Raw genomic sequence first — 115,343 nt, 5'->3', positions numbered from 1 at the left:
GATCTCGGGCTCATGCTGGTGATGGGTGGCGGCGTGGTCGTGGCGATGCTGGCGTATCAGCTCGCGCCGCGACTGCTCACGCGCCCGTTGCTGGGTGGTGCGTTTGCCCTGCGCGCTGCCGTGCTCGATCGTCCGACGGTTGTCGGTGCGGCAATCTTCGGCATTGGCTGGGGACTGTGTGGCGTCTGTCCGGGCCCGGCCATCGCGGGGCTTGGTGCCGGGAGCTTCGAGTTGGGGTGGGCTATCGCGGGGATCGCGATGGGGGCGCTGGTACAGGGACTCACGGCCCGGCGGTAATCGGATTGGTCGGATCGGTCGGATTGGTCGGATGTCCGGAGGTCGGAGGTCGGAGGTCGGAGGTCGGATGCATGCCGGAGATCCGATGTCGGAAACGGCGTTCGGAAGTCGGAAGTCGGAGGGGCGTTGGGGGGCGTAGGGTACGTGCGGCCTCGGAGCTCCGAGCATGGTTTCCGGGCTCCGAATCGGCATTTGTCCGAGCGCCAACGTGCAGTGGTCGCCCGGGCCGTACCTTTCGGCGGTCCCTTTCCCCGGAATTGCCGATGCCTCGTGCCCTCGCGTCTCTCCTGCTCACCGCGGCCACGGCCGCGGCGGCGGCCACCGCTGCCGCCCCGCTGCGCGCCCAGCCCGCGCGCTCCACCCCCGCCGTACAGGTGCGCGTGGCGTTGCCCACGGCCAAGGCCACCGCGCCCCTCGATGGGCGCCTGCTGCTGCTCGTCTCCACCGACAGCACGCGGGAGCCGCGCTTCCAGATCAGCGACGGGCCGGAATCGCAGCTCGTGTTCGGCACCGACGTGGAAGGGTGGACTCCCGGCAGCACACGCACCGTGACCGACAACGCCGACGCCTATCCCCTGGCGTCGCTGCGCGACCTGCCGCGCGGGCGCTACTGGGTGCAGGCGGTGCTCAATCGTTACGAAACGTTCCGACTGAGCACGGGGCATACGGTGAAGCTGCCCCCCGACAAGGGCGAAGGACAGCAGTGGGCGCGCAAGCCGGGCAACCTGTACAGCACCCCGCGCTGGGTCACGCTCGACGCGCGTCAGCGCCTGCTCCCCACGGTCTCACTCGACAACGAGATCGCGCCCATTGCCCCACCGAAGGATACGAAGTGGATCAAGCACGTCACCATTCGCAGTGAGCGGCTCTCGAAGTTCTGGGGGCGCGACATGTTCATCGGCGCGAACGTGCTGCTGCCGGCAGGCTTCGACGAGCACCCGAACGCGCGCTATCCGCTGGTGGTGTACCACGGGCACTTCCCGTACACCTTCGAAGGGTTCCGCGAGACCCCACCGGACCCGAACCTCAAGCCGGATTTCTCGGCGCGCTTCAACCTCGCCGGCTACAACCGCATCCAGCAGGAGCTCAATCATCAGTTCTACAAGGACTGGACGAGCGCGACCTTCCCGCGCGTACTGCTCATGGAGGTGCGCCACGCCACGCCGTACTACGACGACTCGTACGCCGTGAACTCCGCGTCGCAGGGGCCGTGGGGCGACGCCATCATGTACGAGCTCATCCCCGAAGTGGAGCGGCAGTTCCGGGGGCTGGGGCAGGGGTGGGCGCGCATTACCTACGGCGGCTCGACCGGTGGGTGGGAAGCCATGGCCGTGCAGATGTTCTACCCCGACGAGTTCAACGGCGCGTACATCGCCTGCCCCGATCCGATCGACTTCCGTGCCAATACGGTGTTCAACCTGTACGAGGAAACGAACGCGTTCTTCCTCGACAGCAAGTGGAAGCGCACGCCGCGCCCGGCGCACCGCAACTATCTGGGGCAGGTGCAGACCACCATGGAAGAGACCAACCGTCGCGAGGCGGCGCTGGGCAGCAAGGGACGCAGCGGCGACCAGTGGGACATCTGGCAGGCCACCTACTCGCCCATGGGCCCCGACGGCTACCCCAAGCCCATCTGGGACAAGAAGACCGGGGTGATCGACAAGGAGGTCGCGCGCTACTGGCGTGACAATTTCGACCTCTCGTACATCCTGCGCCGGGACTGGGCGACGCTGGGCCCCAAGGTGTTCGACAAGCTGAACATCTACGTGGGCGACATGGACAACTACTACCTCAACAACGCCGTGTATCTCGTGGAGGACTTCCTCAAGGGCACCACGACCCCCAAGTGGACCGGGGAGATCACGTACGGCGACCGCGCCGAACACTGCTGGAATGGCGATCCCACGCGCAGCAACGCCTACTCCAGGCTGCGGTATCACCAGATGTACATCCCGCGCATCCTCGAGCGGATGCGCGCCCGGGCGCCGCGCGGTGCCGACACGCTCAGCTGGCGCTACTAGCGTTCCGGACCGTATACAAGCCGAAAGTAATCAGAGGGGTTGCCGCGTCGCGGTAACCCCTCTGTAACGACTGTAACCGTCCTGTCACGGCCAGCGGTGACATGTAACAGACAGAGTAGACTCCGCGGTCCGCATCGTTACCGACGCGTTCCCGAGTCTTTACATGCCGCTGTCTCAGGCGTTTCGCCATATTCCGTTATCAGGGCTGTCGCTCCTGCTGTTGGCAGTCGCGCTGCTCCAGCCGCAGCGTGTCGCCGCGCAGGGGGCCCCGCCTCCGGCGCCCACCGCAGCCCCCGTCCAGAAGCCGGTGCCCTGGTACGAGTCCTTCCGCATTCGGGGCTACGGGCAGATCCGGTACAACCGCCTGCTCGAAAGCAACCCGCAGTTCCAGTGTGAGCAGTGTGACCGCAGCTGGGGAGACCTGGGCGGCTTCTTCATTCGTCGCGCGCGCCTGATCGTGCAGGGGCAGATTCACCCGCAGGTGTTCATTTACCTGCAGCCGGACTTCGCCAGCGCGGTGGGCACCAGCGGCAACGTGGCCCAGCTGCGGGACTGGTACGTGGACCTTGGCGTAGACAAGGACAACGCGTTCCGGTTTCGGGTGGGGCAGAGCAAGGTGCCCTACAGCTACGAGAACATGCAGAGCAGCTCCAACCGACTCCCGCTCGATCGTGCCGACGCGACCAACAGCGCGCACGCCAACGAGCGGGATCTGGGGCTCTTCTTCATGTGGGCCCCCAAGACTGCCCGTGCGCGCTACGCCGAGCTGGCCACTGGTACCGGCAAGGGGAGCGGGGACTACGGCGTGTTCGCCGTGGGCGCGTTCAACGGCCAGACGGCCAATCGCGCCGATGCGAACAACAACCAGACGTTGGTGGCTCGCCTGTCGTATCCGTTCAAGATCGGCAATCAGTTGGTGGAGCCGGGCATTGCCGGCTACCGGGGACAGTATACCGTGACCGCCGAGCAGCGGAGCGCCGGCGTGAAGGGGCGCCGCGACTGGACCTACGCCGACGAGCGCGCCCTCGTGCAACTCAACATTGCTCCACGTCCGTTGGGCCTGCTCGCGGAGTACAACGTGGGGCGGGGGCCGGAATACAATCCGGCGCGCGACAGCATCGAGACCCAGGCGCTGCGCGGCGGGTTCGTGACGGCCACGTATCAGCTGAAGCGTGGGACGCAGATCTTCTTCCCGTTCGTGCGCTATCAGGTGTACGACGGCGGCAAGAAGCACGAGCGCGATGCACGCAGCCACACGGTGAACGACGTGGAGTTCGGCGTGGAGTGGCAGCCCAATCCGAAGTTCGAGCTGGTGACCGAGTGGTATCAGGGCAACCGCCGCTTCGAAGACAAGCTGCGGCCCAGCTGGGAGCAGCGCGGGCGCCTGCTCCGAATCCAGGCGCAGTTCAACTACTGAACGTGGCCGCCGATCTCCCCGGCGGGTAGCTTGATGTGAGCCTGCGGGTTCGCTCACGCCAGGGGAGGAACGATGAACAGTGGGGCGGTGATCTTCGCGGCCAATGTAGACCGCGTGGCGCGATTCTACGAGGTGCTGCTGCTCATGTCGCCGGTGCACGTCGACACGGGGCTACGCGTCATCGCCTCGGATCGGACGGAACTCGTCATCCACCAGGTCCCGCCGCACATCCTGCCGCCGGTCCCCGAGGGCACGGTGCCCACCCCGCGGGAGGACACGGCCATCAAGCCGTTCTTCGTGGTGCCCAGCCTGGCCGCCGCGCGCGAGATGGCGCCGCTGCTGGGTGGGTACCTGTTTCCGCGTGAGCGTGAGTTCAGCGCGCGGCGGTTCCGTGCCTGCAACGCCTGCGACCCCGAAGGCAACGTGGTGCAGTTTCGTGAACTCCTCCTCCCTCCTACCTGACGCCTCCTCCGTGCCGCTCAAGGACTACGCCGACCATCACGACGCCGATCTGGCGCTCAAGTTGTACGACCTCCGCCGCGAAGCGGTCATGCGCGAGTCGCGCACCGCGCTGGTGAGCAAGTTCCTCCCCGCGAGTTGGGACGATGTGCTGGCGGTGACGAAGCCCGATCATCCGCTCAATGCGGCCTTCCGTCAGTGCGCCACCTACTGGGAAATGGCCTATGCCATGGCCCGCCACGGGGTGATGCACGGCGAGTTTCTCATGGAAAGCAGTGGTGAGGGGCTGCTGCTCTTCACGCGAATCGAACCATGGCTCGAGCAGTACCGTCAGCATGTGGGCAACCCGCTGGCCTTCCGCAATGCGGAGTGGGTGGCCAAGGAAACCGAGCTTGGTCGGCAGATCGCCGAGCGGTTCCGGAAGCGCGTCCGGGCGCACCTCGACGCCGCCAAGGCCGCCACATCGTGACCGACCCTCGCGGAGTCGTGCTCGAAACAGCTCGACTGCGGCTCCGCGAGTTCACCTACGACGACGCGGACTTCCTCGTCGCGCTGCTCAACGACGACGACTTCCGGCGCAACATCGGCGACCGTGGAGTGCGCAGTGCCGCCGACGCGCGACGGTATCTCGACGAGGGGCCGCTCACCGCGTACGTGGCGTTCGGGTACGGACTGTGGTGTGTGGAGGAGCGTGACGGTGGCCGCGCGATCGGTATCTGCGGGCTGCTGCGCCGCGACACGTTGCCGCACCCCGACGTCGGCTATGCCCTGCTGCCGTCGGCCAGGGGGCGTGGGTACGCGCAGGAAGCCGTAACCGGCGTGCTCGCTCATGCCCGCACCACGCTCGGTCTTCCGCGCGTGGTGGCCATCGTCTCCCCGGGCAATGTCGAGTCGGCTCGCGTCCTCGACGCCGTGGGCTATCATCCGAGTACGCTGGTCGTGGCCGCCCCCGGCGCCGACGCCGTGTGGCTGTACGTTCCCCGCAGCTGATCCCTCCCGTTTCTCGCGCACTCATGGCGAACGTCTTTCCCCCACCCGGGTCATCCCTCCGGCCGTGTGGTCTCGGCTGGTTGTCGGTTCTGGCCGTGACGGCCTTCCTTGCATCGGCCGAGGTGGCCGGCGCCCAGCAGGAACCGGTGGTCCCGCCCACGCCCAACTGCAGCAGCTGCGCCGAGTGGAACCGCCCGCACGCCCCACTGCGGCTCTTCGGCAATACGTACTACGTGGGCACGGACGGGCTGTCGGCGTTGCTCGTGACGTCGCCCGATGGCCACGTGCTGGTGGACGGTGCGCTTCCCGAGTCGGCGCCCCTCATTCGCCGCAACATCGAAGCGCTGGGTTTCTCGGTGAGCGACATCAAGCTCATCGTCAACTCGCACGCGCACTTCGATCATGCCGGCGGCATCGCCATGCTGGCCCGGCTGAGCGGAGCCACGGTGGCGGCGAGTGCGGCGAGCGCACGATGGCTGCAGGCCGGGAGCAGCTTCGCCGACGATCCGCAGTATGGCATTCACCTGCTCATGCCGCCGGTGCCGCGCGTGCGCGTCCTGCGTGATGGCGAGGTGGTGCGCGTGGGTGCGCTCGCGCTCACCGCGCACTTCACCGGCGGGCATACCCCCGGTGGCACCACGTGGAGCTGGCGCTCGTGTGAGGGCGACGTCTGTCGCGACCTGGTGTATGCCGACAGCCAGACGCCCATCTCCGCCGACGGCTTCCGCTTCACGGCCAACCGCACGTTTCCGGGCGCCGTGGCCGCGTTTCGGCAGGGACATGCGCTGCTCGAGCGCCTCGCCTGCGACATTCTCATTACGCCGCATCCGTCGGCGTCCGACCTCTTCGGCCGCGCCGAGCGTGGCGCGCTGGTCGATGGCGCCGCCTGCCGTCGTCTCGCCGCCACGGCGCGCGAGGCGCTCGAGGCCCGCTTGGCGCGCGAACGAGCCAACTGACATCGATGACCGACCGGAACCCATGGCCACTCTCATGAGGAACGCCTCCATGCGCCTGCTGCACCACTGCCGCCACATCGTGGTCACCCTGCTGGTGAGTGCCGCGGTGCTCGCTCCCTCGCCGGTGGCGTCACAGGCGGCACCCGCTCCGCCTCCCCAGGCGCCGCCAGCCGGCTCCGCCGCCGAAGCGTGGTGGCGACATGTGCAGGTGCTGGCGCACGACTCGCTCAAGGGGCGTGACACCGGCTCCCCCGGGCACGAGAGCGCGGTGCGCTACATCGCGCGCCAGTTCGAAGCCGCCGGACTCAAACCGGGTGGTACCGACGGCTGGTTGCAGCGCGTGGATTTCGTGGAAGTGAAGCTCGACGCCGAGCGCGTGACGCTGGCCATGCGCGCTGCCACAGGCAGCTGGGCCCCGCTGGCGGTTGGGCGTGACCTGCGGTTGTCCCCGCGCCCCTCCACGGGCGACATCGAAGCCCCGCTGGTGTTCGCCGGCTACGGCCTGTCGCTGCCGCAGGCGGGGGTGGACGACCTCGCCGGCTTGGACGTGAAGGGGAAGATCGTGGTGCATGTGAACGCGGTGCCGAAGGGCCTCTCCGCACCGCTGCAGGCGCACGGTACGCGATCGCGGTGGACCGCCATGCAGCAGGCCGGCGCGGTGGGGATCATTGCCATTGGTGCGGGTGGTGTGTGGAACGACGCGGGCGGTGCCGGCGGGGTGGCGGTAGCACTGGCCGACACCATGCTCGACGACACGCGCGGGCAGCGTCTCAATGCCACGGCCAATCCCGCACTCGCGAGCCGCCTGTTTGTCGGCACGGCGCTGTCGTGGGACAGCATCGTGGCCCTGGTGCGGCGCGGCGACAAGCTGCCCACGGCCGCGCTCAACGTGTCGCTACGCGCCACGCTCCCCACCGTACGGCGGACGTTGTCGTCACCCAATGTGGTGGGCGTACTGCCGGGGACCGACGCCACGCTGCGCAACGAGATCGTGGTGTACACCGCGCACACCGATCACACCGGTACCTTCAAGGGGCCGGTGCTCACCGGTGACAGCATCTTCAATGGGGCCATGGACAACGCGAGCGGTGCGGCAACGCTCATCGAAACGGCCCGACTGGTGGCGAAGCGCGGCGGCAACAAGCGTACGCTGGCGTTCGTGGGGGTGACCGCCGAGGAGAAGGGGTTGCTGGGGTCGCGCTACTTCGCGGCGCATCCGTCGCTGCGCGACGGCACCGTGGTGGCGAACCTCAACACCGACATGTTCCTGCCGCTCATTCCGCTGTCGGGCGTGTTCGCGTACGGCTACGAAGAGTCGGATCTGGCCGACGACCTCGACGCGGTGACGAAGGCACGCGGGCTCGCGGTACTCCCCGATCCGGAGCCCGAGCAAAATCGCTTCGTGCGCAGCGATCAGTACAGCTTCATCCGGCGCGGCATTCCGGCGCTGGCCTTCAAGGTGGGCTATCGCACCGGCACGCCCGAGGAGAAGACGTGGCAGGCGTGGGTGCGCGATCACTACCACAAGCTCAGTGACGACATCACGCAGCCGGTGAACTTTTCCACCGCGGCCGGCTTCAACGAGATGTACGCCGACCTTGCGATTCGCGTGGCCAACCGGGCGAAGCGGCCGGCGTGGCGCCCGAACAGCTTCTTCGCGGCGCCTGTGCCCTGACGCCCGGTGTGCGCGTGCGCTATGGCAGCGTCGCGTACGCGCGCACGGGGAACGTGCCAATGCCCACCAGCTTGGGCGGCACGGCGCTGAAAGAGAACGGTCCGTCGGGCAGTGGCGCGAGGCCGGTGAGGTGCTCCGCGATGAGGATCTCCTCACGCAGCAGGATGGAGTGCACGGGGCGGGCGCCGCCGTCGGTGCAGTCGATGTTCATGGAGTCGATGCCCACCAGCACCGCCCCCGCATCGCGCAGCCATTCGGCCGCGTCGGCGGTGAGATACGGGTGCCCCTCGAAGTACTGATCGGTTTGCCAGTGCGCATCCCACCCGGTGTGCACCAGCACCGCCTTGCCGCGCACCTCGTGCGAGGCGAACCACGCGGCGGTGATGGCGCGCCCGCTTCTGCCATGCGCCGCCGTGGCACGCACGACTACGGCGGGCACCTCCACGAAGCGCTCGAGCGGCATGGCCGCCGTGTCGCGTCCCTCGGCATAGCGGTGAAACGGACAATCGATGTAGGTGCCCGTATTCCCCACGAGTTCCACCTTGCCGATGTGGAACTCGGTGCCCTCGTCATAGAAGGCGCGTGACGCCTCGCGACTGAGAAAATCACAGATCACCGGCGCCGGCAGTCCCTTGTAGTAGACGTTACCGTGCGCGATGGCGTGGCTCAGGTCGACGTACCGCGGCATCAGCGAATGAGGTAGAACTGCTCCTGACGCGGCCGGAAGAACACGAAGCCCTCGTCGGTGAGATGCGCGTCGTCTTCGAACATCACGAACAGCTTCTTGCCGCCCCACTCGGGAATGGGCGTGGCGGTATTGAGCTCGATGCTGATGTACGACCCCGGGCGGAGGCGCGAGTTCTGCGCCGTGGTGTCGCTGCGCAGCGCACTGCGGAAATCGATGGACGCGCCCAGGCCGTGCCCCTGCGCGCCAATGGGGTGCGAATAGATCATGGCCTCGATGCCGCGTTCCTTCATCTCGGCCATGGTGGCGTTGAACACGGCGCCACCCGTGCGCCCCGGGCGGGCGTGCCGCTTCATGAGCGCGTCCTGCAGCGTGTTGGAATTCGCCATGGCCTGCCTGATCCCGGCCGGCACCGTCTTCTCCCCCGGCTTGAGCACATAGGCCATCTTCTGCCAGTCGGTGTCGAAGCCCATGTAGCTGATGCCGAAGTCGATGTGCACCACATCGCCGCGTTCGATCACGGTGCCCTCGGGCGCCACCGCGAGGAAGCCGCGCGAGGTGGCCACATCACCGCTGGCGCGCTGCACGCGCAGGTCGGGCTGGAACCACGTGCGCACACCGGCGGCCCAGAGCATGTCGAACAGCGCGCGGCGCACGTCGCCTACGGTCGTCTTGCCGGGCGTGATCACGTCGTTGGAGAGCGCCCGCTTCACGATGGCTTCCGTCACGGCCACCGCGGTGCGGTAGTGCTCCATTTCCTCCGGAATGCGCGTGTCGAGGTACTCCTGCGTGAGCTCGCCGGCGCTCATGAAGGTCTTTTCTGCCTCCGGGCCCAGCGTTTCCGCCAGGAAGCGATAGCTGTCGTGCCCCAGGGAGCGCGTCTGGCCGCGCGTGCCGCGAATGCCCAGCCCCACGGTCTTCGGTTGGTACTTGGCGTACAGGTCGCGCAGCGTCGCCGCGGGCGGGCGCGGCTCGGTGAACGGGGCATCGAAGAAGCGCGCGAGGTTTTCCTCGGTGTAGCCGGTGATGGCGTACTTCCTGAGCCCTTCGGCGCCGGCGTCGATGAAGACGAAGAAGTCCCGATTGCCGGTGTACGGACGCGGCGGCGCCACGTACTGCGCCAGCGGGTCGTCGTGGAACTCCTCGTTCACCACGATCCACATGCCAACGCCGTGGCGGCGCATCATGGGGAGCAGCATCTCGTGCCGCTTCGTGAGCCACTGTTCGCGTATGGCGATCTGCTGGGACCACGGAAGCAGCTGGTCGGCCTCGGGGACACGCATGGCCGCCGTCGACCGCTTTGGTGCCGGCGCCGCGTTGACCCGTGTGCGTGTGCGCGCGTCCTGCGCCGACGCGGTGCCCGCAGGCAGCAGTGCCAGCAGGGCGAGAGTGAGGAGTGAACGGTGCATCGGCAGCAGGGTTCTGGGGGGGAAGGCAGCGTGGACGCGCGGTAGCGAAGCGCGCTCACAATTCTACCGTGCCTGCCGGGGGCGCGTGCGTGATTGCCCTGCGCGTGGCCGCCGACGTGCGCAACGCCACGATCGTGTTCACCGGGTGCGATCGCGGCGACCGGTACCTGAGTACGGGGATCTTTCCGGGGTGAGACGGATACCGGTCAGCTGGAGCGAGAGGGGCGGGGGATGGGAGATAAGGGGGCGGGGGGCAGGAAGAAGGGGTCAGGTATGCTGGGGGCGTGGACCCGGCGGGCGGCTTGGCGAGGCGGGGGCGGACGTCTAGAATCTTGATTCCCCAGTTCCCAGCCACCCCCTGTTCAATGACCGTGGAAACGCCGCTGGCGCCGCCAACGTGGTCGTTGCGCCGCTTGTACATCGTCTCGGCCGCCGAAGTGGAACAGCTGGCCGATGTGCTCATCGACTGCGTCGATGGCGGCGCATCGGTGAGCTTCATGGCGCCGCTGTCCCGCGAGCATGCGCTGTCGTTCTGGCGCATGGTGGCCGAGGATGTGGCCGACGGCGATCGGGCGCTCATCGTGGCCGACGATGCCGAGCATGTGGGGCGTGAAGCGGGCAAGTCGCTGCTGGTGCTGGACACCATCACGGGCAGTGACGCCGACCGGCTCTACGAGCGTGAAGGATGGGTGCGCGTGGGCGAGGTGCCCGACTACGCGTACATGCCGCATGGCGAACTGCGCGGTACCACGTTCTTCTACCGCCGTATCACGTCGGCGCATCACGGCGAGTACCGCCCCGGCGACGCGGTCCCGTAGCGCGCATGGACACGCGACGCCTGACGCGTGCCCGCTGGGCCACGCGCGCGCAGTTCCTGCACCTCGGCGTCATCGCGGGGCTCTTTGGCGCACATGTACCGTCGCTCGCCGCGCGCTATGCGTTGAACGAACAGCGCATCGCGCTCACGCTGCTCGCAGCGACTGCAGGCTCGGTGACGATGCTGCTGCTGGCGGGGCGCATCATTGGGCGCGTGGGGGCGCGGGCCACGTCGGTGGGCGCCGGCTGGCTCTTTGTGCTGTCGCTGATGCTGCTGCTGCAATTGCCCAGCCCGTGGCTCGTCTTCGTGGTCATGTTCCTCTACGGTGCCGGGCAGAGCCTGTACGACATTGCCATCAACGCCGAAGGCTCCATGCTGGAGCTGCTGGGGCAGCGTGCCGTGATGAGCGGTTTCCACGCCATGTTCAGCGTGGGTGCCATGCTGGGCGCCGGGGCGGCGTCGCTCTTCTTTCGCAGCGGCGTTTCCCCGGCCACCCAGCTGCTGGTGGTAGGGCTCGGCGTGGTGGTGTCCATGACGGTGGCGGCGCAGGGGATGCTCGAAGTGCATCCACCGGCTGATGCCGACAGCGCGCACTTTGCCTGGCCGCGCGGGCTGCTGCTCACCATTGGGCTGCTGATATTGGCGGGGATGCTGGCCGAGGGGGTGATGTACAACTGGAGCGTGCTGTACGTGCAGCAGGAGCTGGGGGCGCTGCCGCAGCGTGCCGCGCTGGCGTACGTGGCGTTCTCCGGGGCCACCGCGGCCATGCGCTTTGCCGGCGACTGGGTGCGGGCGCGGGTTGCCGAGCGTACGGTGCTGGTGGCCGGTGCCGTGCTGTCGATGAGCGCCATGGCGGCGACGTTGTTGGCGCATGATGCGACGGTGGCCATGGTGGGGTTCGCCCTCGTGGGTGTGGGGCTCGCTACCGTGGTGCCCATTCTGTACAACGCCGCCACCCGGGTGCCAGGCGTGAGCCGTGCGGCGGGAATCGCGTCGGCGTCGAGCATTGGCTACGTGGGGTTCATGATCGGTCCGCCGCTGGTGGGCGCCATCGCGCACGCCAGCAACCTGTCGTGGGCGCTGTGCACCCTCATTGCGGCGTGTCTCGCACTGATGCTGGGGGCGGGGCGCATTCCCCTGGCCACGGGCCGGGCGGCATCGGCGGCATCGGCGGCATCGGTGCGAGCGGCGTCGTGATGGCGTCGGGGCAAACGGCGCGCGCGTTGCCGCAGCCGGTGGTGGTGTCGTGGAGTGGGGGCAAGGACAGCACGCTCATGCTGGAGCGGCTGCTGCATGACGAGCGCGTGGAGGTGCGGGCGCTGCTCACGACCGTGTCCACGGTGTACGACCGCGTGAGCATTCATGGAGTGCGGCGCTCGATTCTGCGCGCGCAGGCTGCGTCGCTGGGGCTGCCGCTCTTCGAGGTGGCGCTGGGTGCGCACGCCTCGAACGAGGATTATGAGGCCGCGTTTGCCCGCGGGGTGCAGCATCTCGAGGCGGCGTATCCCGACACGCGGTGCCTGGCGTTCGGGGATCTGTTCCTGGAGGATGTGCGCGCGTACCGCGAGGCCATGCTGGCGCGGCTTGGTTGGCGCGGCCTGTATCCGCTGTGGGGCGAGGAGACCGGCGCGCTGGCCCGGTACTTCGTGCAGCGCGGGTACGAGGCCACGCTCACCTGCGTGGACACGCAGCAGCTGGACGGCGCGTTTGCGGGGCGCCGCTACGACGACGCGTTGCTCGACGCGCTGCCCGCCACGGTCGATCCCTGCGGCGAGCGCGGGGAGTTCCATACCTGCGTGACCGGCGGCCCCATCTTCGATCATCCGATCGCCGTGGCCACCGGGGAGCGGGTGCTGCGCGATGAGCGGTTCCAGTACTGCGATCTGGTGGAAGTTCCGCCGGGGCCGGCGGGGCGCGCGGCATCCGGGGCGGGGGCGTAGCCAGCCGGATCATTCGGTCGCGTGCCGGGGCCGGGGAAGGCGCGTACGGCGCCCCGTCGCTATGGTTCACGGACGCAGTGCATCGTCCAACGGTCGCCATTCCCATGCAGCTCGATCAGCTCGACATGTCCGCCTCTCAGTCCGCCCCCGCCAGCCTGACGCCGCTGCAGACCGCCGGCCTCGCGGCGGCGCTCGGCGTGGTCGCCTACGCCATCATCGATGCCACCCCCTGGTTTACGGCGCAGGGCATTCCGCAGGGGGCCGTCCAGTTCCTGTGGCTGCTCTTCGTGATGGTGGGCTCGGGGCTGTGCGGCTGGCTCAATACCGACCGCGCGTGGCGCTGGGCTACCGTGCTGCTGACGGTGCAGCCGCTGGTCATGCTGGGCATCACGCTGGTGCGCGGCGAGCCCGACGATTCGCCGGCCACCATTCCGGCCAAGACGTCGGTGTTCATCGCCAGCGTGTTCGTGGCCACCGTGAGCCCGTTCGCGCTCATCGCGGCCGGGGCCATGGCGTCGAAGCGCCGGAACGAGAGTCGGTAAGGCGGGTTCGCGGGGTCGGCTCTCCGGCATCGCTGTCAGGGAATGCCTCGTGGGCGGGTGCCGCTGATTCGGTAGACTCCCGTATCCGGCACGCCAAGATGCCGACTCCCCTCCGACGCCCGCTGTTCGTCATGCCTGTCCGCTGGTCTATCGCCCGTCTGCGAACGGTTCGTGTGCCTGTTTTTCTGGCATGTGCCGCTATGGTGGCGCTGGCAAGTCGTTCTACTGACGCCTTCAGCGCGCAAGCGGCGCCCGCCGTGAGATCACGCGCCGACACCGTCGTGACCCGCGATCCCATCGCGCGGCTGCAGGCGCGCCTCGACGCCGGGGCGGTGACCCTCACCCACGACCGTGTGCTGGGGTACCTGCCGGCGCTGCTCAGGGCGCTCGACATCCCGGTGTCGTCGCAGGTGCTCGTCTTTTCGCGCACCAGCCTCCAGACCGATCGCATCGCGCCCTGGTCGCCGCGCGCGCTCTACTTCAACGACGACGTGTACGTGGGCTACGTGCTGGAGAGCCCGTTCCTCGAGATCGGCAGCGTGGACCCGGCCAAGGGCGGCGTGTTCTATACGCTGCCACAGGAGCCACGGCCGCGGGCCGCCTTCCAGCGGGAAGCCACCACCTGCCTCATGTGCCATTCGTCCAGGAGCGCGACGGGCGGGGTGCCGGGGTTCATGGTCCTCAGCAGCGTGGCCGACCGGCATGGCTATCCCATCACCGGAGTGCACGAGGGGTCCACCAGCGACGTCACGCCGGTGGCGCAGCGCTTCGGCGGTTACTACGTGACCGGCACCGGCCCCCACGCCGGCAATGTGTACGCGCCGCTGCTGGGGCACGAGGTGCACGACAAGCCGGCCTTCCGCGCCAGGTTCCGGCTGCAGTTCGAGCGGGCCGACAGCAACGCCCGCACGTCGCTGGCCGGGCTCTTCGACACCACGGCGTATCTGCATGGGCAGAGCGATGTGGTGGCGCTCATGGTGCTCACGCACCAGACGGTCGTGCACAATCTCATCATGGCGGTGCACGAGGCGGCGCGCGAAGCCATTGTGGAGGCGGCCATTGGCGCCGTGCGCACCGACAGCCTGCAGGCGCCGGTCACGCCGCGCCTGCGCGGCGCGGTGGACAACCTGACGCGGGCGCTGCTCTTCGTGAAGGAAGCGCGGCTCACGGCGCCGCTGCGCGGGACCACGAGCTTTGCGCAGGACTTTGCGCGGCGTGGGGTGCGCGACCGCGCGGGGCGGTCGCTGCGCGATTTCGATCTCGCGCAGCGGCTGTTCAGGTATCCCGCCAGCTTCCTGATCTATTCCGAGGCGTTCGACGCGCTGCCGCGCATGGCGCGGAGGGCGGTGTACGCGCGCATGGCCGACCTGCTCGAGGGGCGCGAACCGAGCGACCTGACGGCGGCCGAGCGACAGGCGGTGACGGAGATCCTGCGGGAGACCAAGCCGGAGTTCGTGACGCTGCGCTGACGTCAGTTCACACCTCCGTCTGTCGGTTTCCCGTGTCAGCGGCCGGCGAAGATCCTGACGAACGGATACCGTGCACCGCCGAACATTCGTCGCGGACTTCTCATCGGGGGCAGTGGACGAATGTGACGGGCGCCTGCGACGCGTGCGGGCTGGAGAGCGAGTTCGCGTTGGTGGGAGAGAACCGGGCCTCGTGCCTGGTGTGCGGCACGACGCGGCCGTGGGCGGAGATGCTGCAGGGGCGAGGTGGGTTCCGGTCGGGGTCGGAGTCGGGGTCGGGGGGAAACGCGTCCTCACGGAGATCACCGAGGTGGTGGAGGTGCAGGAGAACTGCTGCGCCGCATCACGGCTGAATCGCCCGCCGCGCGAATGCTCATCCCCGGCTTGCTGTTGCGCTCGGCCGCCTTCTGCGCGTTGAGCACCAGCTGATAAATGGCGCGCTGGTCGGCCGTATACGTGCCGCTCACGGGGAATCGCCGGAGTATCAGTCGACGGTGATTCTGTCTGAGAGGATCGTATGCTGCACGAATTGCCCTCCACCCTTGTCGATCGTCCGCGTAACGGCTTTCAATGTCCATATTGAGCTGTACTGATGATACTCGCCGCGTACCGTACAACGACCACGCGTGCAATCAATCGCCCGGACCACGATTTTCCCTTCGGCGGCCGCGGAGTCCGATGTACACGGCACCAGTGTCCGACCAGCGAATGGTCCCAAAGGATCGCGTAGTCTGTGTACAAGTGCAGCCGTCAGCGGGCTTGCGCCGTCACATACGCCGATACCCAGCTTCCCTCGACTTATGGCACTGAGCTCGAGGCTGACAGCAACGACCGCCTCCGCCCTTGTCTGCGTCGAAGCGCTATCGCGTGATGCGGTGGTGTCCGACAGCTGCAAAGGTTTGTCGCCAACGGGCGGTCCTTCACTCGCTGGGTCCGCTGAGAAGCACGCCGTGAACAATACGAGAAAGACAGCGAAAGACGAGGCCCCAGCGGAGTGGCGGCGCCATCGCCGCAACCATCGCGTTCCGGCAAGACCCAGTGCACTTGGAAGGAACATCATCCCTCTCTGTTCCAACAATACGAGAAAAGCCTCACGTCCATGCAGCCATCCAGACGAGATCTACGGCGAGACGCAAGCACTCGCCCGCCCCTGTTGGAGGTTCTACGCAGCCAGGATCACAGTCCAGGGCTTAGTCGACGGTCATCATCCCCGAAAGTGTGAGTCGCAGAACCGAGTGCCGGCCGGTGCGGCCAAGACTGTAGGTCTCCGCATCAAATTGCCAATTGGCGCTGCCCCTGAAAAACCGCCCCGAGACGTTGCACTTCCCCGCGGCGCAGGTGGATGCCGTGACCCACACCTTGCCGAAGCGCGGCACAATGTCGGACCTGCACGGCAGCAACCGCGGCAGCATGGCGAAGTGCCCACGTTGAAGGCTGTCGCGAATCTCTGCAGTGGCTACTCCAGCCTCTTCGCACACACTGAGGTCGTAATCTGCACCGGAAAGATCGATGAAGCTTCGCAGCACCGCCAGAATCGACTGAGCCTTGTGCGACCCCGTGGGACCCGTGTCGGCTTTGGATACAATCGAAGTTGGACTGACGCCAGCGGACGCGCCCGGTTCTCCGCGCTGCTTTTCATTCGCACTGCAGCCGATGGCTGACATCAGGAGCAAGCGAGTGATCCATGTCTTTGTGCCAGACTTCATCAGTTAGGGCCTCACGTCAAATCGAGTAGGCTACAGAGTCATCGACGAGAACTAACGTGTCGCCGTTTGGGAGGATAACGGGTCGCTTGCACATAATCAGACCACTGACTGGCCGCCACAGTGAACGACTCAAGCGTGGGGGCCACTGAAGGTGCCCTCCAGGCTCGAGCTCACTGTCGCGATTGGCGCAGGAAAACGCACGTTCACTTTGAGGTGGAATCCTGGTTGGCCGACACGGAATCATGGCGACTCGGCCGGCGCGATCGCACCGCAGTTCGATATCACTTTACGCAGATACTCGATCCTGATGGATAAATGACTTTGGTGTACACCCACGGATCAGCATCTTGCCAGTGAGGGTCGCTTGATGAGTGCGGCGTTCGCCCCGCTAGATGAAAGCCTTCGTGTAGAAGCGTGCTCAGCAGCATTCGACGACTAGGTGCAGAGCTTGGAGTGGATATTGTGCGCTGCGTAATAGCGATGGTTCAACATGTACGGTGTCCCTGTATGTCGTTGCGTAATGGTGACTGCCATCGCTAAGCGGACCATCAAACGCTCCTCGGAAAACTCGACCCTCCTGGAATTCTCGAGTGAAGGCGCCAAATGCCTGCTCACACGCTGCACGAGCCACTGGGTTCTGGATCTCGCTGTAGGGGCGAAGGTATTGCGTGATCGAGACAAGGAGAAGAGAGTCCGCACCCGTCAGGGGGACGTAGCAACGCACTCGAAGGTCCGACGGGTCACACGGCACGTGCGCACACGACACGCTTTGTGCCGTCTGCGGACGACGAACGGATGGTGGCTGCGGGGTGCCGAGGCAGATCGGAAGCAGCGCGAGCGATACCGTAGCGCTCTTCGGCACGCCGTTCACCTTGGCGGTCCCTGAGAACTGCACGTTGCTGTTCACCTGAAAGGCGCACGCGCTGGGCTCACAGACGCCCTGCACAGCACCCAGAGTCGGTGAGAAGGCCAGAGCAGTTACCGGACGACCAGCGGTTCCGACATCCCGATCACGCCTACGGTATCGCCGCTATTCACCCACCCAGGAAGCACGACCAGATGCAGAACCAGCGGGACAGGCTGCACGTCCGCCGCTGCCTGCTCCACAAACGTGTTCGTCCCCACCCGCGCGCGTACGTGCATGCGCCCTCTGCCGCCCGCCACGATGGTACACCTTGGCGAACTGATGGAACAGGCGGGCGACGAGGAAACGCCGAGCGAGTCCTGCCAGAGCCACGAGCGTACCGTGACAGGGCGGCCGTCGGTCGACGAGGCGGTGAAGGTCACGCTGTCGCCCTCGGCGATCTCACCAACAGGGGGAGCGAGCTGCAGAGTGCGTCGATGCGGGACCAGTTCTACCACCTGGAAGCCCGAATACGCGAAGCAGTCAGGATACCCAGCGAAGCCGCAGTTGGGGCCCGTATCCATGGAATTGAGGCGTCGGATCTGGCCGTTGCTACCCTCCACGATGAACGTGGTGTCGAAGGGGGAACGGGACGGCGACGAGCCGAGGTTGGTGGTGTTGCACGTGCAAACACCAAGGTCGGCTCCGCGAATGCCCCCGGCATTGCCATGTACGCGAATCCTCCTCGGTTTCCAGGAGGAGGCGTCTGAACGCGGCCATAGCCGGGTGCGGTCGGCGATACAGGATCTTCGCCGGAGCAGAGTGGAGCGCAGATCGAGAGAACTCCATCGGCGCTCGCTTCAATTGGTTCGCTGACATGCCTCGACGACCCGTCGCAGCCGAACGTCAACACGGCAGATCGGAGCGCGATAGGCAACACACCGGCCAGCCGAGGCCGGCGAAACAATGGAGCAGAAATGGTGAATACTCCAATTGGCGGTCAGTACACTCCAGCAATCATGCCAGCGTGCCTGTGGAGACCGGCAACGTCAATGCGTAACAGGATGAAACGCTGTCCTACCGTTGTGAACGGGCAGTTGGTAAGGCTCGACCACCCGTCGCGCTCACGCTGCCTGCCGGCTGATCACCCATCATCACGGCTGAATCGCCCGCCGCCGCTTCATGAGCGCCTCGATCTCGTCGATCTCGCGCGGGACCAGCGAAATGCGCTCCAGCCCCTTCTCGGTGATGAGGTAGTCGTCTTCGATGCGCACGCCGGTGTTCTCGTACTGCTTTACCTTGGCCAGTACCTTGGCCTTGAACTGCCGGTTGCGCGGGGTGTCGGGGAGCACGTCGAGCGCCCGCGTGCTCACATACACGCCGGGTTCGATCGTGAACGCGTCGCCTTCGGCGAACCGTCCGCCATTCTGATCGCCCTGCAACGGGTCGTGCACCGCCAGCCCGATGCCGTGCGAAATACCGTGAATCATCCACAAGTTCGCCTGCTTGCACGACGCGGGGTTGGCGGTGCAGTCCACGCGCCAGGGCGGATCGTACATGGCGTCCTCACTCTCGATGAGCCCCAGCGCCGCCAGCCCCTTCGTGCGTACGGCCACCGCGCTGTCGGCCGCCGCGCGAATGCTCATCCCCGGCTTGCTGTTGCGCTCGGCCGCCTTCTGCGCGTCGAGCACCAGCTGGTAAATGGCGCGCTGGTCGGCCGTGTACGTGCCGCTCACGGGGATGGTGCGCGTGACGTCGGCGGCGTAGCCGCGGTACTCCGCGCCGGCGTCCATCACCACCAGATCGCCCGGCTTTACCGGGTCCATGTCCTTCATGTAGTGCAGCGTCGTGCCGTTGTACCCCGACCCCACGATGGAGCCGTACGCCGGACGCTCGGCGCCACGCCTGGTGAATTCGTACTCCAGCGCCGCGCGCAGTTCGTACTCGTGCTGCGGGTTGGCCGTGAGCATGGCGGCGCGGTGCCCTTCACTGGAGACCTCCACGGCCCGGCGAATGAGCGCGAGCTCGGCCGCCGATTTGCGCGCGCGCACCGCCAGCACGTGCGGCATGGCGCTGCGCACGGTAAGCTGCGGATGCTTGCGCGCGAGCGCCTTCACCGCCTCCTGACCACGCGTGAGCGTGTCGACGCGCGAGAAGTCCATGGTCTCCACATCGGGGATGTGGTAGAACGGTAGCCCCGTGGCCACCAGCGAATCGAGCACTCCCCAGATGGCGTCGTACGAGCGCGCCGGCAGCCCCGTGCGCGGCACGCTGTTGGTGGAGTCGGTGCGCTGGCCATAGTAGAACGCCGTGCGCGGGTCGAGCTTGGTGAGGAACAGCGTGGTGCTGGGCACCTTGTCGCGCACCACCATCACGAAGGCGTGATCGGGTTCGTTGAGCTCGGTGAGGTACCGGAACGCCGCGAGCTGATAGAAGGTGCTGAAGTCATGCACCAGCGCGCGTCCGCCGAATGCCACCACCACGCCGTTGCCGATGCGCTGGGCGAACGCGCTGCGACGGGCGTCCAATTCCGCGCGCGTGATGGCCGTGTCGGACTGCGCGGTCGCCGTTGCGGGAACGACGGCCGCCGCCACGACGGGCGAGGCCATGAGCAGACTGGTGCCGGTGGCGGCGCGCAGGGCGCGACGAAACAATGCAGGACGCATGAGAACGTGGAGATGGGGTGACACACGGCCATGACCGCGCCGAGTCGACTCTCTAAGCTACCCCGCCGCCGCACGGAGGCTACGCCGGTGTTGCGGGTGATGAATCCGACCTCCGAACGCGGTGTCCCGCCTCCGACGTCGGGCACTCATCCGGCCTCGGACGTCCGATGGTCGGACACTCGGATGTCGGACGTCGGAAGTCGGATGGATGCCGGAGGTCCGATGCCGGACACGGCGTTCGGACGTCGGAGGTCGGAGGGTCGTGCGGCGCGATGGTGCGCGCAGAGCGAGTCCGATTCCTCAACTGAGGTCGGGGGTCGGCGTCTGGGTCGGGGGTAACGCGCCCTCACGGAGATCACGGAGGTGGTGGAGGAACGTGGAGAACTGCAAAAGCAAAAGAGCACTGCACGACGCATCATGCCGTTCTCCGTGCCCTCCACCACCTCGGTGATCTCCGTGGCCAGGCGTTGGGCTCACCGCTCCCCGCGCTGACCTCTCACCGTCTCACCGCCCCCCGCTCACACCCGCGCCGGAATGCCGCTCCCGATCCACTCGATGACGTCGGCGGCGGCGTAGCGGCCGTCCTTCGCCAGCTGCGCCAGCGACGCGATGTCGTCGCCGCTGGTGACGATGGGCGGCTCGGCCACGTGGTCGCGTTCCTGCGCCAGGCCGATGTCGGCCAGCAGTCCGTTGCAGAGGCAGCGGCGCCCCTCGGTGTCGGCCACCGTGCCCCCCTTCTTCACATACGTGTCGATGGGTTCGGCGGCGCAGCGGTAGTGAATGCGGCCATCCTCGCGCTTCACGGCTTCGCGCAGGTAGCCCAGGTCGCAGATGCGCTCGCGCTTGGCGCCGAGTGCCTGATGTTTTTGCAGCTGCACGAGCTTGAACGGGTAGCCGGTGGGCGACGCGCGCGGGTCGGTGCGCACGGACGCCGTACCGTCGGCCACGCCGCGCAGCACGTCGGCCTTTACCTCCGGGGCAAGCCCCGACTCGTCGCAGAACGCGAAGACCGTGCCCACCTGCACGCCGGCGGCGCCCGATTCGAGCGCCTGACACAACCCCTCGGGGGTGCCCATGCCACCGGCCAGCCAGAAGGGAAGCCCGAGCTCCTGCATCTTGGTCAGGTCCACCACGTCGCGCTCGCCGTAGATGGGCTGTCCCGTCTCGTCGAGCTGCAGTGCCCCGCGCGGCGGCGCGTTGTGGCCACCGGCGGTGGGGCCTTCGACCACGAAACCGTCTACCCGGCCGTTCGACTTGCGGGCCAGGGTGGCGGCCAGCGACGCCGCCGACACAATCGGGAAGAAGTCGGGGCGCCGCAGGGGCGCCGTGGGGAGCATGCCGTCGGGCCAAACGTCGGCCGGATCGAAGGCGAGCCACTGCGATTCGTCACGGGCCAGCCCCTCCACATCGAACTTCATGGTGGCCTTGCCGTGCATCGCGAGCGCGTCGAGGGCGCCGGGGATTTCGCGCGGAATGCCGGCCCCCATGATGACTGTGGCCACCCCGGCGAGCATGGCGCCGTACAGCGTGGGCAGGTTGGGCATCTGCACCTTGGTGAGCAGGTTCATGCCCACGGCGTGGTCATGCCCCTCGCGCGCCAGCCACGTTTCCACGAACGCCGCGGCCACCGTGACGCGCTGCCGGGCCGTGGTGACCACCTGCCGGTACATGGGCAGCAGCTCGTACGACTGCCCCGCCGGGCGCCCTTCGGGGAGGAAGTAGCGGCGCAGCAGATCGTCGGCCACCCCCGGAATGGGGAAGTGCGCGAGGGCGCGCCGCATGTGCCCGCCCGGATCGCCGTCCTGCAGCCGTCGCACGAGCACCGTATCAATGACGGTTCCGGAAACCACGCCCAGGTGCCCCAGCCGCGACACGGCATTGGCGAGCCGCCAGTTGGAGACGCCGATGCCCATGCCTCCCTGAATGATGCGTGGGCGCGACGGGGCTGACGTGGGCAGTTCGGTTGCCATGGCGAGGAGGGCTGAAGAAACTCGGCGCGCACCGACGGACCGCGGTCGGTGGTAGGCGAGTCCCCTGCGATGCGGGTGCACGATCACGCGGGGAGTCCTTCGTGAAACTCCCGACGGTGACGTAAGGGAAGGAGGGACGGACGCCACCCCGCGTGCCTGAACAGGCGCACCCCGGGTGAAGTTCCTGCCCAAAGATACGCTCGAGGCCGGCCGGTTGCTGGGATGTACCGGGAGATTCCTTGCCGAATTCACGAATGGCAAGCGGCGAAACGTAGGGGCGTGCACGCTTCGGGTGTCAAAGCGCCGGGGAGATGCGCCCCGGTTGTTGAGGGACGACCGGGACGGCAAACGGGGAGCGAGGCGCTGAGGGACACTCTAGTTTCCCGGCATGCGACTTCTCCCCGTTCTTGCGTGCGCGCTGTTCGCGGCGCTCCATGGTCCTGCGCGGGCGGCGGCGCAGCAGCGTCCCCCGGTTGCGACTCCGGCGCCCGCGCGCTCGCTGGCCACGCTGCGCCGCGCCCTCGACAGCCTTGCCGATGCCCACCGCGGGGTGGTGGGCTACAGCATCACCAATCTCGAAACCAGCGAGCATCTCGAACGGCTGGGGGACGAGCCATTCTCCACGGCCTCGCTCATCAAGGTGCCGGTGCTGGTCGCACTGTTCGACCTCGCCGCGCAGCGGCAGCTGTCGCTCGACGACCCCGTCGTGCTCACCGAGATCGACAAGGTGGGAGGCGCCGGTCAACTGCAGTACCTGCGGACCCCGCTCACGCTGCGCCTGTGGGACGTGGCCTGGCTCATGAGCACCCTCAGTGACAATACCGCCACCAATCTGGTGCTCGATCGCATCAAGATCCGCCGTGTGTGGCAGAAGATGGAATCCCTCGGGCTGCCACGCACCAAGGTGCATTCGGGGAGCATGACGCGCATTGCCAGCGTGGCACCGGACAGTTCGGCCAAGTACGGGCTGGGGGTGACGACGCCCAACGAAATGGCCCAGCTGTTTGTCCTGCTGGCAGAGGGGCGGGCGGTGAACCCCGGCGCCGACAGCACGATGCTGGCCATGCTCGAGCGCAACGAAGACAGCAGCAAGCTGCTGCGCTTCAACTACGGTGTGCGCGCGGCCCACAAGACGGGCGATGTGGATCGCTCACGCACCGACTGCGGCGTGCTCTACCTGCCGGCCCGCGTGGTGGCCTGTGTGCTCACGAAGGAGAACCAGGACACCCGCTACTGGACCGATGCCGAAGGGAACGCCGTCATTGCGCGCATCGGTCAGGCCATTGCGGCGCACTGGCGCCCATAGGTCTTCGGGGTGTCCGTCACCGACGGACGAGACCGGCGTCAGCGGGGGTCCGATTGCGGGACGACCTGGGAATACATCTGGCTCTGGGTGAGCGCGCCATTGGCCGTCTGGATCACGTCCAGGCGGGCAATGATGCCGGTGCCAAGCTGAACTGCGGGGCTGTACCAGCTGAACCGCCCGCCGACCGAGCGGACCTGCACCACGAGCATGCCGCCGGGCTGCAGCTCGCTCACCGGCACCTTGAGGGTGGCGGTGGAGTTGCCCGTGACGGTGCCCAGCCGGCGGCCCAAGGCCTGCGCCGTGCGCACGGCGTACACGTTCACGTCGTAGAAGCCGCGGTTGTGGGCCACCAGAATGACGGTTTCCTGGGCGGCGCCGCTGGCGTTCTTGCTGAAGCAGGCCGTCGTGCCCGCCAGTGTGGCCAGCAGCAGCAGGCCGCCAAGGCGGCGCGAGGCGCGGAGCGAGGCGCGGAGCGACGGCATCATGACGGGGCGGGTCAGGGGGTGAGCCGGTCGAGCATCGGCTGCGTAATCAGCACGATCCCCTTCTCGGTGCGGCGGAACCGGGAGGCGTCGAGCGTGGGGTCTTCGCCCACGACCAGACCGGCGGGAATCTGTACCCCACGATCCACCACAACGTTCGTGAGTCGCGCCCCGCGCCCCACATCCACATCGGGTTGCAGGACGGCCCCGTCGAGGTGCGCGTACGAATGCACCCGCACATTCGTGAAGAGCAGCGAGCGGAAGATCCCGGCGCCCGACACGATGCACCCGCCGGACACGAGCGAGTCGAGCGCAAAGCCGCGGCGCCCCTCCTCGGCGTGCACGAACTTGGCAGGCGGCGTGATTTCCGCGTAGGTCCAGATGGGCCAGTCGTGGTCGTACATGTCGAGACCGGGAAGCACGGAGGTCAGGTCGATGTTGGCTTCCCAGTACGCATCGATGGTGCCCGCATCACGCCAATAGGCCTCACTTTCGCGACTGGCCTTCACGCACGAGTCACGGAAGCGATGCGCCACCGCCTTGCCGTTCGCCACGACGTACGGAATGAGATCCTTGCCGAAGTCGTGCGACGAATTCGTGTCGCGCGCATCGCGCCGCAGCAGATCGGCCAGGAAGCTCGTCTTGAAGACATAGATCCCCATGCTGGCGAGGGCCAGGTCGGGCTGCCCCGGTATGCCGGGCGGATCGGCCGGCTTCTCGAGGAAGTGCACGATGCGATCGTGCGCATCCACGTGCATGACCCCGAAGCCGGTGGCTTCCATGCGCGGCACCTCCAGCACGCCCACCGTCACGTCCGCGCCCTGGGTGACATGTTGCTGCAGCATGAGCTCGTAGTCCATCTTGTAGATGTGATCACCCGCCAGGATGACCATGTACTCGGGCCCGTACGCCTCGATGATGTCGAGGTTCTGGTATACCGCGTCGGCGGTGCCCTCGTACCACTGCGTCTCGCTCACGCGCTGCGAGGCCGGCAGGATATCGAAGCTTTCGTTGCGCTCCGGGCGCAGGAAGTTCCAGCCGCGCTGCAGGTGCCGGATAAGGCTGTGTGCCTTGTACTGGGTGGCCACGCCAATGCGCCGGATCCCCGAGTTGATGGCATTCGACAGCGCGAAGTCGATGATGCGGGTCTTGCCGCCGAAATACACCGCCGGCTTGGCCCGCCGATCGGTGAGTTCGTACAATCGGGATCCGCGACCACCGGCGAGCACATACGCCATGGCACTGCGGGCAATGATTCCTCGGGAATACGGCGTCATGCGTGATCCTTCTCCAGCGTGGGCCTGCGACGGCCGGTGGCGGTCTGGCGTGATTTTGCGTCAGGTGCACGTCTGGCGTAAGGTAGGGGGATGAACGTTCTCTTTGTTGCCGCCGAAGTGGCGCCCTACGTGAAGACCGGCGGTCTGGCGGACGTCGCCGGGGCGCTCCCGCCGGCGCTGCAGCGCCTGGGACACGACGTTCGCGTGGTGATGCCGCGGTACCGCTCGGTTCGCGAGCAGGGGATCCCCATGGCGGGCCCCATTGCCGCCTCCTTCCTCCCGGCCGGGGTGCGGGCGGAGGAGCAGCGGGTCTGGCGCGCAGCGGCGAGCAACGTACCGCTGTACTTCCTCGACATTCCGGCCGCCTTCGAGCGCTCGGCCGTGTACGGCGAGCCCGACGACGCGCGCCGGTTCATCCTGTTCGCGCGGGGGGTGCTCGACGCCATGCAGCACCTGCGCGAAGTGGAGGGGTGGCAGCCCGACGTGGTGCACTGCCACGACTGGCATGCGGCGCTGGTCATCAACTACCTCAAGAGCTACTACGCGTACACCTTCGGGCACATCGCCACCGTCTTCACCATCCACAACCTGGCGTACCAGGGGCAGGTGCACCCCGACGTGGCGCAGCTGGCCGGACTGCACGAGGGGGGACTGGTGGAGAACGGCATGGGGGCGGGCATTGCCAACTCCTTCAACTGCATGGCCCGGGGCATCCTCTACGCCGATGTCGTGAGCACCGTCAGCCCCACCTATGCCCGGGAAATCCTGGGCAGCGACGGGGGCGAACGGCTCGACGGGCTGCTGCGGCGCCGTCAGGACCGGTTGGTGGGCATTCTCAATGGCATCGACACGGGGGTGTTCGATCCGCGCACCGACCGGCATCTGGCCGCCGCGTACGACGCTGGCGATCCGGCCGGCAAGGTGGCGTGCAAGCGCGCTCTGCAGGAGCGCGCGGGGCTCACGGTAGACCCGGAGCGACCGCTTTTGGGCATCGTATCGCGGCTGGTGGAGCAGAAAGGGCTGGACCTGCTGCATGCCATCGTGCCCTGGCTCATGCGTGAGACCGATGCGCAGCTGGTGGTGCTGGGCTCAGGGCAGGCACACCTGCAGGAGGCCTTCCTGCGCCGCGCCGAACAGCATCCGGGGCGCATCGCCACGAAAATCGGCTTCGACGCCGCGCTGGCCCAGCAGATCTATGCCGGATCGGACGCCTTTCTCATGCCGTCACGGTTCGAGCCGTGCGGACTGGGGCAGCTCATTGCCCTGCGCTACGGCAGCGTGCCCATCGTGCGCGCCACCGGCGGCCTCGTGGATACGGTGCGCGAGGGACTCGACGGTAACGGCTTCGTCTTTCATCGCTTCGACCCGCAGGATTTCGGCGACGCGATCTGGCGCGCGCTCCAGTGCTACCGCGATCGGCCGTCGTGGGCGCTGGTGCAGGAGCGGGGAATGCGCGAAGACCACTCGTGGGACACCGCGGCCCAGCACTACGCGGGCGTGTACGAGTGGGCGCGGCGGCTCGTCAGGCGGGGATGACGCGCGGCGCTGTCGGCGCGGAGCTTCGGCATTCATCCGACGTCCGACCTCCGGGAGTCGGATCCATCCGATTGATTCGGACCAGTCGGAAGTCGGAGGTCGGATTCATGTCCGAAATCGGAGCCGGGACACCGCGTTCGGAGATCGGAAGTCGGACTCGCGCTGCGCGCGCCATTGTGCCGCACGACTCTCCGACCTCCGACTTCCGAACGCGGTTTCCGATATCGGCCCTCCGGCATTCATCCGATGTCCGACCTCCGGCAATCCGATCACCTCCTCCGTGATCTCCGCGGGCACGCGTTGCCCGCGACCCTACCGCTCCCCAAACCGCAGCAGGGCGCGCGTGGCCTCGTGCTGCGGCTGCTCCAGCACGTGACGCGCGGGTCCACGTTCCACGAGCTCCCCGTGCGCCATGATGGCCACCTCGTCGGCCACCTCGGTAGCGAAGTCGATGTCGTGCGTCGTGATGAGCAGCGTGCGCCCCGCGGCCGCCAGCGCGCGCAGCGTTTCGGCCAGCGCCGCGCGCCGCGCGGGATCGAGTGCCGCCGTGGGCTCGTCCATGAGCAACAGGGGTGGATCGAGCGCCAGGGCGCGGGCAATGGCCACGCGTTGCGCTTCGCCGCCGGAGAGCTGGTCGGGATACGCCGCACGGCGATGGGCCACGCCCAGCGACGCGAGCAGCGAGTCGGCCACGCCGCCGGCGTGCTCGCGGGTGGCTCCGAGCGCGTGTACCGGCGCCAGCGCGACGTTTTCGTGCACGGTGAGGTGCGGGAAGAGCGCGTGCTGCTGGAACACCATGCCCACCCTGCGGCGCAGCGGACGCAGCGCCGATTCGCGCGGCAGCGGACCGGGCGTGAGCGTCACGCCATCCACCGCAATGCGTCCCGCCTCGAACGGCTCGAGTGCCACGATCGTGCGCAGCACGGTGCTCTTGCCTGCGCCGCTCACCCCCATGAGCGCGCACACGCGCCCCGGGGCGAGATCGAGCGAGACCTCGCGCAGCACATCCTGCGTGACCCCGGCATGCCGCCGTGCGAGACGCAGCTGCGTCACCTGCAGCAGCGGGTCGCCGGCCACTGACGGCGTGGGGCTCATCGATTCCATCGCGCCTCCAGACGGCGCGCCAGGCGCGACAGGGGCAGTGACAGCGCCAGGTACATGGCACCACAGGCCAACCCCGGTACCAGCCAGCTCCCCACGTTGGTGGCGTAGATGGCCGTTTGCTTGGTGAGCTCCACGACGGTGATGACACTGACCAGCGACGAGTCCTTGAGCAGCGCCACGAAATCGTTCGTCATGGGCGCCAGCGCGAGGCGGAAGGCCTGCGGTCCGCGCACGAGCCGGAACAGCTGCCATTCGCTGAGCCCGAGGGTGCGGGCGGCTTCGAGCTGGAGCCGCGGCACCGCCTGCAGCGCACTGCGGTAGATCTCCGACTCGTAGGCGGCATAGTTGAGCCCGAGACCGATGATGGCGGCGAGCAGCGCCGGGAGCCGCACCACCGCACTGAGGCCGTAGTACAGCACGAACAGCTGCAGCAGCACCGGCGTGCCGCGCACGATCTCCACGTAGGTGGCCAGTGCCCCGCGCGTCACGGGGCCGCCGTACACCCGACCGGCGGCGATGCCGCTGCCAAGCAGCACGGCCAGCAGCATGGCGGCCACCGAAATGCCCAGCGTGATGGCCGCCGCACGCAGCAGCGATGGCGCGTACGCCCACACCGACCTGGCGCCGACCGTCCCCGACCCCAGCTCCGACCCCAGCTCTGACCCCAGCTCTGACCCCAGCTCTGACCCCAGCTCTGACCCCGACCCTGACCCCAACCCTGACCCCGACCCTGACCCCAACCCTGACCCCGACCCTGACCCCGACCCTGACCCCAACCCTGACCCCAACCCTGACCCCAACCCTGACCCCGACCCTGACCCCGACCCTGGCTGGAGCGATGCGATCAGCCGCTGCTGATACGCCGACTGCTCGGCATCCCACACGCCCCACTTCCGGAACACGGCCGCCAGTGTGCCGTCACGCAGTCGCGCGGCGAGCACGCGGTTGGCCGAGTCGCGCAGCGCGGCTTGGTTGCGCGCGAAGACCGCCACGTAGGCCCCCCGCGCCACCTCCGCGGGCTGAATCACGAATCCGCCCGTGCGCTGCAAGGCCCGGTCGGCGATCACATGATCCAGCAGCACCGCGTCCACGCGCCCCTCCACGAGGTCGGTGTACGGGTGCACGTCGTCGTCGTAGCTCACCGGCACCACGCCGTGCGCCTGCTGCGCGGCCAGCAACAGTCGGTAGGCGCCGGTCGCACCCAGCGTGGCTACGCGCCGACCGGCAAGCTGGGCGAGCGTGCGATAGCGCGCCGTATCGGCCGTGCGCACCGCCAGCACCTGCCGGAACTCGAAGTACGGGAGGCTCACCGCGAAGCGCGCCCGCAGCTCGGACCGGTCCTCGACCCCCGACATCCCTACGTCGAAGTCGCCGCGCGCCACCGACGGTTCGATACTGGCCCACGCCACCTGGGTGAAGCGCGCCGAACGCCCGAGCCCCTGGGCCATCAGCTCGGCGATCTCCACGTCGAAGCCGCGGACCACCGACGGATTCGACGGGTCGGCCTCCACGAACGGCGCGCCACCCTCGGCGTCGCCACCCCAGCGCAATACCGTCGCCCCGGCGCCGGACGGTGCCGGGGCTTCACCACCGCACGCCGCAACACCGAAGGCGAGGAGCGCCAGCGCGAATCGCGCCCGGTTATCCGCCATGAGGCTCAGTCACCGAGCCGACGGTCCCCCACGAGGTAGCCCTGCACGTAGTCCTGCACGGCCAGCGCCAGCGGCGTGACGGGCGCGTCGTAGCCGGTCGCGCGCAGCTTCGCGATACCGGCCTGCGTGTGATACTGGTACTTGGCGCGCAGGCTGTCCGGCATGTCGATGAACTCCACCTGCGGCTCCCGGCCGAGCGCCGCGAACAGCGCGCCGGTGAGGGCGAGCCAGGTGTGCGCCTCCCCACTGCCAATGTTGTAGAGGCCACCGGCCTGCGGTGTCATGGCGAGGTGCAACGTCATGGCCACGGCATCCTTTACGTAGAGGAAGTCGCGGCGCTGCTCGCCATCACGGAACTCGGGGCGGTACGAGCGGAACAGCTGCACGCGTCCCGTGGCTTCGATCTGCCCGTAGGCCTTGTGCACCAGCGAGCGCATGTCGCCTTTGTGCGCCTCGTTGGGGCCGTACACGTTGAAGTACTTGAGCCCCACGACATTGGGGAGCACGCCCATGGCGGCGGCGTACTGGTCGAACAGGTGCTTGGAGTACCCGTAGGCGTTGAGCGGCCGCAATCGCGTGAGCGCGGCTGTTTCGTCGTGGGTGTCGTCCATCCCTTGTGCGCCGTCCCCATACGTGGCGGCGCTGGAGGCGTACACGAAGCGGACCTCGTGCCCGAGCGCCCAGTGCGCCAGCTGCTTGGTGTACTCGAAGTTGTTCTTGGCCAGAAAGCTCGCGTCACGTTCGGTGGTGGCCGAGCAGGCCCCGAGGTGCAGGACGAGGTCGAACCGCCCCAGGGCGCCCCGCTCGAGGGGGGCCATGAGGTCGTCGGCCTCCAGATAGTCCTCGAAGCGCAGCGGCACGAGGTTGCGCCACTTTTCGTCCTGTCCCAGCCGGTCGGTTACGACAATGCGTTCAACGCCGAGGCCGTTGAGCGCCCACACCAGCGCGCTGCCGATGAACCCGGCGCCCCCGGTAACGAGAACGCGTGACGGCAGACGTGGCGGAAGCGCCGGCAGGGGGAGCGGACACGGGACGGACAGGTAATCGGACATGAGCGTGGCGCGGGCGGGTGGGGGCAAACAATAGCGGAATTGGACGCGTCACACGAGCGGCCTGAATTGACAGCACTCACCATCACAGGTAAGGTAGCCCATCCCCTCCTCCTCAGGCCCCCTCCTCACATGCAGATTCGCATCCTCGCGTTGCTTCTGGGTGCCGTCCTGTCCGTGTCGCCGCTTTCGGCGCAGCAGAAGACGGTCACCGGGCGCGTCACGCGCGACGGCGATGTACCTCTCTCTGGCGTTTCGGTCGTCGTCAAAGGCACCAGCCAGGTCGTCCAGACCAGCAGCGGTGGCATCTACACCATCAGCGTCCGGGTCGGCCAGACCCTGCAGTACCGGCTGATCGGGTACGTGCCCAAGGAACGGCTGGTCGGCGCCGCCAACATCATCGATGTGTCGCTCGAGAAATCGGCGGCCAATCTCGATGCCATGGTGGTCACCGCACTTGGCCAGACGGCCACGAAACGCGAACTGGGCAGCGCCCAGCAGACGGTCAGCGGCGCCGAACTGGCGCAGACCGGCCGTGAGAATTTCATCAACGCGCTCGCCGGCCGTGTGGCCGGGGTAGACGTGACGAGCTCCTCGGGCGTGCCGGGTTCGTCGTCGAGCATCACCATCCGCGGCGTGAGTTCCATCAGCGGCAGCAACCAGCCGCTCATGATCGTCGATGGCCTGCCGCTGGACAACAAGACGCTCAACACCAACGTCCTCGCGTCGGACGCGCCCGGCTCGGCCACCGCGTTCAACAACCGCGGCATCGACTTCACCAATCGTGCGGCCGACATCAACCCCGAGGACATCGAGACGCTCGTCGTGCTCAAGGGCCCGGAAGCGGCGGCGCTGTATGGCATCGACGCGGCGAACGGCGCGATCGTCATCACCACCAAGCGCGGCAAGGCGGGGACCGGCGGCTTCGAGTACAGCAATTGGGTGCGGCTCGACAACACGCGCGCCCAGCCGGAGATCCAGGGGGTGTACGGCCCGACCTCGCAGGCGGGGGCCACACTCGGGTCGTTCCAGTACTTCGGGGCGCCGTATGCGCCGGGCGTGCAGCTCTTCAACAATGTGGACGGGTTCTTCCGCACCGCCGTGTCACAGCAGCACGTGCTTACGTTCAGCGGCGCGACCAGCGACAACAAGGTCGGCTACCGCATTTCGGGGAACCTGAATCGCAATCTCGGCGTCATTCCCAACTCCCAGCTGCAGCGCATCAACCTCACCGGCGCCATGAACGCGCAGGTGAACAAGTACGTGCGCGCTGACCTGTCCATGCTCTACGTGCAGTCCACCAACGACCAGCCGGAGAAGGGCGGCAACGGTCCGCTGCTCGGTCTGCTGCTCTGGCCGCAGACCGACAACGCGGGTGATTTCCTTTCTCCTGCCGGTACGCGCCGCCGCATCACCGCCCTGGCGGCCAATGCGGAGGTGGACAACCCGTACTTCAGCGTGAGCCGAAACCTGATCCAGGCGCGTACGAATCGCATCTTCCCGAATCTCGGGCTCACCGTCACGCCGTTCTCGTGGGGCTCCATCAAGACCAACATCGGTGTCGACAACTACACGAATTCGAACCAGATCCTGCGGCACCCCGAGAGCTCGGTAGGCTTCACGAACAACGGCATCATGGACAACGCCGTGGATGTGACGCGCAACATCAACACCCAGACGATCTTCAACATCAATCGGCAGCGGATCGGCAGGGGCTTCACACTGAGCGGTCTGGTGGGTCACGCCCTGTCAGACTCGAAGAGCGAGGTGAACGCCGAAAGCGGCCGCAACTTTCTCGATCCGAACTTCGTCTCGATCAACAACACCGACATTGCCACCCGCTTCGCCCGCACCACGATTGCGCAGCGCCGCCTGGTGAGCGCCTTCGGTCAGGCGCAGCTCGGATACAACAACTGGGCGTTCGTAACCGTGACCGGACGCAACGACTGGACATCGACGATCCCGATCGAGCGCAACTCGTTCTTCTATCCGTCGGTGCAGAGCTCGGTGATCGTTTCGGATGCCGTGCCGGCCATAGGCAAGTTCATGACGGCCAAGGTGCGGGCCAGTTACGCCGAGGTGGGGCGTGACGCCCGACCCTACGCGTATCGGCCGTTCCTCGAGTCGAAGACCACCACCGGCGGCGGCTACGGCTACGGCTTTACCGGCCCGAACCTTGGATTGCGCCCGGAGTTCGCCGCCTCACGTGAGGGCGGGTTCGAGCTCGCAAGTCTCAACGACCGGATTGGGCTCGACGTGACGGTCTACCGCAAGGAAACGAAAGACCAGATCGTCAACGACATCCGCGGGTCCTACGGCACGGGTTTCATCCTGTTCAACCTGAACGGGGCACGGACCCGCAATACCGGCGTGGAAGTGGTGGCACGCGCCGTACCTGTCCAGACCAGCGACCTCTCGTGGGAACTGATTGCCAACTACGAGCAGGCGCGCGGACGGGTCCTCAACTTGCCGAACGAGCTCCCCGAGTCGTACGTGTCGGACACGTGGTTGTACGGCAACATCCGCAACGGGGTAGCGCCAGGGCTGTCCACGCGCTCCATGACGGGTCTGTTCTATCAGCGGAACAACCAGGGGCAGCTGCTCATCGACCCCACGACGGGCCTGCCCATCCGCAGCACCACCTTCATCGATGCGGGCTATGACCGGCAGCCGCTCTGGACGATGGGTGTCACGAACAACTTGAAGTACAAGCGGGCGTCGGTCACCATGTTGTGGGATTTCCGCCGCGGCGGCGACGTGTTCAACGCCACGCAGCACTTTCTCACGACGCGCGGACTCTCCATGCAGACGCTCGATCGCGACCAGGCGCGTATCGTGCCTGGCGTACTGCGTGACGGGCGCGAGAACTCGGCCACCCCCACCCCGAACGGGATCGTGGTCATCCCCGCCGTGCAGCCGGCGTTCTACACGGGTATGAGCGAGGAGCTGTTCGTCGAGAAGAACGTGCACTGGGTGCGACTGCGCGACGTGACCCTGCGCATGGAGTTCCCCGGTCACTACGTGCGGGCCCGGCGCGCGAGCGCGTTCATCCGCGGCACCGACCTCCTGCTGTTCACCAATTACTCCGGCCTCGACCCGATCGTGAACGGCAACACGGCTGCCGTGGGCGGCTCGGGCGCGGTGGGCATCGATTTCGGCAACTTCCCGATGCCGCGCGGGTTCTCCTTCGGCATCACGCTGGGATACTGACCATGCGACGCACTCAATCCACGGCGTCGCTCGCGACGCGACTTCCCATTCGCGTGACTGCCACGCGCTTTCGCACGGCCCTGCTGGGTGGTACTCTCGCCCTCGCGGCCGGGTGCCAGAACTTCCTCGACGTGAACGAGAATCCGAACGCGCCGCAGCGTGTCTCGGCCAATCTCTATCTGCCGCCGATCCTGCACTGGGTGGCCACCTCGGAGCAATTCGACGGCCGATTCATCGGGCGCTACACGCAGAACTGGACCCTGCCGTCCGGGGCAACCCTGGCCAGCACGTGGGATCGCATGGGCTACGATCCCACCTCCGACAATGGTGGTCAGCTCTGGCGTGACGTGTATTGGAGCATCGGCCAGAACCTGGTCGACATGATCGAGATTGCCAAGGCCGAGGAACGCTGGGACCTGCTCGGCATCGGTCAGGCGATTCAGGCGTGGGGATGGCTCAAGGTCACGGACGTGCACGGTGAACTGATCATCAAGCAGGCCTTCGACCAGACCCGCTTTACCTTCGACTACGACACGCAGGAGTTCGCGTATCAGGAAACGCTCCGCCTGCTCGACGAGGCGATCAAGAACCTGCAGCGGACCGATGGGGCAGTGAGTCAGCAGTTTCTAGCCCGCTTCGATCGCGTCTACGGCGGCGACCGGGTGCGGTGGTTGCGCTTCGCGTACGGCCTGAAGGCCATGGCACTCAATCACTACAGCAACAAGGGCAGCTATCGCCCGCAGGAAGTGATCGCCGCGGTGGACCTGTCGTTCACGAGCAATGCCGACGATGCCCTGCTGGCCTACAGCGGCACCAGTGCGGACAATGCCGACGCCAACTTCTGGGGCCCACGTCGCAACAACCTGACGAACTACCGGCAGACCAACTTCGTCGTGAATCTGATGAACGGCACCGTCTTCGGTGGCGTGGTGGACCCGCGGCTGAGCCGCATGCTGGCACCGGCGCCCGACGGACAGTTCCGTGGGCGGGACAATCAGGTCGGTACCACCGCGCTGCCGGCAGCGCAGCAGCCGAACAATCTTTTCGGCTACGTGGGCACGGCGGGAGCCGGTCAGCCGTCGCGGTATCTGTTCGCCGATCGGAGCCGGTTCCCGATCATGACGTACAGTCAGCTGCAGTTCATCAAAGCCGAAGCCGCGTTCCGCTCCGGGAACCGGGCGGTGGCGCTGCAGGCGTACACGAACGGCGTGTCGTCACACTTGGACTTCGTGAACGCACGCAACCTCGATGATGGGCAGGCGGTGGCGCAGATCAGTGCGGCGGAACGGTCGGCGTTTCTGGCGAGTCCGGCCATCATGCCCAGTGTGGGGAGTCTCACGCTCACGCAGATCATGACGCAGAAGTACATCGCCCAGTGGGGGTGGGCACACGTGGAGACGTGGATGGACATGCGCCGCTTCAACTACACCGGCATCGATCCCCAGACGGGGCAGCAGGTCTTCCCCGGCTTCGCCATCCCGACGGTGCTCTTCCCAGACAACGACGGGAAGATCGTACATCGCATCCGGGCGCGGTTCAACTCCGAATATGTCTGGAATCGAGCGGCGCTCGACAAGATCGGTGGGCTCGCACTCGATTTCCACACCAAACCGCTCTGGATCACTCAACCGTAATCGTGATGAAGCCCTCCCGCTCCCTCGCGCTGCTGCTCGGGTTCGTCGCGCTCACCGGCTGCGACCAAGACGCCGTGCAGATCAGCTCCATCACTGCCCCTGTCGTTGGGGCACGCGTGAAGTTCTTCAACTTCGGTATCAACGCGCCGCAGGTGAACTTCTACGCTGGCAACACCAAGGTCACCGCCATCTCCTCCACCACCGGCACCGAGTCCACGGTGGGAGTGGCGTACGGCGCTGTGGCGGCCGGTAACAATTACATCGCGATGCCTCCGGGGCAGACCACCTTCTCCGGACGAATCTCGGCGGCGGTGGACAAGGACCTGCCGATTGCGGCCATTCCGGCCACCGTCGAGGATCGCAAGGCGTATTCCGTGTATCTCGCGGGGTTCTACAACACCGCGACCAAGCAGGCCGAGGGGTTCGTGGTGCAGGACAACTTCCCCGACACTCTTGACTTCTCGCAGGCGCTCGTCCGCTTCGTGAACGCGAGCCCGAACGCGCAGCCCATGCAGTTGACGTTGCGTGAGCCCGTGGCCGGGACGGAGATCACCGTGGGCGGTGCCATTGCCTACCGGGCGGCTGGGGCCTTCGTAGGGGTGCCGACGGGCTCGTACGATCTGACCACGCGCAACAGCGGCAGCACCACCGTCGTGATCACGCGCACGGCCGTGTCCTTTCTCCCAGGGCGCGTCTACACGGTCACGGCGCGCGGCGACATGACGCTGCCAAGTACAGGCACGGCGGTGAACCGGCCCTTCCTCGACAACAGCATCAACCGCTAGCCGGCCGGCCGCCGGGGCCGCGCGAACGGCCCGTCGACGGGCGCGAAGGACGGAGGCACGACGATGGAGTGTCGTGCCTTTCGTCGTCCGAGCTCCCGAAGGGTTCTTCGCGCGGTGTCTGGCTTCTCAATCCACGAACACCGCGCGCAACTGGGTCACCGCCCACTCGAGATCACGGCGCTCCACCACGAGCGGTGGGGAGAGGCGAATGACGGTGCCGTGCGTCTCCTTGCAGAGTACCCCGCGTTTCTGCAGCGCCTCGCAGAAGGGGCGCGCTGCCACCGTGAGCTCGATGGCGCACATGAGCCCTCGACCGCGAACCGCACCAATGGCCGGATGGCGCAACGTTCGCAGCTGCTCCAGGAGCCACGCGCCTTCCGTGGCCGAGCGCTCGATCAATCGTTCGTCGCGCAGCACGCGCAGCGCCTCTCGGGCCACGGCACACCCCAACGGATTGCCGCCGAAGGTACTGCCGTGCGATCCCGGATCGAAGACGCCCAGGACTTCGCGCCGCGCCACCACGGCGGACACCGGGTAGAAGCCGCCGCTGAGCGCCTTTCCCAGGATGTACAGGTCCGGCACGACGTCGTCGTGGTCGCAGGCGAACAGCGCGCCCGTACGTCCGAGCCCCGTCTGAATTTCGTCGGCCATGAGCAGCACGCCGCGCTCGGCACACAGGGCCGACAGCGCCCGCAGGAAGCCGGCCGGCGGCAGGAGCACCCCGGCTTCACACTGGATGGGTTCGATGAGGACCGCACAGGTGTTGGCGGTCATGGCGCGCCGTACGGCCTCGATGTCGCCGAAGGGGACCAGTACGAATCCCGGCGCGAAGGGCCCGAACTGTTCGCGGTAGGCCGGCTCACTCGAGAAGCCCACGATGGTGGTCGTGCGCCCGTGAAAGTTGTTCTCGAAGGCAATGATCTGCGCCTGCCCGTCGGGGATCTGTCGCGTGCGGTAGCCCCAGCGCCGCGCCGCCTTGATGGCCGTCTCCACGGCTTCCGCGCCGGTGTTCATGGGGAGCACCATCTCCATGCCGCACAGCTGGGCGAGCTCCTCGCAGAAACCGCCCAGCTGATCATTGCGAAACGCGCGGGAGGTGAGGGTGACGCGCGATGCCTGTTCAATCAGGGTCTGCAGCAGGCGCGGGTGACAATGCCCCTGGTTCACCGCGCTGTAGGCGCTCAGACAGTCGAGATATCGGCGCCCTTCCACGTCGGTCACCCAGGCGCCACGCGCTTCGGCAATGACGAGATCGAGCGGGTGGTAGTTGTGCGCCCCCCACGCGTCTTCGCGGGCAATCGCGTCACGCGTGGAGACCGGTGCGCCGGACGTGCCGCGCAGCGCGACGGATGACGAGGGGACGGGAATGGTCGTGGCGTGCTCGCGATCGATCATGCGGAGAGTCCGTCAGAGGATGTGGCGGCCGAAGGCGCTGGCGATGAGTTCCGCCGCGAGCTCCGCCGTGGCGTTGCCGGCGTCGAGAATGGGATTGATCTCCACGAGATCCATGGCGAGGAGCGCGCCGGCATCGTGGATGATCTCCATGGCGAGATGCGCTTCCCGCAGCGTGGCGCCACCGCGCACCGGGGTGCCGACACCGGGGGCTTCCTGCGGGTCCACCCAGTCGGCGTCGCACGAGAGATGCACGCCACCGGTGCCGGTGGTGGCAATCGTGACCGCGTCGTCCATCACGGCGCGCAGTCCACGCTCGTCGATGTCGCGCATGGTGAAGGCCCGGATGCCCAGCTGGCGTATGCACGCCTTTTCGGCGTCGTCGAGATCGCGCAGCCCCACGTAGACGAGGTGTTCGGGGCGTACGGCGGGCGTGGCGTGACTCAGGGAGGCGAGGCGGGGATCGCCGAGTCCGAGCAGGTGGGCCACCGGCATGCCGTGGACGTTGCCGCTGAGGCTGGTGTCGGGGGTGTTGAGATCGGCGTGGGCATCGAGCCAGATGAGCCCGAGCCGTTGTCCGCGCTCGTGCAACGCGGTGGCGGTGCCGGCCACCGAGCCCGCCGCCAGGGAATGGTCGCCGCCCAGCACCAGCGGGGTGATGCCGGCGCGCACGGCGTCGGCGGTGCGACGCGCGAGATCGGCACAGACGGCCGTGATGGCCTGCAGAAAGGCGCCGGGCACGGGCGGCAGCGCGGCGCGGTCGGGGACCGGCACATTGCCGGTGTCGCGCACGGCGCACCCCAGGCGTTCGAGGTGACGCACGAGGCTGGAGAGCCGCATGGCCGACGGGCCCATGTCGACGCCGCGGCGGCTGGCGCCCAGATCGAGCGGCACGCCGATGATCTCGACGGCGCGCGCGCTGGCGGCGGGGGAAGCGACGGTTGGCATGCCCACACGATGCGGGCGACCCGTGCCAGCAACAAGACAGAAAAGTGCGCAAGTAATGCAGCACGGCTAGCATTCTGATAGGCCGAAAGCGACAAAGTGTCGCATCGCCTTCCCCCAGCGCGTGGATCACCCGGTCATGGACGCTCTCGATACCCGCCTCATTGCCCTGCTGCGCGAGAACGCGCGCACGCCGGTGGCGACGCTCGCCCGGCTGCTCAAGGTCTCACGCGGGACAGTGCAGAACCGCATCGATCGTCTGCTCGAGGAGCGGACGCTGCTGGGGTTCACGGTGCGCACCGCACCCGAGGCGGCATCGTACCGCATTCGCGCGGTCACGATGGTGCGCACGGAGGGGGACGCCGATCAGGTGCTGCGTACGTTGCGGGGCCTGCCTGAGGTGCGGGCGCTGCACACCACCAACGGGCGGTGGGACATCGTGGCGGAGCTCGCCACCGACACGCTGCAGGAGTTCGACGACGTCCTGCGGCGCATCGGCAAGGTGAAGGGGGTGGCCAACACGGAAACCAGTCTCCTGCTGTCCACCCACAAGCTGTAGTGGCGACTTACTTCACGCCGAGCTGCGTGCGGAGGAAGGCGATGGTGCGCGGCCACGCGTCGCGGGTAGCGGCAAGGTTGGCCGCCTCCTCGGTCTCATCGCGATTGGCGGGGCGGGGATCGCTCTGCGCCCGCAGGAACCCGTGCACGGCGCCCTCGTAGTTCACGCCGGTGTACGTCTTTTTCTGGGCCTTCATCACGGAGTCGATGGCCGGCATGAGCGCGGCAATGCGCGCGTCCTTGGAGCCGTTGAGCAGCATGATGGGCTGCGAGATCCTGGCCAGGGAGTCGGCATCTACCGACGCGGGAACGGCCGCAGTGGTCGAGGTGGCCGGGGCGCCGCCTCTGGTATACGGCGCCCCGTAGAACGCCACGCCGCCCGAGAAGCCCTTGAGCCCGCCGTTCACGCCGTGCGCCCACGTGGTGGTGCCGCCCCAGCAGTAGCCAATGACGGCGTACCGGGGCTGGGCGCTGGGGAGCATCATGGCGTAGTTGGCGGCCGCCTTGATGATGGTGTTGCGCTCGGTCGTGCTGACCCCCTGAATGAGTCGGCGCGCCGTATCGGACGACAGCTCGACCGTGCTGGGGCCGCCGCGCACCCGCGAGAGGAAATCCGGTGCCACGGCAATGAAGCCGTCGGCGGCCACCTGATCGGCTACACCGCGCACCCAGGTGGAAAGCCCGAAGATCTCGTGCACCACCACCACCACGGGCGCCTTCTGGCTGGCGGTCTTGCTGAATGGATACACCACCCACGCCATGAGCGAGTCAGTGGATCCGGCCTCGTAGGCGATCTTCACCCACTCACCGTGGCGCGGGCTGTTCTTCACGCGTTCCGCCGCGCCGTTGCTGCTGGGCGGCAGCGACAGGTCCTGCGGACCGACGGCGGCGGCCGGGGCGGGAGCCACCTGATCGGCGGCATTCATGTGAGCGAGGTGTTCGTCGCTGCTCACGCCCCGGGCGGCCAGGCTACCCGGCGTGGACGACGAGCGGGCGAACGCGGGAGCGGACGGGGTGCTGCGCTGCAGCGTGCAGGCGCCCGTGAGTGCCACCAGGCACAGACCGAACGGAAGGCGACGAACCATGTGAGCCTCGGGATGGAGATGACCGCGCAAAGCTAACGTGCTGCCGCCCCCCTCGCGTTGAACCGTACTCATCCTGCGGCTGGTGCGTGTCGCGGCAACGGTCCGGGCGCTACTGTAGGCACATGATGCAATCGGGATGGACAGTGGGGGCCGGATACTCCAGGCGGTCGGTCCAGGCGGTGCTAGCCGCGTTGCTCGTGGGGGGGTGCAACGAGTCGGCATCGTCGCGCGGACCATCAGGGTCGGCCGCCGCCCCTCCGGACTCGGTGGAGGCACGCTTTGCCAACGTGGCGACCCCCACCGCCTACGTGGGTGACTCCTCCTGTGCCTCCTGTCACGCCGCCGCGGCGGCATCGTATGCCCAGCACAGCATGGCGCGGTCGTTCCACGCCTGGACCCCCGACTCCCGTGTGGAACAGGCCATGGCCGAGGCGCTGCGCAACGCGCCCACGGGGTATGCGTACCGCGTGGTGGATAGCGCCGGCTCGCTCTGGCAGGTGGAAACCCGTCCAGGTGACGCCGCACGGCCGGCGCACGAGCTGCGCCGCCGCATCGATTACGTCATGGGCAGCGGTCGACTGGCCCGCACCTACTTCACCGCGGAGAACGGGCGGCTGTTTCAGTTGCCCCTCACCTGGTATGCCGATCACGGGTGGGATTTCAGCCCCGGGTACGAGGTCAACAACGCGCGCTTCTCGCGTCTCCTCCCCGACCGCTGCATTGCCTGTCACTCCAGCTATCCGGTGCCGGCCCCGCACCTTGAAGGCAAGTACCCGGTGCTGCGCCCGGGCATTGGCTGTGAACGGTGCCACGGTCCCGGGGCGGCGCATGTGCAGGCGCGGCGCGCGGCCCCGCAGGGTGCGTCGGTTGCGGGGGACAGTGCCTTCGACCCCACCATCGTGAACCCGCGGCGCCTCCCGCTGGAGCGGCGCCTCGACGTGTGTGAGCAGTGCCATGTGCACACCTCGGTGGCGGTGCTGCGACCGGGGCGTCACGCGTTCGACTTCACCCCGGCGCGGCAGCTGGCGGCGCAGTACGCGTACTACAAGAACGGTGGGGACATCGACCTCGTGTCGCACGCCGACCGCCTGCGCCAGAGTGCCTGTTTCCGCGCCACGGCTGCCTCCAAGGCACCGCTCGAGTGCGCCAGTTGCCACAATCCCCACGCGCCGCCGCCCACGCGGGCCACGCGCAACCAGCCCTGCCTGGCCTGCCACACCCCGGCGTCGCTCGCGTCGCGCTTTCCCGTTGCCGCCTCGAAGCGCGCCCATGCTGCGCAAAGTGATTGTGTGTCGTGTCACATGCCGGTGGTGAAGGAACGCACCGTGCCGCATGGCACCTTCAGCGATCACTGGATTCGCGTGCCCGGCGCCGCCGCGGTCGCAACGCCATCGACGTCCGTCACGGCGGGCCCCATCGATCCCTACTTCGAGCGTGATCGCAGCGGCGCCGAGGCGCCCTTGTACCGGGCCATGGGTACGGTGGTGTTCGCCTCGCTCGCCGCCAACGGCAAGCTGTTCGACGATGCGGCCAGCGCCCTGCAGCCGCTCCTGGCCGACAACACCACGCATCCGCAGGCGTTCTTCCTGCTGGGGGTGGCGCACGAGTCCCGCGGGCGTGCGGCCGACGCCGTGGCGGCCTTCGAGCGCGCTCGCGCGCTGGGCGACGAGCGTCCGGAGCTGCTGCGCGCGCTCGCTCGTGCCAAACTGCAACTCGGTGATGACGACGAGGCGCGCGATCTGTATGTGCAGGCGCTGGCGCAGCAGCCGGCGCTCGCGTGGATCCGTGCGGAGTACGCCGACGCGCTGCATCGCAACGGCGATCTCGCCGGGGCCGCACGCGAGTACCGCGCCGCCCTGGCCGAGCAGCCCAGTCTCGCCGCCGCCTCCTTCAACCTGGGCCTCGTGCTGCTCGCCCAGCGGCAGACGGCGCCGGCGGCGGAGGCGCTGCTGGAGGCCGTACGACAGGAGCCGGCCTACGGCACGGCCCTCGCCGCGCTCGTGGCTGTTGAGGGCAGCGACAAGAAGGTGCGCCGCGCAGCGGCGTTTCCCTCGCCGGTGGCCGCCGTGCAACCGGCGCCTGCCGCCACGGCCTTCGGCGTACAGGTAGCGGCGCCTGATCGCGTGCACTTCACCAATACGCCGCCGCAGGGGTACGTATTGGTCTCGACCCCCGATGGCGCACTGCAACTGGCCGTCCCCACCAACGGCGGCGGTACGGTGACGTGGGACCTGCGCACCGGTGCCGGGCGAGTGCTTGCGCCGGGGCTCTACCGCGCCGAGCTGCAGTGGCGCGGGGCGCCGTCGCCGGCGCCGTCCACGTGGTTCGCCGTGCTGCGTACACCCTGAACGGGAAGCGGTACGCAGTACGCGACATGACTGGCGAACGCCAACCGTACTCCGCATTCTCCGTGCGTCATGCATACACTTCCGTTCCTGTTCGGGGCCGCCACATGGTGGTCGGCCATGATCGACCAACCGCCGGTGCGTCCGGCGGCGGCCGCGCAGCCGCTGTGCGTTGACGCCGCCGCGTTCCTCACGACCGATCGCCACATGGCCGTGGTGGTGGAGCCGGACACGCTCGACGACTGGCGTACGAAACAACGGCTCACCGGCTGTCGCATCACGGCGGCCGGGGGCACGGTGCGCGGTGTGCAGCCGGAAGCCGTGGCCTTCTACGAGCGCGTACGGGCGGTGGGCTGGGTGCGCACCCCCGACCCGTACGATGCCCCCAGCGAAGCGTCGCTGCGTTTCCGCATGGGCAAGGCCGATTGTCTGTTCAACGTGTACGGCGACGCGATGCTCATGACCGACGCCGAGGATCGCGTGGATCTGGCGCGCGCGCTCGCGCCGGGGGAGACGCGCTATCACGCGTACGTGATGTGCCTCCCCGTCATGCCCGCGGCGCCGCGGGAGCGGTGAGGCGGCGGCTGTCCCCTTACCCGCTCACCGCGCACCCGGCCCCGAGTGCGTAACCGCACCGCGGTGCGCCGGCCCGACCACGGCGCGGTACTTCTCCAGTAGCCCGCCACGCACGGGCTGCGGCTGCGGTGTCACCGCCGCCAGTCGCATGGCGAGCGCTTCGTCGCTCAGCTCCACGACAATCGTGCGCGCCTCCGGCCTGGCATCAATGGCGATGATGTCGCCGTCGCGCAGTGCGGCAATGGGCCCGCCAACGGCAGCTTCGGGGCCGGCGTGGCCAATGCACAGCCCTCGCGTTGCCCCGCTGAAGCGGCCATCGGTGAGCAGCGCCACCTGGTCGCCCACCCCCTGCCCGTAGAGCAGCGCCGTGATCCCCAGCATCTCGCGCATGCCGGGGCCGCCATGGGGCCCCTCGTTGCGGATCACCAGCACATCGCCCAGCGCGTAGGCTCGCGCCGTCACGGCGGCCTGTGCCGCTTCCTCGCACTCGAAGACCCGCGCCGGACCGCGGTGCACGAGCGTGTTGAGTCCCGCCGTCTTGAGCAGTGCGCCGTTGGGACACAGGTTGCCGGTGAGCACGGTCACGCCACCATCCGTGGATCGCGCCTGCGCCACCGTGTGCACCACTCGGCCATCGGGTGCCGGTGCCGTGGCCAACTCCTCGGCCAGGGTGCGTCCCGTCACCGTGAGCGCACTGCCATCCACGTGCCCCGACTCGAGCAGCGCACGCAGCACGACACCGGCCCCGCCCACGTGGTGCAGGTCACGGGCGAAGTAGCGGCCGCCCGGCTGCAGGTCGGCAATGAGTGGCGTACGCGCAAACACACGGGCCACGTCGGCCAACGTGAACTCCACGCCGACCTCGTGCGCGAGCGCCGGCAGGTGCAGCGCCGCGTTGGTGGATCCGCCCGTGGCCGAAACGGCCGCACAGGCATTCTCGAGCGCGGCGCGGGTCACGATGTCGCGCGGTCGCGGGGCATCGGCCATGACGGCGCGCATGAGAATGGCCGCGGCGCGCCGCATGAGCGGGGCCCGTTCGCTGTACACGGCCGGCACCATGCTCGACCCCACGGGCGCGAGGCCAAGCGCCTCCGATACCATGCCCATGGTGTTGGCCGTGAACTGGCCGGCACAGGCCCCCGCCGTGGGGAGACAGGCGTGAGCCAGCGCCTGCAGCGTCTCCGCCGACGTCTCACCCGCGAGCACCTTGCCAATGGTCTCGTACGTTTCGCCCACGTGCGTATCGCGCCCCTGCCAGTGCCCGGGCAGCGCCGACCCGCCGTGCACGAACACGGCCGGAACGTTGCAGCGCAGCATCCCCATCATGAGCCCCGGGAGATTCTTGTCGCAGGCGCCAATGGCGAAGATCCCGTCCCACTGATGGGCTTCGGTGCTGGCTTCCACGCTATCGGCAATCAGTTCGCGCGACACGAGGGAGTAGCGCATCCCGGGGTGCGCCACCGAGAGGCCATCGGAGACGGAGACCACGGGACACTCGTGCGGCATGCCGCCGTGTGCGTAGATGCCGGTCTTCGCGTGCAGCGCCTGTTCGCGGAGGTTGAGGTTGCACGGGCTCATCTCGCCACCCGTGTGAAACACCCCAATGTGCGGCCGGCGAATTTCGTCGTCGTCCTGCCCCAGCGCCTGCAGAAACGCGTGCGTGGTGGTGCGCAGGGTGCCCTCGTAGATGGCGCTCGATCGGAATTGGCGCGTCATGCGCCGCCATCCGCAGGCGCTTGCACCAGGCGAATGAGCCGCGAGGCATCGGCGTCGTGCCCGATCTCTGTGTGTGCCAGGGCCGCCGCGTAGCGCGCCAGCGCGGCCTGCGTGAGGGGCACCGCCGCGCCCACCTCCTCGGCGAGTCGCACCACCTGCGCGATGTCCTTGTTGAAGGTGCCGACGGCGCCGAGGCGTGGCTGGTCGGTGCCATGCACCATGCGCGGGCCGAAGATCTGCAGCGGCAGCGAGTCGGCAAAGCCGCCGGCGAGCGCCTCGGGCAGGCGTGACGCATCCACGCCCGCGCGTTCGGCAAAGGCGAGCATCTCGGCAATCACGAGCAGGTTGCACGCCACGATCTGCTGATTGCAGCTCTTGGCGAGCTGTCCCGCCCCGTGCCCGCCCATGTGCGTCACCCGCTGGGCAAGCGCGCTGAATACCGGCGTGGCACGCGCCACATCGTTGGCGTTACCGCCGGCAAACACGATGAGTCTGCCCGCACGGGCGGCCGGCACGCCGCCGGAGACCGGCGCGTCGAGCCACGAGGCCCCGCAGGTGTCATCGAGCGCGTGCGCCATGGTGCGCGTGGCATCGGGCGCAATGCTGGAGAGGTCCACGACCAGCGATTCCTCACGCAGCCCGGCTACCACGTTGCCCGTCCCGAAGACCACGTCCTGCACGGCGGCCGTGTCGGTGAGGCAGAGGCACACGATATCGGTGTCGCGCCCCACCTGCTGCGCGGATGGTGCCAGACGCGCCCCCGCCGCCACCAGCGGCGCGCACTTTTCCGGCGAGCGGTTCCAGATCGTCACATCGCGACCGCACTCGAGCAGCCGCTCCACCATGGGGGCGCCGATGAGCCCCAGGCCGATGAAGCCGATGCGCACCGTGTCGGCCATCTCGGCGTCGTGAGCCGTGTGCATGGGGGTCAGCCGTTGAGGTGCAGGCCGTTGTCGATGCGGATGACTTCGCCGGTGATGCCCACCGGTCCATCCACGAGAAACAGCGTGAGTGCCGCCACTTCGTCGGGGTGCAGCAGCCGCTTGAGGGGCTGTGTCTCGAGATAGCGGGCCTCCACCGCTGCCAGCGCAGCGGGATCGAGAACGCGGCTGGGGAGTCCGCCGGCCACATAGCCCGGGGCAATGGCGTTCACGCGGATGTGCGGCGCCAGCGAGCGGGCCGTGGAGAGCGTGAGCGCAATCACGGCCCCCTTGCTGGCGGCGTAGGCGACGCTCGACCCCACCCCCGACAGCCCGGCGATGGACGAGTAGTTCACGATGGCGCCGCGTCCGCTGCGCTCGAGCGCACCGCGGCAGGCACGAATCATCTGGAAGGTGCCCAGCACATTCACGTCGTTCGTGCGCCCGAACTCGCTCGAGGGCAGCGCCTCGAGGTCATGGTGCGGCACGAAGCGCGTCACGCCGGCGCAGTTCACCAGGCCGTCGAGTCGACCGAAGTGCTGTTCGGTGCGATCGGCGGCGCGGCGACAGCTGGCGTCGTCGGTGACATCGAGGTCCACCACCAGCGCGTCGGCGCCCAGTGCGGTGCATTCGGCCTGCACCGCCTCAGCCTCGCGTTGCGTGGCGGGCAGGGTGGCAACGGCCACGCGCCACCCGGCACGGGCGAAGGCGCGTGCGCACGCGGCGCCGATGCCGGTGGCGGCACCGGTGATGAGGACGACCGGAACATCAAGAGCGCCGCTCACGGGACGCGCACCGCAGTGAAGTGCCACGCGCGACTCGCCCCGAAGTGCATCTCGCGCCCCGCGCCGTTGCGGCCACGCGTGAACCAGACGGCATTGTCGCTCCCCGCGAACGCGTCGCGCGCCGTGGGGGTGAGGGTATCCACTACCCCGGGGCGCGGGCTCACCGTGAGCGTGCCGTTCTGCACGGCCACATCGAATGTGACCCCGATTTCATTGCTGGCGTAGCGTCCCATCAGCGCCTGCAGTTCGCTCGCGGAGGGATTCCAGCGCTCCGCCTGTCGCCACCGGTGCACGACGCTGTCGCCGTCGCTCGTTGTCGAACGCAGCGTGCGCGTGCGTCCGTCCGCGTCCATCGCGAACCGCATCACCTGGCTGCCCACGAGATAGGTGCCGTCGCGCAGCGGCCGCACGGGAGCGCCGTCGAGACGCATGCTCCCACCGGCCGTGTCCATGACGGCCACGCTGTGCCACCGTGTGTCTTCGTACAGGCCGCGCCAGGGGAGCAGGGTTGGCAGCGTGGCCGGCACGGTATCTCGCGCCGCCGCACGCGGTAACTCCGGGTGCAGGGCGTCCACGATGGCGTGCGTGTAGTTCGTGGCCGGTGCGCCGGCCGAGTTGCACAGCACGGCAATGGAGAGATTGCCCAGCTGCGGATAGCGGGCCAGATACGTGCTGTACCCTGCGGTCGAGCCCGAGTGCGCAACCTGCGGCGTGCCGCGGTACTCGCCCACCATGAGGCCCAGCGCATAGCCGATGTCGATCCCGCTGGTGAGGCGCATGCGGCGGCTCAGCGAGTCCACCACGGCGGCGCCCAGCGCGCGCTTCGTGAGGTGCTCGTTCCACGCGAGCCAGTCTCCCACCGTGGTCCACAGACCGCCGGCGGCAATGACGTGGTCGTTGGGCATGTCCAGCTGCCACTCGCCGCGATGGCGCCGGTACGCCTGCGCCAGCCCGGGCACCACGCGCGTGAAGTTGCCACGCCACGATGTGTGCGTGAGCCCGAGCGGCTTGAAGATGCGCTCGGCCGTGAACGTCTCGAAGTCCTGGCCGCTCACGCGCTCCACGAGCGTGCGCGCCAGCAGGTACCCCGAGTTGGTGTACGAATAGTGGTCACCCACCGGATAGTTGAGCGCGCGCTGGCTGGTGATGATGCGGAACGCATCGCCCTGCGTGTGCATGCGCGTGCCGCGCGGCCACCCCTGCCAGGCCACGAGGTTGCTCCACTCGCGTAGCCCGCTGGTGTGCGTCAGCAGATGACGCACCGTGATGGTGCGCCCGTACGTGGGCAGCTCGGGCAGGTAGCGCCGCGCATCATCCTCCAACCGGAGCTTGCCGTCGGCCACCAGCAGCATCACCGCCGTGGCGGTGAACTGCTTGGCCACAGACCCCGATTCGAGAATGGTGGCGGGGGTGATGGGGCGTCCGCCGGCAAGATCGGCCATGCCGTAGCCGCGCTCGAGCAGCGTGACGCCGCCGCGCGCGATGCCCACGGCGCAGCCGGGCGAGTGGGTGCTGTTCCACGGCGCAAAGACCTTGTCGGTAATGGCCGTGAGCTGCGCGGTCGCAGGCGTCTGGCTCCACGCCGGCGCGGCCGTCGTGCACAGCAGGAGCGCGGCGAGGGCGCTGGTGACAGGGGGGAGAGGTCGCATGGGGCGAAGCTACAGCCCGGCCCCGCAGGGGGCCACGGCGCGTCCCTTCGGGAATTGACGCCGACGATAACTTGCAGCCATGCCCATCTACGTCTACGAAACCATCCCCGCGGCGCCCGATGCGGTGCCCGAACGGTTCGAGGTCCGCCAGTCGATGGCCGACGCGCCGCTCACCCAGCATCCGGAGACGCAGCTGCCGGTGCGTCGCGTGCTTTCGGGCGGGTTGGTCACGTTCACCCACGGGCAGTCCGGCGACGCGTGCGCCGTGCCGAGCGGGCCGCCCCGTGGCGGGTGCGGCAGTGGCAACTGCTGCATGAACTGACGGGGCTTCCGCGCATGCCGGCCAAGAAAGCCCCCAAGTCGATGCCCTACGAGCAGGGCGCGTGGGCGCACGTGTTTGCGCCGCGGACGCCCGGCGAGCAACGCTTCTGGCTCATCAAGTCGGAGCCCGACGTGTTCTCCTGGAGCGATCTGCTGCAGGCGCCCAAGCGGACCACGTGCTGGGACAGTGTACGCAACAGCAGCGCCCGCAACTTCATGCGCGACGGCATGAAGAAGGGAGACCTCGCGTTCTACTACCACTCCAACGCCGAGCCGTCGGGTATCGTGGGCATCTGCGAGGTCGTGCGCGAGGGCTATCCCGACCCGACGGCGTGGGATCCGCAGCACGACTACTTCGATCCCAAGAGCGACCCCGATATGCCGACCTGGTACATGGTCGATGTGAAGGCGGTGCAGCCGTTTCGCACCATGGTCACGCTGCCGCAGCTCAAGGCCGACCCGGCGCTGACCGAGATGGCGCTCATCAAGGTGGGGCGGCTGTCGGTGGTCCCGGTTGCTGCGCCCGAGTGGGCGCACATCTGTCAGCTGGGCGGCCTCGACTGACGCACGGCCAAGGCTGACGCCGGTTGGCGTCAGCGCCGTCGCGCGCGCAGGTACTGGTTGGGCCAGTCGCCGACCGCGCCCAAGGCGTGTGCCGCCTCGAGCGCCCACCGCGGATGCCGCAGCATTTCGCGCGCAAGCAGCACCAGGTCGGCCTCACCGTTGGCCACGATGGCTTCGGCCTGCGCGGCGTCGGTGATGAGGCCAACGGCCGCCGTGGGCATCTGCGCGTCGCGGCGAATGCGCGCAGCGAACGGCACCTGATAGCCGGGGCGCACCTCGATCTGCTGGTGCGCCACGTTCCCGCCCGATGAACTGTCAATGAGATCGACACCGAGCGCCGCCAATCGCACGGCGAGTTGTACCGAATCGTCGAGCGACCACCCGCCGTTTGCCCACTCCGTGGCGGAGATGCGCACGAACAGCGGCGCGTCGTCGGGCCATACGGCACGCACCGCCGCCGCCACCTCGCAGGTCAGCCGGATGCGATTCTCGAAGCTCCCGCCGTACGCGTCGTGCCGTTCGTTGGTGAGGGGCGAGAGGAACGCGTTCAGCAGGTAGCCGTGCGCCGCATGCACTTCGGCGACCCGGAATCCGGCGGCGAGCGCGCGCCGTGCCCCGCTCGCGAAGGCCTCGATCACGGCGGCGATCTCGGCGCCCGACATGGCGTGCGGCACCGGATAATCTGCCGCGAAGGGCGTGGCCGACGGGCCGAGCACCGGCCAGCCCCCCTCGCTCTCCGGCACCATGCCGCCCCCGTCCCACGGACGGCGCGTACTGGCCTTGCGCCCCGCGTGCGCCAGCTGAATGCCGGCCACGGCGCCCTGCGCGTGGATGAAGTCGGTGATGCGCCGCAGCATGGGCACGTGGGCGTCGCTCCAGATGCCCAGATCGGCCGGGGAGATGCGCCCCTCCGGGAGCACGGCCGTGGCTTCGCTGATCACGAGCCCCACACCGCCGGTGGCGAAGGCGCCCAGATGCACGAGGTGCCAGTCGTTGGCATGACCGTCCACGGCCGAGTACTGGCACATGGGTGCAACGCCGATCCGGTTGCGGAGCGTGAGCCCACGCAGCGTGAACGGGGAGAACAGAGCGGACATGATGGCCGGGATCGCAGGGCGAGAGCGGACGTGCTCCACGAAAGGTAGCGGGCGCCCGTGCATTTTCGCTGAAACGGGGTGAGCTTCCGATCACGCATGGAATCGCACTCCCCCATCCTCGTTGGCCTCGCCTTTGCCACCCTGGTGGTGGCACTCACGGCGTTCGGCCGTCGCTTGCCGATCCCCGCACCGGTGCTGCAGGTACTGGCGGGGCTCGTGCTCGCGGCGCTGCCGGGGGTGACTGTGCCCACGCTCCAGCCCGATCTCGTCTTTTTCGTCTTCCTGCCCCCCATTCTCTGGGCCGCGGCATTCTTCACCAGCCTGCGCGAGTTCACCGCCAATCGCCGTCCCATCGGGCTGCTGGCCATCGGACTCGTGGTGGCGACCACCGTGAGCGTGGCGTTCGCCGCGCGCGCACTCTTTCCGGGCATGCCGTGGGCGGTCGCGGTCGCGCTGGGCGCCATCGTCTCTCCCCCCGATGCCGTGGCCGCCGCGGCCGTGGTTTCGCGGCTGCCGGTTCCGCGACGCGTGATCGTGGTGCTCGAGGGCGAGAGCCTGGTCAACGATGCCTCGGCGCTGGTGCTCTATCGCTCGGCGGTGGCCGCAGCCGTGACCGGCGTGTTCAGCCTTGGCGAGTCGGTGGTGCGCTTCTTCCTGGATGCGGGCGTGGGTGTGCTGGTGGGGCTTGCCGTGGGCTGGGTGCTGGTGTGGGCGCTGCGGCGCACGCACGATGAGCTCGCGGAAATCCTGCTGACGCTCGCGGGTCCGTACGCCGCGTGGATCCTTGCCGAAGAGATGCACGTGTCGGCGGTGCTCGCGTGCGTGGCCGGCGGACTGTACGTGCGGCAGCACTTCTCCACCGTGGTGGGGCCGCGCTCGCGCATTCAGTCCAAGGCCGTGTGGGATCTGGTGGTCTTCGTGCTCAACGCCATGATCTTCGTGCTGCTCGGCATGCAGTTCACGGCACTGCTCCAGGCCACGTCGCTGGCGGCGCTGCCGTCGCTGCTGGCCCCGGGGCTGGTGATCAGTGCGGTATGCGTCGTGGTGCGCTTGCTCTGGGTACCCATTGCCACGTGGATGCCGCGCTGGCTCAGCCCACGGCTTGCCCGGCGCGATCCCCTGCCACAACCCAGGGCAGTGGCGCTCGTGGCCTGGACGAGCATGCGGGGCATTGTGTCGCTGGCTACGGCGCTGGCGCTGCCGCTCACGCTGGCCAACGGCGAACCGTTCCCGTTTCGGCAGGAGCTGCTCTACGTCACGATGACCGTCATCCTGTTCACGCTGGTGGTGCAGGGGTGCACGCTGGCACCGCTCATCCGGCGCTTCCGCTTCACGCCGGAAACGCACCATGCGCAGGAGGAGCGCTTTGCCCGCATCGAGGCGCTGCGGCGCGCGTCCGATGTGCTCGAGGACGCGGCCGCCGACGGGGTGACCAGTGCCGACGATGTATCGTGGCTGCGCGCCGAACTGCGCGATCGCATGGCGGCGCAGCAGGACCCTTCGCGCGCACGCGAGCGGCACCTGCTGCGCCAACGCATGCGGGAGGCGGAGCGACGCATGCTCGTGCGATTGCGCAACGAGGGCGCCATTTCCGACGAAGTGCTGCGCGAGCTCGAACAGGAGCTGGATCTCGACGCGCTGCGGTTGGCCACGGCCGCGCCGCACGCGCACTGAGGCCTCGCGCTCGGCGGCACCGCGCTCGGCGGCACCGCCGGAGCGCTCAGGGGATCGGCGGCCCCTCGTGCGAGGCCGGCGCCCGCGTGCTGTTTTCAGCGAGGCGATCGAAGCGGCTCAGGCGTTCCACATCGATGGCCAGCGCGCCGTCGATGGATTCGATGAAGACGTTCGCGAACTTCGCGTCCCAGGTGACCTCGTCCCAGGCGTACGAGTGGCTCACCGACACCTGCGTGGAGAAGGTCTCCTCGTGCGCACTGATGCGGATGAGGATTTCGGCCTCGCCACGCCGCAGGCGCTCGGGCGTGACACCGCGCAGCGGACTCGCGTCGTCGATGGGGTGCACGATGGTCCAGTGCAGCGGAAAGAACGTGACGTCGCGCCGCTCGAGCTTGAGCTGGTGGAAGTTGCGTTCGCGCGGCCCATCGATGTTCTCGAACCACGTCATGCTCACGGCGGCGCGCACATCGGTGAGCTCGCTGGGCAGCTCGTTCACGATGCGAAACATGAGCGCGCGCCCCCCTTCGTACGGCGCGATGACCGCCGATTCGCTGAAGCGGATCTGTGCGCGCGGCCGGGTGAGCCGGGCAATGATGATGCCCAGCACGACCATGGCGAGGAGCGGCCCGAGCAGCGCCTCGGTCACGGTGAGCAGGTGGGCCGTGGCGCCGGCTGCGTGTACGCCGTCGGTGCCGGTCGTGGTGAACACCCCCACGCTGTACACGAAGGCGCGCAGGAACGGATCGGTGAGGCCGAGGGTGTCGGTGCCCACCAGCGCGGCGTCGCCGAGCGCCCGGTAGGCGAGGGCGAAGAGGCCGTTGAGCAGCAGGATGCCCCCCACGAGCCAGAGCAGGAACTGCGGCCATGGTGTGGCGAGCGCGCGCAGGTAGAACTGCTCAGCCGCCTGCCCGCGCAGGCCGAGCTTGCGGGCGGTGGAGTGACCGTCGGGGGAGAGAAAGCGCCCGCGCACCGACTGCGCCACGACGCGACCGAAGCCCAGGTCGGACTCGGCGGGGCTGGACGTGGCGAAGGAGCTGGGGCGCGGCCGTGCCGCGGCCTCCTCGCCCGGATCGTGCGGCGTGGTGGACATCAGAGCGAGAACGCCACGTACACGCCACCGCTGGGGGCGCCGTTCTTGCCGCCACCGCAGGCGATCACGAGGTACTGCTTGCCATTCACCATGTACGTGCTCGGGGTGGCGTTGCCGGCAAAGGGGAGCGTCGCTTCCCAGAGCAGGGCGCCGTTGGCCTTGTCGAACGCACGGATCTTGTTGTCGTAGGTGGTGGCGGCAATGATGAGCAGCCCGTTTTCGGTGACGATGGCCCCGCCGTAGCTGTCGGTGCCCGTGTTCTTCACCCCCTTGGCGGCCAGCTTGGGGTACTCACCGAAGGGAATCGACCACGCGATCGTGCCCGTGTTGAGGTTGATGGCGTTGAGCGTGCCCCACGGCGTCTTCACGCCAGGGTAGCCCTCGTGATCGAGGAAGATGTCGAAGTACGCCGTGCGATAGGGCAGCGCGTACGGACTGGGCGCGGCCGCGACCTTAGCCTTGGTTTCGTCCTTGCCGGTGACGAGATAGTTCACGATGTCGTTGATGGCCCCACCATCCATGGCGGCGCCGAAGCCCGGCATGCGTCCCGTGCCTTCGCGCACCATCTGCACGATCTGTTCGCGCGAGCGCCGGCTGGCAATGTCCAGCAGGGAGGGGCCCAGCGCGGAGCCCTTGCGATTGGCCCCGTGACAGCCGGCGCAGTTGGCGCCGTACAGGGAGGCATCGCTGCGCGGCACGAGCTTGAGCAGCCACGCCATTTCGTTGGAGTTCACGTACATGAGGCCGGTCTTCGGGTCGAAGGCCGGGCCGCCCCATTCGCCGCCGCCATCCACGCCGGGGTAGATGATGATCCCCTTGCCGTTGGGCGCCGTGAACGGGTGCGGCGTGCTGTATTGGTTGAACGTCTTGAGTGCCGCGCGATATGCGGCCGGCGTGCGCCGCGTGAGGTCGTTGCGGGTGAGCTGCTGCCGCGCGAAGGGGGGCGGGCTCACCGGAAACGGCTGCGACGGTGACGGATGTTCGCCGGGGAGCGCCAGCTTGGGCATGGCGCGCTCCTCGATGGGGAAGAGCGGCGTGCCCGTGACGCGATCGAAGAGAAACGTGTGCCCCGTCTTGGTGATCTGCGCGACGGCGTCCACCGCCTTCCCGCCGCGCTGCACCGTGACGAGGATGGGCGCGGCCGGCAAATCGCGGTCCCACAGGTCGTGGCGCAGCACCTGGTAGTGCCAGAGCCGTTGGCCGGTGCGGGCATCGAGCGCGATGACGCTGTTGGCGTACAGGTTGTCGCCCAGCCGGTTGGCGCCGTAGAAGTCGTAGCTGGCCGAGCCGGTGGCGGCGAAGACCATGCCGCGTGGCGCGTCGAGGGTGACGCCGCTCCAGGCGTTCGCGCCGCCGGCCACCTTCCAGGCATCGGGGGGCCACGTGTCGTAGCCCGGCTCGCCGGGGTGCGGAATGGTGTGGAAGCTCCATACCTGCTTGCCGGTGGTGATGTCGAAGGCGCGGATGTCGCCCGGCGCACTGGGCAGTTGCTCCGGCACCGTGCTGCCCATGATGAGCAGGTTGCCAAACACCACGCCTGGCGTGGACGCGCTTACGGAGAGCCCTTCAATGGACCGGCCAAGCCCCTGACGCAGATCCACCCACCCACTGTCGCCGAAGCTGCGAATGGGTTGCCCGGTGCGGCGATCGAGGGCGTACAGGCGATTGCGGTAGTTGAAGAGCACGCGGTCGCCCGTGACCACGACCCCACGGTGCCGAATGCGGGAGGTGGGGGGCGCCCCGTTCTGCGGATCGAAGCGCCAAAGCTGCCGCCCAGTGGCCGCATCGAGGGCAAAGACCTGCAACTTGGGCGTGGTGGCGTAGAGCACCCCGTCGATGACAATGGGGTTGGCCTGCATCTCCGAGCCGGCAAAGGCGTCGCCCGTATCGAAGGTCCACGCCACCTTGAGCTGCTTCACGTTGGCCGGCGAGATCTGCGACAGCGTGGAGTAGTGGGTGTGATCGTCGTTGCCGTGATACACCGGCCAGTCGGCGTTCTGGGCGTGGGCCGCGCTGGCGGCGATGGCCAGCAGGGGAGGCAGGAGGAGCAGTCGACGCATGCGGGATCGGGAAGAAGGGTCGACGGGAAAGCTACGGCTCCCGCGCGCCTCGTGCGAAGCGCAGATTAGGGGATGATTCGTCGACACTTCGTGCAACAGGCCGCCGCGCTCGCCGCGCTGCCGGCGTTGAGCCGCCTCGGCGGTACTTCTCATGTCGGGACCGCGCAGGCGAAGCCGCTGGTGGTCAATGGTGCCAGGCTCAACGGCTGGCTGACGGAGTTCGATCGCATCGGCCGCACGGCGGGTGGCATCAACCGGGTCGCGTATTCGGAGGCCGATCTGGCCGGTCGCGCCTTCACGCGCCGCCTGTTCGAGCAGAGCGGGCTGACGCTGCGTCTCGACACCGCCGGCAACATGCTGGCGCGCGTGCCGGGGAGCGATGCCCGTCTCTCGCCCATTCTCATCGGGTCGCACATCGACTCGGTGACCGACGGCGGCAACTTCGACGGCCCCGTGGGCTCGTTCGCCGCCATCGAGGTGGCGCGGTCACTGGCCGAACAGAAGGTGCAGCTGCGTCACCCGCTCGAGGTGGTGGTGTGGCAGAATGAGGAAGGGGGCACCATTGGCAGCAAGATTGCCGTGGGGCTGCTCACGCCGGCCGATCTCGACAAGGTGGCGCGCAGCGGCAAGACCGTGCGCGAGGGGATCGGCATTGTTGGCGGCGACGTGTCACGCCTGAACGAGGCGGTGCGCAAGCAGGGGGACATTGCCGGCTACATCGAGCTGCACATCGAGCAGGGTGGGCTGCTGGAGAAGGCCAGTCGGCAGATTGGCGTGGTGGAAGGCATTGTGGGTCTGCGCTGGTTCGAGATCACCATTACGGGCTTCTCCAACCACGCCGGCGCCACGCCCATGGACCAGCGGCAGGATGCCATGCTGGCGGCGGCGAAGTTCACCGTGGCGGTGAACGACGCCATTCGCAGCGAAGGCGGGCGGCAGGTGGCCACGGTGGGGCGGCTCAACGTGACCCCCAACACGACCAACGTGATTCCCGGGCAGGTGGTGCTCACGGTGGATCTGCGCGACCTCGAACAGGCGAAGATCGATCGCTTCACCGCCACCTTCGAGCGGCTCGGGCGCGAGATCGGGGCGGCCACCAACACGGCGTTCGCCTTCTCGCAGATGGTGAACAGCACGCCGGCCCTGTCCGACGCGCGCATCATGGACGTGGTGCAGGGGAGTGCGACGGCGTTGGGACTCTCGCATCAGCGCATGCCCAGCGGCGCGGGGCACGACGCGCAGGAAGTGGCGCACATTGCGCCCATGGGGATGATCTTCATTCCGAGCGTGGGCGGTATTTCGCACTCGCCCAAGGAGTTTTCGCGGGCGGCGGACATCACCAACGGGGCCAACGTGCTGCTCAACGCCGTGGTGGCGGCGGATCGGGCGCTGGGCTGATTCACGGCGCGACGCGGGTGGGACGGCCGCCGTCCCGCCTGCGCTCCTCGGCTGTCCTGTTTTGTCGGCCCCCCTTTGCAGATTGTACGCATGTCGCTCTTGACGATCGTGACGGGGGACTCCCCGAATGCCCTGCTGGCGCACATGGAGGCGCGGCTGGCCGCGGCCCCGCTGCCGCCTTTCGAGGACGAGCGCATCGTCGTGCAATCGCTGGGCATGGAGAAGTGGGTCCGGCAGCAGCTCGCCCTGCGGCAGGGGTGCGCCGCGTCGCTCGATCTCCCCTTTCCGGCGGCCTTCTGCCGGCATCTGTCGGAACAGCTGCACCGCGGCGCGGCCGATGGGGCCTGGGCGCCCGGGATCGACGCACGCTTCGAGGAGCAGGCGCTCATCTGGCGCGTCTTTGCGCTGCTGCAGCAGGAGGCGCTGCTGGCCCACGAGGTGTTTGCGCCGTTGCGCCATTATCTCCACGGCGCCGATGACGCCAAGCGGTACGGACTCGCGCAGCGCATCGCCGGTCGATTCGACGAGTACCGTCTCTACCGCCCGGAGTTGCTGCTCGACTGGGAAGCCGATGCGGAGCCACGCACCGCCAATGCCCACGAAGGGTGGCAGGCGGCGTTGTGGCGCGCGCTGCTGCAGGGGGAGCGCCCCATGCACTTTGCCCGCTGGTTTCTGCAGACCATCGAGCGCCTCGAGCAGCTGGCCAGCGCGCCGGCCGGCGTGCCGTCGCGGGTCTCCGTGTTTGGCGTGTCCACGCTGCCGCCCCTGTTCGTGCGGCTGCTGCGCGCCGTGTCACGGTTCGTGCCGGTACACGTATACGTGCTTGCTCCCGACGCCAACAGTTGGCGCGACGGCGCATCGCGGCACCCCCTGTTCGAGTCGTTCGGCCAAGCCTCGCGCGATCTGCTCGCAACGCTCACCATCCCCGACGCGCACGGTGTGCGCCCGCCGGTCATGCACGTGCCCTCGGCGGCGGTCCCGTGTGACACGCTGCTGCATCGCCTGCAGCACGATCTGCGGGCCGCGCGCGCCGGCGCCCCGTTCGCGCTGGCCGGCACCGACCGCTCCCTCACGGTGCACGTGTGCTACTCGCCGCTCCGTGAAATGGAGGTGCTGCGCGACCAGCTGCTGGACGCGTTCGCCGCCGACGCCACGCTGCGTCCGCACGACGTGCTCGTCATGGTCCCCGATGTGGAGCTCTACGCGCCGTTGGCGGAGACGATCTTCGGTGATGCCCGCGCGGCACGCCCCCGAGGCGAGCCCGACACCGAAGGCGCCGCGCGGGTGGCGATTCCCTATCGCGTAGCCGATCGCACGCTGGTGCGCGAAGCCGCGCCGGCGCGCGCATTGCTGCAGTGCCTCGCGCTGGTGAACGCGCGGTGCACGGCCAGCGAGGTCCTGGGACTGCTGGGGGCGCCGGTGGTGCGCCGGGCCGCGGGGCTCACGCCCTCCCAGCTCGATCAGGTGGCGGGGTGGGTCCAGGACGCCGCCATTCGCTGGGGGTACGACGGCGCCGCGCGTGCCGCCGCCTTTGCGCTCCCTGCCATCGACGACAACAGCTGGCGCCAGGGGCTCGACCGGCTGCTCGCCGGGTACGCCACGGGGCGCACCACCGGGCTGGTGGCCGGTATGCTCCCCGTGGCGGGCGACCTGGTGGGCGACACGGAACTGCTGGGGCGATTCGCCGACTGGACCGACCACCTGTTCACCACGCTGGGCACGCTGCGTCACGAACGGCCGCTGGCGCAGTGGAGCGCCGTGCTGCTGAATGTGGCGGGCTGGCTCGTGAAGCCCGATGGTGCCGACGAGCTGGCAGCATACGATCGGCTGCTGCGCGACCTCGCGCGGCTGGGAGAACTCGCCGACGTGCGAGGCGCCGGGGCCACCCCCGACGCGCCGGTGGCATTCGACGTGGTCCATCACTGGCTCGACACCACACTCGGCACCGACGAGCACGGCAACAACTTTCTGGCCGGGGGCGTGACCATCTGCGCGATGAAGCCCATGCGCGCCATTCCGCACCGCCTCATTGCCATGCTGGGGCTCGACGACACGGCGTATCCGCGTCGCACGCGACGGGCCGCCTTCGACCTCATCGGCAGCACGCCCACGCTGGGTGACCGCGATGCGCGCATCGACGACCGGCAGCTCGTGCTCGATACGATCATGAGCGCGGGTGAGCGCCTGCTGCTGTCGTATGTGGGGCGCTCGCAGAAGAACAACGCCGACATCGCGCCGTCCATCGTCATCGCCGAGCTGCTCGATTTCCTCGACGGGCAGTGTACGCCACCGGCGGAGACGGTCACGCGCGCGCGCCGTGGCCCGCGGGAGACGCCGGTGAAGGCCCGCGCGTATCTGCAGGTGGAGCACCGCCTGCAGCCCTTCAGCGCCGAGTACTTTCGCACCGACGAGGCGCGTGACGCGCGGCTGTTCAGCTTCGATGCGGCACTGGCCCGCAGTGTGGCCCGCACTGCGCAGGCCACACGCACCACGGCCCCGGCCTTCGTGGTGGCCGACGGCACGGTCCCCGTGCTCACGCGGCCGTGGCAAATGGTCGCGACAGCCGCTGAGCGCGAACCTGTTGCGCTGGCCGATCTCATGGACGCGTGGCTCAATCCGTCGCGCTTCTACTGCCGGCGCGTGTTGCAGCTGCACGTACGGAGCGATGATCCGGTTCTCGAAGACGCCGAGCCCATGCACGTGGATACCCTACAGGGGATCCGCGTGCAGCAGGAGATGCTGGAGCAGGCCTTGGCCGGCCAGCCGCTCGCGGCGGCCGATCGCGAGCGGGTCGTGGCGGCGGGACTCCTGCCGTCGGGCGCACTCGGCCCGCACTGGTACGATGCGCTGCAGCACGAGGTGGCCCCGCTGCTGGCGCGGCTGGGTCGCCCCGTGTTTCGCGAGCCGTTCGCGGTGGATGTGACCGGCCCCGACTGGCAGCTCACCGGCCAGCTCGACCATCAGCGCGACGGCGAGCAGTGGCGCGTGCGCGCAGCCACCCTCAAGGGCAAGGACAAGGCGCGCGCGTGGATGGCGCACGTGGTGCGCAACGCCGGCGGCGCCCCGGTGGCCACGCGGGTATTTGCCAAGGACGAGGAGCTCCTGCTCGACCCGCTCCCCGACGCCCTGCCGCAACTCGATCTGCTGGTGCAGGGCTACCGTGCCGCGCGTGCGGCACCGCTGCCGTACTTCCTCGAGGCGGCGTGTGCCTATCGCACCGCGCTCCGCAAGAACGACGCCGATCCGGTTGCGGCAGCCATGAAGGCGTACACCGCCGACGGCAGCTTCGGCGCACGCGGGGACATCTGCGACGACTACGTGGCGCTCCTCTGGCGCGGGCGCCAGCCGCTGCAGGACAGCTGGGAAACATTCCGGGTCTGCGCCGATGCGTTCTGGGCCCGCTTCGATCAGCTCACGGCGAGGGCAGGCACATGAGCCACCCCCATCTGCTGGCGGCCGGCGCGGCGCCGCACGTCGCGCGCTTCGATGTGGTGAAGAGCGCCTTTCCGGCCGGCATTTCGCTGGTGGAAGCGAGTGCGGGCACCGGCAAGACGTACAACATCGCCATGAGCGTCGTGCGTCTGCTGCTCGAGCAGGATCAGACGGCGCAGCCGCTGGTGGGCGGCATCGGCCACATCCTCGTGGTCACCTTCACCGTGGCGGCCACCGATGAACTCGTTACCCGCATCCGCGAAACGCTGCGGCTGGCGAGCGACGTGTACAGCGGCGTGCAGGTCGACGAGTCCAACGCCACCGTGCAGCAGCTGCGCCGGCTGGCCAACGGCAAGGAGCCGTTCGCCCGTGCGCGTCTGGCGCAGGCGGTGCGCGAGGTGGACACCCTCGCGGTCTTCACCATTCATGGCTTCTGCAAACGCATCCTCGACGAGTTCGCTCTCGAAAGCGGCACCGCCTTTGGCGCTGCCCTCGTGGACGACGACAGCACCCTCCTGACGGGCGCGTTGCAGGACTGGTGGCGAGTGCGCTTCTACACCGACGCCGCGCTTGCGTCGTATGCCGTGACCATGGGGTGGACGCCCGAGACGTTCCTCGACGACTATCGGCAGTGGCGGCGCTTCCCCGACGTGGTGGTGACCCCCAGTCCGGCGCTCGACACCGCGCGCGGCGCCGTGGACACGGCCGTTGCCGCCTTCGCCGCCGTGTGGAACGAAGGCACCTTCCGCGAGGCGGTGGGGCAGCTGGCGTGGAACGCCGACGCCCCCTGCAAATCGCCCGTCACGCTCGAGCGGTTGGTGCAACAGGCGCGCGACGCGGCGGTGGGCGATCTGGGGGCGGCTGAAGCCGTGGGTCAGGCGTGTGCCGTGGACGCGCTCACCAAGGCCGCCACCAACCGCGGCAAGGAGCAGCAGGCGCGCCGCGCCGCCATTGCGCAGTGGCCCATCGCCCAGGCCGCCACCGCGCTTGGCGAAGCCCTCGGGCAGTTCCATCACGCCCTGCGCTTCGACTGTCTGCAGCAGGTGCGCCAGCGTCTGGATGCGGAGAAGCGCCGCCGCCGCGCATTGGGCTTCGACGACCTGCTCGAGCAACTCAGTCGGGTGCTCACCGCGCAGGGTACGCACGGGTTGCTCGCGCAGGCCATTCGCCAGCAGTACCACGCGGCACTCATCGACGAGTTCCAGGACACCGACCAGCACCAGTTCCGCATCTTCGACACGGCCTTCGGCGGACGTCCACTCTTTCTCATCGGCGACCCCAAGCAGGCCATCTACGCCTTTCGTGGGGCCGACGTGCAGGCGTACCTCGGTGCGGCGCAGCGCGCGACGCAGGCGTTCACCCTCGACGTCAATTTCCGCAGTTCGACGCCCATGGTGCGCGCCGTGAATGCGCTGTTCACGCACCGCCCCAACGCCTTCGTCGATGCCGCCATTGCCTTCCACCCCGCCACGGCCAGGGATCACAAGGCACCCACGGGGTATCGGCTCGAGGGCGAGCACACGCTGCATTGGCTCTTCGTGCCCCCCGATCGCCGTGCCGGCAAGGACACCTTCACGTCGGCGGGTCCGGCGGAGACGCTGCTCTTTGCCGCTTGCGTGTCACATATCGTGGCGCAAATCGCCGCCGGCTGTCCGCCGCGGGAGATTGCGGTGCTCGTGCGCACGACGCAGGAGGGGATCCGCATGGCCGAGACATTGCGGCGCGCCCGCGTTCCCGCCGTCGTGAGTGGGTTGGGCAATGTGCTGCAGTCTGCGGAGATGAGTGAGCTGCAGCTCGTGCTGGAAGCCATCGCCAACCCGCGGCAGCAGTCCCGCGTGCGCGCGGCGCTGGCCACCGAGCTGTGGGGGCTCTCACACGCGCAGCTGCTCGAGCTGCAGCACCCCGAGCAGGAAGAAACGTGGGAACGGCTCCTCAACCAGCTCGATTCGCTCCGCGCCCTGTGGACCTCGCGTGGCGTGCTGCCCATGCTGCAGCAGCTCTTCTCCGACCGCGCCGTGGCCGACCGGTTCATGGCGCTCGTGGATGGCGACCGACGCATGACCAACCTGCGTCATGTGGTGGAGCTGCTGCACGGCGCGGCCAGCACCGATGAGCTCAACCTGGAAGGGGTGCTGCGCTGGATGACGCAGGCACGGCAGGACACCGACCGGGAGCGCGAGGTGGCGGAGTTGCGGCTCGAGTCCGACGCCGATGCCGTGCAGGTCATGACCATGCACAAGAGCAAGGGGCTGCAGTTCGACATCGTCTACTGCCCCACGCTCTGGCGCGCGTACCCCGTTTCCGACAAGAAGCCGGTGCTCGTGCACGAAGACGGCGGCGTGATCTTCGATGCCGGCTCCCCAGACTATGCGCGGCGCCGGCAGCAGGCCGACGTGGAGCGGCTCGCCGAGGATTGCCGGCTGGCCTACGTGGCCCTCACGCGCGCCCGCTTCCGCACGTATGTGGGCTGGGGCCCCATTGGCGGCAAGAAGGGGCAGGAGCCCTCGCCCTGGTCGGCGCTGTCCTTCCTGCTGCATGGCGAACCGCACACCAACGCCCTCCCCACCGAGCAGCAGCCCGCGGCCGTAGCCGCGTGGTACGCGGCCAACCTCCAGGAGTGGGAGCCCACGCTGCGCGCGTTCTGTGAGGCGCACGGAAACCTCATGGCGCTCGAACGCGTGGAGACGAGTCTCGTGGTGCCGGCGCCCGCCACCGTTGACGCGCCAACCGTGGCGTACCTGTCGCGTACCCTGCCCGATGACATCCCTCTGGCAGAACGGCTCGATACGTACCGCGTCACCAGCTTCACCCATCTCACCGCCGGCGCGCACGGGGTACAGGGCACGCGCGCCGGCGCGCCACCCAGCGGCAACGCCGATGTGGCACGCGATGTGGACGACGAGCAGGAGAGCACGACCCCCGCGGCCAGCGTGCGCGACCTGCCGCGCACCGATTTCCGCAGCTTTCCCGCCGGGCGGCGCGCGGGCACCGTGCTGCATACGCTCTTCGAAACGTCGCGCTTCGACGACTCGGCGGAGCGGCTGCGCGAACGGGTGGCGCTGCGGCTGCTGCGTACGCAGCTCGCCAACGACGAGGGGGATCCGCGCATCGACGCCACCGTGCAGATGATGCAGACCGTGTTCGCCACGCCACTGCGGCCGTGGCCGCTGACCCTCGCCGGCGTGACGCACGAGCAGACGCGACACGAGTGGCAGTTCCTGCTCCCCTTTGCCGACGCCACGCAGCAGGTGAGTCGATATGCGCTGGCGCACTGCTTCGAGCAGCATGGTGGCCCCGACGGGGCCCGCTACGCCGAGCAGCTGCGACGATTGCCGGTCGGCCGGCTCCACGGCTTTCTCACCGGCTTTGTGGACCTCGTGTTCCGTCATGGGGATCGCTGGTACATCGTGGATTGGAAATCGAACCAGCTGGGCGTCGACCCCGCCGCGTACACCCACGAGGCACTGCAGACGGTCATGGAGACGAGTCACTACACGCTGCAGTACCATCTCTATCTCGTGGCGCTGCACCGCTACCTCACCGTTCGCCTTCCCGGCTACGACTATGCCCGGCACATGGGCGGAGCGGGGTACGCCTTCCTGCGCGGCTTCACCGCCGACTCGGTGCACACGGGGCAGGGGTGGTTTACCGACCTGCCGTCACCCGCGCTCATCGAGTCGCTGAGTGCCCTCATGGATCGCGCCTCGCCCACCATCGCGCCTGCGTTGGCGCCTGCGCTCGCGCGATCGGAGGCGGCCACATGACCAGCACCGAACCATTGCGCCATGCGCCCGCGGTGGAGCTGGCGGCCATCGATCTGGCGTTCGGTCGCATGGTGGCGCGTGCGGTGCAACGACACGGGGCGCTGGCGTCGCCGGGGCACGACGGTGGCAACGCGGCGGCCACCGCCGAACTGCTGCGCCATACGGCCCTGCTCGTGAGTGCCGAGCGGGCCATGGGCAACAGCTGCATCGACCTGCGCCAGCATGCCGGGCAGCCGTCTCCCGATGTGGCCCAGCCGCTCCCCACTACGCACGGCGCCGGCGAGGCTCCCGCCCCGTGGCTCTTTCCGCCGGTGGCCGTATGGCAGAGCGCGCTGCTGGCCAGCGGGGTGTGTGCAAACGCGGGCGTGGGCCACCACGCGGCAGCGTACGAGGGTGCGTTGTTCGTGCTCGACGGCACGCAGCTGTACCTGGCGCGTTACTTCGCCGCGGAATGCCGGCTGGCGGCGGCCATTCGCGCGCGGCTTGCTGAGCCGCCGATGGCGTCGTTCGAGGCGGTCGTCCCGCTCTTCCGCCAGCTCTTTCCGCACGCCGCCCAGGCCATGGACTGGCAGGCGCTCGCGGCCACGGCGGCGCTGCGCTCGTCGCTCACCTTCATCACGGGTGGGCCCGGTACCGGGAAAACCACGGTGGCCGCCAAGCTGTTGGCGCTGCTGCTCCAGGGGGACGCCACGCTGCGCATTGCCGTGGCGGCGCCCACCGGCCGTGCGGCCGCCCGCCTGGCCGAGGCCATTGGGGCGGCGGCGGCGCGCGAGCAGCTGGGCCCTGTCGTCACGCAGCATCTGCCTGCCACGGGCAGCACACTGCACCGTCTGTTGGGTTACCAGCCGTGGGCTGATCGCTTCACGCACCATGCCGCACATCCACTGGCCGATGACATCATCGTGGTGGACGAAGCCAGCATGGTGGACGTGCTCATGATGGACGCGCTCTTCGCCGCGGTGAAGCCGTCGGCGCGCCTCATCGTGCTGGGCGATCCCGACCAGCTGGCGAGCGTCGATACCGGCTTCGTGCTGGGGGACATCGCGCGGGCGGCGCGCAGCCACGGCAACGAAGGGGGGCATTCAGCATCGCTGGCGGCCGCGTACGCGACGCTGAGCGGCGCCGATCCGTCGCTGCTGCCGGTGTCACCTCAGGCCACCGCGTTGCACGATGCCGTCATCCGGTTGCGTACGTCGTATCGCTTCGGGGCGCAGCCGGGCATTGGGGCGCTGGCCGTGGCCACGCAGGCGGGCAATGCGGCGGCGGCGGTGCAGGTGCTGCACGATGGCGCGCTGTCCGACGTGGCCATGCACGCGCCGGCGCGCAGCCTGGTCGAGCAGCTGGGGCCCGTGCTGCCGCAGCTGGAGCACTATCTGGCCAGCAGCACGCCGGCGGAGGCGCTGGGGGCGCTGGCACAGTTCCGCGTGCTGTGCGCCCTGCGCGACGGCGAGGCGGGGGTGACGGGGCTCAACCTGCGCATCGAACGGTGGCTGCAGCAGCGGGGGCGTACGGTGGCGGGGTGGTACGATCACCGTCCCGTACTCATCACCGCCAACGATCCAGCCACGCAGCTCTTCAACGGCGACGTGGGGACCACGCTGGCCGTGGATGGGGTGCCGCTGGTGCATTTCCCGCTTTCGGGGGGCGGCTACCGGTCGCTGGCACCGTCACGACTGCCGGCGCACGAAACCGCGTGGGCCATGACGGTACACAAGTCGCAGGGGTCGGAGTTCGATCACGTGCTGCTGGTGCTCCCCGACACCGACTCCCGCATTCTCACGCGCGAGCTGGTGTACACCGGCATTACGCGCGCCCGCCGCGCGGTGACCATCAGTGGCACCGACGAGCTGTTGCGCCTGGCCATTTCGCGCAGCGTGGCCCGCGTCTCGGGGCTCACGGCCCGGCTGGCCTGAGCGCCACGGTGTCGGCAGTGCCCGGCGCCCCACCAACGCCGTGAGCAGGAGGCGCACCCGCAGGGCGCAGGACTCGGACCTCATTGCCGCCGGCGTCGACCCAACGCATGGTCGCGACCCCACCAACTACAGGCTAGCTTCGCAACGCTGCAAGCCGTGCGCCCAACACTGCGGGTTGGCCCTACGTTCCGTTCACGTCGGCCCGCGTGCCCATTCACCTGCCTTCCCCTCGCCGCATGCCCAGCGCTACTCCGTTCCGGCCGCTCCGCCGCTTCGTGGCCGTTGCCGCAGCCCTCCAGGCCCTGTCGCCATTCGTCCTGCCAGCGCAGGGGGAGGCCCCGTTCCTTCGGGTACGCGTGGACGAGGCGCGTAACCGGGCGCTGCTGGAGATTCCGGCCGGGCAGCTCAACAGGGACTTCCTGCACACCGTGACGCTCGCCACCGGGCTCGGCAATGGGGCGCTCGATCGTGGCCAGACCGGCCCCAGTGGCATCGTGCGCCTCGAGCGCCGCGGCAGCCGGGTGCTCATGGTGCGCGACAACTGGACGGTGCGCGCGCCCAACGGCGACCCTGCCAACCAGCGCGCAGCCACCGAGGCGTTCCCCCGCTCCATCGTGGCCTCCATGCCCATCGAGCGGGATACCGCCGGCCTGTTGCTCGTCGATGCGACGTCGGTGTTCCTGGCCGATGCCTACGGGGTGGCCGACGGGTTACGCGCCGGCGGCAGTGCCGGCGGCACGGCGGCGTCGGCGCCCGGGGTGGGGAGCTACCGGCTGGACGTGGCGCGCAGCTACCTCGACCCCGAGCGTACGCGCGCCTTCCCGCGTAACGCCGAGGTGCACGCGGTGCTCACCTTCGTCACCGACCAGGCCGCCCGTGGGCGCGGCGGGCTGGCCCCGGACGCGCGGGCCATGACCTTCGAGCAGCACCACTCGCTCATCGTGCTCCCCGACACCGCGGGGTTCCGCCCGCGCAACTACGACCCGCGCTTCGGCTACGGCGGGACGTCGTTCTTCGACCTCTCCAAGGGCTTCGACGGCGACTACCGCGGCGGCTTCATCAACCGCTGGCGTCTGGTGCCCAAGGACCCGGCCGCCTACGCGCGCGGCGAGCTGGTGGAGCCGGTCACCCCCATCACCTACTACCTCGACCCCGGCACTCCGGCGCCGTATCGCGAGGCCTTCCGCGAGGGGGGCAACTGGTGGGCCAAGGTATACGAGGCGGCGGGCTTCAAGAACGCCTTCCGCGTGCTCGACCTGCCCGCCGGCGCCGACCCCATGGACGCGCGCTACAACATGCTCATGTGGGTGCACCGCTCAGGGCCCGGCCCGAGCGTGGGACCCAGCTACAGCGATCCGCGCACCGGGGAGATCGTGCGCGCCGTCGTGCGCATGGATGCCTGGCGTTCACTCATCGACTACAACATCTGGGCGGGCACCGTGCCGGCGTCGGGCACCAGCGGCCCCAATGTGGACGCCGAGTCGTTCGCCATGGCGCGGCGCCGTCAGCACACAGCCCACGAGATCGGCCACACGCTGGGGCTGCAGCACAACTACATCGCCTCGGCGCAGAACCGCTCGAGCGTGATGGACTATCCGTTCCCGCTCATCACCCTCGACGCGAGCGGCCGCCCCGACCTGCGTAACGCCTATCGCGACGGGCCGGGCGCGTGGGATACGCTCGCCATTCGGCTGGGGTACACGTGGTTCCCCACGCCGGCGGCGGAACGCAGCGGACTGGCGGCGATCATGGCCGACGGCATCGCGAAGAACGTGCGCTTCATCAACGACACGTACGCCAACGCCAGCGGCTCCAACCCGCTGGTGACGCGCTGGGAGGAGGGCGCGACGCCCTTCGAAGCGGTGCAGCGCTCGGCGGCGGTGCGCCGCGTGCTCATGAACAGCTTCGACGAGCGCGCCATCAAGCCGGGCGAGCCCATGGCGCTGCTCAACATGCGCTTTGCGCACGTGTATCTGCATCACCGGTACTCACTGGAGGCGCTGTCGAAGTACATCGGTGGTATGGACTTCGCCTTCGCGCTGCGCGGTGACGGGCAGACGCCCACCCGCATCGTGCCGGTGGCTGACCAGCGGAAGGCGCTGGAGCTGCTGCTCGATGCCATCGCGCCCAAGGAGCTGACGGTGCCGGAGAAGGTGCAGCGCCTCATTCCGCCGCCACCGCCGGGGTTCAACACCGACCAGACGTGGATCGAGGGGAGCGGCGAGACAATGTTCGATGCCATCACGCTGGGCGGCGGGCTGGCCACCGAGGTGATCGGTTACATCCTCGATCGCGAGCGGGCGGCGCGCCTGGTGCACACGGCGGCCAGCGACGCCAAGGCGCTCACCCTCTCCGAGGTGACTGACGCCATCGTGCGGCGCACCTGGGGCGCCGCGTTGCCCGCGAACCCGGCCGAACGTGCCATGCTGCGCGCCTCGCAGCGGGCGGCACTCGACATGCTGCTGGATCTCGCGGGGGATGGTCGCGCCCTGCCCGACGTCCGCGCCGCGGCGATGCACGAGCTGCGCAAGCTGGAGACGCGGCTGGCCCGCGCGATCGTGACCGACGACATGCAGCGCGCGCACATCGAGACGGCGCGAGTGGACCTCGAGCGTTTCTTCGATGGCGACGACCAACCCACGCGTCGTCCGCGCTTCCCGGTGATCGTGCTGCCGTGGCCGTGAGGTAACGAGGCGCGGAGAAGGGGAGACGCTGGGACCGCAGTCCCTGGGCCTCCCCTCCTCCGCGCCTCCCTTTATCGCGACTCTCTCGCCAGCCGCAGCAGTGCCCACAGTACCCAGGCGCCGCTCACGATGTGCATGATCTCGGTGGCGACGATGGTCGTGAGCGTGAACAGCTCGGCCCCTTCCATGTAGGGCTCGTAGGCGGCCATGACGGGGCCAAGGCCGTACACGCCGATGGCGATGGAGGTGATGACCGCAAACCAGCGCACGGCGTGCTGGGTGAACCGGGCCAGCAGCCAGTACACGATGCCCGCCAGCAGGGCACCGATGACGCTGGCGATGATGGTCTCGGTGAGGCCGATGGTCAGGCGACCGTAGCGCAGGGCGGCGTAGTACACGCCCATATTGCACGCCGTGCTCCCCACCGCCGCCACGAGGGTGGCGAGGGGGATGCGGCGGAGGACGACCCGATCGTCGGGATTGAAGGCGACACGCATGGCGCCAAGCTAACGGCGCCAGGAAGCGCGCCGTTCCGGCCCCTCCGGCGTGGCTCAGGCGGAGGGGCGGCCCCCCAGCGGCGTTTCGATGAAGCGGGTGTTGGTGAGGGCGTCGTACGAGCGGCCGTGGGGGTCCTGGCGGGCGCGAATGGCGTTGACCATCTCGAGCGCCGTGTGTGCCGCGGGCGGGTGCTGGGCGTCGCTTTCCCCCAGCGGGGTCACGCGGTTCCCCCAGCGCACGAGCAGCGCGCCGAAGGTGAGGCCGCCGCCGAAGCCCGGCATGAGAATGAGGCTGCCCGGCTTCACCCGCCCTTCCTTGAGGGCGTCCACCAGACTCACCGGTACCGTGGCCGCGCTCATGTTGCCGTAGCGCTGCACGGTGAGCATGACCCGCTCCATGGGCACCCCGGCGTACTTGGCCACTGCCTCGATGATGCGGAGGTTGGCCTGGTGCGGCACCACCAGATCGATGTCGTCGGCGGTGACCCCGGCGGCCTGCATGACGCGGCCGCAGGCGTCGCTCATGCCGTGCACGGCGCGCTTGAAGATGGCCTGCCCGTCGAAATCCCAGAGCGTGTCGCCGTAATGCAGGTCCCCCTGCACATACGAGCACCCCATGCCGCGCACGCGTAGCGTCTGCCGCGCCTCGGCGTCGCACCCCAGCACCGTGCCGATCACGCCCCCCGGCGTGTCGCTGGCCTGCAGCACCACCGCTGCCGCGCCGTCGCCGAAGAGCACGGCCACGTTGCGGTTGCTCCAGTCCATGAAGGGGCTGATGTACTCCACGCCAATCACCAGCGCGTTCTGCACCATGCCGCTTTGGATCATGGCGGTGGCGCTGGACAGTCCGTACAGGAAGCTGGTGCAGGCGGTGTTCACGTCCATGGCGGCGGCGCGGGTGGCGCCAAGCGCCAACTGGACCCCGGAGGCGCAGTTGGGGACCTGCTCATCGGGGGAGCAGCTGCCGTAAACGATAAGTTCGAGGGCCCCCGCGTCGAGGCCGGCGCAAGCCAGAGCCCGCCGGCTGGCGAGGGTGGCCATCTCGATGGCCGACACGTGGGAAATGCGCCGTTCCTTCATGCCGGTGCGCTGGGTGATCCACTCGTCGGAGGTCTCGAGGAAGGTCGAGAGGTCGTCGTTGGTGAGCACCGCGGGGGGGAGGCCTTCGCCCCAGCCGGTGATGGCAGCATATCGGGTCACGGGAAGTCGCCGGAGGGTGAGCACGGCCCGCGGGAGGGAGGCGGGTCCGAAAGAAGGGTACGGATGGGGCGAAAAAGTGACAAGCGGGTCCCCCCACCGGCTGCCATGCGGAGAGAGCCGCGCATACTGTACGGCATCCACGGTTCCTTCGCATTTCACCTGGGGAGACAGCATGTTCAAGAAATTCGCCGCCGAAGCGCTGGGGCTGAGCGATATCGGCATCATCGTGTCGGCGAAGGACTACGACAAGGTCGACGCCGACGACTACCTCTTTCACGAGGATCAGGAGCGCATCTTCTTCCTCATCAAGAGCAAGAAGGACGAGTACTGCTTCACGAACGTCGCGCTCATTCACGTGGACGGCGAGTCGGCCATCTCCAGCAAGCGCGTGATCAAGCGCTACGACTACGCGCAGTACCCCATTGCAAACGTCACGATCGAGACGGCGGGCACGATCGACCTCGACATCGAGCTCAAGTTCACGATCGGCGACCATGTGTTCAGCATCGATGTGCGCAAGGACCACATCGAGCAGCTGAAGGACATCTACAAGGCGCTGCACACCATCGGGAAGCTGCAGCGGCACGACGAGCAGGGTCGGTCGAACGCCATGTCGGCCGCGTCGGTGCTGGGCAGCATGCTCAAGCTCAACTCGGCGTCGGACCCCGCCGCCGTGTCGGCGCACTACCGCTCACTGCTGGACGAGCTCAACGACGCCGTGCTGCAGCGTCATCTGCGCAAGGATTTCAGTGCGGTCTTCGAGAAGTACATTCACGCGTGATCGCAGCTGAAAACTGAAAACCAGAACTTGGAACCAAGGACTCGGAGCCAGGCACTCGACACTCCCGCGTCTCACGCCGCTCCAGTCTCAGCGCAAAAACCGCCGCCCCACCTGCTCCAACCGGTCATCCCCGGCCACTTCGGCCTCACGCACGATGACCTCGACATACGGCTTGAGGCCGGGCTCGCCCCAGTAGTATCCGGTGGCGCGTTCGGCCAATTCCGTTTCCCCCACGCGCGCCGCCTCGAGGAGCGCGCGGGCGGCAATGCGGTCGTAGTCGGGGTCGGTCCTGTCGGGGAGGCCGTAGTTGCGGCGCGGCTTCTCGCCTTCGGCGTCGTCGCGCAGGAATGCCATGGACATGCCGCCTCCGGGATGGTGTCCGTGGAAAGCTAGCCTGCATTTCTCACCAGCGTTGATTTCTCGGCGGCAGTGGGGGCGATGCGACGTGTTGGTGGGTGGGGCGTCGCGGTCGGCGGCATTGCGGGCCTGATTGTTGTCGGGGTCGCGGCGGACCGGGCCGCGGCGGGGGGCTCGCGGGCCACGGCGGCGCAGGGCCGCGAGCAGGGTGTAGGCGATGGACGAAAAGGTGAGCTGCCGCTGATTCGCCCGCAGCGTCGCCGCGCTCGTGCGGTCGGCGAAGAGGATCAGCTGCTGTTCCTTGATCCGATTCTCCACGTCGCCGCGCGCGCAATACCGCATCTCATAGAGCGGCTGCGCGTCGAGCACGTCGGCCGGGAGCGTGGTGACCACGACGCGCGGATTCACCTTGGGGCCGTCGAGGCCGGGCAGCGCTTCGGCCTTGGCGACGACGCGGCGCGCGCGGCACCAACCGCGGTGTGTGCGATACGTCAGGTCGCGAAAGGCGCGCGCGGGCGCCCCCGCCCCCGCCCCCGCGCCCTCGCGCGGTGCGTCGTCGACCGCCGCGACCACGCGGCTGTTGCGTGGAAGCCCGATCACATAGTCCACGCCCTGCGCTTCGCACCAGGTGAGGAGCTCGTCGCGACAGGAGCCCGAGTCGGCGCGCACCGTCAGGCGGACCTCGGACCACGCCGCGCGGAGCTGGGGGATGATGCGCGCAAGCTCGTCGGTCGCGCCCGCGCTCGCGTCGATGCCCGCGCCCCGGAGTCGCACGCGCGGCGGCGCTGCTGCCCGACGGGATCCGCGCGGCCCGCCACCACCGCGAGGAGCGGGTCGGCTCGGACGATGCCCGTGACTCGCTCCACCTCGCGCAGCAACAGGGCGCCGCCATCCGACGTCAGCGTCCCCCCATCGAAGCGGGCCACCACCTCGCGCCGCGCGGCGGCTTGAGCCGGCAACGATTCGGGAATACACCCTGCAGACACAATGGCCGTCTTCTGGTGCGCGCATAGGTTGTGCTCGACAAACACCTTATGCCACGCGGAGCGGCCGTCGTGCAATAGCGTGGTGAGAAATCCGGGCTAGCCGGTCGTGCCATGTGTCGGCGCGCCACTGCCGACGGGGCTGGTGAGCGCGCACGACCGGCGGCCGGCCCGCGATCGATCGTTCGCAACGGAGGGATCGCCCGGAGGCTCCGGTACGGGTCGCTACCGCGCGCTGCGGTCCACCGAGCCGTCCTTCAGGTAGCGATCGAAGAAGTCGAGCATCTCCTCCAGCATGGCCTTCGTGTTCTCGCGGCCGTACACGTAGTAGGTCTCGTTGGGGTACTTCCGGTACTCCACCACCTTCGAGTGCTTGGCCAGCTCACGCGCGTACTTCCACGCCGCGTACTCGGTGTCGAGCACGTCGAGGCCGTAGCCATGAATGAGCATCGTGGGGGCGGTGGCGTCCTTCGCCCTGTGGATCGCCGAGCTGCGCCGATAGATCGAATCCACGGCCCGCGTGGAGGGCCAGCGCCCAAGCTCGTAGTGGAGCAACTGGCTGTGCTGCAGTACCGGCACCACCGTGTGGAAGTCGGTCACGTCGCCGTAGCCCGAGCCCGAGATCGCGGCCTGAAACACGCCGGGAGCGAACGAGGTGGCGTACATCGTGAGCATCCCGCCGTAGCTGATCCCCGTGATCCCGATCTTCTCCGGATTCACGTACGCCTGCTGCTTGGCCCACGTCACGCCCGCGAGCACGTCGCGCAGGTCACCATGGCCCCAGTCGCGGTTGTTGGCGTCCTCGAACCGCTTGCCGTAGCCCGAGCTGCCACGCACGTTGGGCGCGATCACGACATAGCCGCGGCTGGCGAAGAACTGCGGCTGCAACTGGTAGTTGTCCGAGAACTGCGAGGTGGGGCCGCCATGCAGCAACATGATCACCGGCGCCTTGTCACCGGCGCGCAGCCCCCTCGGCTTGTAGAGGTAGGCGTTGATCGTGAATCCCTCGTTGGTCCAGGCGACTTTCTCCGGCTCGATGAGCTGCGAGGCGATGGTGCCTCCGGGGTCGGCGTCAGTGAGCCGGCGCGGCACCCCACCGCTGGCGGGCACGACGAACAGATCGGGCGCCCGCGTCGGGGTGCCGAAGGCGTAGGAGATCATCTGACCGTTCGGCGACCACTCGGCCCGTGACACCATCCCCACTGGCGGAGCCACCACGGTACGGGCCGCCCCCCCGGCGGCCGGTGCCACCTTCAGTGACTGCGTCCCGTTCGTGATCGAGAGAAAGAGCACCTGGCTTCCGTCGGGCGACCAGCGCGCCTCGCTCTGGTCGGCCTGCTCTGCCGCCAGCGGGCGCGGCGGCCCTCCGGCCAGTGGCGCCAGCCAATAGTTGGCCCACCCGCTCCGCTGTGAACGGAACAGCATCGTCTTCCCGTCGGGTGAGACGCGCGCCACGCCGAACGCTGCCCCCTGGCGATAGTCGAAATAGTCCCGGTCGGTGAGCACGAGGCGCGCCACCCCGCCCTCGGCAGGGATGGAGAAGACCTCGTGATCGACCCAGCGCGAATCGAGGCGCGTGTAGATCACGCGGTTGCCATCCGGCGTGAACGAGGGGAAACCCTCGTAGAGCGGCGACGACGTCAGGCGCGTGGCCACGCCGGTCGCGACATCCACCACGTACACGTCTTCGCTGCCATTGCGGTCATTCGCGAGGGCGATGCGGTCGCCCGTGGGCGAGAAGGCGTACGATCGCACATGGCCGGAGAGGCGCGTGATGCGCCGTTCGGTGCCGGCGGCGATGTCGAAGCCGAAGATGTCGTTCCCTCCGGCCACCCCCTTCACATACGTCACCATCCGTCCGTCAGGCGATCGCCGCAGTTGCGAGGCCCCGCCCAGCGACGGCGCATGCAGCATCCGCTCCATCTGACGCTCGTCCTGCAGCGCCGGCGCGTACCGCATGGGCGCGCCACCGTTCACCCCCACCGACGCGAGGAGGCCATCGCCGCCGACGTAGATGAGGCGAGTGCCATCGACGGACCAGACCGCAGGTTCGCCGGCACCGATCGGGGACACCACCGACTGGAGTTGATCGATCGTCGGCGGCGTGGCCCCCTGGGCCGCGAGCGTCGATGCACAGACGAGCGTGAGGGCGCCGAGGGCGAGTGCACGAGTCCGGGTCATGGCGATCCGAGGTGGGGGATGGGAACGGCGGTCGGGGGGAGTCGACGGTCCGAAGAGCATACGGTGCGTTCGTCACCCTTGCCATCGTCGCGTGACGGGCGGGGCGTGCCCGCCGTCTCGCTCGGGCACCGTGCGCCTCGTGCGCGCGGCGGTCACCGTGGGGTGGCCAAGGCCGGCGGAGACCCGTCGGCCGCGCTGGTGGGGCGGCCGCGCGGGACCTCGCGGTGACCTACACCGACGCGGCAGCGGTGCGGCGCCCCGCCACCTCGTGCACGAAGGCGACCACCCGCTCCGGCACCGTGAGCGGCAGCATGTGGCCAGCGCGCTCCACCAGCTCGAGCGTGGCGTGCGGGATCTGCGTGAGCAGGCCATGGCCATGCATCGCGGGCTGCAGGATCCGGTCGTGCGTGCCGTACAGGATGCCCACTGGCGCCTGCACGGTGGCGTGGCGCTCGACCAGCGTGCTCATCCCCACGTCGGCCGCGGCGAGGTCGGTGGACGCCGAGGTGAAGGCCGACGGGCGCATCCCGAGCAGGCCGCCGGCGGCGAGACCGAAATCGTCGGGGACCGGCTCGGGGCCGAACACCACACTGAGCACCGCATCGCGCCGGGCGATGGACAGTGGCACGGCCAGCGTCCACCCGATCACCGTGCGCACGAGCGGACTGCGGATGGCCAGCGCCGCGAACACCGGCGGCACCGACTTGGGGTGCTGCGTGAGGGGCGCGAGCAGCGCCAGCGCACCTACCCGCTCGGGGTGACCGCTGGCGAGCGCGAGCGCCACGGCGCCCCCGAGGGAGTGCCCCACCACGACCGGCTGCCCGAGACCCAGCGCGTCGATGAAGGCCGCCACCAGGGCCGCCTGCGCCTGCGGGGTGGGGGGGGCACCGAGCGGCGCCGAATAGCCGGCGCCCGGCCGGTCGAGGGCCACCACACGGAAGTGGCGACTCAACGGCTCCAGCACCCGCGCCGCGAAATGCCGTGCGTTGCCGGCCAGCCCGTGAATGCACAGCACCGTCACCGGCCCGTTGCCGTGCTCGACGTAGTGCAGGCGCACCCCCTGCACCTCCACGAATTGGCCGAGGGGCGGTACCAGCCGCTCCACCGTGCGGGCCGTGCTGAACGCAAACCACACGAGCCCGGCGTACACCGCCAGCAGGGCCATCAAGACACCCAGCCACAGCGGGTTCATGCCATCTCCCTCGGGCGGAATTCGAGCGCCGGATCGGCCAGTGAACCGTACCGGAGCCCCAGCAGGTCCTTCACGTAGTTCTGGTAAATGCGCCACGGGCGCGCTGGCCCCTGCTTGGGGAGCATCGTCTCGGCCCGGCGCACATAGCCCGAGGTGAAGTCGAACACCGACCGGGCCGGCATTCCCGGCTCGGCCCGCGGCGTCACCTGCGCATAGCCCTGCGCGCGCATGTAGCGCAGCAGCCGGCATACATACTGGGCAATGAGATCGCTCTTGAGCGTCCAGGAGGCGTTCGTGTAGCCCACCGCCATCGCAAAATTGGGGAGGCTGCTGAGCATGAGCCCCTTGTACACGAACTGCCGGCTCAGCTCCACCGGCTCGCCATCCACCACGAGTTCGACGCCCGTGAGGATGGACATCTGCAGCCCGGTGGCGGTGACGATCACGTCGGCCTCGATCCGCGCCCCCGAGGCCAGCTCCACCCCGGTTTCGGTGAAGCGCGCGATGGTGTCGGTCACGATCTTGGCCCGGCCATCGCGCAGCACGTGGAACAGGTTCCCGTCGGGCACGATGCACAGCCGCTCGTCCCACGGGTTGTAGTGGGGCGAGAAGTGTTCGTCCACCGGATACGATGGCCCCAGCTCCCGCACCGCCTCGGTGCGCAGCCCACGCTTGAACACCCCCGGGTAGGTGCGCGCCAGCCAGAAGTAGAACATGCTGCGGCTGATGTTCTTCCAGCGGATGAGCGGGTGCGCCACCCGCGCCGGCAGCACGCGACGCACCACATTCGCCAGCCAATCCTCGGTGGGGAGCGAGGCGATGTACGTGGGCGAACGCTGCAGCATGGTCACCGTGGCAGCGGCGCCAGGGCCGCTGGCCATGGCCGGCACCAGCGTCACCGCCGTCGCGCCACTGCCAATCACCAGCACCCGCTTCCCTGCGTAGTTGAGATCCGCCGGCCACTGCTGCGGATGCACGACGCGCCCACGATACCGCTCCATGCCCTCCCAGGTGGGCGTGTAGCCGGCACGGTAGTCGTAGTAGCCGCTGCAGTTGAAGACGAAGTCGCACGTCATCACCTCTTCGTGCGCGTCAGGCCCCACAGCCAGCGTCACCGTCCAGCGCGCCGACGTCGACGACCACTCGGCGCGTACCAGCCGGTGCTGGAAGCGGATGCGCCGGTCGATCCCCGCGTCGCGGGCCGTCTCCTCGATGTAGCGCTTGATGCTGGGGCCGTCGGCAATCGCCTTGGCCTCGCGCCACGGCCGGAAGCGATAGCCCAGCGTGTACATGTCGGAGTCGGAGCGGATGCCGGGATACCGGAACAGGTCCCAGGTGCCGCCCATGGCCGCCCGCGCCTCCACGATGGCATACGACTGGTCGGGCATCGCGCGCTGCAGATGCCACGCGGCGCTGATGCCCGACAGGCCGGCCCCCACGATGAGGACGTCCACATGCGCCGGCGCTTCCGCTCGCGCGATCGGGCAATCGCTACCGCGGAAGGCGCCCGTGATCGGGGCGGCGGAGCGCGTCGTCATACCGGGGAATATGCCGTCCGGCCCGCTATTCGGGAGACGGGCGGCGCGGACGCGGCGGTGGGCGAGGGTCTGGTGCAGGACTTCGTTGCGGCCCCCGTTGTCCAGCCAACGCCGTGCGTCTGGCTGTTCGCTCCGCTGTGCCACAGGCATCGCCAGCGTGGGAAGCGACCCTGCCTGGCGCCGAGCGGGCGCGGTAGGTTGTCCGTGTCCGCTGGACTGACCGCTGGGTCGTTTCTGACGCGCCCTCGCCGTATCGCCTTCCCGAATCGTCCCTTCCGCATGCATCACGTCGCGACCGTCGCCCTGCTCGTGCTGGCGTGGACGTGGGCTCCGGGCGCCTCGGTGGCCGGCGCGCAGTCGGCCCCCGCGGGACGGGACCGCTGGCTGCTCGCCTTCGACGGCGCCTCCACGAACGCGGTGGTGCACGACCGTCGCCTGAGGGATGCGGTCTCGCGCGTAGTGCCGAGCGCGCTCGGGCCCGAGTTGCTCGCCGCCCTCGGCGGCCCGCCGGATCCGCTGCTCGTCACCGACGGGCGCCATGTGTCGATGTCGGCCTGCATGCCCCGCGCGTGCCACGTGAAGGGGTTCCTCTGGCTCGACGCGGCGAACGGGCGGGGCATCGGGGCGATCCTCGACGGGCGGACCCTGCGACTCGGCTCACGCACCTTCGTGCCCGGCGTCGTGCCCGGGCCTGCGCGCGCGGCACTTGCGGTGTGGCTCGCCGAACTCGGGGCCGAGCCGTCGGTGGTGCGCTTCACCGGTCCGCGCGGGACCCGCACGCGGCTTCCCGCGTCGGCCTTCCCGCCCGAGCGCCGGTTCCGCCCCCCGCCAGGTGGTCCGTCGTTCGACTGTGCTGCGGAGACGGCACCGGTCGCACGGGCGACGTGCGCCGACCCGGTGCTCAGCGAGCTCGACCTGCGGACCTGGCGGCAGGCGGAGGAGGTCCGGCGTGCACATTCCACGCAGGACGCGCGTCGCGAGCTCGTCGCGTTCCACGACGCGTGGCGTCGGCGCCGCGACGAGCGGTGCGGTGCCGCCGCCGACGTTGCCGCCTGCCTCCGCGACGAGTTTGCACGGCAGATCGAGGCGTTGCGGAACTGGCTGCCCGCCGCCGCGCGGCGCTGACCGGCCGCGGCGCACCGGCCCTAGCCCACCACCTGCGCCAGCACGCGCGCCATGTTTCCGCCGGCCATCTGCGCGACCTCGGCGGCCGAGAAGCCGGATGCCGTCAGGCCGGCCGTCCAGTCGCGGACCTGCGCGTAGCGCGACAGCACCGGGCGCAGGTTGGCGTCCATGTCCGTGCCAAGCCCGACGTGCGCCACGCCGACCACGTCGGCAAGCCGCTTGGTGTTCTCGACGAACTCCGCGAAGCTCGCGTTCGTGGCGCTGGGCCAGGCGCCCACGACCCCGCCCGTTGCTGCCACCAGCCGCGCGTGCGCGGGGCTGATCGTCCGCGCGGCCAGCGGGCGCACCTCGTCGCGTCGGAGCAGCGAGTGGCTCAGGAGCAGCGGTCCCGGCTCGAGGCGCGCGACGTCGCGCACCGTCTCGAACGTGGCGTGCGCGACGTCCACCAGCATGCGGCGTGCCGTCATGCGGCGCACCACCGCCGCGCCGAAGGCCGACAGGCCGCCGTGCTGCGGCGCGTGCGTCTGCAGGTCGCCGGCGGCATTCGGGGCGTAGTGCACGAGCTGGATCGAGCGGATCCCCGCCTCCCACAGCACGTCCACGCGACCGGGGTCGCCGTCGAGGAATTCGCTCCCCTCGCAGGCGAGCCACGCGGCCGTCTGGCCCTGACGCCGCGCCGTGTGCCACTCGGCCATGGACGAGACGATGCGCGCCTCGGCGCGGGGCAGCACGTCACGCGCCGCCGCGAGTTGACGCCGGAACTCGGCGTCGGCCTCGCCTGGGGCGAAGGCGCCGGTGACGGACACGCCCTCGCGACCGATCGTCAGCAGCGGGGCGTCGGCGACGAGACTCACGAAGCCGGCGCCCACGCCGCCCGCGCGCATCTCGCGCAGCGTGCGCAGCACCGCCTCGTCGCCCGGATACCCTGCCGTGCCGCGCGCGAACAGCTGCCCAGGATGCAGGTGCAGGTCGAACGTCATCGGGTCGGGCGGCGGCTGCAGCAGCTCGCCCAGCGCCGGCAGCGGCGACGCCCCTGCCGCGAGCCCCGCTGCCGCCGCCAGTGACGATCGCACGAACGCGCGACGCGACGTCACCGCAGGCACTATCGCACCTCCGCCCGGCACGCCTCGAGGTAACCGAGGGCGGCGCGGAGCACGCGCGGCCGGATGGTGTCCGCCACCGCCCGGCGAATGCGCCCATGCACCGCCACGAGCTCGGTGCGCAGCGCGAGGCGCTGCTCCTCGTGGTCCAGTGCGACGGCGAGGGTGCTGCGGTCGTACTGGGCGTGCAGCGCCAGATCCACGAACGCCGCGATCGCCGCGGGCAGCGGTGCGTCGCGCACCTGCGCCGCGACCGCCTCGACCGCCTCGGCCACGCCGCGCTGGGTGCGCTCGATGAGCGCAACCACGAGCGCGTCCTTGTTGGGAAAGTACTGGTACAGCGACCCCACGCTGATGCCGGCCACCGCCGCGACGCGGTTGGTGGTGAGCCCGGCAAGTCCATCGGCTGCGAGAATGCGAGTCGCGGCCTCGAGGATCCACTCGACCAGCTCGCGCGAGCGGTCCTGACGTGGGGCTTTCCGAGGGAGGATGGGGGGAGAGTTGCGGCGACCGCGCATGGCCGGAGAATGCGAGTAGTACGCGAGTAATTGCTCGCAAATACTTCCGGTGTCGGGCGGCGCGCAACCCCGGGGTCGGGCAAGCGCGCCGCCCCCCACCCAGACGACCATGCGATCCCTCGTCCGCGCGTGCCCGCTCGCGCTCCTCGTCACCGCCCTCCCGTCGGCCGCGGTCCGGGCCGGTGCGCAGGCCCCAACCCCGCCGCCGTCCGTTGCCGAGTCGAGGCGGACCGGTACGGTGAGCGGTCGCGTCGTCGACCGCGTCTCGCAGCGGCCGATCCCGGACGTCCGGGTCACGATCGCCGAGCTTGACCTCGAGGCCCGCAGCGACGCCAACGGGGGGTTCACGCTCCGCGGCGTCCCCGCCGGGACGCATCGCGTGCGGGCCGTTCTCGTCGGGTACCGGCCCGGGCTCGCGCCCGATGTCTCGGTGAGCGCGGGGTATCCGGCGCAGGTGCGCTTCGAGCTGCAACGACTCGAGACGACCCTCGCGGCGGTCCGCGTGGGCAGCGACGCCGCCGCACTCGCGCCGCCGCCCGATGCCCCGGTCACGACGATCACGCTGACAGCCGACCTCGTGCGGCGCGCCCCGGGCGCGCTGGCCGATGTGAGTCGCCTCGTGCAGTCGCTGCCGGGCGTGGCCGCCGGCAACGACCAGCGCAACGACATCATCGCCCGGGGCGGGGCGCCGAGCGAGAACCTGTTCCTGATTGACGGCTTCGAGGTGCCCGGCATCAACCACTTCGGCGCCCAGGGGACGTCCGGCGGCGGGATCGGGATGTTTCACAACGAGCTCCTTGCGCAGGCCACGTTCCATGCGGGCGCCTTCCCCTCGCAGTACGGCAACCGGCTGTCGGCGGTGCTCGACCTCCGGCAGCGGGACGGCGATCGCGAGCGCTGGCGGAGCCAGGCCGACATGAGCCTCGCCGGGCTGGGGCTGATCGTCGAGGGACCGATCGGCCGTCGTGCGTCGGTCATCGCCTCGGCGCGCGAGGGGTACTTCGGCCTCCTGGCCGGCCCGTTCGGACTCACGGCCGTGCCGCGCACCACTAATGGTCAGTTGCGTGCGTCCTGGGAGCCTGGCGCCGGTCACCGCGTCTGGCTTTCGGCCATTGCCGGCCGGGACGGCATCGACTTCGAGAGTCTCCCCACCGACCTCGAGAACCTCGACCCGACCGGTTCGGAGATCGTGCGAGGTGACCGCCACATGGCGGGCCTCGGCTGGCAGCATCCGCTCGGCGGGCGCGGGGTCGGCCGATTCACCGTGAGTCGCTCCGGGCTGGGCTACGGCGAGGAAGTCAATGAGGCGCGGCTCGGCGGCGCGCGAGCGTGGTTCAACCGGTCGCGCGAATCGGAGGTCACGGCAAAGTATGACCTGACCATGCAGCTTCCGGGGTTGGGCGAGCTCAACGCCGGGGCGGTGCGGCGGCGGCTGGCGACCCGGACGCGCATGGAGGCCCCGTTCGGCAGCTTCCTGCCGCTGGCGCCGTCGGGGCGCGTGAACCCGTTCGCCAGCGACGCGACCACGCGCGGCGACGTTGACGGCCTGCACCTGCAGCTGAGCCGGGCGGTGGGGCCCGCGCAGGTGACGGCCGGCGTGCGGGCCGACCGCTTCGGGATGTCCGAGGCGGTTCGCGTCGGCCCGCGCATCGCCGCCGCGTTCCGCGTCGCGCCGACGCTCGAGCTCACCGGCGGGGCGGGGCGCTATCACCAGCAGGTGCCGTTGGTCTACGTCGCCGCGATCCCCCGCAACCGCGCGCTGCCGCCAATGCGTGCCGACCACGCAGTCGTCGGCCTGGCGTGGACGCCCGCCCCCGCGCTGCGCGTCACGCTCGAGGCCTACGAGAAGCGCTACGCCGACTACCCGGTCTCCACCGACCTTCCGCAGTTCACTCTCGCGAATGCTGGCGACAGCTACGACGTGGTCGGCGCGCTGGTGCCGCTGACCGCCCGCGGGGTGGGACGCGTGCGCGGCCTCGAGCTCTTCGCGCAGCGCCAGCTGGTGCAGGGGACGTACTGGCAGGCGGCGGTCTCCACCACACACTCGCGGCAGGCGGCGCTCGACGGCGTGCTGCGCCGCGGGGCGTATGACGCGCCGTTCTCGGCGACGGTCATCGCCGGCCGGCGCGTCCGCCAACGCTGGGACCTCTCGACCCGTGCCTCGTGGGCCGCGGGCCGGCCGACGACGCCCGTGCGCACCGACCTCTCGACGGCGCAGCAGCGCCTCGTGCTGGACGCCATGCGGCTCAACGAAGACCGGTCGGCCGACTACCTGCGCGTCGATATGCGCGCCGAGCGGCGGGTCGCCCTCGGCGGGCGGACGCTGGCGGTGTACCTCGACGTGCAGAACGTGACCAACCGCCGCAACGTGGCCGGATTCGACTGGAACTCGAAGACCAACCGGCTCGCCTTCACCGAACAGGCAGGGTTGCTGCCGGTGCTGGGCCTCAACCTGAAGTTCTGAGCCGGGGTCGCGCGGATGCGGTGGTGGCTGAGGAGCGGGTCGAGTCGCGCGCGGGGGTGATCATCGTGGCAGATCGCGCGGCCAGTGCTGCGGCACGCCGTCGCGTTCGAGTTCCCGCTGAAAATCCCGGAGCAGGCGCTCCTGCCGACGCACGGCGCGCGGCAGGCAGCGGCGGGCCAGGCAGAACGCCACCAGGCTCCCCACGCTCTCCCCGATGTTCCATTCGATTGGATGCAGCCGGTAGCAGCCGTTGGTGAGGTGGGTGACGCCAAGGTTCTTGCACGCCGGCAGCAGGTTCTCCATGCGCGTCGGTAGCAGTGCGCCCAACGGAATCTGAAAGGGCAGGGTGGTGCCGTAGCGTCCGTAGTCACCACGGGTGGTGCGGTGCAGGTCCATGCTGTAGTGCCCGATCCCCACACTGTCGGGGAAGGCCGCCGCGTGCGTGGCGTCGGGACGGGCCGCGGCGGTGACGTGCTGTTCGCGCACGGTGAACTCGGCGGCAACGCGACGGCTTTCGCGGATGTACGGATACTTCGCGAACCCGTCGTCGGTGCCCATGATGTCCGGCCGCAGTCGCAGCCCCGGCCAGCCGGCACCGCCATCGGGGCGCGGGGCCTCCGTCTGCAGCCAGTAAAACAGCGCAAGGCCCTGTTCCTTCGCGCGGGTGATCTGCTGCTGTGCCGTCGCCGGCGCCACGTCGATGAGCGACCCGAACGAATAGTCGTTCAGCCCCCAGTTGATGATGCTGACATCGTGCCGGTACCGCGCATCGACGGTCGGTTGCGGAGCAAAGAGGTCGCGGTCGATCACGCGACGGTACGACCAATAGCCGGTGCGCCGCTCGGGATCGAAGCCGATGCGCCGGTTGGCCGGCTCGTCGAAGCTGAGCAGCCGATACGTCACCCCGTCGGCGGCGGGAATCGCCAGGTCGCGCCAGTGTGCATAGTCACTCGGCCGCTCGATCACGTGGTGCTCTCCCGGGCGATACTCGAGGGCGAAGCACATCGTGAACGCCTGCACGTTGTCAGGCTCCGCGTCGCGCTTGGCATGCGGCTCGCCGGTCTGGGCGACTGACTCGGCGCCCGTGACGTACTCCGTGCGCGTCAGCGGCAGCAGATCGCCGAGTTCGGTGGCGTCGGCGAAGTAGGGCGCATGGAGCACGACATCGCGTGCGGTGTCACCATGCCGCACGCGCACCGCCTGTACGCGGTCACGGTGCACGTCGGCGGCCACGGCGGTGTGCTCGCGCAGGATGCGCAGCTGCCCGCTGTGCACGTAGGGGGCGAGCATCGCTTCGATCACGGCCAGTGCGACGCGCGGTTCGCAGCCAATGCGCGACACCCAGCAGTTGCCGGGATTGAGACGGACGTTCGCCCTGGCCCGCGCGGTGAGCGGGGTTTGCGTGCGATAGTAATCGCGCATGCCGGAGCGCAGCGTCAGGTAACTGCGGGTACTCCCGATGGTTTCGATCCACGCATTCTCGTCGGGCGGCACCGCCTGCTGGGTGAGTTGTCCGCCGATCCAATCGGTCTGCTCGGTCATGATCACCCGGAGCCCACGCCGCGCGGCGGCCAGCGCGGCGGCACAGCCGCCCAGGCCGCCGCCAATGATCACGAGATCGGCGGTCAGTTCACCGGCCATGCCGGGGGGGTCGCCACCGGGCCACGTGCGCCGGGTTGGAGCAAGACACCCGGGGACGGCCAGCATCACTGGCGCGGCCACGGCCAATCGCTGGAGAAAGTCGCGTCGGCCCACGTTGCCGGTCGACTGGCCGTGACGGGTCATGTGCTCGCGGGTGCCTGCGCGGATGCGGTCATGAATGGGTTCGGGACGACCGCCAGCGGCGTACGCCCCGGGCAATCGTCCGCAGGAGTCTACGCGGTTTCACGATGGACGGGTGATTTCGAAGGCTCGCGTCGCCCCGGATGTCGCAGTGGCCGGATTGCCGGCGCCCAATCCGCACCCGGCTCGGCCGCCGCCGCTCCGAGCCGCACCCCCGGCCGCGGAACGGGACGATAAGCTGTTGATCATGACGCCGATCGTCTGGACCGATCACAAGCGGTATCTCTGGGCCATGGCGCTGGCCATGCCGCTCCTGCCGTTTCTGGCCTTGGGGCTCCACGCGGTCACCGGTGCGAGCCTCTGGCTCTGGCTTGGCCCGCTGGTCGTGCTTGGCGTGGTCCCGCTGGTCGACCTCGTCGTGGGCCTCGACCGGGCCAACCCGCCGGCAGAGATGACGGCCGCGCTCGAGGGAGACCGCTACTACCGGTGGGTCACGTATCTCTTTCTGCCGTTGCAGTACGCCGGCTTCGTCGTTGCCTTCCGCGCCATCGCCAGCGGTGACCTCTCGGTCGCCGAATGCCTCGGCCTCTCCGTCACGGTGGGTTGCATCGGCGGCCTCGGCATCAACACCGCCCACGAACTCGGCCACAAAAAGGAAGGTGTGGAGCGCTGGCTGTCCAAGATCGCTCTCGCCCAGTGCTGGTACGGCCACTTCTACATCGAGCACAACCGCGGCCATCACGTGCGCGTCGCCACGCCGGACGACCCGGCCAGCAGCCGGCTGGGGGAGTCGTTCTACCGGTTCTGGCCACGCACCGTGGTCGGATCACTGCGCAGTGCGTGGCAGCTCGAAGCGCGACGCCATGCGCGCCTGGGCCAGCACCCGTTTCGGCCGGGGAACCACGTGCTGCACGCGTGGCTGATGTCCGCCGCGCTCTGGACGGCCATGGTCCTCTGGCTGGGCGTCGGGGTGCTGCCGTACCTCCTGCTGCAGGGCGTGATCGGGTTCACCCTGCTCGAAGCGGTGAACTATCTCGAACACTATGGCCTGCTGCGCCAGCGCGTCGGGGCCCCGGGACGCGAGCGGTACGAGCAGGTGGCCCCGCGTCACTCGTGGAATGCCAATCACCTCACGACCAACCTGCTGCTGTATCACCTGCAGCGGCACAGCGACCACCATGCCCACCCCACCCGGCGCTATCAGGCGCTGCGCGATCACGCGGAGGCGCCGGTGCTCCCCGCCGGCTACGCCGGCATGATCCTGCTGGCCCTGATCCCGCCGCTGTGGTTTCGCGTCGTCGATCCGCGGGTACTCGCGCACTATGGCGGTGACGTACGTCTCGCCAACCTTGCGCCACACGCCCGGGCGCGACTGCTGGCGCGCTACCCGTCCTCGTCCGGCACGGCGCCGTCACTGCGCGACCTCGGGGCACGAGCTGCCGGCAGCGCGGAGCACATGACGCCGCACACTTCGTCACACACGTCAGCGCACACGCCGCCGCACACGGACGCATACGGCTGCCCGGGATGCGGCTATGTGTACGCCCCACGGCGCGGTGCCCCGCGCGAAGGGTACCCGGTCGGTACGCCGTGGGCCGCCCTGCCCGCCGATTGGCCCTGTCCCGACTGCGGGGTGCGCGAGAAGGCGGACTTCGTGCCGCTGGCGTCAGTCGCACCACAAGTGGAGACCGGACCCGCCTGACCATGGCGCGGCTGGCCGACGAGGCGGGCACCCCGGTGCATCCGGCGGGTACGAGCGATGTTCACCCATGGACCACCACGTCCCCCATACACGCTTCCCGTACACCATCACGATGAAGCGACAACTCGTCATGGCCGCCACTCCCCGCTTCAGCATGGTCACCTGGGGTCTGGGCATCGTGCTCCTGGCGCTCGTGGCCACCCTCGCCCTGGCCGCACCGCCGGTCGAGCGGCGGGCCGTTGAGCTGACCTTCCTGAAAGCGAAGACAGGGCAGCGGGAGCAGCTGAAGACGTTCATCATCCGGAACTGGTTCGCCATGGACCGGATCGCCAGGGAACAGGGGCTGCTCAGCGCCTTCACCGTCATGGACACCGGCACCGACGAGGGCGCCTGGAACGTCCTCGTCTCGGTGACCTACATGAACGACAAGGGCTACGACGGGATCGCCGACGCGTTCGAGCGGATTCGTCGCGCCCATGTCCCGGTACGTATCGATGGGAAGGAGCTGCGAGACCTCGGTGCAATCGTCGACTCGAAGCGCCTGTTCGAGTACCCGGCATCGACCACGCCGTGATACCCGGCGGAGGGCTCGACTTCCTACCGGCGCCGCGTCTCCTGCCGCCACTGTCGCGCGAACAGCACCACCGCAGCACCCAGCACGAGCCAGGCCGTCATCCGGCACCACGCGGCCAGTTGCGCTTCCCGGGCCAGGACCCCCGCGTGCGCCAACAGGTAGTTCCAGTCGTGGATGATCTCCTCGCCATCCCCGATCGACACGAGCGGCAGGTCGAGCGTGCGGGCATCGCCGATGTAGGCGGCAAGGTTGCCCAGACTCGACGCCAGCCAGAACAGGGGCATGATGGCCCCCAGCGCATCCCCCTGCCGGCGGAGCAGCAGCCCCGCGGCGATCGGCACCAGCAGCTGCGTGAGGCTCCCACCAGCGACGGCACACCACTCGCCGAGCGGACTCCAGAGCACATGCCCCAGCTCATGAAACGCCAGCGTGATGCCACCGAACAGCCCGGCGGCCTCGGGCGCCATCCGAATGACCCGCTGGGCGTCGTAGGCCAGCGCGAGCGCGAGGCCGGCATAGAGCGTCGGGCGGGCGCGGGTCACGGAGGCAAGACCAGGCCAGGCCAACTGGCCCGCTGGACAGGGGGCGCGCAGTATGTTGAAGCGCAGGGGGGGCGCTCGGCGTGAGCGGGTCTCCGGAACCGTGCCCACAGGAGGCGCATGTGCGACTGACGCCGACACTCGAGCGGCTCTACCTGGCGAATGCCGTGGTGCTGATCGTCCACCAGATGGACGCGGCCTACTGGCAGGAATGGCAGCTCTTCCATTTGCCCGGTGGCCTCGCCCTCTACCTCGTGCTGAACATCCCCCTCGTCCTGCTGGTGCTGGCGGGCTACGGCGCGGTCGTGGCGCGTCGGCCCTCGGCCGTCGCCTACTCGTGGGGGCTGGTCGCTGCCGGGCTGTTCGCCGTGACGTTCCACGCCGCCTATCTCCTCGCCGGACACGCAGCGTTCCGCGCGCCGGCATCGCTCGCCCTGCTTGCCGACACGGCGCTCCTGTCCGGCGCGCAGGCCGTGCTGCTCCACCGGGCCCGGCGCCGCGCCAAGGCCGCCCACGAGACGTCCTTGCCGCCGCACGTGAACGCCTGATGTTGGCGATAGGCGCCGCCCGGGTGACATCGTGCCCCCGCCAACGCCCCCGCTACCGCAGCGCCGTTGTCCGCGTTCCATCGGCTCGCCAGTCACCGAGCTGCGCCAGCCAGGCATCGGGGCGCACTCCCACCGGCACCAGCCGGGCGTGCACGGCGGCCAGGTTGCGCGGCTCGTAAAGCCAGATCGCTGGCGCATCGGCCACGAGGAGGGCGTGGGCGCGTCGAAACAGCGCCGTGCGCGCGGCCGGCTCGAAGGTCGCGATCGCGCTGTCGATCGTGGCGTCGAACGCCGCGCTCGCATACCGCCCGAAGTTGGCCCCGACATCATCCCCCTTGGGCGCGCCCCAGGCCTGCCGCAGCGCCGAGGGGCTGGGATCGTTCCGCCACACGTTGAGCGCGGCCTCGAAGTCGCCCTGCTGCAGCCGGCTGGCGAACACGCCCGCGTCCACCGGCTCGATCTCCACGCCCACGCCGGCCGCGGCGAGCTGGCCCTGGAGCAGCACCGCCAGCTTCTTGCGGGTGCCGCTCGAGGCGGGCACCAGAATGGCGAAGCGCAGCGGGCGGCCGTTCTTCATCCGCACCGGATTCCCAGCCACCCGACGCCACCCGAGCGAGTCGAGGGCCCGGCCTGCGGCCACGGAATCGAAGGCGATGCCGGGCGCCGTCGTGTCGACCGTGACATCGGCGCGCGTGAAGGGCCCCAGCGCTACCCGCCCCAGCGAATCCAGCGCATTCCGCACCACGGCGCCACGATCGATGGCTTGCGTCAACGCGAGCCGCAACGCCCGATCGGCGAACAGCGACGACCGCCCACGCGGCGTCCGGTGATTGAGCGCGAGATAGCCGTAATCGAGGCTCCCGTATTCGACGGCCTTGAGCGTCGGCGTCGCCGCCACCTTGCCGACCGCATCACCGCGCAACACCTCCAGTACATCGGCCTGACCGGTGATGACCGCCATCGTGGCCGTGTTGGGATCGGGCGCCACCGACCAGATCACCCGATCGAAGCGCGGGCGCCCGCGATAGTTGACGCTGTCGGCCACCAGCACCAGCCGCTGCTTGCGCTCCCACGTGCCGAATCGGTAGCGCCCGCTCCCCACCGGGGCGCTCGCGTACGCCGACGCCAGCAGGCCGTCGCGCGGCACGGTGTCGAGCAGGTGCTTCGGCATGATGGCGAGATTGTAGACGAGCTGAAAGAACTGCTCGGGGTGCCGCCGGTGCCACCACGCCACCGCGGTGCGGGCGTCCCGCACGGTCACGGAATCGATGCCGTCGAAGCCGCGCGCATGCATCGACCCCACGGCTGGATCGGTGTAGAGCGCGAACGAGAACTGCACATCGGCCGCGGTCACCGGGCGCCCGTCGTGCCAGCGCGCCGCCGAATCGATCTCGAAGGCAATCGACAGCGAGTCGGTCGACCACAGCCAACGGTGGGCGAGGCGCGGCGCGAAGCCGGCGTCGCCATCGGTCCGGACGCGGGTTGACGTCGGCTCGGCGAGATGATCGAAGAGCAGATCGACGACCTGCTTGCCCGCCGTCGTGGCGACGAGCGGCGGCACCAGGGCATCGGCATCGGCGGCCGTGGCGATCACGACGCCGGCCGTGCTGGCCAGATCCGCGGTCGCGTCGTCCGCGGCCGGTTCACCGCACGCGGCGGCGAGCAGGAGGCCGAGCAGGAGCGCGCTGGGCGCGGGGACCGCGTGAACGAGGCGCGTGCGAACGGACATCTTCATGGCAAGGTCGGTGAATCGGGAACGATGATGGCCAGGCGCGGGGCGTGCGGACACACGCTCCTCGATGAAGTATCGGCCGCATCCGGCCGAGACTTTCGTCCATGCGCGTGTCGATCATTCGGCGGCTGAGCCGATCAGTGCTGGTCGTCCTGCTGGCGACGACGGCCAGCTTCGCGCTGCTGCGTCTGGCCCCGGGGGATGCCACGACCGGATCGGTGGAGGGGCGCGGGCGCACGGCGAGCGAGCGGGCGGTGCTCGCTCAGCAGCTGGGGCTGCAGCAGCCGCTGCCGGTGCAGCTCGCCCGGTATGTCGGCGACGTGCTGCGTGGCCGGCTGGGCGTCTCCAGCAGTGAAGGCCGACCGGTCATCGACGTCATGGGCGACGCGCTGCCGGCGACGGTCCTGCTCTCCGGCACCGCCCTGCTTCTTGCGGCCCTCCTCGGGGTAAGCGTCGGTACGCTGCACGGCTGGCGCCCGGAGAGCCGAGGGGTCCGTCTGGCCGCCACGGCGCTCACCGCCGGCTATGCCGTGCCCGAGGTCGTGCTTGGCACCGCGCTGCTGGCCGTCTTCGCCTTGCATGCTGGCCTCTTTCCCGCCGGTGGACTCGACGATCCGCTGGTGGCGCTCACCGGCTCCGCGATGGCCCGCTGGCGCGATCGGGGCTGGCATGTGGTGCTGCCGGCCAGCGCGCTGGCGCTGTCGTGGAGCGCCGTGATCGTGCGGCAGCAGCGCCAGGCGGTGCGCGCCACGGCGGGTGAGCCCCACGTGCAGGCGGCGCAGGCGCGAGGCGTTACCCCGTTGCGGCTGCTGCTGCAGCATGTGCTGCGCCCCTCGATGGCGGGGAGCGTGGCGCTGCTGGGGACGATGCTCCCGGTCGTGGCCGGGGGCACCATCGTCGTGGAAACACTCTTCTCGTGGCCCGGCATGGGGTCACTGCTGGTGCGGGCCGTGACGCTGCGCGACGCGCCGCTGGTGGCCGGTATCGTCATTCTCGTGTCGGCCGCCGTGGCGGCGGGATCGCTGCTCACCGAGCTGCTGGCGTCGCGGCTCGATCCGCGGCTGCGTACCGCCGCCGACGTACGCCGATCATGAGCGTCGTACTGCGTGCCCGGTACGCAGCGCCGCTGGCGCGCCCGCGATGGCGGGCTCCGCGCCTGCCGCTGTCGACGGCGCTGCTGTTGCTGATCGTCCTGTCTGCCCTCGCCGCCCCGTGGATCGCCCCCTACGACCCCACGCAGCAGCTGGACATCGTGGCGCTCAAGAATGCCCCGCCCAGTCCCGTGCATCTGCTGGGCACCGATCCCTACTCGCGCGACCTGCTGAGCCGCCTGCTGTACGGGGGCCGCGTGTCGCTCGCGGTGAGCGGGTTGGCCACAGTAGTCGCCGCGCTCCTGGCGATGGTTTGGGGAGGGATCGCCGCCGCGAGCGGGCCTGTCGTTGGTGGGGTGTTGATGGACGTGGCCGATGCGCTGCGGGCCATACCACGGAAACTGGTGCTGCTGGCCATCATGCTGGTGGTCCCGCATCCGTCGGTACCAATGCTGGCGCTTCTCCTTGGTGCCGGTAGCTGGACGGCGCTCGCGCAGGTGATCTACACCGAAGCGCGCACGGTGCGCGCCCGCGAATTCGTGCGCGCCGCCGAGGCACTCGGCGTGCCACCGCAACGTCTGCTGGTTCGTCACGTGGCCCCGCATCTCACCCAGGTCGTGGCCGCCGCCAGCGCCACGCTGCTCGCTGACCTGCTGGCGGTGGAGGCGGGCGTCTCCTTCCTCGGGCTCGGGGTCCGTCCGCCTACGCCCAGCTGGGGCACCATCCTGCAGGACGGCGTGGCCTACCTGGGGAGCGCGTGGTGGGTTGCGACGGCGCCGGCGCTCCTGCTGGTGTTCACCGTGCTCGGGGTGGCCCGCCTAGCCGACCGGCTGACCGCACGGTAGGCGCGGTGCCGGGGCGCGGTGCCGGGGCGCGGTGCCGCCCTGGGGCTACGCCGCGAAGCGCCCCGACGAGGATCCGCTGTCCGCCAGACCTCCCTCGGGCCCCCGTTGTGCCGACTGGGTCCCCACCAGTCGGTCCAGGAGCGGCGCATATCCCAGCGCCCTCGCGTTCACGGTGTACCGGGCGACAACCTCCTGCCACCGGTCCGGGGGCGTACCGACGGTGTGCATAGCCGTGGCGCACTCAGCGGCGAGCCAGACGGCGGCATACGAATCGAATCGATCGGCGACTGCCAGCGCGTCGCAGAGCACCTGCACCGCGTCGTCGGCTGCCCCCGCCGCGAGCTGCAGCCGTACCGCGAGGGCCACGAACAGTTCGCGTCCCTGGAACCACTGCTCACGCCCATCGAGAATCGCCTGCGCGGCCTGCAGCTGTGCACGGGCCGAGGCAACGTGCCCGAGGGTCAGCTCGGCGAGCCCGATGCCGCAGGTCGCCCCCGCGTGAATGTCGAGCTGCCCGAGCTGGCGCGCCAGCTGGATCGCCGCGCTGTACAGCTCGGTGGCGCCGGCTGCGTCGCCGCGCTCGCGCGCCAGGTGCGCGAGATTGTACAGCGCACCCAGCCGGTGTGGTTCGTGATGCGCGGCGCTCATGCTCCGTAACGTCTGCTCGAAACGGTGGCTCGCCTCCTCAAAGCGCCCCAGCTTCATGAGGAGCACGCCGAGGTTCATGGACGCCAGCGCCGTGAGGTCGGCGGCCTTCACCTCGGTGCCGATCTCGAGCGCGCTGGCGTAGGCCAGCTCGGCGGCCGGGTGATTTCCGGCCCGGTCACAGGCCACGCCGATGTTGATCTGGCCGCGCAACTGACCGCGCCGGTCCTGACGCTGCCGGAACAGGTCGAGTGCCTGGCGATAGTGGCGCACGGTATCGGCCGGGGCCGTGGTCAGCACGGCAGAGCCCTGGCGCATGATGGCGTCCGCCAGCAGGGCGGTGTCGCCCAACGTGCGGGCTACGGTCACCGCCGCGTCCGCCGTGCGCTTGGCTTCGGCATCGTTTCCCAACCGGCTGTGTACCTGCGACAGCATCATCAGCAGCGTGACCGCCTCCGCGTGATCCTCCGCGGCGAGCGCCGCGTCGTACAGCTGCTCGCAGCTGGCACACACGTCGGCCGCCGAGGCACCACGCAGCAGGCGCAGGCGCTGCACCATGCGGCGGGCCTTTCGGGCGACGCCGATCTCTGCCGCGCCCCCTTCGTGGTCGGTGAGCAGCGACCCGCAGCGTCGCTCAGCGTCCTCGTAGCGTCCCACGGTTTCCTCGAGCGTCGCCTGGCGCCAGGCCACTTCGGCGCACTCCACGGGGGTCACCGTGTGCCGTGCAGCCAGCGTCAGGCAGGTCGCCGCGGCATCGAAGGCATACACCGCCATGGCCCGATCGGCAGCGCGCAGGGCATGACTGAGCGCCTCGGGGCCACACCCCGCCTTGTCGAAGTGGGCGGCGATGTCGGCGGGGGCCGACGCCGGGCGGGAGGCGAGCAGCCGCGCCACGCGCTCGTGGATGCGCCGCATGCGCAGCGGATTCCCTGAACGGCGGAGCACGTCCGCCAGCAGCCCGTGCGTGAACTCGTACGTGGTGAGGCCGTATGGGGCGCACGACGTGAGCACTTGCGTACGCACACCTTCGTCGAGGGCATCGATGACCGCCTCCTCGTCGCGCGTGGTGGCCGCGAGCAGTAGGTCGGCGTCGAACCGGCTGCCGACAATCGCGGCGGCAGTGAGCACCTCCCGCGCGGCATCGGACAATCGCGCAAGCCGCCGGGTGAGCAACTCGCGCACGGCAGTCGGCATCGGTCGGTCCGGGTGGGGGTGATACCGCCATCCCCCATCGTCGAATGACAGCCCGCCCTCCTCGAGCAGCATCTGCAGCGCCTGCACGGCAAACAGCGGGTTCCCCTCGGTGTGTTCCGCCACATAGTCGATCAGTGCCGAATCGAGCGGGCGACCGCCGAGGGCGGTGCGCAACCAGTGCTCGAGTTCCTCGCGCGACAGGCGACCCAGCGTCAGTTCGCTGACGCACTCGTGCCGCGACAGGCGGGCCCGCCGTTGCGTGATGTCCGCCGGGATATCCTCGCGGCGCAGGGCGAGGCAGACCAGCAGGCGTTGACCGGACAGGCGTGGCACCAGCAGCTCGAGCACGTCCCATGTTTCGCGGTCGCCCCAGTGCATATCGTCGAGCACGATCACCAACGGCCGCTCGGCGGCCGCCGCGGTGAGATACTCCTCGATCTCGTGCATGAGCGTATAGCGGGCTGCTGGTGGTGCCGCGCCGGTCTCCGACCGATCGGTCGCCGCGCCCAGCGCCGGCACCAGCCGACCGAGCTCGCGCCACGCGCGCGTCGGCACGATGCCGAGGGCGTGGATGGCCCCGATCACGTCGGCCCACGGTCCGTAGGGGGGCCGCACATCGGCCTCGAGGCAGCGTCCCACCAGCAGTGCCCCGGCGCGCACGCTGATCTCCGGACCGAGCTGGCGCAACAGCGTTGACTTGCCAATCCCCGCTTCGCCCACGACCGCGACCACCTGCGGCGCGCCGCTGGCGGCCGCGTCGAGCAAGCGGCGCAGCCGCTGCCGCTCCGCGTGGCGGCCAACGAAGCCGTCGAGGAGTAGCACGGCATCACGCGCGGCAGTCACGGAGCTGGCGACGGCGACCGCATTGCGACCGCGGCGCTTCGCGCTGTACAGCGCCCCGTCGGCGGCGGCGAACAATTGGTCGAGCGATTGCCCATGGGCCGGGGCCGAGGCGACGCCGATCGACAGCGTCACCCGCACCGGATCCGGCGACCCATCGCGTCGGGCGCAGGACGCGCCCGCCACGACCGCCCGCAGCCGCTCCGCCACGGCGACTGCCTCCTCGAGGGTGCTCCCCGGCAGGAGCGCCACCAGCTCGTCACCCGCATACCGGGCGATGAAGTCGCTGGCGCGCGCGACCTGCTGCAGCAGCGCCGCGACCATCCGGAGCGTATCGTCCCCCTGCAGGTGCCCGAAGGCATCATTCACCAGCTTGAAGTGATCGATGTCCATGACCAGCAGCGACACCGGGCGTTCGGTGGTCCGACGCGCGTCCAGCACCCGCTCGGCCGCCTCGCGAAAGGCCCGACGCAGCGGCAGCCCCGTCAGATCGTCGAGCTCCGCGACCAGCGCCGGTGTCGGCGGGGGCTCGTGGGACACCGGGGCCGCGACCTCAGGCTCCGCACGGGCCGCCCGCGTTGAGACCACCCGTTCGAACGACGTGAAGACGGCCGGGTCGAACATTGTGCCGACATCGCGCCGCATGATGTCGACCGCCTCCTCGTGCGTGAACGCCCGCTTGTAGCTGCGTGTGCTGGTCAGCGCATCGTAGACATCGGCCACGCACAGGATGCGGGCAACGAGCGGAATCGCCTCGCCCCGGAGCTGATCGGGGTAGCCGGTACCGTCCCACTTCTCATGATGCGAGCGAATGATGGGCAGCACGTCCCACGGGAACTCCACGCCGGCGAGGATCTCCACCCCCGCCGTGGTATGGCTCCGCATGAGCGCCCACTCGGCGTCGGTCAGCTTCCCCGCCTTGTTCAGCACCTCTTCGGGAATGACAAGCTTGCCCACGTCATGCAGCAGCGCGCCGATGCGGAACCAGAAGAGGTCCTGATTCGCCATCCCCAGATCCGCGGCCATCGCGCAGGCCAGGTCGGCCACGCGCAGGCAATGGCCCTGCGTGTAGCGGTCCTTGGCTTCGATCGATTCACCCCAGCGCCGCGCCACCTGCAGGAACTCGGCCTCGAGCTGGCTATTGCGTCGGTCAATGTCGGCCAGGTCCCGGCGGGCGCGCAGCTGCCCGAACAGGCGATGGGCCCGATTCAGGTGCCGGAGGACGTCCTTGTTCTGCCCTTTGCGCCGGGCGAGCTCACCGGCCTCACGGGCCACCTCGGCCTGCAACAGTACGTCCTGACGCGTCTCCGCGATCTCCTCGGCGCGACGGAAGTGCTCCTCGGCGTCCGTCGGGTCCCCCGTTTCGCGCGCGATGACCCCCAGGAGCTTGCTCACCTGTCCCATGGAGCTGCCGTCGCCGGAGTGAACGGCGAGGTCCATGGCGTGCTGGACGGCGGCGTGAGCGCGCCCGAAGTCCTGCCGCGCCACCCACATCTCCGCGAGGTTCACATCGAGCAGCATGCGCGCGCTCGTGTCATGCTGGACGTCGCTGATCCGGACCGCCTCCCCGAAGGCATACTCCGCCGCCGCCCAGTCCTGCGCGTGGGTGTGCAGCAGCCCCAGGTTGTTGAGGGCGCCGATCATGTCCTTCGCCGATCCGAGCGCGCGATACTCCTCGAGGCTCGCCTCGTAGTGCCGGCGAGCCTCTGCGAGATCACCGCGCACGTTGGCGATGACCCCGAGGTTCTGCGCGGTCATCGCGGCCAGCTTCGCATCGCCCGCCCGGAGCGCGCGCGTCCGCGCGGTGAGGTACAGGCGCTCGGCCTCATCGAGGTCGCCCAGCTGCCAGTGCACGACCGCCTGAATGTTGATGGCACTGCCGGCGGCGCTTTCGTCGCCACAGGCCTCGGCCATCGTGACCGCGGCGTTCAGGCATTCGAGCGCCGCGTCCATCTGTGCGTCGCCTACATGCGTGCGGGCGATCCAGCGGAGGATCATCGAGGCCCGTCGTCCGTCGGCTTCGGTGCGGAGCGACGCGAGCGCCCGTTCGTACAGGGCCCGGGCCTCCGCGCGCTGCCCGCGTCGTTCGGCAGCCTGTCCTTCCTCGAGCAGGAGCTCGCCCTCGCTCGAGGTGACCGGCACCAGGGGCGCGTCGGCCAACAGGGCCAGCTTCGGGCGTCGCGTCTCCGCCTGGCGGCTCACGACGTCTCACTCCCGGCGCCGAGCGCGCACGGCGCAAGGCGGTTACCGGGCCGGAGAGCAAGCAGAGCGGGTGCGGAGCGTAAGAGCATGGCAGGGAGTGTTGGCACGATGACGCGGAATCTTTGCTCAGTAAGACGCCGACGTTCCGCGGGACGTCACGCCCCACCGGCTACCGATCGACCGGTTCCTGCACGACCGGTTCCCGTAGCTACGGCAACCGCACCGACGGCACGGCGAGGAGTTTCGCCGGCCATCGGTGCGGCAGCGGGCACCGTCAGGAACGTGCTCGCCTAATCGGCGAGCACGGTATATCCCGCGAGCACGGCGTGGCCGGTAACGTGGCGCCACCCGGCGAGCCGTCCCGGAGCCTTGCGCCCGGCATCGGCCGCAACATCAGGTCCGAGCGGGAGCGACTCCGGCGCCGCCATCGTGGTCGCGGCCACCAGCGCCAATCCGCCAAGGGCGGACCGGCAGCGGGGGTACGACGAAGTGCGAAGGCGCATGGGTGTTGGGAGAAAGGGAAGACCGGCGAAGGTCACCGCTTAGTCCATCGCCACGATGTAACCGGAGAAGTGATCGACCGAGAACCGGATCCACTTCTTGTCGATCGAGAGCAGGGTCGGTCGGAACTCGTCGACAATGGCCTTGCCAGTGGCATCGTTGAGCTGCTTCACGTCCTTGAAATACGCGCCCTGAACCTTCGGGTTAGTGAAGCCTGCGAAGTTCGTACCGTTGATCGGCTGCTCGAGCGTCAGCGGCACCGCGAAGGTGATGCCGTGCGGCTCGAAGTCGTAGGCCACGATCGAACCGGCAACCTGCGTGACGCGGAACGTGACGTTGGCGCTGACGGCACCCGCGGGTACGACCAGACGCGCGCCGCTCGGAATGCGGAGCACACCGCCAGCCCTGCCAATCACGGCCGACGCCGTTCGTTCTTTGACGGGCTTCGTCCACGCCAGCGCCGTCACTTCTGTGGCCAGGCCACCGTTGCCACCCGCCGCCTTGTTGAAGCTGGCCGTTTGCGAGGGCAGGCTGGTCGGCCCGTCGGAGGTACACGCGGCGGTGCCCAGCGCCAGTCCGGCAGCGCCGACGAACAGCAGCGTGCGGGCCAGGCGCGGGGAGAGCCGCGCGCGAAGCGAATTGAACATAGACGTACTCGGTGAGAGATGTGGTGCGCCGTGGGGTGGAGAGAACTCCTCCGTGAGCAGCAATTCACCACCCGGCCGCTCTTGGCGTGGACGAAGAGTGGGGCGCTCCACGCGACTGCACTGTCATGCCGCACGTACAGGCTCGGACATTCTGAAGCTCTTGGCCAGCGCTGAAACACCGTGTTACACGGGTGGCGCGTCTCGTGCGGCCGCGGGTCACACACGCGGCGCTGGAAGAATACAGGACCGGCGCGGCGGCGCAATCCCTGTCGAGGCGTCCCGCGAAGCCGCGTTTCACCAGCACCGGCTCGCGCCGTGGCGCTGATACCTTTCCGTCGCCCCGGCTCGGGGCGCCGCGCCCCGTCGGCGCCCCGCGCAACTCACCGTCCCACGGCGTCCGCATGTGCCATTACGTCACGGCGATCCTCCCGCCCAAGGTCTCCCTGGCCTCGCTCGCTCCCATCGCCGCGCAGTACAGGCGTCAGCTGACGCCGCTCGCGGGCCCCGGGCTCGGCGCCTACCTCGCGCCGGGCGAACAGTACGTGCTGACCACGGCAGGACCCTGCGACTGCGACACCGCGCTGGGGCACCAGGTGCGGGCGTCCCGACAGGCCGAGCGCCCGCACGACGACGCGGCCCGAAGACTGGCCGCCAAGGGCTGGAGCAGCGCCAGGATCGCGCGCTCGCTGGCCCAGCGTGAGAAGGCCCGAGCGCGCCACACCGCCACGTCGACGGCGCAGGCCGACACGGACCTGGCCCGCTGGGAAGGCTTCCTCGTGGCGCTCCTGGAGTCCGGTGTGGCCTACGTCGGCCTCGTCCTGCACGACTACGAGGGGCCCGTGGATGCGGGCGTTGCCCTCACCGGTCGTCAGATCGTTGCCCTGGGCCGGGAGACGGCGCCGTTGCGGACCGTCCTGGCCTCCATGCGTGAAGACTGCCGTTACGATTTCCGTGTGCACCGTGATCGCACCGTGGCGGCGTCGGCCTCGTCGCTGGCGCCGTGATGCTCGGCCGGTACTGACAGGGGGGCGCCCACGATGTTCTCCATGACGGATGTCCCGCTGTCATCTCAGGCCAGTACACGCCTGCGAGCGGCGGCGACCTATCACGGCTCGCTGACGAGGCTGCGCTGGAGCTTGGTGGCGAACATGACCGGGGTCTTTGTGGTGCTGTTGTGCGGCGTCGCCGGCATCATGGTGGCGGCGTTCTGGTGGTTCGATGCGCTCCCGGATCTGCAGCGGCGAATGCCTGCCGCCCTCTGGGCGCTGGGCCTCCTGTACGGCTTCCTGCTGATCGTGTCGCTCAGGGACAGCCGATACTCGCACGAGGCGCTCGCCGAGCAGAAGGCGCGCGCCACGGCGGCGTTGGCGGACGGCCGGGAGCGGGTGGTGGTGGTCGAGTTCGACGAGACGAGTTTCGTGGTGCCGCACGAGCATGGCGTGTTCTACGGCGTCGACGATGGGCACGGCGGCACGGTCTTGCTCGACGTGTCCACGATCGCCGATGATCCGCGCGAATCGCAGGCGCGACGAACCCGCCAGGCGATGCACTGGCGACTGCACTACTGTGCCGGGCGCGTCCAGGGTGCTCGCTTCTCCGGACGACGGAAGCCCATTCGGCGCATCGAGGGGCTCGATGATCGAGGGGAGTCTGGCCCAGACCGGGTGCTGGAGGTGCTCGGGGTGTCCGGGGCGCCGGATCTCGCGCGCGTGGCGTTGCCCATTCATGAGGCCGAGCGGCGTGTGCGCGAGGTGCTCGCGCAGGATGCGTCGCCGGAGCGACGTGGGTAACCGGGCGGCTGTCGTTCCCCTTCTCCTCACCACCCATGCTGCTTCGCCTCGCCACCGGTCTCGCGCTACTTGATCTCATCACCACGGTCATCGGTGTCCGCCTGGCGGGCGCGGCCATCGAGGACAACGGATTGCACCGCGCAGTGATCGCGCGCGCGGGGGTAACGGGCTTCGTCGTCGTCTACGTCGCGGGTGCTGCGGTCCTCATTACCGTCCTGAACCACTTCGATGCCCTCGCCGGCTTCGTGGCGGTGCTGCTGCTGACCGTCCTGAACAACGCGTACGCGCTGATGCGACTGCGGGCGTCGCGGCGGTCGTAGGACTGGTCGCAGGGGCGGTTGCAGGGGCGGTTGCAGGGGCTTCGGCACTTGTCCGGCCCCGGTGGCGTGTCACCGCCGCGCGCGGCGCTCCCGTTCAACGGCGGCGAGGCCGCCGCGCTCGACGAGCGCCGGGAACCAGCGCCCCAGGCGCCAGAGGAAACGGGCCCGCGACGGGCGCACGATGATGCCTTCGTTCCGTTCGACCGCGTCGAGCGTTTCCCGCGCCAACGCCTCGACCCCATAGGGCGGTCCGGCGAACGCCTCGAGCAGGCGGCGTGTGTCGGGGCGCCAGGGGATCCCAGGCAGATCAGCCGGCGGCGTGGAGTCGAGCAGCGGCGTCTCGATCGCCGACGGGCAGAGCACGTGCACCTTCACGCCGTGTACCGCGGCCTCGATGCGCAGGCTCGTGCTCAGGCCAACCACGGCGTGCTTGGTCATGGCGTACGGCGTGAAGAGCGGCGCCGGACCCAGACCGGCAAGCGACGCGACGTTCAGGATGTGCCCGTGCCCCTGACGCACCATGATCGGGTAGCCAGCGGCCACCCCGTGGATAACCCCACGCACGTTGATGTCGAGGATGTGCTCCCAGTGGGCGAGCGGAATCTCGTGCGTTTCCCCCGAGACGCCGATGCCCGCGTTGTTGACCAGCAGGTCGAGCCGCCCGCCGGCGGCAGCCGCCTCGATGGCCGCGCGCACCTCCTCCGCATTCCGCACATCCACCACGACGGCGCTGGCGGTTGGCCCGGCCTCCGCCGCCACCCGCTCGGCGGCGTCCCGGTTGATATCGGCGACGGTGACCTGTGCGCCATGTCGGGCCAGCGCGAGGGCAAGCGCCCGACCAATGCCGGAGCCCGCTCCGGTGATGAAGGCGACTGCGTTGGTCCACGACATGGCGAACGGGGGCGAGGGGGGAGGGAGCCAAGCGACAAAGCTATCGCCCGTGCCGCGCCGGGAAGAAGGGCAGCGTGGGGCTGATGGCGGTGGGGCCCGCAAACGGCCCCCGCGCCTTACCCGCCGCAGCCGAAGGCGTAGCCCTTCTCCTGCGCGCGCCCGAGGGCGACGATCCCGGTCGCCATGAGATGCCCGTTCGGCACGAGGTGGGCGGCCAGCTCCTGCCGTACTGCTTCAACCGCCGCGGCGTCGGGGCTCCCACCCGCGGTCGCGCCCGCAATTGCCGAGGCAAGCCCGGTCGTCGTTCCGTTGCAGACGGCGAAGTGCACCCCGAGGTCCACGAGCTCCTTCCACTGGACGCCCTGCGTCAGCGCGTCGCCGCCGGGCGTGCGCAGGAACGGGTTGAACGCGAAGGGCTTCCCTGTGGCGGGGTCGACCCGCGTCTGCTGGGCAACCAGCGGATACTTGCTCCAGATCGTGTCGTCGAAGGCGAAGATCGTTGCCCCTGCCCGCAGGACGATCACCGCTCCGAGCTGGGCCGGTGTGAGCCCGTAGCCGGATTCATTCGAGCGGATCCAGTTGTTGCAGTAGCGTCCGGCGTTCAGGACGCCCGGTAGCGTGAAGGCGTCGAACACCATGCGGTGGCCGCGCGGTAGCGTGTCGAGCCAGGCGTCTTCGGCGTGCACGAGCGGCGTGGCCGGTGGGGCCGGAGGCGCGGGCGGCTGTGCAGCCGCTGGCCCGGGCGCGGCCCCTCTGCCCGCACGGCGAGGCGGTTGTGCACCGAGCGAGGTCAGCGCCCCGGCGCCGAGCGAGGTTCCGCCGACGAGTGTGGCGAGGCGGGCGAGGAAGCCGCGGCGCGTACCGGGCGTGGGTGATGATGCCATACGGAACTCTGGTTGAGGGTACAAGCGGCGGTGGTCCGCCGACGTGCCGGGGCTCGGCCCGGCATGCCATAGGCGTCGTACGGGCCTCGACGTCGGAAAGTTTTCCGGCCCCCCGCCGGCACCGTTCCGTACGCGGCGTATATTCGCGCGTCATGAGCTTCGATCGCCGCGACTTCCTGAAATCCGCTGGCGCGATTGGCGCGCTGGCCGCCGCCGGCTGTGCGCCGGGTCCGTCCACCACGCCGGCGCGGACGCTGGGCACCGGCCTCGCGCGGGGGCTCACGCTGCTCTCGTTCCGCGACGGCACCCTCGACCGCCTCGGCGCGAAGACCGCCAAGGGCATCCTCGACGTCGCGCGTGCGGCGGAGCTGCTGCGCCTGTACGCGCCGTCGACGCTGGACGACCTGCTGCAGCAGGAGGACGGGCCGAGCGTGCAGGCCGTGGTGGAGGCAGCGCTCACGACGCCGGCGGCTGCCCCGGCGTTCCGCCCCGAGGAGGGCCTCGTGTACGGGCCGCTGGTGCGCCGTCCGGACAAGATCGTCTGCGTCGGTCTCAACTATCGCCGGCACGCCGAGGAGGTCGGCGCAGCGATCCCGGCGCATCCGGTCCTCTTCAACAAGTTCAACGCCTCGCTCAACAACCACGGCGGCACGGTGACGCTGCCCGTCGATCTGGCCACCCAGTACGACTACGAGGTGGAGCTGGTCATCGTGATCGGGCGGACGGCGAAGCGCGTCTCCGAAGCCGAGGCGCTCTCGCACGTGGCCGGGTACGCCACCGGCAACGACTTCACGGCGCGCGACCTGCAGAACGGCCGCGGCGGGCAATGGATGGTGGGGAAGGCGCTCGACGGCTTCGCGCCGATTGGTCCGTATCTCGTCACCGCCGACCAGGTGGATCCCGACAACCTCACCATCGAGTGCCGCGTCAATGGCGAGACGCGGCAGTCGTCCAGCACGTCCGACTTCATCTTCGGTACGCGGCAGATGGTGAGCTACATCTCACAGTATTTCACGCTCAAGCCGGGCGATCTCATCTTCACCGGCACGCCGGCCGGCGTCATTCAGGGCATGGCGCCAGAGCGGCGGCAGTGGCTGAAGCCGGGCGATGCGGTGGCCTGCTCGGTGCAGGGACTTGGCGAGCTGGCGTTCACGCTGACCTGAGCGCGGGGCGTCGCGGCCGCCATGAGCCGCCGCATGCCGCCGGTCCCCGGCTGCGCTGCCACCTCCATTACCTGCCGACGACCCGGACACCGGGTCGCCCAGCTGTCCGCGCCCTACCGTTGGCACCGCGGTCACCTCGGGGCGGCGTGAAACCGTTCCCGAAACCTTCTCGTAGGCGACGGCACGCTGTTCCGCGTGCGCCCCTCACCTCACTCCCGACGCGTGGTCCGCCCTATGTCGCTCCGCATTCAAGAACTGTCGAAGACCTATCCCAATGGTGTGCACGCCCTCCGCGGCATCTCGCTCACCATCGAGCCGGGGATGTTCGGGCTCCTTGGGCCAAATGGGGCGGGAAAATCCTCGCTGATGCGCACCATCGCGACGCTGCAGCCGCCCGACGCCGGGACCATCCACTTCGGCGACATCGACGTTCTTGCGGAACCGGAGCGCCTGCGCGCCCAGCTCGGCTACCTGCCCCAGGAGTTCGGGCTCTATCCCAACATGCCGGCCGACGCGGTGCTCGATCACTTCGCGTCGCTCAAGGGGGTCGGTGATCGCGCCGAGCGCAAGGCGCTCGTCGATCGCTTGCTGCACCAGGTGAATCTCCACGAGGTCCGTGGGAAGAGCGTGGGCGGGTTCTCCGGCGGCATGAAGCAGCGCCTCGGCATCGCGATTGCCCTCGCTGGCAGCCCCCGCCTGCTCATCGTGGACGAGCCCACCGCCGGCCTCGACCCCACGGAACGCAACCGCTTCCTCAACCTTCTTGCCGACATCAGCGAGGAGGTCGTGGTCATCCTCTCCACGCACATCGTCGAGGATGTGCGCGAGCTCTGCTCGCAGATGGCGATCATCAATCAGGGGCGCGTGATCGTGCACGGGGCCCCGCAGCGCATCCTCGACGAGGTGCGTGGGCGCATCTGGCGCCGTACCGTCCCCCGCGCGCAGGCCGAGGCGTACCGCGCGCGCCACGAGGTCATTTCGGCGCGGCTCGCCGCCGGCAGCACCGTGCTCCACGTGTACGCCGAATCCGACCCGGGTGACGGCTTCGAGGCCGTCGAACCGGTGCTCGAGGATGTGTACTTCCATCGCCTCGCCACGGCCGCGGGCGGGCGCGTGCCGGCGGAGGCCTGATGTTCGGCCACCTCCTCGCCTTCGAACTGCGGAGCCACTTCCGTCGCCCCGTCACGTGGCTCTACGTGGCCATCATGTTCCTGCTGGCCTTCTTTGCGATCAGCACCGACGCGATCCTGATCGGGGAGTCGCTCGGGAAAGTCAAGAAGAACAGCCCCTATTCGCTCGCGCAGATGTACGGCATCATGCTCGCGATCGGGCAGATCATCACCAGTGCCCTCGTGGGAACGACCGTGCTCCGCGACGTGGACGTTGGCGTCCACGAGCTGCTCTTCACCACGCGACTCACGCGGCGCGGCTACCTCGGCGCCAAGTACCTCGCCGCCTTCGCCGCGATGCTGCTGGTGTTCGCGGCGCTGCCCGTGGGAGCGCTGCTGGGCACCGCCATGCCGTGGGTGAACCCCGAGACGGTGCAGGCGATCCGGGTCTGGGATTACGTGCAGCCCTTTCTGGTGATCGGCGTGCCTGGGGTGTTCTTCCTGAGTGCGCTGATCTTCACGACGGGCACGCTCACCCGCAGTGCGTTCACCGTGTATGTCGCCGGAATCCTGCTGCTGGTCGGCTACTCCATTGCGGCCAATCTCATCCGCACGCTGGATTACGACCAGATCGCGAACCTGGTCGATCCGTTCGCCATCCGCTCGATCAGCCTCGAGACGCGCTACTGGACGCCTGCCGAGCGCAACACCCGGCTGCTGCCGCTGGGCAGCTTCCTGCTCGCGAACCGTGCCCTCTGGGCGGCGATCGGCGCCGTGCTGCTTGCGGTCGCGTTCCGGTTCACGCGGCTCGAAGTCGGGGCGCCCCTCACCGGGCGGCGCCGCAAGGCGGCACCGGCCGCGACGGCCGCGAGCGGCGCGGTGCCGGTCCCGGTGCCCTCGAGCGCACCGGCCGCCGCGACCGGGCGGCGGCGCGCGCCGTCGCTCGGGACGGCGTGGTGGGACGTGACCCGCTTCCAGGCCACGGCCATGATCCGGTCGGTCCCGTTCCTCGCGATCGCGGCGATCGGGATGATCAACACCATCATGAACGCGTGGTTCGCCGACCAGAGCGGCATCAGCCGCAGCTGGCCGATGAGCTGGATCGTGTCGGAGAGCGTGATCGGGGGCAACGCGCTGTTCATGATCGTGCTGCTGACGTTCTACGCCGGGGAACTGGTCTGGCGCGAGCGCCAGCTCCGCGCCGACCAGGTCGCGGATGCGACGCCCGTGCCCACCGCCGCCGTGCTGCTCGGCAAGTACACGGCCATGCTCGGTGTCCTGTTCGCGTATGCGACGGCGGTGATGCTCGCCGGGATGGCCGTGCCCCTGCTCAAGGGCTTTCCCGTGGTGGACGTGCCGGTGTACTTGTGGCACACGTATCCCTACGACTTCCCGGGGTGGATCGCGATGACGGCGCTCGCGTTCCTCGCGCAGGCGCTCGTGCCGCGCAAGGCGATCGGGCACGTGGTTGTCATCCTCGTCTTCGTGGCCAACATCGCGCTGAGCAACCTCGGGTACACACACCAGCTGCTGCAGGTGGGGACGTCGCCCGACTTCACCTGGACCGACCTCAATGGGCTGGGCGACGTGCTGCCGGCGCTGGTGACGCTGCACGGATACTCGCTCTCGCTCGCGGCGGTGCTGCTCGCGGTGGCGTACGTGGCGTGGCCGCGCGGGACCGCGGCCGCGCCGCTCGGCGTGCGGCTCGCGACCCGCTTCCGCCGGCCGGCCCGCGTGGCCACGGCCGGTGGCGTGTTCGGCATGGCGGCCTTCGGCGGCACCTTCTTCTACAACGCGAACGTCCTCAACCGGTACGAGTCGCGGAAGAGCACCGAACGGCGACAGGTGGAGTACGAGCGCCGCTGGCGGCCGCTCGAGGCGCTTCGCGTGCCGAAGGTCGTGGCGACGAGCCTCGCCGTGGACCTCGCCCCGACCGCGCGCACGGCGCGGCTCTCGACCCGCTACACCATGGTCAACCGCACCGACCGCGCGCTCGACAGCGTGCTGGTGAACGTCGCGAGCGACGCGCCGGGGCTCGCCGTGACGCTCGATTCGCTCGTCTTCGACCGGGGGGCCACCCTCCTCGCCGCCGACACCGCGTTCGGGGTCCGGCTGCTGCGCCTGGCGCAGCCCTTGGCGCCGGGTGACACGTTGCGCCTGCACGTCGTCCAGCGCCTCGCCGCGCGCGGCTTCCCCAACGGGGCCCCCGACCGCTCGCTGGTCGAGAACGGCACCTTCCTCAACCGCGACTGGTTCCCGACGCTTGGCTACAGCCAGGGGGGCGAACTCGGCAGCGACGAACTGCGAAAGAAGTACGGCCTGCCCCCAACGCGTCGTGCGCTCCCGCGCACCGATGTGGCCGGGCTGCAGCGCCAGAGCTTCACCGCCGACGCCGACTTCGTGGCGTTCGACGCCACCGTGAGCACCGACCCCGACCAGATCGCGATGGCGCCCGGCTACCTCGAGCGGGAGTGGACGGCGGACGGGCGCCGGTACTTCCGCTACGTGATGGACGCCCCGATGCCCAACTTCTTCGCGGTGCTCTCGGCGCGATGGACCGTGACGCGGGGCAAGTGGGGGCAGGTGCCCATCGAGGTGTATCACCATCCCGCCCACCGCTTCAACGTGGCGCGCATGATCGAGGCGTCGCAGGCGTCGCTGGCGCTCTACACGCAGGAGTTCGGGCCCTACCAGCACCGGCAGTTGCGCATCGTGGAGTTCCCCCGGTATCAGGGGTTCGCGCAGTCGTTCCCGAACACGGTGCCCTACTCGGAGGGGATCGGCTTCGTCGCGCGCGTGGACAGCACCGACGTGGAGGATACCGACCTGCCGTACTTCGTGACCGCGCACGAGATCGCGCACCAGTGGTTCCCGTACCAGCGCATGCCCGCCGACGTGGAGGGGGCGCAGGCGCTGTCGGAAGCGCTGTCGGAGTACGCAGCCCTCGTGGCGACCGCGCGCAGGCACGGGCTGCCGTTCACGCAGAAGTTCCTGCGGTCGGAGCTCGACCGCTACCTGCGCGGGCGCGCGTCGGAGACCCGCAGCGAGCGCCCGCTCACGCGGGTGGATCGCGAGTCGTACGTGTGGTACCAGAAGGGCTCGCTCGCGCTCTTCGCGCTGCGGGAGCTCATTGGTGAGGCGACGCTGCACCGGGCCATTCGCGCGTACCTCGACGAGGGGCGCTTCACCGGCCCCCCGTACGCGACGACGTTCGACCTCATGCGGCACCTGACCGCGGCCACGCCGGACTCGCTGCGCTATGCCCTCACCGACTACTTCGACACGATCACCCTGTGGGACGTGCGGGCGGACAGCGCGACCAGTCGCCAGCGTGCCGATGGGCAGTACGAGGTGACCGTGGTGGCCACGGCGAAGAAGTTCCGCGCCGACTCGCTGGGGAACGAGACCGCGATCCCGATGGCGGACTACGTGGATGTGGGAGTGTTCGACGCGCCCGAGTCCGGTGCGCGGCTCGGGCGGCCGCTGGCCATCCGGCGCGTGAAGGTCACGACGGGGATGAGCCGGCACACCTTCGTGGTGCCGAAGCCGCCCACACGCGCGGGGATCGATCCCTACTCCCTGCTGATCGACCGCAACCCGGGGGACAACACGCGGGAGGTGAAGCGGTAGGGGCGGTAGGGGCCCCGGCCGTTCGTGGGGGCAGGGCGCGCCGTACGGGCCAGTTCCGCCCGAAGCCGATCGCCAAGACGCTGCGGCAGGCCGAGAGCAGCTTCGAAACACCACCGCAACGTCACCGGCGGACTTGCAGTAGCGACGTGCGCTCTGTCCGCGAACGCGGGGCCATGAGCAACCGGGGGGAGATGGGTAACGGAGTAAACCGGCAACATGGGCAACACTGTTGAACGGGTTACCCGCGAATGATGCGGTCCCGTTCGTCGAGCTTGGCCAAGAGGACGGTGGTGAAGATGATGGACCAGATGCCGTCTCGCGTGGTGAACTGCCCCTTGAAGTCGGCCGTCTACCGATCGTTCGGCGTCGTGGTCACGGGCGCCACCACCCCAGGGTGCCGATGTGGCGCCGGCGCCGTCGCTTGACCACCAAGCCGCGGCGTGCCAGCAAGTCCCCCGCGGTAGTCGTCGCCGGCCACTCGATGTGCGGATGACGGGCGGCAAGCCAATCGAGCAGCTTCGCCGGTCCCCAGTCCTGATGCTTCTTTCGCGCCTGACGTAAATGCTCGCCACGACGTCGCGGATGCGATGCGGACAGGGGATAGAAGCCCCCTGATAGTCTTCGATAAACTGCGGGCGCTGCTCCACCGGTGCGGTCTCCGACCACGGCATCGTCGCTCCTCGCGGGAGTTGAAGCGAAGATGCAGTTTGAATGGCTGTTACCCATGCTACCGGTTAGTGCTGTTGCCCATCTACCCGGTGCTCACCATGATGGGGTGATCGCCGACCGGTGCACCCCCGCGGTCTACCTCAACGGCTTCCCCCCGGGCGCCGCGTCGCTCACCGACATCGACCTGCTGGTGAAACCCGAGACGCTGCCGGGGGTGGAGGTGTACGCCGCCGGACTGGTGCCGCCGCAGGTCGAGCCAGGGATGTCGGGGTGCGGCAGCCTGGTGTTCTGGACCCGATGAGCCCGCCCAGCCTTCCCATGCCCTCCCGTCGCGACGTCATCCGCCAGCTGGCCCTCGGCGCACCGCTGGTGCTGCTGGCCCCCGCCTGCCGGCCGCTGCGTCCGCGCGGGGCGCCGGTGGGGGGGACGCGCGCCGACCTCGTCATTGCCGGCGGCGGGCTGGGCGGGTGCGCCGCCGCGCTGGCCGCCTGCGCCAACGGCCTCCGCGTGATCCTCACCGAGGAGACCGACTGGATCGGTGGGCAGCTCACCGCGCAGGCCGTCCCCCCCGACGAGAACCGGTGGATCGAGACCATCGGCGGCACCGCCAGCTACCGCGCGCTGCGCGAGGCGGTCCGCGCGCGCTACCGCCGCGACTACCCGCTCACCGCGCGCGCCCGCACCATCGCGCGCCTCAACCCCGGCAGCGGCTGGGTCTCCCGCCTCTGCGCCGACCCGCGCGCGTGGCTGGCCGAGCTGGAGGTGCTGCTGGCGCCGCACGAGGGCGCGGGCATGCTGCGCATCCTGCGGCGGCACCGCGTGGTGGACGCCGACGTGCAGGGCGACCGCGTGCGCGCCCTGCGGGCCCGGTCGCTGGAGACGGGTCGCGACGTGGTGCTCGAGGCCCCCTGGTTTGCCGACGCCACCGAGTTGGGGGACCTGCTCCCGCTCACCGGCACCGAGTACATGGTGGGCGCCGAGTCGCGCGCACAAACCGGCGAGCCGCACGCCAAGGACGCGCCGGAGCCCGACAACGTGCAGGGGTTCACCGTGTGCTTCGCCATGGACTGGCGCCCGGGGGAGGACCACACCATCGCGCGCCCGGCGCAGTACGACCGGTGGCGCGCGCAGCGCATGCGCTCCGACGAGGTGGCGGGGGCGCCGCTGCTCTCTTTCGACGACCCCGACAGCCGCCCCATCGGCTTCGATCCCGTGGCGCGGAAGGGGTTCTGGAGCTATCGCCGCATCGTGGACCGCGACCTGTTCACGCCGGGGAGCGCGGGGGGCGCGTTCGACCAGGACTGCACCATCGTCAACTGGATCCAGAATGACTACGCGTGGGGGTCGCTCACCGACGGCACCGCGGCCGATGCCGCGCGGCACCTGGAGGCGGCACGGCAGCTCAGCCTGTCGCTGCTGTATTGGCTGCAGGTGGAGTGCCCGCGCCCCGATGGGGGCCAGGGGTGGCGCGGGCTTCGGCTGCGCCCCGACGTGGTGGGCACCGCCGACGGGCTGGCCAAGGCGCCGTACATCCGCGAGGGGCGGCGCATCCTCGCGGAGGCCACGGTGCTGGAGCAGCACGTGACGCTGGAGGGGCGCATGGCGGACACCGGGGCGTCACAGGAGGCGGCGCGGGCGTACCCGTGGCCCGACAGCGTGGGGATCGGGCACTACTCCATGGACCTGCACGTCTCCACGCGCGGCGACCGCGGCCGCTACGGCGACACGCTCCCCTTCCAGATCCCGCTGGGGGCGCTGCTGCCGCGGCGCATGGAGAACCTCCTCCCCGCCGGCAAGAACCTGGGGGTCACGCACCTCACCAACGGCTGCTACCGCCTGCACCCCATCGAGTGGAACGTGGGAGAGGCGGTGGGGCACCTGGTGGCGGTCGCGAGGCGGCACGGCACCACGCCGCGCGCCGTGCGCCACACCCCTGCGTTATTGGCCAACTACCAGCGGCAGCTTGTGGCAGGAGGCATCCCGCTGGCGTGGCCCGATCCGCTGCCGCCGGGGTGATCGGCAAGGGCATGCGGGCGATCAGGAAGGTCCGGCGGACGCCTTCGGGTGATCGGTGGTCGCCATGCGCCCGCATCCCTTCGCCCGCTCCATCACGGGGTCGTGGCCCCGTACAATCTCCTCGCGCGTCGGCACCACGCGCAGGTGCGGCTGCACGCCGCGCCGATCGCCCATGGGGGCCTCGTCCAGGATGAAGCGCGCACTCGAGACCTGACCGCTCAGCCCGCTGCGCGGCAGGTGGAACGGATCAGGAGGCAGATGGGGAGCGCGACCCGTCGCGCGTTCGCGGGCGGCCGCGTCGGGGTGAAGGGGAAGATCGCGATCGTCCCGTCGGGTCCGCTGAAGAAGTCGCCGAACGGGGCGTCGACCCACGAGAACGGGAGCCACCCCTGATCGGCGGAGTCTACGCGCCGAGGGGCTCCGCGACGACGTTGCCCGGTCGTGTCAACGAACTTCGGATTCAGGACCCGAGTGAGGCAACGCACCGCGAGGTGCGGTATCGCGCGACTCGTTGACGGACTGGCGACCGCCTCTTTCGCACGTCAGGCTGGATCGGCTCTTGCGGGTGAGTGGAAGCGGAATCATCGGCTCGACCGTACTTCCTCTTTCAAACGGAGCTCCCATGCGCTCGTGCATCGCACTTTCCACGCTTCTGCTGGTCGCGGCACCCCTCGGCGCGCAGACGATCTACACCGGGTTCACGCAGAACCCCGGCTGCGTCGTGAACGGCCCCAACATGTGCGCGCAGAAGATCGCGCCGCAGGGTGCGGCGCTCACCGCCCGCAACGCCTTCTTCAGCAACCTCACCAATAACGTCGGCACGCAGAACCTTGAGAGCTTTGCGCCTGGCCTGGGGGCGCCGCTCGCCCTCGACTTCGGCTTCGCCGGCATCGCCACGCTCACCGGCTCGGGCAACATCGAGACCGAGGATCCGCTCGACATCATCCCCTTCGGCCGGTTCGCCATCAGCGGCAGCCAGTACTACCAGACGCAGGCCGCCGGTGTCGCCAACTTTTCCATCGTCTTCAGCCAACTGGTTGCCGGCTTCGGCTTCTACGGCATCGACTTCGGCGACGTCGGGGGTTCGGTCGGACTCGATCTCTTCGGCGGTGGCGTCAAGCTGAACACGCTGGTGATCCAGCCACAGGTGGCGCCGTCGGGCACGTTCGTGCCGGAGCTGAACGGTGGCCTGCGCTACTGGGGCGTGCTCTTCGGCAGCAACACCATTGACCGTGTGGATTTCACCCTGACCGGTCTGGATTATGACGCCGACGTGTTTGCCTTCGACGATCTCACCGTCGCGGATGCGAGCCAGGTCCAGAGCACCGTGCCGGAGCCGGCCACCTTCGCGCTCATGGGGGCGGGCCTGCTGGGGGTCGTCGTGGTCCGGCGTCGTTGCCGGAGGTAGGCGGCTCGCGATCCGCGCGGGAGAGGAATGTCAATCGGGGTCGGTCAACTATTCGTCGAACGTGTGGCGCGATCGCCGACCTCGCATGCCCCGCGCGCGATGGGCATACCAGCCATACTGCCGAGTCGTGACGTGCCCCTTCTCCGGAATGTGCACGAGCAACCGGGCCAGGAACTCCAGCGGGTCCACGGTCTCCGTGCCCGCCGTCGGACCGTCGGACTTGTCCGACCGGTACGTCACGGCCTTCGCGGTCCGGTTCGCCGAGCAGGCGGCGGTACAGACAATACGCCCGGAGGCGCGTGGGAATGGTGAGCACCACCTGCCGGTGCGGCACGGGCGCGAGGGGCGTGGTGTCGAGCCACTGCGTCCAGATGGCGAGCCGCTTCGCGTGGCAACTCGAACACGTCGCCGGCCAGGAACGTATTGGTCACCTGCACGACCACGGCGCGCCAGGGGCCGTACGCGCGCGCAAAGCGCTCGTCGTAGACGGTATGCAGGCGCTGCGTCGGCGCACCGTACGCCCTATGCCGGCGTACTGCAGGCCGTGGTCCTGGCCGCACGGCAAGACCTGCACGTGGAGTGGCACGATACGCTGTCGCGCCGGGCCGTGCTGGAGGTACAGGCGTCTGGATGCGTGCCGGTGGTGCGCGACGCGCTGGGGGTCCGGTGCTGGCGGGGCGATCCGGGCGTGGGGTGACCCCGCCCCTCCGTCAGTCGTCCGTGAGGGTCCCCCGGTGTGTCCTCACCTGCTGTCGCCTCCGCGTGATCCCCTCTTCGTTCCCCGCGTCCGAACACACTGCGCCGCTCGCTCCGGACGGCGCGCCACGGCCCGCCGGTGTGGCGGACGAGGATCGGCTGCGCATCAAGGTTCTGTTCTTCATTGCCGCCGGCTGCGCGGCACTGATGCTGCCGCTGGCGGCCTTCCGGTGGAGTGCCGGGGCGCATACGCGGGCGCTGTTCAACCTCTCCATTGCCGCCGTGTGTTTCGCGCTCGCGGTGGGGCTGCGTCGGGCGAAGCGGCTGAGAATGCTGGGGTGGGCGATCGCCGTCGTCCCGTTCATGGGTTCGGTGGTCACGCAGCTCATGGAGCGCGACACCGTGGCTGCGTGGGTGTTTCCCTGCCTGGTCACCTATTTCGTGATCTTCGGGCGTCGCACGGCGACGCTGATGGCGGCGGTGAACCTGGCGGTGCTCGGGGTACTCACGGCAGTGGTGCTGCGGGCGCCGGTAGTCCAGCTGGTGGTGCTGCTGGTGGCAGCCAGCTGGACAGTGGGGCTGATGATCGCGCTGGTGACCGAGGTGGAGCAGAAGCAGCGCGAGATCGAGCGGCTCGCCACGAGTGATCCGCTGACCGGTACGGGGAACCGGCGCGCGCTGACCGAAGCGCTCTCCCATGCCCGTCGGCAGCTGGCCCGGCAGCGGGAACAGGCCAGCCTGGTGCTGCTGGACGTCGACCACTTCAAGGCCGTGAACGACCGGCACGGCCATGAGGTGGGGGACCAGCTGCTGGTGGAACTGACGCGACTGGTGCGGTCGCGCATCCGCGACGCGGACCAGCTGTTCCGCTATGGCGGCGAGGAGTTCGTGCTGCTGCTGCGGCACACGCCGCTGGAAGGGGCGGCGCGGATGGCGGAGGAGCTACGCGCGCTCCTGGCGTCCCAGCTCACGTCGCCGGGCGGGGTGGTCACGGCGTCGTTCGGGTGCGCGGAGCTGGCGCCCGGTGAGGAGCCGTCGGAGTGGCTGACCCGGGCGGACGCGGCGCTGTACGTGGCCAAGGCCGAGGGGCGGAACCGGGTGGTGCGCGCACGTCCGGGGGTGGCGACGGGCGGGGCGCCGTCGGCGGGGGTTCCGGCCCTCGTGCCGGCGACGCAGCCACTGGCGGCGCTCTAAACGCCAGTACGGCGGGCGGCGCCCACGAGGACCGGAACAGTCTGCCCGACGTGGGCGGTATGGGCGCCCTGCCGTTCAGCGCGGTTCGCCGACCGTCGCGCGGCGGGTTCCGGCCAGCGCCACGCCCCGAACGATCAACCGCGCCAGTGTCATCACGCTCCGCCATCATGGTGCGGTCGTTTCCACTGGCCGATCACGGCACGCTGCAGCTCAACGCACGCATGCCAATCCGCCGCGCGAGCCGCCATCCGACGGCACCGGCGACCGTGAAGCGTGGTCGTAGTGCGTCGTACGTGGAGGCCGCGCGGCGGCGTCATCTCGTGGCGCTCACTCCGACGCGCGGCCGAAACATTCGACGAACGCGCCCTCGGGTCATTGGGTGGCCGGATGCACGTGCTGGGTACCTGGGCAGCTGCTTCGTTGCCCGTTGGCTTCGTGCTCGCGATGGGCGCGGCGAATGGGCATCAGTCGTGCGCTCAACCCGACCGGGGCAACCGGTTCACGCCCCCCACCCGCTACGTCGCCGGGCCGGAGGACGTCCGGCGAAAACCGGCGCTACCGCGACTCCAGCCAGAGCGCCTGCGGATTGGACGTCAGGCCCGGCACCATCGCCCGGAAGCGCACGATGCGCGGGGGGGACGCCGGCGTCAGGTCCACCTCGGCCAGAGTCGTGACGTGCCCCTTCTCCGGAATGTGCACGAGCACTCGCGCCAGGAACTCCAGCGGGTTCATCGTCTCCGTGCCCGCCGTGGGTCCGTCGGACTCGTCCGACCGGTACGTCACCGCCCTCGCGACGCGGTCGTACGTCAAGCGCTCCAGCGCGACCGGATTCCGCGCACAGCACCGGGCGAGCCGAGTGGCGAACGCCCGGTCCTCCTTCGGCACCCACACGGCGATGTAGACGTGGAACCGCGAGTGTGGCCAGGTGAGCCTGCCGGCGGCCTGCTCCTCACCAAACAGCTCGAGACGCACGAAGAGACGGAGCACGGCGTGGCGGAACGCCTCGGTCAAGCACGCCGTGTCGTGGGCGGGCCACGACACAAAGGTCCCATCCGGCCGAAAGCCGCCGTCGGTGACGAGCAGGATCAGCGCGATCTCGTCGAACGGGCGCTCGCGCAACTGCGCGACCAACTCGGCCAGGGGCGCGAGGCGCTCGAAGCTGTCGATCATCACCCCTGGTCGGAGTGGTCTGCCGCCGCCGGGGCTGAGGTGCCAGAGGTCTTCTCAGCGCTCACTATGGGGGGCGAACTGGGCAGTCGTACGATGCAGCGCGCTATCCATACCACTTCACGCTGATCGGCGACGGCGAATAAAGCGCAGGCTGTACGCAGTAGCGTTCCACAGCAGTTCTTCGAGTCGTGCACGTGGAAGGGTCCACGGATCGTGCAACGCGCCGACCTCGCGTCGCAGCTCTGACTGTACGCGCGGATGCAATCTTCCGAAGAGGAGAGGACCTGTGAGTGACTCCATAAAGCAGCGACGCTCGGCCCGGCGCGCGTTCTCTGTGTCGCGAAGATTGGACATACTCATCTGAGATGCGTGCACTCGAAACGTTGCAAGTGCCTCATCGACAAAGACCACGTTCCCCATGGTCATGAGGCGCAGCCACAGCTCATAGTCAACCAGCTGCCGCAGTCGCAGTGAAAACCCGTTTGCAGCCAGAAACGCCGATCGCGACATCAGCACGCTTGTTGGTTCACCGATGAAATTCGTGGTTCTGTGCCACAAGAGGTCGCGACGGCCGAGATACCACCCTCCATCACGTCGGAAGGGATACGAGATCGAATGAAGCTGCTCCAGATCTCTGACCAACTGTTGAAAGAGAGGATCAGAGCTATCGCCACTTGCCGCGACGTGGCGCCTGCTGAAGACAAGCGCAACCCGTGGGTCTCGGTTCGCTGCGGCAACCATCCTTTCCACGCAGTTTGGCTGTAGCATGTCGTCATGGAAGAGATACTTGATCCATACGCCCTGCGCGCTAAAGCCCAGATGATTCCAGTTCTGTACCATTCCCGGTAGCGCGCCGCGCACGCGGCGCGCCGGACGCCCGCAGTTCCTCACAAACTGCTCGATGATCTCCGGGCTGTCATCGGTTGAGCCGTTGTCTGAGATCAGAATCTCGATGTGCTCATAGCTTTGTGCCGCCGCCGAATGCAACGCATCGGACAAATACGGCCCACCGTTGAACACCGGAATGCATATGCTGACTTTCTGCATCAGTGAGAATACACCTCGTATCCCGTAGGCAGGGGGGTACATCTAGGTGTAAATGACAGGGAGGTTGTTCACAGGGGATAATGGCTGCACGCTGAGGTTGTCGAGACATCAATCCACAACCATCAGAGCCCCCATGAACATCCACAAGTTGGCACGTCTCACCCCGGTTGGGCGAGAGGTGCTGGTGCAGCGTGTCGCGACCGGCGTACCCGTGACGGTGGTCGCCCGCGAGGCCGGCGTCTCTCGTCAGACTGTGTACACGTGGTGCCGGCGGGCCGAGGAGAAACCCCGGAGGCGCTGCAGGACCGCGCGTCGACGCCGCCTCATTCGCCACAGCGGCTCGTCCGCTACCGGCGCCGCCAGATCGAGAAGCGGCGTCGGCAGCGCTTGAGCAGTCGGCGTATCGCCCAGTACGACAAACTGCCGATCTCCACGGTGGTGACCGAGATTCGGCGACTGGGCCTGAATCGGCTGGCGTCGCTGGAGCCGCCCCGTCCGGTGGTGCGGTACGAGCGCGAGCGACCTGGGGAACTTGTGCACCTCGACATCAAGAAGCTCGGGAAGATCGGTCGCGTCGGTCATGGGGCCGAGTCCTTGGGCGCCGGCGGCATGGGCAACCCGGATCCGCCCTGGCCACCGCGGGCCCCTTGCCCCGCGAGGATCGCCGTCGAGGTGAGGATGGCGAAGTGCGGGAAATGAAAGGCCACGCCGGTGC

Annotated in this window: 89 protein-coding genes and 1 pseudogene (1 of these 90 running past the window's edge); 48 read left to right on the top strand and 42 right to left on the bottom strand. The window is 69.2% G+C overall.

Annotation, left to right across the window (positions count from 1 at the left end; translation table 11 throughout):
- The 8 genes from O9271_RS12280 to O9271_RS12245 form a co-directional block, all read left to right on the top strand.
- Positions 1 to 297, top strand: partial view of a DUF6691 family protein gene (locus O9271_RS12280; protein WP_298270064.1) — the 3' portion only. 171 nt of this gene lie to the left of the window's left edge; the window shows 297 of its 468 coding nt (coding positions 172–468); its start codon lies beyond the left edge, outside the window; it ends in the stop codon at positions 295 to 297.
- Positions 298 to 560: 263 nt separating this feature from the next.
- Entirely contained in the window at positions 561 to 2,318 is a 1,758-nt protein-coding gene (locus tag O9271_RS12275; protein WP_298270062.1) for a hypothetical protein, read from the top strand.
- A gap of 163 nt (positions 2,319 to 2,481) precedes the next feature.
- Positions 2,482 to 3,735 carry a porin gene (locus tag O9271_RS12270; protein ID WP_298270059.1) on the top strand — a complete coding sequence of 418 codons (1,254 nt, stop codon included), beginning with the start codon at positions 2,482 to 2,484 and terminating at the stop codon, positions 3,733 to 3,735.
- Positions 3,736 to 3,807: 72 nt separating this feature from the next.
- The gene (locus O9271_RS12265) at positions 3,808 to 4,197 is read left to right on the top strand and encodes a hypothetical protein (protein WP_298270056.1); all 390 of its coding nucleotides are present in this window, start codon (positions 3,808 to 3,810) and stop codon (positions 4,195 to 4,197) included.
- Positions 4,172 to 4,663 (top strand): hypothetical protein, encoded by a 492-nt coding sequence (locus tag O9271_RS12260; RefSeq protein ID WP_298270054.1) that lies wholly within the window; start codon positions 4,172 to 4,174, stop codon positions 4,661 to 4,663. Before O9271_RS12265 ends, O9271_RS12260 begins: the two co-directional genes overlap by 26 nt.
- Positions 4,660 to 5,184 (top strand): GNAT family N-acetyltransferase, encoded by a 525-nt coding sequence (locus tag O9271_RS12255; protein WP_298270051.1) that lies wholly within the window; start codon positions 4,660 to 4,662, stop codon positions 5,182 to 5,184. The genes O9271_RS12260 and O9271_RS12255 overlap by 4 nt, the downstream gene beginning before the upstream one ends.
- A gap of 95 nt (positions 5,185 to 5,279) precedes the next feature.
- Entirely contained in the window at positions 5,280 to 6,140 is an 861-nt protein-coding gene (gene bla / locus O9271_RS12250) for a subclass B3 metallo-beta-lactamase (protein WP_298270049.1), read from the top strand.
- A gap of 22 nt (positions 6,141 to 6,162) precedes the next feature.
- Positions 6,163 to 7,815: a M28 family peptidase gene (locus tag O9271_RS12245; RefSeq protein WP_298270046.1), complete on the top strand. Its 1,653-nt coding sequence runs from the start codon at positions 6,163 to 6,165 to the stop codon at positions 7,813 to 7,815.
- A gap of 19 nt (positions 7,816 to 7,834) precedes the next feature.
- Here O9271_RS12245 and O9271_RS12240 read toward each other — a convergent pair whose 3' ends face one another.
- Together O9271_RS12240 and O9271_RS12235 are read right to left on the bottom strand one after the other, a co-directional pair.
- Positions 7,835 to 8,503, bottom strand: a complete 669-nt coding sequence (locus tag O9271_RS12240) for a cyclase family protein (protein WP_298270044.1) — start codon at positions 8,501 to 8,503, stop codon at positions 7,835 to 7,837.
- Positions 8,503 to 9,909, bottom strand: a complete 1,407-nt coding sequence (locus tag O9271_RS12235) for a M24 family metallopeptidase (protein WP_298270041.1) — start codon at positions 9,907 to 9,909, stop codon at positions 8,503 to 8,505. The genes O9271_RS12240 and O9271_RS12235 overlap by 1 nt, the downstream gene beginning before the upstream one ends.
- Positions 9,910 to 9,971: 62 nt before the next feature.
- On the opposite strand from O9271_RS12235, the pseudogene O9271_RS12230 reads away from it, so the two are divergent.
- From O9271_RS12230 to O9271_RS12205, 6 genes and pseudogenes are all read left to right on the top strand, one after another.
- Positions 9,972 to 10,103 (top strand): annotated as a pseudogene (locus O9271_RS12230) (cysteine synthase B); the annotation flags it as partial.
- Between the two features lie 171 nt (positions 10,104 to 10,274).
- Entirely contained in the window at positions 10,275 to 10,727 is a 453-nt protein-coding gene (locus O9271_RS12225) for a hypothetical protein (protein ID WP_298270037.1), read from the top strand.
- A gap of 5 nt (positions 10,728 to 10,732) precedes the next feature.
- On the top strand, positions 10,733 to 11,923 hold the full coding sequence (locus O9271_RS12220) for an MFS transporter (protein ID WP_298270035.1): 1,191 nt from the start codon (positions 10,733 to 10,735) through the stop codon (positions 11,921 to 11,923).
- Positions 11,923 to 12,666 carry a hypothetical protein gene (locus tag O9271_RS12215; RefSeq protein WP_298270032.1) on the top strand — a complete coding sequence of 248 codons (744 nt, stop codon included), beginning with the start codon at positions 11,923 to 11,925 and terminating at the stop codon, positions 12,664 to 12,666. The genes O9271_RS12220 and O9271_RS12215 overlap by 1 nt, the downstream gene beginning before the upstream one ends.
- Before the next feature lie 125 nt (positions 12,667 to 12,791).
- Entirely contained in the window at positions 12,792 to 13,208 is a 417-nt protein-coding gene (locus tag O9271_RS12210; protein ID WP_298270030.1) for a hypothetical protein, read from the top strand.
- 257 nt (positions 13,209 to 13,465) lie between these two features.
- Positions 13,466 to 14,677, top strand: coding sequence for a hypothetical protein (locus O9271_RS12205; RefSeq protein ID WP_298270027.1), 1,212 nt, complete (start codon positions 13,466 to 13,468; stop codon positions 14,675 to 14,677).
- Positions 14,678 to 14,976: 299 nt separating this feature from the next.
- On the opposite strand, the gene O9271_RS12200 is transcribed toward O9271_RS12205, so the two are convergent.
- The 5 genes from O9271_RS12200 to O9271_RS12180 form a co-directional block, all read right to left on the bottom strand.
- Complete coding sequence (locus tag O9271_RS12200; protein ID WP_298270025.1) at positions 14,977 to 15,141, bottom strand: hypothetical protein; 165 nt, start codon at positions 15,139 to 15,141, stop codon at positions 14,977 to 14,979.
- Between the two features lie 723 nt (positions 15,142 to 15,864).
- Complete coding sequence (locus tag O9271_RS12195; RefSeq protein WP_298270023.1) at positions 15,865 to 16,338, bottom strand: hypothetical protein; 474 nt, start codon at positions 16,336 to 16,338, stop codon at positions 15,865 to 15,867.
- A 1,020-nt stretch (positions 16,339 to 17,358) separates the two neighbouring features.
- Positions 17,359 to 17,808, bottom strand: coding sequence for a hypothetical protein (locus O9271_RS12190; RefSeq protein WP_298270021.1), 450 nt, complete (start codon positions 17,806 to 17,808; stop codon positions 17,359 to 17,361).
- Positions 17,809 to 18,378: 570 nt separating this feature from the next.
- Positions 18,379 to 19,890 (bottom strand): aminopeptidase P N-terminal domain-containing protein, encoded by a 1,512-nt coding sequence (locus O9271_RS12185; protein ID WP_298270019.1) that lies wholly within the window; start codon positions 19,888 to 19,890, stop codon positions 18,379 to 18,381.
- Between the two features lie 518 nt (positions 19,891 to 20,408).
- Positions 20,409 to 21,860, bottom strand: coding sequence for a nitronate monooxygenase (locus O9271_RS12180; RefSeq protein ID WP_298270017.1), 1,452 nt, complete (start codon positions 21,858 to 21,860; stop codon positions 20,409 to 20,411).
- Positions 21,861 to 22,248: 388 nt separating this feature from the next.
- Between O9271_RS12180 and O9271_RS12175 the strand changes: the two genes are divergently transcribed.
- On the top strand, positions 22,249 to 23,166 hold the full coding sequence (locus tag O9271_RS12175) for a serine hydrolase (protein WP_298270015.1): 918 nt from the start codon (positions 22,249 to 22,251) through the stop codon (positions 23,164 to 23,166).
- A gap of 38 nt (positions 23,167 to 23,204) precedes the next feature.
- Here O9271_RS12175 and O9271_RS12170 read toward each other — a convergent pair whose 3' ends face one another.
- Complete coding sequence (locus O9271_RS12170; RefSeq protein ID WP_298270013.1) at positions 23,205 to 23,651, bottom strand: hypothetical protein; 447 nt, start codon at positions 23,649 to 23,651, stop codon at positions 23,205 to 23,207.
- An 11-nt stretch (positions 23,652 to 23,662) separates the two neighbouring features.
- Positions 23,663 to 24,925 (bottom strand): glucose-1-phosphate adenylyltransferase, encoded by a 1,263-nt coding sequence (gene glgC / locus O9271_RS12165; RefSeq protein WP_298270011.1) that lies wholly within the window; start codon positions 24,923 to 24,925, stop codon positions 23,663 to 23,665.
- Positions 24,926 to 25,015: 90 nt separating this feature from the next.
- Here glgC and glgA point away from each other — a divergent pair, with 90 nt between their 5' ends.
- A complete protein-coding gene (gene glgA, locus O9271_RS12160; RefSeq protein ID WP_298270009.1) occupies positions 25,016 to 26,461 on the top strand; it encodes a glycogen synthase GlgA in 1,446 nt (481 codons plus the stop codon).
- 312 nt (positions 26,462 to 26,773) lie between these two features.
- On the opposite strand, the gene O9271_RS12155 is transcribed toward glgA, so the two are convergent.
- Genes O9271_RS12155 through rfaD form a run of 3 tightly spaced genes read right to left on the bottom strand, consistent with a single transcriptional unit; the run spans position 26,774 to position 30,296 of the window.
- Positions 26,774 to 27,565 carry an ATP-binding cassette domain-containing protein gene (locus tag O9271_RS12155; protein WP_298270007.1) on the bottom strand — a complete coding sequence of 264 codons (792 nt, stop codon included), beginning with the start codon at positions 27,563 to 27,565 and terminating at the stop codon, positions 26,774 to 26,776.
- Positions 27,553 to 29,217, bottom strand: coding sequence for an ABC transporter substrate-binding protein/permease (locus O9271_RS12150; protein WP_298270005.1), 1,665 nt, complete (start codon positions 29,215 to 29,217; stop codon positions 27,553 to 27,555). The genes O9271_RS12155 and O9271_RS12150 overlap by 13 nt, the downstream gene beginning before the upstream one ends.
- Before the next feature lie 5 nt (positions 29,218 to 29,222).
- Positions 29,223 to 30,296, bottom strand: a complete 1,074-nt coding sequence (rfaD, locus tag O9271_RS12145; RefSeq protein WP_298270003.1) for an ADP-glyceromanno-heptose 6-epimerase — start codon at positions 30,294 to 30,296, stop codon at positions 29,223 to 29,225.
- Positions 30,297 to 30,398: 102 nt separating this feature from the next.
- On the opposite strand from rfaD, the gene O9271_RS12140 reads away from it, so the two are divergent.
- The 3 genes from O9271_RS12140 to O9271_RS12130 are packed head-to-tail and all read left to right on the top strand — an operon-like array spanning position 30,399 to position 35,895.
- Positions 30,399 to 33,476, top strand: coding sequence for a SusC/RagA family TonB-linked outer membrane protein (locus O9271_RS12140; protein ID WP_298270001.1), 3,078 nt, complete (start codon positions 30,399 to 30,401; stop codon positions 33,474 to 33,476).
- Positions 33,477 to 33,478: 2 nt separating this feature from the next.
- Positions 33,479 to 35,110, top strand: a complete 1,632-nt coding sequence (locus O9271_RS12135; RefSeq protein ID WP_298269998.1) for a RagB/SusD family nutrient uptake outer membrane protein — start codon at positions 33,479 to 33,481, stop codon at positions 35,108 to 35,110.
- 5 nt (positions 35,111 to 35,115) lie between these two features.
- Positions 35,116 to 35,895: a DUF4397 domain-containing protein gene (locus tag O9271_RS12130; protein WP_298269996.1), complete on the top strand. Its 780-nt coding sequence runs from the start codon at positions 35,116 to 35,118 to the stop codon at positions 35,893 to 35,895.
- A gap of 126 nt (positions 35,896 to 36,021) precedes the next feature.
- Here O9271_RS12130 and rocD read toward each other — a convergent pair whose 3' ends face one another.
- Both rocD and rocF read right to left on the bottom strand, forming a co-directional pair.
- Complete coding sequence (rocD, locus tag O9271_RS12125; protein ID WP_298269993.1) at positions 36,022 to 37,290, bottom strand: ornithine--oxo-acid transaminase; 1,269 nt, start codon at positions 37,288 to 37,290, stop codon at positions 36,022 to 36,024.
- 12 nt (positions 37,291 to 37,302) lie between these two features.
- Entirely contained in the window at positions 37,303 to 38,235 is a 933-nt protein-coding gene (gene rocF, locus O9271_RS12120) for an arginase (protein ID WP_298269991.1), read from the bottom strand.
- A 136-nt stretch (positions 38,236 to 38,371) separates the two neighbouring features.
- Here rocF and O9271_RS12115 point away from each other — a divergent pair, with 136 nt between their 5' ends.
- The gene (locus tag O9271_RS12115) at positions 38,372 to 38,791 is read left to right on the top strand and encodes an Lrp/AsnC family transcriptional regulator (protein ID WP_298269989.1); all 420 of its coding nucleotides are present in this window, start codon (positions 38,372 to 38,374) and stop codon (positions 38,789 to 38,791) included.
- Positions 38,792 to 38,798: 7 nt separating this feature from the next.
- Here the strand turns inward: O9271_RS12115 and O9271_RS12110 are convergent, their stop codons facing one another.
- A complete protein-coding gene (locus O9271_RS12110; protein ID WP_298269987.1) occupies positions 38,799 to 39,875 on the bottom strand; it encodes a dienelactone hydrolase family protein in 1,077 nt (358 codons plus the stop codon).
- Positions 39,876 to 39,997: 122 nt separating this feature from the next.
- Here O9271_RS12110 and O9271_RS12105 point away from each other — a divergent pair, with 122 nt between their 5' ends.
- Positions 39,998 to 42,223 (top strand): tetratricopeptide repeat protein, encoded by a 2,226-nt coding sequence (locus O9271_RS12105; RefSeq protein WP_298269984.1) that lies wholly within the window; start codon positions 39,998 to 40,000, stop codon positions 42,221 to 42,223.
- A 69-nt stretch (positions 42,224 to 42,292) separates the two neighbouring features.
- Positions 42,293 to 42,796: a hypothetical protein gene (locus tag O9271_RS12100; protein ID WP_298269981.1), complete on the top strand. Its 504-nt coding sequence runs from the start codon at positions 42,293 to 42,295 to the stop codon at positions 42,794 to 42,796.
- A gap of 24 nt (positions 42,797 to 42,820) precedes the next feature.
- Here the strand turns inward: O9271_RS12100 and O9271_RS12095 are convergent, their stop codons facing one another.
- From O9271_RS12095 to O9271_RS12080, 4 genes are read right to left on the bottom strand one after another with little or no spacing between them, the layout of a single operon-like run.
- Positions 42,821 to 44,512 (bottom strand): dihydroxy-acid dehydratase, encoded by a 1,692-nt coding sequence (locus O9271_RS12095; RefSeq protein WP_298269978.1) that lies wholly within the window; start codon positions 44,510 to 44,512, stop codon positions 42,821 to 42,823.
- The gene (locus O9271_RS12090) at positions 44,509 to 45,435 is read right to left on the bottom strand and encodes an NAD(P)-dependent oxidoreductase (protein ID WP_298269976.1); all 927 of its coding nucleotides are present in this window, start codon (positions 45,433 to 45,435) and stop codon (positions 44,509 to 44,511) included. The genes O9271_RS12095 and O9271_RS12090 overlap by 4 nt, the downstream gene beginning before the upstream one ends.
- 5 nt (positions 45,436 to 45,440) lie before the next feature.
- Complete coding sequence (locus O9271_RS12085; protein WP_298269974.1) at positions 45,441 to 46,217, bottom strand: SDR family oxidoreductase; 777 nt, start codon at positions 46,215 to 46,217, stop codon at positions 45,441 to 45,443.
- Positions 46,214 to 47,866: a serine hydrolase domain-containing protein gene (locus tag O9271_RS12080; protein WP_298269971.1), complete on the bottom strand. Its 1,653-nt coding sequence runs from the start codon at positions 47,864 to 47,866 to the stop codon at positions 46,214 to 46,216. The genes O9271_RS12085 and O9271_RS12080 overlap by 4 nt, the downstream gene beginning before the upstream one ends.
- 79 nt (positions 47,867 to 47,945) lie before the next feature.
- Here O9271_RS12080 and O9271_RS12075 point away from each other — a divergent pair, with 79 nt between their 5' ends.
- Positions 47,946 to 48,188: a hypothetical protein gene (locus O9271_RS12075; protein WP_298269969.1), complete on the top strand. Its 243-nt coding sequence runs from the start codon at positions 47,946 to 47,948 to the stop codon at positions 48,186 to 48,188.
- 14 nt (positions 48,189 to 48,202) lie between these two features.
- A complete protein-coding gene (locus tag O9271_RS12070) occupies positions 48,203 to 48,751 on the top strand; it encodes an EVE domain-containing protein (RefSeq protein WP_298269966.1) in 549 nt (182 codons plus the stop codon).
- A gap of 29 nt (positions 48,752 to 48,780) precedes the next feature.
- Here the strand turns inward: O9271_RS12070 and O9271_RS12065 are convergent, their stop codons facing one another.
- On the bottom strand, positions 48,781 to 49,848 hold the full coding sequence (locus tag O9271_RS12065; protein ID WP_298269963.1) for an NADH:flavin oxidoreductase/NADH oxidase: 1,068 nt from the start codon (positions 49,846 to 49,848) through the stop codon (positions 48,781 to 48,783).
- 96 nt (positions 49,849 to 49,944) lie between these two features.
- On the opposite strand from O9271_RS12065, the gene O9271_RS12060 reads away from it, so the two are divergent.
- Entirely contained in the window at positions 49,945 to 51,522 is a 1,578-nt protein-coding gene (locus O9271_RS12060; protein ID WP_298269960.1) for a Na+/H+ antiporter, read from the top strand.
- A 46-nt stretch (positions 51,523 to 51,568) separates the two neighbouring features.
- Here O9271_RS12060 and O9271_RS12055 read toward each other — a convergent pair whose 3' ends face one another.
- Both O9271_RS12055 and O9271_RS12050 read right to left on the bottom strand, forming a co-directional pair.
- The gene (locus O9271_RS12055; RefSeq protein ID WP_298269958.1) at positions 51,569 to 52,612 is read right to left on the bottom strand and encodes a hypothetical protein; all 1,044 of its coding nucleotides are present in this window, start codon (positions 52,610 to 52,612) and stop codon (positions 51,569 to 51,571) included.
- Positions 52,612 to 54,672 (bottom strand): PQQ-binding-like beta-propeller repeat protein, encoded by a 2,061-nt coding sequence (locus O9271_RS12050; protein ID WP_298269955.1) that lies wholly within the window; start codon positions 54,670 to 54,672, stop codon positions 52,612 to 52,614. The genes O9271_RS12055 and O9271_RS12050 overlap by 1 nt, the downstream gene beginning before the upstream one ends.
- A 72-nt stretch (positions 54,673 to 54,744) precedes the next feature.
- Between O9271_RS12050 and O9271_RS12045 the strand changes: the two genes are divergently transcribed.
- The 5 genes from O9271_RS12045 to O9271_RS12025 all read left to right on the top strand — a co-directional run bounded on the left by O9271_RS12045 (position 54,745) and on the right by O9271_RS12025 (position 67,863).
- Positions 54,745 to 56,070 carry a Zn-dependent hydrolase gene (locus tag O9271_RS12045; protein ID WP_298269952.1) on the top strand — a complete coding sequence of 442 codons (1,326 nt, stop codon included), beginning with the start codon at positions 54,745 to 54,747 and terminating at the stop codon, positions 56,068 to 56,070.
- Between the two features lie 90 nt (positions 56,071 to 56,160).
- Positions 56,161 to 59,505 carry an exodeoxyribonuclease V subunit gamma gene (locus O9271_RS12040; protein ID WP_298269949.1) on the top strand — a complete coding sequence of 1,115 codons (3,345 nt, stop codon included), beginning with the start codon at positions 56,161 to 56,163 and terminating at the stop codon, positions 59,503 to 59,505.
- On the top strand, positions 59,502 to 63,266 hold the full coding sequence (gene recB, locus O9271_RS12035; RefSeq protein WP_298269946.1) for an exodeoxyribonuclease V subunit beta: 3,765 nt from the start codon (positions 59,502 to 59,504) through the stop codon (positions 63,264 to 63,266). Before O9271_RS12040 ends, recB begins: the two co-directional genes overlap by 4 nt.
- Complete coding sequence (gene recD / locus O9271_RS12030; RefSeq protein ID WP_298269943.1) at positions 63,263 to 65,179, top strand: exodeoxyribonuclease V subunit alpha; 1,917 nt, start codon at positions 63,263 to 63,265, stop codon at positions 65,177 to 65,179. The genes recB and recD overlap by 4 nt, the downstream gene beginning before the upstream one ends.
- A gap of 236 nt (positions 65,180 to 65,415) precedes the next feature.
- Complete coding sequence (locus O9271_RS12025) at positions 65,416 to 67,863, top strand: zinc-dependent metalloprotease (RefSeq protein WP_298269939.1); 2,448 nt, start codon at positions 65,416 to 65,418, stop codon at positions 67,861 to 67,863.
- A gap of 71 nt (positions 67,864 to 67,934) precedes the next feature.
- Here the strand turns inward: O9271_RS12025 and O9271_RS12020 are convergent, their stop codons facing one another.
- Together O9271_RS12020 and O9271_RS12015 are read right to left on the bottom strand one after the other, a co-directional pair.
- Complete coding sequence (locus tag O9271_RS12020; RefSeq protein WP_298269936.1) at positions 67,935 to 68,360, bottom strand: hypothetical protein; 426 nt, start codon at positions 68,358 to 68,360, stop codon at positions 67,935 to 67,937.
- A 54-nt stretch (positions 68,361 to 68,414) separates the two neighbouring features.
- Positions 68,415 to 69,560: a ketoacyl-ACP synthase III gene (locus O9271_RS12015; RefSeq protein ID WP_298269934.1), complete on the bottom strand. Its 1,146-nt coding sequence runs from the start codon at positions 69,558 to 69,560 to the stop codon at positions 68,415 to 68,417.
- Positions 69,561 to 69,732: 172 nt separating this feature from the next.
- Between O9271_RS12015 and O9271_RS12010 the strand changes: the two genes are divergently transcribed.
- A complete protein-coding gene (locus O9271_RS12010) occupies positions 69,733 to 70,341 on the top strand; it encodes a PH domain-containing protein (RefSeq protein WP_298269932.1) in 609 nt (202 codons plus the stop codon).
- Between the two features lie 87 nt (positions 70,342 to 70,428).
- Here O9271_RS12010 and O9271_RS12005 read toward each other — a convergent pair whose 3' ends face one another.
- The 4 genes from O9271_RS12005 to O9271_RS11990 all read right to left on the bottom strand — a co-directional run bounded on the left by O9271_RS12005 (position 70,429) and on the right by O9271_RS11990 (position 76,592).
- Complete coding sequence (locus tag O9271_RS12005) at positions 70,429 to 71,472, bottom strand: transposase (protein WP_298269930.1); 1,044 nt, start codon at positions 71,470 to 71,472, stop codon at positions 70,429 to 70,431.
- A gap of 434 nt (positions 71,473 to 71,906) precedes the next feature.
- A complete protein-coding gene (locus O9271_RS12000) occupies positions 71,907 to 73,862 on the bottom strand; it encodes an alpha/beta fold hydrolase (protein WP_298269927.1) in 1,956 nt (651 codons plus the stop codon).
- 229 nt (positions 73,863 to 74,091) lie between these two features.
- Positions 74,092 to 75,054, bottom strand: coding sequence for an alpha/beta fold hydrolase (locus tag O9271_RS11995; protein ID WP_298269925.1), 963 nt, complete (start codon positions 75,052 to 75,054; stop codon positions 74,092 to 74,094).
- The gene (locus O9271_RS11990; RefSeq protein ID WP_298269920.1) at positions 75,051 to 76,592 is read right to left on the bottom strand and encodes an NAD(P)/FAD-dependent oxidoreductase; all 1,542 of its coding nucleotides are present in this window, start codon (positions 76,590 to 76,592) and stop codon (positions 75,051 to 75,053) included. Before O9271_RS11990 ends, O9271_RS11995 begins: the two co-directional genes overlap by 4 nt.
- 279 nt (positions 76,593 to 76,871) lie before the next feature.
- On the opposite strand from O9271_RS11990, the gene O9271_RS11985 reads away from it, so the two are divergent.
- Positions 76,872 to 77,717 carry a hypothetical protein gene (locus tag O9271_RS11985; RefSeq protein ID WP_298269915.1) on the top strand — a complete coding sequence of 282 codons (846 nt, stop codon included), beginning with the start codon at positions 76,872 to 76,874 and terminating at the stop codon, positions 77,715 to 77,717.
- A gap of 20 nt (positions 77,718 to 77,737) precedes the next feature.
- Here O9271_RS11985 and O9271_RS11980 read toward each other — a convergent pair whose 3' ends face one another.
- Positions 77,738 to 78,820: a membrane dipeptidase gene (locus O9271_RS11980; RefSeq protein WP_298269912.1), complete on the bottom strand. Its 1,083-nt coding sequence runs from the start codon at positions 78,818 to 78,820 to the stop codon at positions 77,738 to 77,740.
- Entirely contained in the window at positions 78,820 to 79,335 is a 516-nt protein-coding gene (locus tag O9271_RS11975) for a TetR/AcrR family transcriptional regulator (protein ID WP_298269910.1), read from the bottom strand. Before O9271_RS11975 ends, O9271_RS11980 begins: the two co-directional genes overlap by 1 nt.
- Positions 79,336 to 79,444: 109 nt before the next feature.
- Here O9271_RS11975 and O9271_RS11970 point away from each other — a divergent pair, with 109 nt between their 5' ends.
- On the top strand, positions 79,445 to 81,799 hold the full coding sequence (locus O9271_RS11970; RefSeq protein ID WP_298269907.1) for a TonB-dependent receptor: 2,355 nt from the start codon (positions 79,445 to 79,447) through the stop codon (positions 81,797 to 81,799).
- Positions 81,800 to 81,859: 60 nt separating this feature from the next.
- Here the strand turns inward: O9271_RS11970 and O9271_RS11965 are convergent, their stop codons facing one another.
- Positions 81,860 to 83,584 carry an FAD-dependent oxidoreductase gene (locus O9271_RS11965; protein ID WP_298269905.1) on the bottom strand — a complete coding sequence of 575 codons (1,725 nt, stop codon included), beginning with the start codon at positions 83,582 to 83,584 and terminating at the stop codon, positions 81,860 to 81,862.
- Between the two features lie 244 nt (positions 83,585 to 83,828).
- On the opposite strand from O9271_RS11965, the gene O9271_RS11960 reads away from it, so the two are divergent.
- Both O9271_RS11960 and O9271_RS11955 read left to right on the top strand, forming a co-directional pair.
- Complete coding sequence (locus O9271_RS11960) at positions 83,829 to 85,283, top strand: fatty acid desaturase (protein WP_298269903.1); 1,455 nt, start codon at positions 83,829 to 83,831, stop codon at positions 85,281 to 85,283.
- Positions 85,284 to 85,350: 67 nt separating this feature from the next.
- Complete coding sequence (locus O9271_RS11955; RefSeq protein WP_298269900.1) at positions 85,351 to 85,857, top strand: hypothetical protein; 507 nt, start codon at positions 85,351 to 85,353, stop codon at positions 85,855 to 85,857.
- A gap of 23 nt (positions 85,858 to 85,880) precedes the next feature.
- Here O9271_RS11955 and O9271_RS11950 read toward each other — a convergent pair whose 3' ends face one another.
- A complete protein-coding gene (locus O9271_RS11950; protein WP_298269899.1) occupies positions 85,881 to 86,399 on the bottom strand; it encodes a hypothetical protein in 519 nt (172 codons plus the stop codon).
- Positions 86,400 to 86,518: 119 nt separating this feature from the next.
- Here O9271_RS11950 and O9271_RS11945 point away from each other — a divergent pair, with 119 nt between their 5' ends.
- Positions 86,519 to 86,944: a DUF6713 family protein gene (locus O9271_RS11945; protein ID WP_298269896.1), complete on the top strand. Its 426-nt coding sequence runs from the start codon at positions 86,519 to 86,521 to the stop codon at positions 86,942 to 86,944.
- A 52-nt stretch (positions 86,945 to 86,996) separates the two neighbouring features.
- Here O9271_RS11945 and O9271_RS11940 read toward each other — a convergent pair whose 3' ends face one another.
- Positions 86,997 to 88,679 carry a peptide ABC transporter substrate-binding protein gene (locus O9271_RS11940; RefSeq protein ID WP_298269893.1) on the bottom strand — a complete coding sequence of 561 codons (1,683 nt, stop codon included), beginning with the start codon at positions 88,677 to 88,679 and terminating at the stop codon, positions 86,997 to 86,999.
- A gap of 101 nt (positions 88,680 to 88,780) precedes the next feature.
- On the opposite strand from O9271_RS11940, the gene O9271_RS11935 reads away from it, so the two are divergent.
- Positions 88,781 to 89,770 carry an ABC transporter permease gene (locus O9271_RS11935; RefSeq protein ID WP_298269891.1) on the top strand — a complete coding sequence of 330 codons (990 nt, stop codon included), beginning with the start codon at positions 88,781 to 88,783 and terminating at the stop codon, positions 89,768 to 89,770.
- Positions 89,767 to 90,612 (top strand): ABC transporter permease, encoded by an 846-nt coding sequence (locus O9271_RS11930; protein ID WP_298269888.1) that lies wholly within the window; start codon positions 89,767 to 89,769, stop codon positions 90,610 to 90,612. Before O9271_RS11935 ends, O9271_RS11930 begins: the two co-directional genes overlap by 4 nt.
- Positions 90,613 to 90,657: 45 nt before the next feature.
- Here the strand turns inward: O9271_RS11930 and O9271_RS11925 are convergent, their stop codons facing one another.
- The 3 genes from O9271_RS11925 to O9271_RS11915 form a co-directional block, all read right to left on the bottom strand.
- The gene (locus O9271_RS11925) at positions 90,658 to 95,493 is read right to left on the bottom strand and encodes a diguanylate cyclase (protein WP_298269885.1); all 4,836 of its coding nucleotides are present in this window, start codon (positions 95,491 to 95,493) and stop codon (positions 90,658 to 90,660) included.
- A gap of 290 nt (positions 95,494 to 95,783) precedes the next feature.
- Positions 95,784 to 95,996, bottom strand: a complete 213-nt coding sequence (locus tag O9271_RS11920; RefSeq protein WP_298269882.1) for a hypothetical protein — start codon at positions 95,994 to 95,996, stop codon at positions 95,784 to 95,786.
- A 39-nt stretch (positions 95,997 to 96,035) separates the two neighbouring features.
- Positions 96,036 to 96,704 (bottom strand): hypothetical protein, encoded by a 669-nt coding sequence (locus tag O9271_RS11915; protein WP_298269880.1) that lies wholly within the window; start codon positions 96,702 to 96,704, stop codon positions 96,036 to 96,038.
- Positions 96,705 to 97,042: 338 nt separating this feature from the next.
- Between O9271_RS11915 and O9271_RS11910 the strand changes: the two genes are divergently transcribed.
- Genes O9271_RS11910 through O9271_RS11900 form a run of 3 tightly spaced genes read left to right on the top strand, consistent with a single transcriptional unit; the run spans position 97,043 to position 98,751 of the window.
- Complete coding sequence (locus tag O9271_RS11910) at positions 97,043 to 97,645, top strand: hypothetical protein (RefSeq protein ID WP_298269877.1); 603 nt, start codon at positions 97,043 to 97,045, stop codon at positions 97,643 to 97,645.
- 42 nt (positions 97,646 to 97,687) lie between these two features.
- Positions 97,688 to 98,431, top strand: a complete 744-nt coding sequence (locus O9271_RS11905; protein ID WP_298269874.1) for a hypothetical protein — start codon at positions 97,688 to 97,690, stop codon at positions 98,429 to 98,431.
- Positions 98,432 to 98,466: 35 nt separating this feature from the next.
- A complete protein-coding gene (locus tag O9271_RS11900) occupies positions 98,467 to 98,751 on the top strand; it encodes a hypothetical protein (protein WP_298269871.1) in 285 nt (94 codons plus the stop codon).
- A gap of 69 nt (positions 98,752 to 98,820) precedes the next feature.
- Here the strand turns inward: O9271_RS11900 and O9271_RS11895 are convergent, their stop codons facing one another.
- Both O9271_RS11895 and O9271_RS11890 read right to left on the bottom strand, forming a co-directional pair.
- Complete coding sequence (locus tag O9271_RS11895; RefSeq protein WP_298269869.1) at positions 98,821 to 99,642, bottom strand: SDR family oxidoreductase; 822 nt, start codon at positions 99,640 to 99,642, stop codon at positions 98,821 to 98,823.
- Between the two features lie 116 nt (positions 99,643 to 99,758).
- The gene (locus O9271_RS11890) at positions 99,759 to 100,526 is read right to left on the bottom strand and encodes a hypothetical protein (RefSeq protein ID WP_298269867.1); all 768 of its coding nucleotides are present in this window, start codon (positions 100,524 to 100,526) and stop codon (positions 99,759 to 99,761) included.
- A 152-nt stretch (positions 100,527 to 100,678) separates the two neighbouring features.
- Between O9271_RS11890 and O9271_RS11885 the strand changes: the two genes are divergently transcribed.
- From O9271_RS11885 to O9271_RS11860, 6 genes are all read left to right on the top strand, one after another.
- On the top strand, positions 100,679 to 101,689 hold the full coding sequence (locus O9271_RS11885; protein WP_298269865.1) for a fumarylacetoacetate hydrolase family protein: 1,011 nt from the start codon (positions 100,679 to 100,681) through the stop codon (positions 101,687 to 101,689).
- 234 nt (positions 101,690 to 101,923) lie between these two features.
- A complete protein-coding gene (locus O9271_RS11880) occupies positions 101,924 to 102,820 on the top strand; it encodes an ABC transporter ATP-binding protein (RefSeq protein ID WP_298269862.1) in 897 nt (298 codons plus the stop codon).
- The gene (locus tag O9271_RS11875; protein ID WP_298269859.1) at positions 102,820 to 106,428 is read left to right on the top strand and encodes a M1 family aminopeptidase; all 3,609 of its coding nucleotides are present in this window, start codon (positions 102,820 to 102,822) and stop codon (positions 106,426 to 106,428) included. Before O9271_RS11880 ends, O9271_RS11875 begins: the two co-directional genes overlap by 1 nt.
- Positions 106,429 to 107,203: 775 nt before the next feature.
- Positions 107,204 to 107,398 carry a hypothetical protein gene (locus O9271_RS11870; protein ID WP_298269856.1) on the top strand — a complete coding sequence of 65 codons (195 nt, stop codon included), beginning with the start codon at positions 107,204 to 107,206 and terminating at the stop codon, positions 107,396 to 107,398.
- A gap of 17 nt (positions 107,399 to 107,415) precedes the next feature.
- Positions 107,416 to 109,113, top strand: coding sequence for an FAD-dependent oxidoreductase (locus O9271_RS11865; protein ID WP_298269854.1), 1,698 nt, complete (start codon positions 107,416 to 107,418; stop codon positions 109,111 to 109,113).
- 622 nt (positions 109,114 to 109,735) lie between these two features.
- Positions 109,736 to 110,521 (top strand): PEP-CTERM sorting domain-containing protein, encoded by a 786-nt coding sequence (locus tag O9271_RS11860; RefSeq protein WP_298269852.1) that lies wholly within the window; start codon positions 109,736 to 109,738, stop codon positions 110,519 to 110,521.
- A 48-nt stretch (positions 110,522 to 110,569) separates the two neighbouring features.
- Here O9271_RS11860 and O9271_RS18470 read toward each other — a convergent pair whose 3' ends face one another.
- A complete protein-coding gene (locus O9271_RS18470) occupies positions 110,570 to 110,806 on the bottom strand; it encodes a transposase (protein WP_343213906.1) in 237 nt (78 codons plus the stop codon).
- 477 nt (positions 110,807 to 111,283) lie between these two features.
- On the opposite strand from O9271_RS18470, the gene O9271_RS11850 reads away from it, so the two are divergent.
- Entirely contained in the window at positions 111,284 to 112,411 is a 1,128-nt protein-coding gene (locus O9271_RS11850) for a GGDEF domain-containing protein (protein WP_298269849.1), read from the top strand.
- A 555-nt stretch (positions 112,412 to 112,966) separates the two neighbouring features.
- Here O9271_RS11850 and O9271_RS11845 read toward each other — a convergent pair.
- The 3 genes from O9271_RS11845 to O9271_RS11835 form a co-directional block, all read right to left on the bottom strand.
- A complete protein-coding gene (locus O9271_RS11845; protein ID WP_298269847.1) occupies positions 112,967 to 113,581 on the bottom strand; it encodes a transposase in 615 nt (204 codons plus the stop codon).
- 117 nt (positions 113,582 to 113,698) lie between these two features.
- Positions 113,699 to 114,628, bottom strand: coding sequence for a glycosyltransferase (locus tag O9271_RS11840; protein ID WP_298269844.1), 930 nt, complete (start codon positions 114,626 to 114,628; stop codon positions 113,699 to 113,701).
- A gap of 246 nt (positions 114,629 to 114,874) precedes the next feature.
- Positions 114,875 to 115,210, bottom strand: a complete 336-nt coding sequence (locus O9271_RS11835; RefSeq protein WP_298269841.1) for a hypothetical protein — start codon at positions 115,208 to 115,210, stop codon at positions 114,875 to 114,877.
- Between the last annotated feature and the right edge of the window lie 133 nt (positions 115,211 to 115,343).

This window comes from Gemmatimonas sp., from assembly GCF_027531815.1.
Lineage (GTDB): Bacteria > Gemmatimonadota > Gemmatimonadetes > Gemmatimonadales > Gemmatimonadaceae > Gemmatimonas.
This window is presented reverse-complemented; position numbering and strand designations above follow the sequence as displayed.

Excerpts from the sequence above, each read along its gene's own strand:
- O9271_RS11985 (WP_298269915.1), top strand. The coding sequence starts at position 76,872 with ATGCATCACGTCGCGACCGTCGCCCTGCTCGTGCTGGCGTGGACGTGG.
- O9271_RS12175 (WP_298270015.1), top strand. The coding sequence starts at position 22,249 with ATGCGACTTCTCCCCGTTCTTGCGTGCGCGCTGTTCGCGGCGCTCCAT.
- O9271_RS11895 (WP_298269869.1), bottom strand. The coding sequence starts at position 99,642 with ATGTCGTGGACCAACGCAGTCGCCTTCATCACCGGAGCGGGCTCCGGC.
- O9271_RS12115 (WP_298269989.1), top strand. The coding sequence starts at position 38,372 with ATGGACGCTCTCGATACCCGCCTCATTGCCCTGCTGCGCGAGAACGCG.
- O9271_RS12150 (WP_298270005.1), bottom strand. The coding sequence starts at position 29,217 with ATGGCGGATAACCGGGCGCGATTCGCGCTGGCGCTCCTCGCCTTCGGT.
- O9271_RS12195 (WP_298270023.1), bottom strand. The coding sequence starts at position 16,338 with ATGTCAGCCATCGGCTGCAGTGCGAATGAAAAGCAGCGCGGAGAACCG.
- O9271_RS12080 (WP_298269971.1), bottom strand. The coding sequence starts at position 47,866 with ATGCGACCTCTCCCCCCTGTCACCAGCGCCCTCGCCGCGCTCCTGCTG.
- O9271_RS11890 (WP_298269867.1), bottom strand. The coding sequence starts at position 100,526 with ATGGCATCATCACCCACGCCCGGTACGCGCCGCGGCTTCCTCGCCCGC.
- O9271_RS11840 (WP_298269844.1), bottom strand. The coding sequence starts at position 114,628 with ATGCAGAAAGTCAGCATATGCATTCCGGTGTTCAACGGTGGGCCGTAT.
- O9271_RS12140 (WP_298270001.1), top strand. The coding sequence starts at position 30,399 with ATGCAGATTCGCATCCTCGCGTTGCTTCTGGGTGCCGTCCTGTCCGTG.
- O9271_RS12210 (WP_298270030.1), top strand. The coding sequence starts at position 12,792 with ATGTCCGCCTCTCAGTCCGCCCCCGCCAGCCTGACGCCGCTGCAGACC.
- O9271_RS11955 (WP_298269900.1), top strand. The coding sequence starts at position 85,351 with ATGGACCACCACGTCCCCCATACACGCTTCCCGTACACCATCACGATG.
- O9271_RS12095 (WP_298269978.1), bottom strand. The coding sequence starts at position 44,512 with ATGACGCGCCAATTCCGATCGAGCGCCATCTACGAGGGCACCCTGCGC.
- O9271_RS12055 (WP_298269958.1), bottom strand. The coding sequence starts at position 52,612 with ATGTCCACCACGCCGCACGATCCGGGCGAGGAGGCCGCGGCACGGCCG.
- O9271_RS11990 (WP_298269920.1), bottom strand. The coding sequence starts at position 76,592 with ATGACGACGCGCTCCGCCGCCCCGATCACGGGCGCCTTCCGCGGTAGC.
- O9271_RS12215 (WP_298270032.1), top strand. The coding sequence starts at position 11,923 with ATGGCGTCGGGGCAAACGGCGCGCGCGTTGCCGCAGCCGGTGGTGGTG.
- O9271_RS12075 (WP_298269969.1), top strand. The coding sequence starts at position 47,946 with ATGCCCATCTACGTCTACGAAACCATCCCCGCGGCGCCCGATGCGGTG.
- glgC (WP_298270011.1), bottom strand. The coding sequence starts at position 24,925 with ATGACGCCGTATTCCCGAGGAATCATTGCCCGCAGTGCCATGGCGTAT.
- O9271_RS12045 (WP_298269952.1), top strand. The coding sequence starts at position 54,745 with ATGATTCGTCGACACTTCGTGCAACAGGCCGCCGCGCTCGCCGCGCTG.
- O9271_RS12110 (WP_298269987.1), bottom strand. The coding sequence starts at position 39,875 with ATGGTTCGTCGCCTTCCGTTCGGTCTGTGCCTGGTGGCACTCACGGGC.
- O9271_RS11975 (WP_298269910.1), bottom strand. The coding sequence starts at position 79,335 with ATGCGCGGTCGCCGCAACTCTCCCCCCATCCTCCCTCGGAAAGCCCCA.
- O9271_RS11860 (WP_298269852.1), top strand. The coding sequence starts at position 109,736 with ATGCGCTCGTGCATCGCACTTTCCACGCTTCTGCTGGTCGCGGCACCC.
- O9271_RS11965 (WP_298269905.1), bottom strand. The coding sequence starts at position 83,584 with ATGACCCGTCACGGCCAGTCGACCGGCAACGTGGGCCGACGCGACTTT.
- glgA (WP_298270009.1), top strand. The coding sequence starts at position 25,016 with ATGAACGTTCTCTTTGTTGCCGCCGAAGTGGCGCCCTACGTGAAGACC.
- O9271_RS12270 (WP_298270059.1), top strand. The coding sequence starts at position 2,482 with ATGCCGCTGTCTCAGGCGTTTCGCCATATTCCGTTATCAGGGCTGTCG.
- O9271_RS11940 (WP_298269893.1), bottom strand. The coding sequence starts at position 88,679 with ATGAAGATGTCCGTTCGCACGCGCCTCGTTCACGCGGTCCCCGCGCCC.
- O9271_RS12025 (WP_298269939.1), top strand. The coding sequence starts at position 65,416 with ATGCCCAGCGCTACTCCGTTCCGGCCGCTCCGCCGCTTCGTGGCCGTT.
- O9271_RS11970 (WP_298269907.1), top strand. The coding sequence starts at position 79,445 with ATGCGATCCCTCGTCCGCGCGTGCCCGCTCGCGCTCCTCGTCACCGCC.
- O9271_RS12155 (WP_298270007.1), bottom strand. The coding sequence starts at position 27,565 with ATGGAATCGATGAGCCCCACGCCGTCAGTGGCCGGCGACCCGCTGCTG.
- O9271_RS12105 (WP_298269984.1), top strand. The coding sequence starts at position 39,998 with ATGATGCAATCGGGATGGACAGTGGGGGCCGGATACTCCAGGCGGTCG.
- O9271_RS12065 (WP_298269963.1), bottom strand. The coding sequence starts at position 49,848 with ATGTCCGCTCTGTTCTCCCCGTTCACGCTGCGTGGGCTCACGCTCCGC.
- recB (WP_298269946.1), top strand. The coding sequence starts at position 59,502 with ATGAGCCACCCCCATCTGCTGGCGGCCGGCGCGGCGCCGCACGTCGCG.
- O9271_RS12060 (WP_298269960.1), top strand. The coding sequence starts at position 49,945 with ATGGAATCGCACTCCCCCATCCTCGTTGGCCTCGCCTTTGCCACCCTG.
- O9271_RS12090 (WP_298269976.1), bottom strand. The coding sequence starts at position 45,435 with ATGCACACGGCTCACGACGCCGAGATGGCCGACACGGTGCGCATCGGC.
- O9271_RS11865 (WP_298269854.1), top strand. The coding sequence starts at position 107,416 with ATGCCCTCCCGTCGCGACGTCATCCGCCAGCTGGCCCTCGGCGCACCG.
- O9271_RS12040 (WP_298269949.1), top strand. The coding sequence starts at position 56,161 with ATGTCGCTCTTGACGATCGTGACGGGGGACTCCCCGAATGCCCTGCTG.
- rocD (WP_298269993.1), bottom strand. The coding sequence starts at position 37,290 with ATGATCGATCGCGAGCACGCCACGACCATTCCCGTCCCCTCGTCATCC.
- O9271_RS12265 (WP_298270056.1), top strand. The coding sequence starts at position 3,808 with ATGAACAGTGGGGCGGTGATCTTCGCGGCCAATGTAGACCGCGTGGCG.
- O9271_RS11845 (WP_298269847.1), bottom strand. The coding sequence starts at position 113,581 with ATGATCGACAGCTTCGAGCGCCTCGCGCCCCTGGCCGAGTTGGTCGCG.
- O9271_RS11960 (WP_298269903.1), top strand. The coding sequence starts at position 83,829 with ATGACGCCGATCGTCTGGACCGATCACAAGCGGTATCTCTGGGCCATG.
- recD (WP_298269943.1), top strand. The coding sequence starts at position 63,263 with ATGACCAGCACCGAACCATTGCGCCATGCGCCCGCGGTGGAGCTGGCG.
- O9271_RS12185 (WP_298270019.1), bottom strand. The coding sequence starts at position 19,890 with ATGCGTCCTGCATTGTTTCGTCGCGCCCTGCGCGCCGCCACCGGCACC.
- O9271_RS11885 (WP_298269865.1), top strand. The coding sequence starts at position 100,679 with ATGAGCTTCGATCGCCGCGACTTCCTGAAATCCGCTGGCGCGATTGGC.
- rocF (WP_298269991.1), bottom strand. The coding sequence starts at position 38,235 with ATGCCAACCGTCGCTTCCCCCGCCGCCAGCGCGCGCGCCGTCGAGATC.
- O9271_RS11875 (WP_298269859.1), top strand. The coding sequence starts at position 102,820 with ATGTTCGGCCACCTCCTCGCCTTCGAACTGCGGAGCCACTTCCGTCGC.
- O9271_RS12070 (WP_298269966.1), top strand. The coding sequence starts at position 48,203 with ATGCCGGCCAAGAAAGCCCCCAAGTCGATGCCCTACGAGCAGGGCGCG.
- O9271_RS12275 (WP_298270062.1), top strand. The coding sequence starts at position 561 with ATGCCTCGTGCCCTCGCGTCTCTCCTGCTCACCGCGGCCACGGCCGCG.
- O9271_RS12220 (WP_298270035.1), top strand. The coding sequence starts at position 10,733 with ATGGACACGCGACGCCTGACGCGTGCCCGCTGGGCCACGCGCGCGCAG.
- O9271_RS11935 (WP_298269891.1), top strand. The coding sequence starts at position 88,781 with ATGCGCGTGTCGATCATTCGGCGGCTGAGCCGATCAGTGCTGGTCGTC.
- O9271_RS11835 (WP_298269841.1), bottom strand. The coding sequence starts at position 115,210 with ATGACCGACGCGACCGATCTTCCCGAGCTTCTTGATGTCGAGGTGCAC.
- O9271_RS12180 (WP_298270017.1), bottom strand. The coding sequence starts at position 21,860 with ATGGCAACCGAACTGCCCACGTCAGCCCCGTCGCGCCCACGCATCATT.
- O9271_RS11995 (WP_298269925.1), bottom strand. The coding sequence starts at position 75,054 with ATGAACCCGCTGTGGCTGGGTGTCTTGATGGCCCTGCTGGCGGTGTAC.
- O9271_RS12170 (WP_298270013.1), bottom strand. The coding sequence starts at position 23,651 with ATGATGCCGTCGCTCCGCGCCTCGCTCCGCGCCTCGCGCCGCCTTGGC.
- O9271_RS12020 (WP_298269936.1), bottom strand. The coding sequence starts at position 68,360 with ATGCGTGTCGCCTTCAATCCCGACGATCGGGTCGTCCTCCGCCGCATC.
- O9271_RS12235 (WP_298270041.1), bottom strand. The coding sequence starts at position 9,909 with ATGCACCGTTCACTCCTCACTCTCGCCCTGCTGGCACTGCTGCCTGCG.
- O9271_RS12190 (WP_298270021.1), bottom strand. The coding sequence starts at position 17,808 with ATGGATACGGGCCCCAACTGCGGCTTCGCTGGGTATCCTGACTGCTTC.
- O9271_RS11930 (WP_298269888.1), top strand. The coding sequence starts at position 89,767 with ATGAGCGTCGTACTGCGTGCCCGGTACGCAGCGCCGCTGGCGCGCCCG.
- O9271_RS12050 (WP_298269955.1), bottom strand. The coding sequence starts at position 54,672 with ATGCGTCGACTGCTCCTCCTGCCTCCCCTGCTGGCCATCGCCGCCAGC.
- O9271_RS11900 (WP_298269871.1), top strand. The coding sequence starts at position 98,467 with ATGCTGCTTCGCCTCGCCACCGGTCTCGCGCTACTTGATCTCATCACC.
- O9271_RS12010 (WP_298269932.1), top strand. The coding sequence starts at position 69,733 with ATGTTCAAGAAATTCGCCGCCGAAGCGCTGGGGCTGAGCGATATCGGC.
- O9271_RS12135 (WP_298269998.1), top strand. The coding sequence starts at position 33,479 with ATGCGACGCACTCAATCCACGGCGTCGCTCGCGACGCGACTTCCCATT.
- O9271_RS12100 (WP_298269981.1), top strand. The coding sequence starts at position 42,293 with ATGCATACACTTCCGTTCCTGTTCGGGGCCGCCACATGGTGGTCGGCC.
- O9271_RS12240 (WP_298270044.1), bottom strand. The coding sequence starts at position 8,503 with ATGCCGCGGTACGTCGACCTGAGCCACGCCATCGCGCACGGTAACGTC.
- O9271_RS11905 (WP_298269874.1), top strand. The coding sequence starts at position 97,688 with ATGACGGATGTCCCGCTGTCATCTCAGGCCAGTACACGCCTGCGAGCG.
- O9271_RS12000 (WP_298269927.1), bottom strand. The coding sequence starts at position 73,862 with ATGACCCGGACTCGTGCACTCGCCCTCGGCGCCCTCACGCTCGTCTGT.
- O9271_RS12225 (WP_298270037.1), top strand. The coding sequence starts at position 10,275 with ATGACCGTGGAAACGCCGCTGGCGCCGCCAACGTGGTCGTTGCGCCGC.
- O9271_RS11880 (WP_298269862.1), top strand. The coding sequence starts at position 101,924 with ATGTCGCTCCGCATTCAAGAACTGTCGAAGACCTATCCCAATGGTGTG.
- O9271_RS12130 (WP_298269996.1), top strand. The coding sequence starts at position 35,116 with ATGAAGCCCTCCCGCTCCCTCGCGCTGCTGCTCGGGTTCGTCGCGCTC.
- O9271_RS11910 (WP_298269877.1), top strand. The coding sequence starts at position 97,043 with ATGTGCCATTACGTCACGGCGATCCTCCCGCCCAAGGTCTCCCTGGCC.
- O9271_RS11920 (WP_298269882.1), bottom strand. The coding sequence starts at position 95,996 with ATGCGCCTTCGCACTTCGTCGTACCCCCGCTGCCGGTCCGCCCTTGGC.
- O9271_RS12245 (WP_298270046.1), top strand. The coding sequence starts at position 6,163 with ATGGCCACTCTCATGAGGAACGCCTCCATGCGCCTGCTGCACCACTGC.